Source organism: Nocardioides panzhihuensis (assembly GCF_013408335.1).
Lineage (GTDB): Bacteria > Actinomycetota > Actinomycetes > Propionibacteriales > Nocardioidaceae > Nocardioides > Nocardioides panzhihuensis.
The window spans coordinates 571,619-683,166 of the sequence record NZ_JACBZR010000001.1 but is presented as its reverse complement, the minus strand read 5'-3'; the positions used below and the strand labels follow the sequence as shown (position 1 = coordinate 683,166).

The 111,548-nt window shown below is 67.9% G+C and carries 117 protein-coding genes and 1 riboswitch (2 of these 118 running past the window's edge); of the genes, 51 read left to right on the top strand and 66 right to left on the bottom strand.

Going from position 1 to position 111,548, the window contains the following annotated elements:
* The 3 genes in view from BJ988_RS03105 to BJ988_RS03095 are tightly spaced (at most 19 nt apart) and all read right to left on the bottom strand, a layout consistent with a single transcriptional unit that may run on beyond the window.
* Positions 1-397, bottom strand: the 5' portion of a protein-coding gene (locus tag BJ988_RS03105) for a low affinity iron permease family protein (protein ID WP_179656661.1). 2 nt of this gene lie to the left of the window's left edge; 397 of the gene's 399 nt are visible here — the first part of the coding sequence; the start codon lies at positions 395-397; the stop codon is cut by the window's left edge — 1 of its three bases falls inside, at position 1.
* A gap of 19 nt (positions 398-416) precedes the next feature.
* Positions 417-746, bottom strand: coding sequence for an AzlD domain-containing protein (locus BJ988_RS03100; RefSeq protein WP_179656660.1), 330 nt, complete (start codon positions 744-746; stop codon positions 417-419).
* On the bottom strand, positions 739-1,467 hold the full coding sequence (locus BJ988_RS03095; RefSeq protein WP_179656659.1) for an AzlC family ABC transporter permease: 729 nt from the start codon (positions 1,465-1,467) through the stop codon (positions 739-741). Before BJ988_RS03095 ends, BJ988_RS03100 begins: the two co-directional genes overlap by 8 nt.
* A 64-nt stretch (positions 1,468-1,531) precedes the next feature.
* Here BJ988_RS03095 and BJ988_RS03090 point away from each other — a divergent pair, with 64 nt between their 5' ends.
* Entirely contained in the window at positions 1,532-1,984 is a 453-nt protein-coding gene (locus tag BJ988_RS03090) for an Lrp/AsnC family transcriptional regulator (RefSeq protein WP_179656658.1), read from the top strand.
* Positions 1,985-2,005: 21 nt separating this feature from the next.
* Here the strand turns inward: BJ988_RS03090 and BJ988_RS03085 are convergent, their stop codons facing one another.
* The 3 genes from BJ988_RS03085 to BJ988_RS03075 form a co-directional block, all read right to left on the bottom strand.
* The gene (locus tag BJ988_RS03085; RefSeq protein WP_343051434.1) at positions 2,006-2,980 is read right to left on the bottom strand and encodes a formylglycine-generating enzyme family protein; all 975 of its coding nucleotides are present in this window, start codon (positions 2,978-2,980) and stop codon (positions 2,006-2,008) included.
* Positions 2,981-3,006: 26 nt separating this feature from the next.
* Positions 3,007-5,331, bottom strand: coding sequence for a sulfatase-like hydrolase/transferase (locus BJ988_RS03080; protein WP_179656657.1), 2,325 nt, complete (start codon positions 5,329-5,331; stop codon positions 3,007-3,009).
* 145 nt (positions 5,332-5,476) lie between these two features.
* A complete protein-coding gene (locus BJ988_RS03075; protein ID WP_343051433.1) occupies positions 5,477-6,271 on the bottom strand; it encodes a helix-turn-helix domain-containing protein in 795 nt (264 codons plus the stop codon).
* Positions 6,272-6,386: 115 nt separating this feature from the next.
* Between BJ988_RS03075 and BJ988_RS03070 the strand changes: the two genes are divergently transcribed.
* Positions 6,387-6,740 carry a nuclear transport factor 2 family protein gene (locus tag BJ988_RS03070; protein WP_179656656.1) on the top strand — a complete coding sequence of 118 codons (354 nt, stop codon included), beginning with the start codon at positions 6,387-6,389 and terminating at the stop codon, positions 6,738-6,740.
* A 94-nt stretch (positions 6,741-6,834) separates the two neighbouring features.
* Here BJ988_RS03070 and BJ988_RS03065 read toward each other — a convergent pair whose 3' ends face one another.
* Entirely contained in the window at positions 6,835-7,428 is a 594-nt protein-coding gene (locus tag BJ988_RS03065) for a hypothetical protein (RefSeq protein ID WP_179656655.1), read from the bottom strand.
* The gene (locus BJ988_RS03060; protein WP_179656654.1) at positions 7,425-8,138 is read right to left on the bottom strand and encodes an alpha/beta hydrolase; all 714 of its coding nucleotides are present in this window, start codon (positions 8,136-8,138) and stop codon (positions 7,425-7,427) included. Before BJ988_RS03060 ends, BJ988_RS03065 begins: the two co-directional genes overlap by 4 nt.
* A gap of 56 nt (positions 8,139-8,194) precedes the next feature.
* Between BJ988_RS03060 and BJ988_RS03055 the strand changes: the two genes are divergently transcribed.
* Positions 8,195-8,572, top strand: a complete 378-nt coding sequence (locus BJ988_RS03055; RefSeq protein WP_179656653.1) for an HTH domain-containing protein — start codon at positions 8,195-8,197, stop codon at positions 8,570-8,572.
* 101 nt (positions 8,573-8,673) lie between these two features.
* Entirely contained in the window at positions 8,674-9,897 is a 1,224-nt protein-coding gene (locus tag BJ988_RS03050; protein ID WP_218860560.1) for a N(5)-(carboxyethyl)ornithine synthase, read from the top strand.
* A 137-nt stretch (positions 9,898-10,034) separates the two neighbouring features.
* On the opposite strand, the gene BJ988_RS03045 is transcribed toward BJ988_RS03050, so the two are convergent.
* The gene (locus BJ988_RS03045; RefSeq protein WP_179656651.1) at positions 10,035-11,084 is read right to left on the bottom strand and encodes a protein kinase domain-containing protein; all 1,050 of its coding nucleotides are present in this window, start codon (positions 11,082-11,084) and stop codon (positions 10,035-10,037) included.
* Positions 11,085-11,187: 103 nt separating this feature from the next.
* Between BJ988_RS03045 and BJ988_RS03040 the strand changes: the two genes are divergently transcribed.
* The 5 genes from BJ988_RS03040 to BJ988_RS03020 all read left to right on the top strand — a co-directional run bounded on the left by BJ988_RS03040 (position 11,188) and on the right by BJ988_RS03020 (position 14,094).
* Positions 11,188-11,796 (top strand): DNA alkylation repair protein, encoded by a 609-nt coding sequence (locus BJ988_RS03040; RefSeq protein WP_179656649.1) that lies wholly within the window; start codon positions 11,188-11,190, stop codon positions 11,794-11,796.
* A 14-nt stretch (positions 11,797-11,810) separates the two neighbouring features.
* Entirely contained in the window at positions 11,811-12,302 is a 492-nt protein-coding gene (locus tag BJ988_RS03035) for an SRPBCC family protein (RefSeq protein ID WP_179656647.1), read from the top strand.
* 152 nt (positions 12,303-12,454) lie between these two features.
* Positions 12,455-12,910 (top strand): carboxymuconolactone decarboxylase family protein, encoded by a 456-nt coding sequence (locus BJ988_RS03030; RefSeq protein ID WP_179656645.1) that lies wholly within the window; start codon positions 12,455-12,457, stop codon positions 12,908-12,910.
* 148 nt (positions 12,911-13,058) lie between these two features.
* Positions 13,059-13,682: a hypothetical protein gene (locus BJ988_RS03025; RefSeq protein WP_179656643.1), complete on the top strand. Its 624-nt coding sequence runs from the start codon at positions 13,059-13,061 to the stop codon at positions 13,680-13,682.
* Between the two features lie 67 nt (positions 13,683-13,749).
* Positions 13,750-14,094, top strand: a complete 345-nt coding sequence (locus BJ988_RS03020) for a VOC family protein (protein WP_179656641.1) — start codon at positions 13,750-13,752, stop codon at positions 14,092-14,094.
* Here the strand turns inward: BJ988_RS03020 and BJ988_RS03015 are convergent.
* From BJ988_RS03015 to BJ988_RS02990, 6 genes are all read right to left on the bottom strand, one after another.
* Positions 14,046-14,564, bottom strand: a complete 519-nt coding sequence (locus BJ988_RS03015; RefSeq protein ID WP_179656639.1) for a hypothetical protein — start codon at positions 14,562-14,564, stop codon at positions 14,046-14,048. The two genes, BJ988_RS03020 and BJ988_RS03015, sit on opposite strands and share 49 nt — an antisense overlap.
* A 97-nt stretch (positions 14,565-14,661) precedes the next feature.
* Positions 14,662-15,120 (bottom strand): SRPBCC family protein, encoded by a 459-nt coding sequence (locus tag BJ988_RS03010; RefSeq protein ID WP_179656637.1) that lies wholly within the window; start codon positions 15,118-15,120, stop codon positions 14,662-14,664.
* Between the two features lie 175 nt (positions 15,121-15,295).
* Entirely contained in the window at positions 15,296-15,682 is a 387-nt protein-coding gene (locus BJ988_RS03005) for a GNAT family N-acetyltransferase (protein WP_343051432.1), read from the bottom strand.
* Positions 15,683-15,762: 80 nt separating this feature from the next.
* A complete protein-coding gene (locus tag BJ988_RS03000) occupies positions 15,763-16,068 on the bottom strand; it encodes a HigA family addiction module antitoxin (protein ID WP_179661309.1) in 306 nt (101 codons plus the stop codon).
* 15 nt (positions 16,069-16,083) lie between these two features.
* A complete protein-coding gene (locus BJ988_RS02995; protein ID WP_179656633.1) occupies positions 16,084-16,365 on the bottom strand; it encodes a type II toxin-antitoxin system RelE/ParE family toxin in 282 nt (93 codons plus the stop codon).
* 85 nt (positions 16,366-16,450) lie between these two features.
* Complete coding sequence (locus tag BJ988_RS02990) at positions 16,451-17,098, bottom strand: winged helix-turn-helix transcriptional regulator (protein WP_179656631.1); 648 nt, start codon at positions 17,096-17,098, stop codon at positions 16,451-16,453.
* Between the two features lie 47 nt (positions 17,099-17,145).
* Between BJ988_RS02990 and BJ988_RS02985 the strand changes: the two genes are divergently transcribed.
* A complete protein-coding gene (locus BJ988_RS02985; RefSeq protein WP_179656629.1) occupies positions 17,146-17,565 on the top strand; it encodes a DUF1761 family protein in 420 nt (139 codons plus the stop codon).
* A 107-nt stretch (positions 17,566-17,672) separates the two neighbouring features.
* Here BJ988_RS02985 and BJ988_RS02980 read toward each other — a convergent pair whose 3' ends face one another.
* From BJ988_RS02980 to ychF, 3 genes are all read right to left on the bottom strand, one after another.
* Positions 17,673-17,942, bottom strand: coding sequence for a hypothetical protein (locus tag BJ988_RS02980; protein WP_179656627.1), 270 nt, complete (start codon positions 17,940-17,942; stop codon positions 17,673-17,675).
* An 82-nt stretch (positions 17,943-18,024) separates the two neighbouring features.
* Positions 18,025-18,522, bottom strand: a complete 498-nt coding sequence (locus BJ988_RS02975; protein WP_218860558.1) for a GNAT family N-acetyltransferase — start codon at positions 18,520-18,522, stop codon at positions 18,025-18,027.
* 150 nt (positions 18,523-18,672) lie between these two features.
* On the bottom strand, positions 18,673-19,746 hold the full coding sequence (gene ychF, locus BJ988_RS02970) for a redox-regulated ATPase YchF (RefSeq protein WP_179656625.1): 1,074 nt from the start codon (positions 19,744-19,746) through the stop codon (positions 18,673-18,675).
* Between the two features lie 79 nt (positions 19,747-19,825).
* Between ychF and BJ988_RS02965 the strand changes: the two genes are divergently transcribed.
* The 4 genes from BJ988_RS02965 to BJ988_RS02950 are packed head-to-tail and all read left to right on the top strand — an operon-like array spanning position 19,826 to position 23,774.
* The gene (locus BJ988_RS02965; RefSeq protein WP_179656624.1) at positions 19,826-21,154 is read left to right on the top strand and encodes a GH1 family beta-glucosidase; all 1,329 of its coding nucleotides are present in this window, start codon (positions 19,826-19,828) and stop codon (positions 21,152-21,154) included.
* 29 nt (positions 21,155-21,183) lie between these two features.
* Positions 21,184-21,702 (top strand): PH domain-containing protein, encoded by a 519-nt coding sequence (locus BJ988_RS31230; RefSeq protein WP_179656622.1) that lies wholly within the window; start codon positions 21,184-21,186, stop codon positions 21,700-21,702.
* Positions 21,699-23,327: a PH domain-containing protein gene (locus tag BJ988_RS02955; RefSeq protein WP_179656620.1), complete on the top strand. Its 1,629-nt coding sequence runs from the start codon at positions 21,699-21,701 to the stop codon at positions 23,325-23,327. Before BJ988_RS31230 ends, BJ988_RS02955 begins: the two co-directional genes overlap by 4 nt.
* A 39-nt stretch (positions 23,328-23,366) precedes the next feature.
* The gene (locus BJ988_RS02950) at positions 23,367-23,774 is read left to right on the top strand and encodes a VOC family protein (protein ID WP_179656618.1); all 408 of its coding nucleotides are present in this window, start codon (positions 23,367-23,369) and stop codon (positions 23,772-23,774) included.
* 16 nt (positions 23,775-23,790) lie between these two features.
* Here the strand turns inward: BJ988_RS02950 and BJ988_RS02945 are convergent, their stop codons facing one another.
* A complete protein-coding gene (locus BJ988_RS02945; protein ID WP_179656616.1) occupies positions 23,791-24,861 on the bottom strand; it encodes a WD40/YVTN/BNR-like repeat-containing protein in 1,071 nt (356 codons plus the stop codon).
* Positions 24,862-25,124: 263 nt separating this feature from the next.
* Between BJ988_RS02945 and BJ988_RS02940 the strand changes: the two genes are divergently transcribed.
* Positions 25,125-26,972 (top strand): glycoside hydrolase family 3 protein, encoded by a 1,848-nt coding sequence (locus BJ988_RS02940; protein WP_179656614.1) that lies wholly within the window; start codon positions 25,125-25,127, stop codon positions 26,970-26,972.
* Between the two features lie 75 nt (positions 26,973-27,047).
* On the opposite strand, the gene BJ988_RS02935 is transcribed toward BJ988_RS02940, so the two are convergent.
* From BJ988_RS02935 to BJ988_RS02920, 4 genes are all read right to left on the bottom strand, one after another.
* Positions 27,048-27,851, bottom strand: coding sequence for a M57 family metalloprotease (locus tag BJ988_RS02935; RefSeq protein ID WP_179656613.1), 804 nt, complete (start codon positions 27,849-27,851; stop codon positions 27,048-27,050).
* Between the two features lie 162 nt (positions 27,852-28,013).
* Positions 28,014-29,102: an ABC transporter substrate-binding protein gene (locus BJ988_RS02930; protein ID WP_179656611.1), complete on the bottom strand. Its 1,089-nt coding sequence runs from the start codon at positions 29,100-29,102 to the stop codon at positions 28,014-28,016.
* Positions 29,103-29,121: 19 nt separating this feature from the next.
* The gene (locus BJ988_RS02925) at positions 29,122-29,985 is read right to left on the bottom strand and encodes an ABC transporter permease (protein ID WP_179656610.1); all 864 of its coding nucleotides are present in this window, start codon (positions 29,983-29,985) and stop codon (positions 29,122-29,124) included.
* A complete protein-coding gene (locus BJ988_RS02920; protein WP_343051430.1) occupies positions 29,985-30,773 on the bottom strand; it encodes an ABC transporter ATP-binding protein in 789 nt (262 codons plus the stop codon). Before BJ988_RS02920 ends, BJ988_RS02925 begins: the two co-directional genes overlap by 1 nt.
* A gap of 45 nt (positions 30,774-30,818) precedes the next feature.
* Here BJ988_RS02920 and BJ988_RS02915 point away from each other — a divergent pair, with 45 nt between their 5' ends.
* Positions 30,819-31,601 (top strand): exodeoxyribonuclease III, encoded by a 783-nt coding sequence (locus BJ988_RS02915; RefSeq protein ID WP_179656608.1) that lies wholly within the window; start codon positions 30,819-30,821, stop codon positions 31,599-31,601.
* A 33-nt stretch (positions 31,602-31,634) separates the two neighbouring features.
* Here the strand turns inward: BJ988_RS02915 and BJ988_RS02910 are convergent, their stop codons facing one another.
* Positions 31,635-31,961, bottom strand: coding sequence for a TfoX/Sxy family protein (locus tag BJ988_RS02910; protein WP_179656606.1), 327 nt, complete (start codon positions 31,959-31,961; stop codon positions 31,635-31,637).
* 92 nt (positions 31,962-32,053) lie between these two features.
* On the opposite strand from BJ988_RS02910, the gene BJ988_RS02905 reads away from it, so the two are divergent.
* On the top strand, positions 32,054-33,145 hold the full coding sequence (locus BJ988_RS02905) for a DNA recombination protein RmuC (RefSeq protein WP_179656605.1): 1,092 nt from the start codon (positions 32,054-32,056) through the stop codon (positions 33,143-33,145).
* A 4-nt stretch (positions 33,146-33,149) separates the two neighbouring features.
* Positions 33,150-33,593, top strand: a complete 444-nt coding sequence (locus BJ988_RS02900) for a DUF6542 domain-containing protein (protein WP_179656603.1) — start codon at positions 33,150-33,152, stop codon at positions 33,591-33,593.
* Between the two features lie 18 nt (positions 33,594-33,611).
* Here BJ988_RS02900 and BJ988_RS02895 read toward each other — a convergent pair whose 3' ends face one another.
* Both BJ988_RS02895 and BJ988_RS02890 read right to left on the bottom strand, forming a co-directional pair.
* Positions 33,612-34,241: an L-threonylcarbamoyladenylate synthase gene (locus BJ988_RS02895; RefSeq protein ID WP_179656602.1), complete on the bottom strand. Its 630-nt coding sequence runs from the start codon at positions 34,239-34,241 to the stop codon at positions 33,612-33,614.
* Between the two features lie 57 nt (positions 34,242-34,298).
* A complete protein-coding gene (locus tag BJ988_RS02890; RefSeq protein ID WP_179656600.1) occupies positions 34,299-35,294 on the bottom strand; it encodes a 4-hydroxy-3-methylbut-2-enyl diphosphate reductase in 996 nt (331 codons plus the stop codon).
* 144 nt (positions 35,295-35,438) lie between these two features.
* Here BJ988_RS02890 and xseA point away from each other — a divergent pair, with 144 nt between their 5' ends.
* Together xseA and BJ988_RS02880 are read left to right on the top strand one after the other, a co-directional pair.
* Positions 35,439-36,686, top strand: coding sequence for an exodeoxyribonuclease VII large subunit (gene xseA / locus BJ988_RS02885; protein WP_179656599.1), 1,248 nt, complete (start codon positions 35,439-35,441; stop codon positions 36,684-36,686).
* On the top strand, positions 36,679-36,882 hold the full coding sequence (locus BJ988_RS02880) for an exodeoxyribonuclease VII small subunit (RefSeq protein ID WP_179656597.1): 204 nt from the start codon (positions 36,679-36,681) through the stop codon (positions 36,880-36,882). The genes xseA and BJ988_RS02880 overlap by 8 nt, the downstream gene beginning before the upstream one ends.
* 110 nt (positions 36,883-36,992) lie before the next feature.
* Here the strand turns inward: BJ988_RS02880 and BJ988_RS02875 are convergent, their stop codons facing one another.
* A complete protein-coding gene (locus BJ988_RS02875) occupies positions 36,993-37,616 on the bottom strand; it encodes a DUF4245 family protein (protein ID WP_179656596.1) in 624 nt (207 codons plus the stop codon).
* 213 nt (positions 37,617-37,829) lie between these two features.
* On the opposite strand from BJ988_RS02875, the gene BJ988_RS02870 reads away from it, so the two are divergent.
* The 8 genes from BJ988_RS02870 to BJ988_RS02835 all read left to right on the top strand — a co-directional run bounded on the left by BJ988_RS02870 (position 37,830) and on the right by BJ988_RS02835 (position 44,303).
* Positions 37,830-38,219: a TOBE domain-containing protein gene (locus BJ988_RS02870; RefSeq protein ID WP_179656595.1), complete on the top strand. Its 390-nt coding sequence runs from the start codon at positions 37,830-37,832 to the stop codon at positions 38,217-38,219.
* The gene (gene modA, locus BJ988_RS02865) at positions 38,216-38,968 is read left to right on the top strand and encodes a molybdate ABC transporter substrate-binding protein (RefSeq protein ID WP_179656594.1); all 753 of its coding nucleotides are present in this window, start codon (positions 38,216-38,218) and stop codon (positions 38,966-38,968) included. Before BJ988_RS02870 ends, modA begins: the two co-directional genes overlap by 4 nt.
* Positions 38,969-39,026: 58 nt before the next feature.
* Complete coding sequence (locus BJ988_RS02860; RefSeq protein ID WP_179656592.1) at positions 39,027-39,788, top strand: ABC transporter permease; 762 nt, start codon at positions 39,027-39,029, stop codon at positions 39,786-39,788.
* Positions 39,785-40,483: an ATP-binding cassette domain-containing protein gene (locus BJ988_RS02855; protein WP_179656591.1), complete on the top strand. Its 699-nt coding sequence runs from the start codon at positions 39,785-39,787 to the stop codon at positions 40,481-40,483. The genes BJ988_RS02860 and BJ988_RS02855 overlap by 4 nt, the downstream gene beginning before the upstream one ends.
* A 42-nt stretch (positions 40,484-40,525) precedes the next feature.
* On the top strand, positions 40,526-41,545 hold the full coding sequence (gene glpX, locus BJ988_RS02850) for a class II fructose-bisphosphatase (RefSeq protein WP_179656589.1): 1,020 nt from the start codon (positions 40,526-40,528) through the stop codon (positions 41,543-41,545).
* Positions 41,546-41,682: 137 nt separating this feature from the next.
* Positions 41,683-42,609 (top strand): alpha/beta fold hydrolase, encoded by a 927-nt coding sequence (locus tag BJ988_RS02845; RefSeq protein ID WP_179656588.1) that lies wholly within the window; start codon positions 41,683-41,685, stop codon positions 42,607-42,609.
* A gap of 5 nt (positions 42,610-42,614) precedes the next feature.
* Entirely contained in the window at positions 42,615-43,277 is a 663-nt protein-coding gene (locus BJ988_RS02840; RefSeq protein WP_179656586.1) for a TetR/AcrR family transcriptional regulator, read from the top strand.
* A 33-nt stretch (positions 43,278-43,310) separates the two neighbouring features.
* Complete coding sequence (locus BJ988_RS02835; RefSeq protein ID WP_179656585.1) at positions 43,311-44,303, top strand: cytochrome c oxidase assembly protein; 993 nt, start codon at positions 43,311-43,313, stop codon at positions 44,301-44,303.
* Between the two features lie 32 nt (positions 44,304-44,335).
* Here the strand turns inward: BJ988_RS02835 and BJ988_RS02830 are convergent, their stop codons facing one another.
* From BJ988_RS02830 to BJ988_RS02815, 4 genes are all read right to left on the bottom strand, one after another.
* On the bottom strand, positions 44,336-45,412 hold the full coding sequence (locus BJ988_RS02830) for an ABC transporter ATP-binding protein (RefSeq protein ID WP_179656583.1): 1,077 nt from the start codon (positions 45,410-45,412) through the stop codon (positions 44,336-44,338).
* 104 nt (positions 45,413-45,516) lie between these two features.
* Positions 45,517-47,256, bottom strand: coding sequence for a sulfatase-like hydrolase/transferase (locus tag BJ988_RS02825; RefSeq protein ID WP_179656581.1), 1,740 nt, complete (start codon positions 47,254-47,256; stop codon positions 45,517-45,519).
* A gap of 129 nt (positions 47,257-47,385) precedes the next feature.
* Positions 47,386-48,078, bottom strand: a complete 693-nt coding sequence (locus tag BJ988_RS02820; protein WP_179656580.1) for a DUF1707 SHOCT-like domain-containing protein — start codon at positions 48,076-48,078, stop codon at positions 47,386-47,388.
* Positions 48,079-48,150: 72 nt separating this feature from the next.
* Positions 48,151-48,816, bottom strand: coding sequence for a DUF1707 SHOCT-like domain-containing protein (locus tag BJ988_RS02815; protein ID WP_179656579.1), 666 nt, complete (start codon positions 48,814-48,816; stop codon positions 48,151-48,153).
* Positions 48,817-48,975: 159 nt separating this feature from the next.
* Here BJ988_RS02815 and BJ988_RS02810 point away from each other — a divergent pair, with 159 nt between their 5' ends.
* Entirely contained in the window at positions 48,976-49,881 is a 906-nt protein-coding gene (locus BJ988_RS02810; RefSeq protein WP_179656578.1) for an NAD(P)-dependent oxidoreductase, read from the top strand.
* A gap of 35 nt (positions 49,882-49,916) precedes the next feature.
* Here the strand turns inward: BJ988_RS02810 and thiC are convergent, their stop codons facing one another.
* From thiC to BJ988_RS02770, 7 genes are all read right to left on the bottom strand, one after another.
* On the bottom strand, positions 49,917-51,605 hold the full coding sequence (thiC, locus tag BJ988_RS02805) for a phosphomethylpyrimidine synthase ThiC (protein ID WP_179656577.1): 1,689 nt from the start codon (positions 51,603-51,605) through the stop codon (positions 49,917-49,919).
* Positions 51,602-52,624, bottom strand: a complete 1,023-nt coding sequence (thiD, locus tag BJ988_RS30270) for a bifunctional hydroxymethylpyrimidine kinase/phosphomethylpyrimidine kinase (protein WP_246321394.1) — start codon at positions 52,622-52,624, stop codon at positions 51,602-51,604. The genes thiC and thiD overlap by 4 nt, the downstream gene beginning before the upstream one ends.
* A complete protein-coding gene (locus tag BJ988_RS02790; RefSeq protein ID WP_179656576.1) occupies positions 52,621-53,268 on the bottom strand; it encodes a thiamine phosphate synthase in 648 nt (215 codons plus the stop codon). Before BJ988_RS02790 ends, thiD begins: the two co-directional genes overlap by 4 nt.
* Before the next feature lie 53 nt (positions 53,269-53,321).
* Positions 53,322-54,101 (bottom strand): thiazole synthase, encoded by a 780-nt coding sequence (locus BJ988_RS02785; RefSeq protein ID WP_179656575.1) that lies wholly within the window; start codon positions 54,099-54,101, stop codon positions 53,322-53,324.
* Positions 54,098-54,298 (bottom strand): sulfur carrier protein ThiS, encoded by a 201-nt coding sequence (gene thiS / locus BJ988_RS02780; protein WP_179656574.1) that lies wholly within the window; start codon positions 54,296-54,298, stop codon positions 54,098-54,100. Before thiS ends, BJ988_RS02785 begins: the two co-directional genes overlap by 4 nt.
* Positions 54,295-55,380, bottom strand: coding sequence for a glycine oxidase ThiO (gene thiO, locus BJ988_RS02775; protein WP_179656573.1), 1,086 nt, complete (start codon positions 55,378-55,380; stop codon positions 54,295-54,297). Before thiO ends, thiS begins: the two co-directional genes overlap by 4 nt.
* Positions 55,380-55,985 (bottom strand): thiamine phosphate synthase, encoded by a 606-nt coding sequence (locus tag BJ988_RS02770; RefSeq protein WP_218860554.1) that lies wholly within the window; start codon positions 55,983-55,985, stop codon positions 55,380-55,382. The genes thiO and BJ988_RS02770 overlap by 1 nt, the downstream gene beginning before the upstream one ends.
* A riboswitch (TPP riboswitch) is annotated at positions 55,979-56,088 on the bottom strand. It overlaps the preceding gene by 7 nt.
* 271 nt (positions 56,089-56,359) lie before the next feature.
* Here BJ988_RS02770 and BJ988_RS02765 point away from each other — a divergent pair.
* The 5 genes from BJ988_RS02765 to BJ988_RS02745 all read left to right on the top strand — a co-directional run bounded on the left by BJ988_RS02765 (position 56,360) and on the right by BJ988_RS02745 (position 62,061).
* Positions 56,360-57,793, top strand: coding sequence for a Gfo/Idh/MocA family protein (locus BJ988_RS02765; protein ID WP_179656571.1), 1,434 nt, complete (start codon positions 56,360-56,362; stop codon positions 57,791-57,793).
* 35 nt (positions 57,794-57,828) lie between these two features.
* Positions 57,829-58,830, top strand: a complete 1,002-nt coding sequence (locus tag BJ988_RS02760; RefSeq protein ID WP_179656570.1) for an NEW3 domain-containing protein — start codon at positions 57,829-57,831, stop codon at positions 58,828-58,830.
* Between the two features lie 93 nt (positions 58,831-58,923).
* Entirely contained in the window at positions 58,924-59,823 is a 900-nt protein-coding gene (locus BJ988_RS02755; RefSeq protein ID WP_179656569.1) for a Gfo/Idh/MocA family protein, read from the top strand.
* A gap of 164 nt (positions 59,824-59,987) precedes the next feature.
* Positions 59,988-61,676, top strand: a complete 1,689-nt coding sequence (locus BJ988_RS02750; RefSeq protein WP_179656568.1) for a FumA C-terminus/TtdB family hydratase beta subunit — start codon at positions 59,988-59,990, stop codon at positions 61,674-61,676.
* An 88-nt stretch (positions 61,677-61,764) separates the two neighbouring features.
* Positions 61,765-62,061 carry a TFIIB-type zinc ribbon-containing protein gene (locus BJ988_RS02745; RefSeq protein ID WP_179656567.1) on the top strand — a complete coding sequence of 99 codons (297 nt, stop codon included), beginning with the start codon at positions 61,765-61,767 and terminating at the stop codon, positions 62,059-62,061.
* A 155-nt stretch (positions 62,062-62,216) separates the two neighbouring features.
* Here BJ988_RS02745 and BJ988_RS02740 read toward each other — a convergent pair whose 3' ends face one another.
* From BJ988_RS02740 to BJ988_RS02730, 3 genes are all read right to left on the bottom strand, one after another.
* The gene (locus BJ988_RS02740) at positions 62,217-62,444 is read right to left on the bottom strand and encodes a hypothetical protein (protein WP_179656566.1); all 228 of its coding nucleotides are present in this window, start codon (positions 62,442-62,444) and stop codon (positions 62,217-62,219) included.
* Complete coding sequence (locus BJ988_RS02735; protein WP_179656565.1) at positions 62,441-63,013, bottom strand: GNAT family N-acetyltransferase; 573 nt, start codon at positions 63,011-63,013, stop codon at positions 62,441-62,443. The genes BJ988_RS02740 and BJ988_RS02735 overlap by 4 nt, the downstream gene beginning before the upstream one ends.
* Before the next feature lie 65 nt (positions 63,014-63,078).
* Positions 63,079-63,882: an inositol monophosphatase family protein gene (locus BJ988_RS02730; protein WP_218860552.1), complete on the bottom strand. Its 804-nt coding sequence runs from the start codon at positions 63,880-63,882 to the stop codon at positions 63,079-63,081.
* Positions 63,883-63,989: 107 nt separating this feature from the next.
* Here BJ988_RS02730 and BJ988_RS02725 point away from each other — a divergent pair, with 107 nt between their 5' ends.
* A complete protein-coding gene (locus tag BJ988_RS02725) occupies positions 63,990-64,844 on the top strand; it encodes a DUF559 domain-containing protein (RefSeq protein WP_179656564.1) in 855 nt (284 codons plus the stop codon).
* A gap of 185 nt (positions 64,845-65,029) precedes the next feature.
* On the opposite strand, the gene BJ988_RS02720 is transcribed toward BJ988_RS02725, so the two are convergent.
* From BJ988_RS02720 to BJ988_RS02705, 4 genes are read right to left on the bottom strand one after another with little or no spacing between them, the layout of a single operon-like run.
* The gene (locus tag BJ988_RS02720) at positions 65,030-66,094 is read right to left on the bottom strand and encodes an SPFH domain-containing protein (RefSeq protein ID WP_179656563.1); all 1,065 of its coding nucleotides are present in this window, start codon (positions 66,092-66,094) and stop codon (positions 65,030-65,032) included.
* A gap of 14 nt (positions 66,095-66,108) precedes the next feature.
* Complete coding sequence (locus BJ988_RS02715; protein ID WP_343051429.1) at positions 66,109-66,609, bottom strand: NfeD family protein; 501 nt, start codon at positions 66,607-66,609, stop codon at positions 66,109-66,111.
* Between the two features lie 6 nt (positions 66,610-66,615).
* Positions 66,616-67,128 carry a DUF6328 family protein gene (locus tag BJ988_RS02710; RefSeq protein ID WP_179656562.1) on the bottom strand — a complete coding sequence of 171 codons (513 nt, stop codon included), beginning with the start codon at positions 67,126-67,128 and terminating at the stop codon, positions 66,616-66,618.
* Positions 67,128-67,994: a glucose 1-dehydrogenase gene (locus BJ988_RS02705; protein ID WP_179656561.1), complete on the bottom strand. Its 867-nt coding sequence runs from the start codon at positions 67,992-67,994 to the stop codon at positions 67,128-67,130. The genes BJ988_RS02710 and BJ988_RS02705 overlap by 1 nt, the downstream gene beginning before the upstream one ends.
* 28 nt (positions 67,995-68,022) lie before the next feature.
* Between BJ988_RS02705 and BJ988_RS02700 the strand changes: the two genes are divergently transcribed.
* Both BJ988_RS02700 and BJ988_RS02695 read left to right on the top strand, forming a co-directional pair.
* Positions 68,023-68,718 (top strand): spermine/spermidine synthase domain-containing protein, encoded by a 696-nt coding sequence (locus BJ988_RS02700; RefSeq protein WP_425490789.1) that lies wholly within the window; start codon positions 68,023-68,025, stop codon positions 68,716-68,718.
* An 18-nt stretch (positions 68,719-68,736) separates the two neighbouring features.
* A complete protein-coding gene (locus BJ988_RS02695) occupies positions 68,737-70,125 on the top strand; it encodes a class II fumarate hydratase (RefSeq protein ID WP_179656560.1) in 1,389 nt (462 codons plus the stop codon).
* Positions 70,126-70,230: 105 nt separating this feature from the next.
* On the opposite strand, the gene BJ988_RS02690 is transcribed toward BJ988_RS02695, so the two are convergent.
* From BJ988_RS02690 to BJ988_RS02680, 3 genes are all read right to left on the bottom strand, one after another.
* On the bottom strand, positions 70,231-70,944 hold the full coding sequence (locus BJ988_RS02690; RefSeq protein ID WP_179656559.1) for an aggregation-promoting factor C-terminal-like domain-containing protein: 714 nt from the start codon (positions 70,942-70,944) through the stop codon (positions 70,231-70,233).
* Between the two features lie 196 nt (positions 70,945-71,140).
* Positions 71,141-72,535: an RNA 5'-3' helicase PhoH2 gene (gene phoH2 / locus BJ988_RS02685; RefSeq protein ID WP_425490788.1), complete on the bottom strand. Its 1,395-nt coding sequence runs from the start codon at positions 72,533-72,535 to the stop codon at positions 71,141-71,143.
* A gap of 299 nt (positions 72,536-72,834) precedes the next feature.
* Positions 72,835-73,611 (bottom strand): isoprenyl transferase, encoded by a 777-nt coding sequence (locus BJ988_RS02680; protein WP_179656558.1) that lies wholly within the window; start codon positions 73,609-73,611, stop codon positions 72,835-72,837.
* Between the two features lie 112 nt (positions 73,612-73,723).
* Between BJ988_RS02680 and trhA the strand changes: the two genes are divergently transcribed.
* On the top strand, positions 73,724-74,464 hold the full coding sequence (gene trhA, locus BJ988_RS02675; RefSeq protein WP_246321393.1) for a PAQR family membrane homeostasis protein TrhA: 741 nt from the start codon (positions 73,724-73,726) through the stop codon (positions 74,462-74,464).
* Here trhA and BJ988_RS02670 read toward each other — a convergent pair.
* A complete protein-coding gene (locus BJ988_RS02670) occupies positions 74,425-75,687 on the bottom strand; it encodes an MFS transporter (protein ID WP_179656557.1) in 1,263 nt (420 codons plus the stop codon). The genes trhA and BJ988_RS02670 overlap by 40 nt on opposite strands.
* A gap of 56 nt (positions 75,688-75,743) precedes the next feature.
* On the opposite strand from BJ988_RS02670, the gene BJ988_RS02665 reads away from it, so the two are divergent.
* Positions 75,744-76,709 (top strand): ArsR/SmtB family transcription factor, encoded by a 966-nt coding sequence (locus BJ988_RS02665; protein WP_179656556.1) that lies wholly within the window; start codon positions 75,744-75,746, stop codon positions 76,707-76,709.
* 31 nt (positions 76,710-76,740) lie between these two features.
* Here BJ988_RS02665 and BJ988_RS02660 read toward each other — a convergent pair whose 3' ends face one another.
* Together BJ988_RS02660 and BJ988_RS02655 are read right to left on the bottom strand one after the other, a co-directional pair.
* Entirely contained in the window at positions 76,741-78,240 is a 1,500-nt protein-coding gene (locus BJ988_RS02660; protein ID WP_179656555.1) for an amino acid permease, read from the bottom strand.
* 53 nt (positions 78,241-78,293) lie between these two features.
* A complete protein-coding gene (locus tag BJ988_RS02655) occupies positions 78,294-79,967 on the bottom strand; it encodes a tannase/feruloyl esterase family alpha/beta hydrolase (protein WP_179656554.1) in 1,674 nt (557 codons plus the stop codon).
* Positions 79,968-80,199: 232 nt separating this feature from the next.
* Here BJ988_RS02655 and BJ988_RS02650 point away from each other — a divergent pair, with 232 nt between their 5' ends.
* From BJ988_RS02650 to BJ988_RS02630, 5 genes are read left to right on the top strand one after another with little or no spacing between them, the layout of a single operon-like run.
* On the top strand, positions 80,200-80,973 hold the full coding sequence (locus tag BJ988_RS02650; protein WP_343051426.1) for an ABC transporter ATP-binding protein: 774 nt from the start codon (positions 80,200-80,202) through the stop codon (positions 80,971-80,973).
* Complete coding sequence (locus BJ988_RS02645; protein ID WP_343051424.1) at positions 80,966-81,673, top strand: ABC transporter ATP-binding protein; 708 nt, start codon at positions 80,966-80,968, stop codon at positions 81,671-81,673. The genes BJ988_RS02650 and BJ988_RS02645 overlap by 8 nt, the downstream gene beginning before the upstream one ends.
* Before the next feature lie 60 nt (positions 81,674-81,733).
* Complete coding sequence (locus BJ988_RS02640) at positions 81,734-82,981, top strand: ABC transporter substrate-binding protein (RefSeq protein ID WP_179656553.1); 1,248 nt, start codon at positions 81,734-81,736, stop codon at positions 82,979-82,981.
* A gap of 42 nt (positions 82,982-83,023) precedes the next feature.
* The gene (locus tag BJ988_RS02635; RefSeq protein ID WP_179656552.1) at positions 83,024-83,896 is read left to right on the top strand and encodes a branched-chain amino acid ABC transporter permease; all 873 of its coding nucleotides are present in this window, start codon (positions 83,024-83,026) and stop codon (positions 83,894-83,896) included.
* A complete protein-coding gene (locus tag BJ988_RS02630; protein WP_179656551.1) occupies positions 83,893-84,894 on the top strand; it encodes a branched-chain amino acid ABC transporter permease in 1,002 nt (333 codons plus the stop codon). The genes BJ988_RS02635 and BJ988_RS02630 overlap by 4 nt, the downstream gene beginning before the upstream one ends.
* Positions 84,895-84,905: 11 nt before the next feature.
* On the opposite strand, the gene BJ988_RS02625 is transcribed toward BJ988_RS02630, so the two are convergent.
* On the bottom strand, positions 84,906-86,801 hold the full coding sequence (locus BJ988_RS02625) for a helix-turn-helix domain-containing protein (protein ID WP_179656550.1): 1,896 nt from the start codon (positions 86,799-86,801) through the stop codon (positions 84,906-84,908).
* Positions 86,802-86,864: 63 nt separating this feature from the next.
* Positions 86,865-88,874 (bottom strand): thioredoxin domain-containing protein, encoded by a 2,010-nt coding sequence (locus BJ988_RS02620; RefSeq protein ID WP_179656549.1) that lies wholly within the window; start codon positions 88,872-88,874, stop codon positions 86,865-86,867.
* Between the two features lie 116 nt (positions 88,875-88,990).
* Between BJ988_RS02620 and BJ988_RS02615 the strand changes: the two genes are divergently transcribed.
* A complete protein-coding gene (locus BJ988_RS02615) occupies positions 88,991-90,403 on the top strand; it encodes a hypothetical protein (RefSeq protein ID WP_246321392.1) in 1,413 nt (470 codons plus the stop codon).
* Positions 90,404-90,638: 235 nt separating this feature from the next.
* Here BJ988_RS02615 and BJ988_RS02610 read toward each other — a convergent pair whose 3' ends face one another.
* From BJ988_RS02610 to BJ988_RS02600, 3 genes are all read right to left on the bottom strand, one after another.
* Positions 90,639-91,349, bottom strand: a complete 711-nt coding sequence (locus tag BJ988_RS02610; protein ID WP_246321684.1) for a competence protein CoiA family protein — start codon at positions 91,347-91,349, stop codon at positions 90,639-90,641.
* A gap of 155 nt (positions 91,350-91,504) precedes the next feature.
* Positions 91,505-92,638: a hypothetical protein gene (locus BJ988_RS02605; RefSeq protein ID WP_179656547.1), complete on the bottom strand. Its 1,134-nt coding sequence runs from the start codon at positions 92,636-92,638 to the stop codon at positions 91,505-91,507.
* Positions 92,635-93,144: a DUF4365 domain-containing protein gene (locus tag BJ988_RS02600; protein WP_179656546.1), complete on the bottom strand. Its 510-nt coding sequence runs from the start codon at positions 93,142-93,144 to the stop codon at positions 92,635-92,637. Before BJ988_RS02600 ends, BJ988_RS02605 begins: the two co-directional genes overlap by 4 nt.
* Positions 93,145-93,557: 413 nt before the next feature.
* On the opposite strand from BJ988_RS02600, the gene BJ988_RS30265 reads away from it, so the two are divergent.
* From BJ988_RS30265 to BJ988_RS02585, 4 genes are all read left to right on the top strand, one after another.
* On the top strand, positions 93,558-93,857 hold the full coding sequence (locus BJ988_RS30265; protein WP_246321391.1) for a hypothetical protein: 300 nt from the start codon (positions 93,558-93,560) through the stop codon (positions 93,855-93,857).
* Positions 93,833-96,241 carry a MobF family relaxase gene (gene mobF / locus BJ988_RS02595; RefSeq protein ID WP_246321390.1) on the top strand — a complete coding sequence of 803 codons (2,409 nt, stop codon included), beginning with the start codon at positions 93,833-93,835 and terminating at the stop codon, positions 96,239-96,241. Before BJ988_RS30265 ends, mobF begins: the two co-directional genes overlap by 25 nt.
* A gap of 145 nt (positions 96,242-96,386) precedes the next feature.
* Positions 96,387-96,611, top strand: a complete 225-nt coding sequence (locus BJ988_RS02590) for a hypothetical protein (RefSeq protein ID WP_179656545.1) — start codon at positions 96,387-96,389, stop codon at positions 96,609-96,611.
* A gap of 28 nt (positions 96,612-96,639) precedes the next feature.
* Positions 96,640-96,957 (top strand): hypothetical protein, encoded by a 318-nt coding sequence (locus tag BJ988_RS02585; protein WP_179656544.1) that lies wholly within the window; start codon positions 96,640-96,642, stop codon positions 96,955-96,957.
* A 35-nt stretch (positions 96,958-96,992) separates the two neighbouring features.
* On the opposite strand, the gene BJ988_RS02580 is transcribed toward BJ988_RS02585, so the two are convergent.
* From BJ988_RS02580 to BJ988_RS02545, 8 genes are all read right to left on the bottom strand, one after another.
* On the bottom strand, positions 96,993-97,964 hold the full coding sequence (locus BJ988_RS02580; RefSeq protein ID WP_179656543.1) for an SMP-30/gluconolactonase/LRE family protein: 972 nt from the start codon (positions 97,962-97,964) through the stop codon (positions 96,993-96,995).
* A gap of 36 nt (positions 97,965-98,000) precedes the next feature.
* Positions 98,001-98,744, bottom strand: coding sequence for an SDR family NAD(P)-dependent oxidoreductase (locus BJ988_RS02575; RefSeq protein WP_179656542.1), 744 nt, complete (start codon positions 98,742-98,744; stop codon positions 98,001-98,003).
* A gap of 84 nt (positions 98,745-98,828) precedes the next feature.
* Entirely contained in the window at positions 98,829-100,466 is a 1,638-nt protein-coding gene (locus BJ988_RS02570; RefSeq protein WP_179656541.1) for a flavin-containing monooxygenase, read from the bottom strand.
* A 495-nt stretch (positions 100,467-100,961) separates the two neighbouring features.
* Positions 100,962-101,177 (bottom strand): ferredoxin, encoded by a 216-nt coding sequence (locus BJ988_RS30850; protein WP_343051422.1) that lies wholly within the window; start codon positions 101,175-101,177, stop codon positions 100,962-100,964.
* A 35-nt stretch (positions 101,178-101,212) separates the two neighbouring features.
* Positions 101,213-102,457, bottom strand: coding sequence for a cytochrome P450 (locus BJ988_RS02560; protein ID WP_179656540.1), 1,245 nt, complete (start codon positions 102,455-102,457; stop codon positions 101,213-101,215).
* A 44-nt stretch (positions 102,458-102,501) separates the two neighbouring features.
* Positions 102,502-103,239: an SDR family NAD(P)-dependent oxidoreductase gene (locus tag BJ988_RS02555; protein WP_179656539.1), complete on the bottom strand. Its 738-nt coding sequence runs from the start codon at positions 103,237-103,239 to the stop codon at positions 102,502-102,504.
* 132 nt (positions 103,240-103,371) lie between these two features.
* Entirely contained in the window at positions 103,372-104,118 is a 747-nt protein-coding gene (locus BJ988_RS02550; protein WP_179656538.1) for a glucose 1-dehydrogenase, read from the bottom strand.
* 431 nt (positions 104,119-104,549) lie between these two features.
* Positions 104,550-106,166: a 4Fe-4S dicluster domain-containing protein gene (locus BJ988_RS02545; RefSeq protein WP_179656537.1), complete on the bottom strand. Its 1,617-nt coding sequence runs from the start codon at positions 106,164-106,166 to the stop codon at positions 104,550-104,552.
* A 264-nt stretch (positions 106,167-106,430) separates the two neighbouring features.
* Here BJ988_RS02545 and BJ988_RS02540 point away from each other — a divergent pair, with 264 nt between their 5' ends.
* Positions 106,431-107,615, top strand: a complete 1,185-nt coding sequence (locus BJ988_RS02540) for an NAD(P)/FAD-dependent oxidoreductase (RefSeq protein WP_179656536.1) — start codon at positions 106,431-106,433, stop codon at positions 107,613-107,615.
* A gap of 28 nt (positions 107,616-107,643) precedes the next feature.
* Here the strand turns inward: BJ988_RS02540 and BJ988_RS02535 are convergent, their stop codons facing one another.
* Positions 107,644-108,243 (bottom strand): TetR/AcrR family transcriptional regulator, encoded by a 600-nt coding sequence (locus BJ988_RS02535; protein ID WP_218860550.1) that lies wholly within the window; start codon positions 108,241-108,243, stop codon positions 107,644-107,646.
* 859 nt (positions 108,244-109,102) lie between these two features.
* On the opposite strand from BJ988_RS02535, the gene BJ988_RS02530 reads away from it, so the two are divergent.
* Positions 109,103-110,854, top strand: coding sequence for an AMP-binding protein (locus BJ988_RS02530; protein WP_179656534.1), 1,752 nt, complete (start codon positions 109,103-109,105; stop codon positions 110,852-110,854).
* 334 nt (positions 110,855-111,188) lie between these two features.
* On the opposite strand, the gene BJ988_RS02525 is transcribed toward BJ988_RS02530, so the two are convergent.
* Positions 111,189-111,548 carry the 3' portion of a TetR/AcrR family transcriptional regulator gene (locus BJ988_RS02525; RefSeq protein WP_179656533.1) on the bottom strand. The gene runs 237 nt beyond the window's last position, so only the last 360 of its 597 coding nucleotides appear in the window; its start codon lies off the right edge, out of view; the stop codon is at positions 111,189-111,191.

Genomic DNA, 111,548 nt, shown 5'->3' with positions numbered 1-111,548 from the left:
AGTGTCGCTCCTCGAGCCCCACGGCCTGGCGCAGCGTACGCACCGAGTCGGCGAGGTCCTCGTCGTCGCGAGCCCGGGACTCCATGAGGTCGGAGAGCGCCGTGGCGATGACGTTGAGCTTCTCGTGGGCCGCCTGCTCCGAGCGCCGCCCAGCGTTCTGGAGCAGCACCAGCAGCAGCAACGAGAGGACCGAGGACCCGGTGTGCACCGCCAGCTCCCACTTGGTGCTCGAGGACCAGAAGGGAAAGCTCACCGCCCACAGCAGCAGAGCGCCCACGATCACGTAGAAGAAGGGAGCATGGCTGACCACAGAGGTGACCACCTCCACGAAGCGTTCGAAGGCGTTCCGCCCGTCGCCTCGCTGGCGTGACTTCCTGGCGCTGTTCTCTACCGTCATGCGGTCACCGTAGCCCCGATCAAGCAGCGATGACCGAGGTGGCCAGGACGTACGCGGCCGTGCCGGCGAAGATGCTCAGCGTCATGCTGCCGCGCCACAGGTGCAGGCCGATGGTGATCGCGAGTGCCAGAACAGCCGGACCGGCCGACGCCGCCACGACAGGATCGGTGTCGCGGAGGGTGTAGACGGCGAGGATGACCATCATCCCGACAGGCATCCGTTCGCCGATGTGGGCCATCAGCGCGCTGTGCCGAAGCGGCGCCAGCATCGCGAACGGGGCGGCGCGGAGCGCCCAGGTCACGGCCGCGGAGACGGCGATACCGGACAGGACGTACCAGGGATCAGGCACGGCGGCTCCTCCAGGCGGCGAAGAAGTACGAGCAGACGAGCGCCGCGGCGAACATGCCCATCGCGATCAGCAGCATGTTCTCTCCCGAGACCAGCGCCGCGAGGATCGCGCAGGCGAGCGCGAGAGCCGGGATCGGCAGCGACCGGCGGACCTTGTACGCCTCGAGCCCGAGCACGACGAACAGCGCGGTGACGGCGAACTCGAGGCCCACGACCTCCGGCGGGATCATGGAGCCGACCCCTGCGCCGACGGCCACGCAGACCACCCAGGCGAGATGGAAGAAACCCTGGATGCTGAGGATCCTCGCCCGCGACCACTCCGCCGACTCCGGTGTCACGGTGAGCGCATAGGCCTCGTCGGTGAGCGCGAAGGTGCTGTACGCCTTCCACCCGGCGCCGCGCACGCGGTGCAGCGGGAACGAGATCGCGTAGAAGACGTGGCGGAAGTTCACCAGCAGGGTGCTGACGGCGATCTGCGCCAAGGGCGCCGCGGCAGCCAGCAGGCCGACCAGCAGGAACTCCATGGTGCCCGCGAACACGATCGCGCCGAGCACGGGCGCCCACCACCAGGCGAGGCCGGAGTGGACCACCAGCACGCCGAGCGCGAGGCCCAGCGGGATCACCGCGACACATGCGGGCAGCACGGCCCGCCACCCTGCGGCGATCTCCTCGCGAACCCCTGTCGGCTCGCGGTTCGCCGTGTCCATCTCCATCACTTGCATACGAGCAAGCGTAGGAGGGTCCCGGCACTCTTGGGTTGCCCATCGACGATGCTAAAGTGCCACTATGCGCAATGATCATCCGATCGATGACCTGGATCGCGCAATTATTGCCGAACTGGAAGACGACGCCCGACTGAGCAACACCGAGCTGGCGCGACGGGTCGGACTGACCCCGGCGCCCTGCCTGCGCCGCGTGCAGCGCCTGGAGCGCGACGGGGTGATCAGGGGCTATCACGCCAGCATCGACCCGAAGAGCGGCGGACGCGGGTTCGAGGTCATCGTCGCGATCGACATCGCGGTCAACGACGGCAAGACCATCGAGGACTTCGAGACCGCAGCCGTCGCCGTTCCCGAGGTCACCGAGATGCGGCGCATGCTCGGTCAGCCCGACTACTACCTGCGCGTCCAGGTCGCCGACCCCGAGGCGTACGAGACGCTTCTCCTCGGGACGATCTCGCGGCTGCCAGCGGTGAGCCGCCTGCTCTCACACCAGACGATGCGGCTGGTCAAAGGCTAGAGCCGCGGACGGGAAGCCAGATCAGACCGATCGTACGCAGCGAAACCCGATGTGGGTGGTCGCGGTGTCGTCAGCCTGCGGTGAGCGGGCTGCCGGCCGGTAGCGCAGGCAGTACTCCGGGGCGCACAGGTGCGAGCCACCCTTGAGAACCCGACGCGGGATCGTCGACCCGTTCTCAGCGCTCGCGGCTGCCTGAGCCGCCTCCCGCGACGACGGCCCACACCGGCAGCCGTCGCCACATCCACCCTGCGCCTCGAGCAGGTTCACGGGCTCGCGCTCGAGCTCGGGTTCGTGTCGCTCGGTGTAGAAGTCGGTCGTCCATTCCCAGACGTTGCCGATGCAGTCCACCAGGCCGTAGCCGTTCGCCGGGAAGGTCCCCACCGGCGAGGTGCCCACCCATCGGGCGGCGCCGGTGTTGCGCCATGGGAAGGAGCCCTGCCAGGTGTTCGCCATCAGGCGGCCGTCCGGGTGCACCTCCTCACCCCACGCGTACGTCGCGTCGGCCAGGCCGCCGCGGGCGGCGTACTCGAACTCGGCCTCGGATGGCAGTCGCTTGCCGGCCCACTCGGCGTAGGCCTGGGCATCCTCCAGGGCGACCTGGGTGACCGGATGGTTCTCCCTGCCCTCGATCGATGACCCGGACCCGAACGGGGACTTCCAGCTCGCGCCCGCACCCCACGCCCACCACTGCCGCCAGTCGCGCAGGTCGACCGGCCCCCGGGTGGGCACGAAGACGAGCCCACCCGGGACCAGGTCAGCCGGATCGGCGCCTGGGAAGTCGGCCGGGTCCAGCGGCCGCTCGGCCACGGTGAGGTAGCCGGTGTCGGCGACGAACGCGGCGTACTGGGCATTGGTCACCGGATGCAGATCGATCTCGAACGCCGCGACGGTGCGCTCGTGGACCGGGCCTTCGTCCGGATAGAACGCCTCCGAGCCCATCTTGAACGTGCCGCCGTCGAGACGGATCATCCGGGTCGGTTTCGACTTCTCGGCCACGGGCCCCGACTCTACGCGTCCCCCGCTCAGTCGCGAGCCAAGGCCGCTAGAGCCTCGGTCTCGAGGTCGAGGTAGCTCTCACCACTGACGTCGACGGCGACGCCGAGGATCTTCCCCCCGGTGAACGCGAACGGCGCCCGGTAGCTGCGGCTGACCGCGTCGGCGCTGTCGTAGCCGCCGCAGAGGCCGTCGCCGCACAGGGTGAACTTGCCGACCTGGGCTCGCATCTCCCCGCTGGCCACGATCTGGTCGTCGACGTAGAGGTTGGTGGTGCCGACCGACTCCTTGTACGGCCCGGCGCCTTCGCGGATGAACTCCATCCCCAGCGCGTGCGGTCCCGGGGTCAGCGGCTCGGAGACGAAGGTCTGCTCCGGCGGGATGCCGAGGAAGTTGTAGACGTAGTGCAGCTTGTCGTCCTTGATGAACAGAGCGTGCCCTCCGAACCGGGAGCCGTGCGCGAAGATCACGCCTTCGGCGCCCTCGCTGAGGTCGACGTCCGCGATGATCTTGTACGAGCGACCTCGCACGCTGACCGCGACGCCCTCCGGGACCGCCGAGGTGCCCGGGTAGTAGATGTAGCGGCTGCGCGTCGGCTCGGACGTCGGACGGTCGAGGGTGAGCTGCTCCATCGCGGTGCGGTCGTCCAGCGGCAGCGCGTTGTTGATCTCGGCCTCCTCGAACCAGGCGGCGACCAGCTCCTGGACCTTCTCGGGGTGCTGGTCGGCGAGGTTCTTCGACTCCGCTCGGTCCTCGTCGACGTGGTAGAGCTCCCACTCGTCCTCGTCGAAGTGGCCCTTGCCGGTGATCGGCGGGTGGGTGGCCGCCACCTTCCAGCCGTCCTGCCACAGCCCGCGGGTGCCGCTCATGCTGTAGAACTGGCGCTTCTTCTGGGTCGGCGCGTCCGCGGCATCGAAGCTGTACTTCATCGACACGCCCGCCAACGGCGCCTGCTCGACCCCGCGGTACACCTCCGGCATCTCCAGTCCGGCGAGCTCCAGGATGGTCGGCACGATGTCGGTGACGTGGTGGTACTGGTGCCGGATCTCGCCCTTGGCCTCGATCCCCTTCGGCCAGTGGATGACCAACGGGTCGCAGGTGCCGCCGGAGTACTGGCTGTACCGCTTGAACATCTGGAACGGCGTGCTGAACGCGGCCGTGCAGCCGGTCGGGTAGTGGTTGTACGACTCGGGCCCACCGAGGTCGTCGAGCCGGGCCAGGTTCTCGGCGAGGTCGTCGGGATAGTTGTTGAAGAACTTGTTCTCGCTCACCGACCCGTGCGTCGACCCCTCCCCCGACGCGCCGTTGTCGGCGCAGTAGAAGACGACGGTGTTGTCCAGCTGACCGGTCTCCTCCAGGTAGTCGATGATCCGACCGACCTGGGCGTCGGTGTACTCGCTGAAGCCGGCGAAGACCTCCGCCATCCGGGCGAAGAGCCGCTTCTCGTCGTCGCTGAGCTCGTCCCACGGCTTGACGTAGTCGGCCGGGTTGGCGTCCTCCTCGGGCATCGGGTTGAAGGGGGTAAGCTCGGTGCCTTCGGGCAGGATGCCCTTCTCCACCATCCGGGCGAGCACCCACTCACGGTAGGCGTCGTAGCCGTCGTCGAAGAGGCCCTTGTACTTGTCGATGTACTCCTGCGGAGCGTGGTGCGGAGCGTGGTTGGCACCCGGGCAGAACCACATGTACCAGGGCTTCGACGGGTTCGAGGCCTGCTGATCGCGAAGCATCTTGATCGCGCGGTCGGCGAGGTCCTTGGAGAGGTGGTAGCCCTCCTCCGGGGTGTAGGGCTGCTCGATGAAGTGGTTGTCCTCGGCGAGGTCGGGATACCACTGGTTGGTCTCGCCCCCGAGGAACCCGTAGAACCGGTCGAATCCCAGCTGCAGCGGCCACTGCTTGCGACTGCCACCAGCGGCATTGTCCTGCTCGGGGACGTTGTGGTCCTTGCCCAGCCAGAACGTGCTGTACCCGTTGTCCTGCAGGATGTGGCCGACGGTCGCGCAGTCCTCCGGGATCCGGCCGGAGTTGCCCGGGAACCCGTTGGTGGACTCCATCAGCGAGGCGATCCCGTTCCGGGTGTGGTTGCGGCCGGTCAGCAGGCAGGACCGGGTCGGCGAGCACAGCGCGGTGGTGTGCCACTGGGTGTAGGTCAGTCCGTTGTCGGCCAGGCGATCCAGCGTCGGCATGTTGACCCGACCGCCGTATGGCGACCAGGTGGCCATGCCGGTGTCGTCGTAGAGGACGACGAGTACGTTGGGCGCGCCCTCCTTAGCCGCGGGCGGCACGTACGGAGACCAGTCCGGGACCGAGTCCCGTACGTCCAGGTTGATGACGCCGTTGAATTCCTTGTCGGGCACGACTCGTCCTCTTCTCCACGATCCGGGCAGTACACCGACCGTCAGACGAGATCGACAGGACTCGACTCCGTCCGGCGTGGTCGGCCACGTCCACTCTTTGCACAGATCGCCGTGGTTTCTTCACCCGGTTTGGGTGACTCCGCGATCACCGCGAAGGGCGGAGCACCTGCCGCGTACGGTCGTCGGCGGGAACGAAGGTCTCCAGATGGAGCCCGTTGAGCGTCACGTCGGCGGCGCTCTCGATCTGGCTGGCGACGCTGAAGAAGCGCAGCAGATGGCCACCAATCTCGATCTCCAGCGGGACGACCGGGTCGGCCAACGGTCGGGCGGACGGCTCTCCACCGGAGGAGTAGGCGGTGACCTCGTCTCGGAGAGCGACCAGGGCAGGCTCGCCGCCGGTGTGCGTGATGCGCCGACCGAGCTGGTGGAGCAGGTGTGCTCGCCAGACCGGCAGGTTGCGGATGGCCCCGGCGAGCCCTCGCGGATGCAGACAGAGGCGGATCACGTTGAGCGGCGGCTCGAGCAGCATCGGGTCGCAGCCGGCGAGCAGCGCGTCGACGGGCTCGTTGGCATCGACGATGTCCCAGTGGTCGTCGAGGAGCAGGGCCGGGTACGGCGCGTGGGCGTCCAGCAGGCTGCGGAGACCGGCCATCACCGGTGCGAGCGTGGCGTCGTCGGTGGCGCGCTGCGGATAACGAGGCGCGAAGCCGCCGGCGAGCAGGAGTCGGTTCTGCTCGGCCATGGGCACCCGCATCACCTCGGCCAGCCGGACGATCATCTCCGGTGTCGGCCGGGAGCGGCCGTTCTCCACGTAGCTCAGGTGCCGGGTGCTCACCTCTGCCTGAGTGGCGAGGGCGAGCTGGCTCAGGGAGCGCAGCTCGCGCCAGCGGCGGAGCTCACCGCCGACCGACGATGGCGGTGAGGTCAGAGTCGAGGTCACGGCCCGAGGCTAGCCAACCCGGGATCGCGAGGGCCATGACCTCGGAGGTTATCGACCGATGCCCGGCCCGACAGCGAACCTTCTTCCACAAGCCCATCGAGAGAAGGAAGACACCATGAACGACATCGTGACGCGCTACCTCGACACCTGGAACGCGACCGACGAGTCGGCACTCACCGACCTGCTGGCCACTCACTGGGCCGACGACTGTGTCTATGTCGATCCGCTCGCCGAGGTCCAGGGACGCGAGGCGGTCGCCGCGACCATCCAGGCCGTACGCGCACAGTTCCCCGGCTTTGTGTTCACCGCGGTCGGAGACGTCGACACCCACCACCAGCAGGCCCGCTTCCAGTGGGGTCTCGGACCGGCCGGCGAGGAGCCGATCATCATCGGCTTCGACGTGGTCGTCCTCGACGACGACCAGCGCATCCGGGACGTACGCGGCTTCCTCGACAAGGTGCCCGCCTGACACACGACCGGACCCGGCCGACGGCTGGACCTAGCCGTCGGCCGGGCCTGCTCACCCTCGGACGCGCGACGCCCTCCAAGGACTGATCGACGCCTCACCGAGAGGATGACCGGACGCCGATATCCGTCTCGGGCCAGAGCGATCCCGCAGCGTGCCCCATCAGCAGCTTGGGGTAGTAGGACCAGGCGAACCATGGCGCGACCGTCGAGCTTCCCAGCGCGCGGTCGAGGACGAGACCGCCGGCGGTCAGAGCCAGCCCCAGGCTGCGCCGATGGGTCGGAGAACGTCGGATGACGGCGGTCGACAGCATCATGTAGCCGTACTGGGCCAGGGCCCAGGAGGCGCCGTTGTCGCGGGCACCCACGCGGTGATCAGCCCAGGCGACCACGACAGGATGTCCGTGCAGCGCTGCGAACCTGAGGTGGTCGGCATCGTCCTGGCCGGCACGCTCGTACCACCGGACGGACGCTCGTGTGTTGTTCACGTACGCGCCACCAATCAGGTCCAAGGCCAACCCGGCCATGATCGTCGTCGACCCGGCGCCCGCCCCGCTGCGCCTCGCCCACATCGCTGCCCCGACCATTCCGACGACTGCGGACCCGAGGGCGATCGTGGTGTTCGTACGAGTGGCCTCCGGGCCCACCAGGTTCGCCCAGCCGCTCTTGACGGATTCTGCCCAGACGCTCATCGGTCGCCTCCCAGCTCGGTTGAAACTGCTGGCTGGCTCTCGGCGAGGTCCTGCGCGGCGGCGATCACCTCGGCTGAGTTGGTGATCATGGGCAGGTGCGCGCTGGCGATCTCGGTCACGCCGCGTGCGCCGAGCTGCCCTGCGTAGCCTCGCTGCATGGTGGCGGTCAGCTCGGCATCATCCGTGGTGACGACGTACTCCTTGAGCGGCACGGCATGCATTGCCTCGTGCCCCGTCGTGCGGGTGGTGAAGTACTTCAGCGGTTCGGGTTCGAGGTCGGCGATCAGCCGCTGCACGGTCTCTTCGTCGAGCCCCGCGGCGAGGCCTTTGCGGATAACTGACTCGGGTGGTCGGGTGCCCGCGACGCGGAGGATCAGCGGGAGCAGGATCTTGTTGGGGAACGGCAGCGAAGAGGCGAAAGAGGCGCCGGAAGCGGGGATCACCGCGGCGACTCCGAGCACTGCGGCCACTCGACCCGCGGCGAGGCGTGCCAGCTCGGTGGCGACCACGCCTCCAGCAGAGTGCGCGACGACACCGAAGGGTCCCTCCGGGGCGGCGTCGAGAGCCGCTCGCGCGTACTCAGCGACGGTGCCTGAACCTGGCACAGGGCGAGGAGCAACCGCCGACGGGGCCGCGATCCCGGAGCGAACCTCGTCCCAGACCCAAGCGGGAAGCCCGGCACCGGACAGGAAAAGAAGAGGAAGTGTCATACGTTTCAAACTACGGCTAGAGGCCGACAGGCGGATGTCGGCATTAGGGTCGCGTTGTGGCGTTCTCCAGATCGGCCGATCCGCATCTGACTCTGCGTCGGATCGAGCGGCAGCACGCCCTCATCGAGCAGCTGCGATGGCAGCGCGGCGTACCGAAGTCGGCACTCGCACTGGCTCATGCTCTCGAGGTGACCGCTCGGACCGTCGAGCGCGATATCGCCCAGATGCGTGAGAGCGGGATCCCCATCCGGGTTCAGCGAGGCCCGGGAGGCGGCTATCTCCTGGATGTGCGGGCGAAGCTGGACCCCATCTCGCTCGAACCGGACGAGGTCGCGGCGCTGATCGTTGCGCTGGTTGCGCTCGGCCCCACAGCGACCGACTCGGCGCGGACGAGCATGCACAAGCTCACCAAAGCGCTGCTGCCCCAGGGGTGACGGGGGCTCCTTCGCACGTGCTGACGATCACGTCGGCAGGACTGCCTGCGCGTACGATCGAGGCAGGAGCTGCCCCTGGTTCCCCAATGACGGGAGTCCGGATGTCCGGCACCGATTCACCCCTGTCCATCGTCCCCAGCTCGTCGAGCAGCACGCTGCTCACCCTCGGGATGCTCGCCGCCTCCTCGATGGAGAACGAGCGGCGGCTGCCGATCCACCCTCACCACCTCGATCGGATCGACCCCGACATCCGCGCGCGGATGATCGTCGAGCGTGGCTACGGCGCTGACTTCCAGCTGGAGCCTGGGTACGTCGAGTCGCGGGTCGGCAGGGTCGCGGATCGCTCCGCGGTGATCGAGGCGGCGGACGTGCTGCTGCTGCCGAAGCCGCAGGCTGCCGACGTGGAGGTGATCCCCGAGGGCCGTGTGCTGTGGGGATGGCCGCACTGCGTGCAGGACACCGGGCTGACGCAGACGGCGATCGACCGCCGGCTCACGCTCATCGCGTTCGAGGTGATGAACCACTGGAGCCACCGCGGTGACTTCAGCCTGCACGTGTTCCACAAGAACAACGAGCTGGCCGGCTATTGCTCGGTGCTCCATGCCCTTCGCCTCATCGGATCGACGGGCATGTACGGGCCTCGTCGGAGCGCGGTCGTCATCGGCTTCGGTGCGACGGCACGGGGCGCGGTGACCGCGCTCACGGCGCAGGGCATCCACGACATCCAGGTCCTCACCCAGCGCGGCGTCGCGGCGGTCGGCTCCCCGATCCACGGCGCACACATCGCCCAGCTCAACACCGGCGACGGCGAGATCCACCTCAGCGAGGTGCTCACGAGGGATGGCGACGTGCTGCTCCCCGAGTTCCTGGCATCGCACGACATCGTCGTCAACTGCACGCTCCAGGACGTCGCAGCACCGTTGACCTATCTGCGTACCGAGGATCTGGCGGGGTTCGCCCCGGGCAGCCTGATCGTCGACGTCTCGTGCGACGAGGGCATGGGGTTCGAGTGGGCGAAGCCCACGACGTTCGACGACCCGATGTTCACGGTCGGCGACGGCGTCAACTACTACGCGGTCGACCACACCCCGTCGTACCTGTGGAACTCGGCCACCTGGGAGATCAGCGAGGCTCTGCTGCCGTTCCTGCGTACGGTCATGGAAGGACCGGCCGCCTGGGAGACCGACCTGACCGTCACCCGGGCGATCGAGATCCAGGACGGCGTGATCCGCAACCCGAGCATCCTGAGCTTCCAGGATCGCGACCCGGCTTATCCGCACGTTCGCGCGGGATCGGTGCTCAACGGATCAGTCAGTTCGAACTGACTTCAATGACGGCCAGTCGGTGAGTGGGCGTGGCTCATGGAGCCGCCCCTTGCCGGACCGGTCGCCCGCGGTGTGGACCAGCAGATACTGATCGCCGGAGAAGACCCAGAACCTCCCCCTCTCCCCCGGAACCGGCATCACCCATCCACAGGCGAGCCTGCAGAGACACCGGCGGCCGTCTGCGCGGTCTGGTTCTTCGACCCAGGATCAGGATCGTCCCCGACGACGTACGCGGTCACGACCGCTCCGGCTAGGAACACCACGGCGGCGATCGCCCCCATGAGCGCCGTGCGGCGCCGGTTCGCGCGCGCGGGGTGCCCGGGCTGTGCCGGTAGCCCCGGTTGCCGCAGTGTCGCCTGCAGCGCCCGGGGAGCTCCGTCGACGATCGACCGCAGCGCCTCAGCCAGTCGGGCGCCGGGCGGGCGCTTCGCCGGCTCCTTGTCCAGCAACTGCTCGATGACATCGCCGAGCGGCCCCGGGACGTGGACGGAGGGCGGCTCGTAAGCGACGGCGAACGTTGTCGCCGCGAGGTCCCCGCGGGCGAAGGGGGGTCTGACCGGTCGCCAGGAAACACAGCGTGACACCGAGGGAGAACAGATCGCTGGCCGGACCGACAGGCGATCGCGCAGACGTTCCGGGGCCATGTACTCGGCCGAGCCGATCACGCTCCCCGTGCCCGTGAGACCGGTGTGCCCGGACAGGGCGGCGATACCGAAGTCGGTGAGCACGCTGCTGCCGTCCGCGCGCAGAAGAACGTTGGCCGGTTTCACGTCGCGATGCAGCGCGCCCGCGGCGTGGACCGCCTCCAACGCGGACAGGATCTCCAGGCCGACGCGGGCCGTCTCCGCCGGCGACAGGAGACCTCTCGATCCCACTCGGTCGCTCAGCGAGCCACCGGGGACCAGCTCCATGACGATCCAGAGACCGCCGTCGAACTCCACCAGGTCGTAGATGTCGATGACATGCGGATGAGTCACCCGGGCGATCGCCCGCGCCTCCGACAGCACCCGCCGCGTCGACACCTGCTGCTCGTGCCCACCGCCGACGGCATGGAGCTCCTTGACGGCAACCGTCCGCTGCAGCAACTGGTCCCAGGCACTCCACACCGTGCCCATGCCGCCGCTGCCCAGCCGGTCGGCGAGCACGTACCTGTCAGCGACGACTCGCCCGCCCACGCCTTCGATCACGACGCGACAATGTACAGGCCGACCTTCAGCGCGAACCGAGTGATCCTTCTCCATGTTCGGTGACTACGTGTGCCTCTGCGCCAGGGTCCATATGCTCGTGTCCATGCCAACGCCGCTCTCGACTGCTGCCCAGGTCGCCGAGGCCCTGCACGACGTCGCCGACCCGATCGAGGAGGCGAAGATCCGCAACCGCGTCGCCGACGATGAGCTCGTGGTCGGGGTGCGGATGGGCACGCTGTTCGACATCGCGAAGTCTGCTGTCGATCTACCAGGAACGGAGCTCGACGCTCTCTTCGAGCATCCGGCGTACGAGATGCGTTTGTCAGCGTTCTGCGTCCTCGACTTCCGCGCCCGACGGAACCTCACGAGCGACGAGCGCGCGGCTCTCGCCCGCATCTACCTTGATCGACATGACGCCATCAGCACGTGGGACATGGTGGATCGGGCGGCCCCGCGGGTGCTCGGCTGGCCGATCCTCATCGAAGCCGTCGATGGCGCCGTGCTCGACGAGCTCGCGTGCGCTGAAGATCCGCTCCGACGCAGATCAGCGATCACGGCACCACTCTGGTTCATCAAGAAGGGAACGTCCGCGGACGTCGAACGCGGGCTCGCGATCGCCTCGGCTCTCGACGGCGACGAGCATCCTCGCGTCCGATCCGCAGTCGAGATCTATCGAAAGCACGCACGCCAGCGGAACGCGTCCCGAGACTGAAAGAAAATGGCTCCGTGAAATACACCAACTCGATCGAGATCGCCTTGCCCAGGGAACAGGTGGCCAGCCTGCTCGCTGACCCCGGTCAGCTACCGAAGTGGTTGCGCGGAGTGGTGGTGCACGAACCGGTGAACGGAGTGCACGGCGAGCTCGGCACACAATCGCGGGTCGTGATGCAGTCAGGCCAGCAGACGATGGAGCTGACCGAGACGATCACGCGGCGAGATCCGGAGGATCTGCACAGCATCCCGAAGGAGGTCGTCGTTCACTTCGCCCGGGAGATCGCCGGCCCTGGCATGTGGAGCGTGGCGCGCGATCGGCTGACTGAGACCAGCCCAGAGACAACTCTGTGGGAGCAGGAGAGCGAATACCGGTTCACCAGCCTGCAGATGCGACTGGTGGGGCTCCTCATGCCACGCACCTTCCACAAGCAGTCGCAACAGCACATGCGGGACTTCAAGGAGTTCGCAGAGGACGGGAAAGACGTCCGCGAAGGCGAGAGCTGACCTCCCGAACTAGCAAAGCGCCAGGAATCTACTCGGCGCTCAGCGGCAGCTTCGCGCCTTCCTTATTATCGATATTGCGGACCTTTGATGTCGATGATAGCGTCAAAGAGACCCATTCATGACATCGACCGAGGCTCTACCGAAAGGTCGCCATGCCTGCACGAATGAAGAATGTGTACAAGCTCTCTGCCGATGGTTATCGAGGGCTCAATGCAGTCGAGGAGTACGTGAACAGCAGCGGGATCCCCCGGGGTCTCCTCGAGCTCGTGCGGATCCGAGCCAGTCAGATCAATGGGTGCGCGGTCTGTATCGACATGCACTCACGTAAGGCGCGGTCGGTGGGCGAGAGCGATGAGCGCCTCTGGTCGGTCGCGGCATGGCGGGATACACCGTTCTTCACCGACGCTGAGCGCGCGGCGCTGGCACTGACCGAGGCGATCACCCGCATCGCCGACAACTCCGAGGGAGTTCCCGACGACAGCTGGGACGAGGCCGCCGATCATTTCGAAGATGCGGAACTGGCGGCGCTGGTGACCGCAATCGCATCGGTCAACGCGTGGAACCGAATAAACGTGGCTACGCGACTGAATGCCGGTAGCTTCCGCTGACCGTTTGAGTGCTCCGCCATGAACACATTCGACGTGTTGCAGAGCTTCGACGGCGAGCTCGCGGTAGCAGCTTGTCCGCCCTTGCGGGGGATCCGACTCCCTCGCAAGGGTGATCACCCGCGACGCCGGGATCGCCAGAGTCGGAGACATGACGATCAAGAAGCTTCTCCACACGTTCCACCCCACCGCTCCGGCCGTCGGCGACACCGAGCGGCCGGTGCCGCGATGGATCATGCGGCTGGCCTACGCGATGCCATTGCTGCTGCTGCCCTCATGCCTGTGGCGGCTGCCCTTCGCGTTCCACTTCGAAATGGGGCAGCAGCAGGACGGGTACATGCCGGCCTTGTGGCTGAGCATCCCGTACGTGTTCGGGCTCAGCGTGCTGTCGGAGCTGGTCGCGTTCCTGTGCATCGGGCTGGTCCGCGGTTGGGGCGAGGTCGCCCCCGCACGGCTCCCGTTCATCGGCGGCAAGCACATTCGGCCGATGGCGGCGGTGATCCCTGCCCTGCTCGGTGGTCTGGCCCTCACCGCGTTGTTCGGATCCATCCCGCTCGGCGGCGGTCAATCACTGACCGCGTTCGGCATCGCTGACCACGTCACCTACGACAATGGGTGGTGGGAAGCGCTCGCGATGATCTGCACCGCTCCGCTCCCCTTCTGGGGACCGGTCGTCGTCGTGCTCGCCGTCGCCTACTACGTGCGCCGCCGTCCCGGCGCCGGCGATCAGGCGCCTGCGCCCGGCACCGACCAGCGCATGTCGGCGGACGTGTGACCGGGCTGCATAGCTCGGCTCCGATCAGGCCTGCACACCGGCACCGAAAGTATGATCGGATCGTCGCATGGAGATCGAGCGCATCACCCCCATCCTGACCGTCGACGATCTCGCGACCGCCATCACCGAGCACACCGGCGTGCTCGGCATGCGTGTGGTCATGAACATGGGGTGGATCGCCTTCCTTGCTGACGGCGCCGGCCACCAGCTCGGACTGATGACCGCTGACGCGACTGCCTCGGTCAACCCGGACGTCTCGATCTTCGTCAATGATGTCGAAGCCGCCTACGCCGCGGCCGTGACCGCGGACGTCGAGATCGTCCACCCTCTGTCCACGGAAGAGTGGGGCGTGCGCCGATTCTTCTACCGCGACTCGTCCGGACGAGTGGTCAACGTCGGTTCCCACACCTGACCATCGCGCGATGCCGCCCGCGCACGGAGCGCTTCGCGAAGCTGTTTCGAGCTCGACCTCGGAGTAGCGCCCGCCTGCCAGATGGCCAGCAACAGATCCGCCCGCGGCCGCCCCCGCTCGGTCCACTCCGGCCCGAGTCCTGCTTGGTGGAGCATGTCGATCAGGACATCGTCGCCGGCTGTACGCGCTTCGGCCCAGGCCCGCGCGTACGCCTCATCGACCCGATTCAGGGTCGCCTCGCTCTCCTCGATCACGGGACTCGAACCGACCAAGGCCCGCGCCTCCCGTCGGCTACGGAGGAAGGCGATGAGGAAGTAGACGAGAGCACCGGCCCAGCAGAAGACCGACACCATCGCGACATCGAGGACGTCCAGCCCGGTGATCCGTCCCCGGACAACAGCACCACGGACGATCAGGATCAGCGCGACGATCGTCGGCAGGTACGTCAGCAGCAGGAATGCGCTCCACATCGCCGCACCCTGACCATCCATCACATCTCCACTCCGTCAGCCGAGACTCCGGCAGAGCCTAGCCGGACGCCCGGGGCGACCATCCGGCGCAGCGTCGTCAAGCCTCAGGAGCCGAGAGTGTGTCCGTCAACCATGCGTTCCGCTGCCGCAACAGCCTCGTCATGTATCGATTGAGCAGGACGACGTTCCCCAACCGTCCGATCACCCCCGCCGGCGACTCGAACTCCACGACATCCGTCATCAACGTGCCCCCGGCGGTCGGCTCGAAACGGTGCTCGTGCCGCCACCTCCGAAACGGGCCTGACCTCTGCTCGTCCACGAACCGGTGCGGAGCGTCGTACTGGCTGATCATCGACGTCATCGTGATCGGGATCCCGAAGTGGCGGGCCCTCCACGTCACCGAGTCCCCGTGACCCATCACGCCGGAGGTGACACCCGCGATGGCACGTTCACCGGAGGCGGACATCGAAGATCGGTGTGCGTCCACGGACAGGCTGAGCTCGAAGCACCGCTCCGGCGACGCCGGGATCTCAGTGGTGAGCTCGATTCGTGGCACCCGAGGATTCTAGGTCGATCCGAACGTCACACACTCGACCGATCGACGACACTCGGGTCATACGCCGAAGCGAACCCACCGATTCCGTCACGGAACAACCTCACGTCGGAAATCGCAAAGGCGGCACATCGCTGACAGTCGCCATCGCGCCTACTCTCCGACCAGCGTCGGCACCTCAGGGACGGAGGTCTGCCCGCATTGCTGGGTGTCCAGTCTCCTTGAACCCTGCCCGCTCGTACATTGCGCGTCCATCCACGGTGGCCAGAAGCTCAGCTCGCTCAACCCCACTGGTCTGCGCCCACTCCATCACCGCATCGAACGCGGCCCGTCCATGACCGCGCCCGCGAGCACCGGGAGCGGTGCTGACATTGCTCACCAGTACGTCGCCACCACGAGGTGCCGACGGGGAGGGAGCCGCATCGCGGATCGTGCCCAGCGCACACGAGACCACCACTCGGTCCACTTCCACGACGACGATCCGACAGCGTGGATCATCGAGCCTGTCAGCAAACCACTCACGGGCGTTGCGCCGCCACTCACCTGCCCCGACCGGAACACCCATGGCGGAGAACATCTCAGCCCGTAGCGCGACGACGGCGTCCAGATCGCGCTCTTTCGCCGTTCGAACGACTCGATCCTGGTTCACGAGGCCTCACGGATCGGCTCGATCGCGTCGAGCTGGGCCTGCAGTGCTCGTCGCTCGATCCGGAGTTCGTAGTGGGCCTGCAGGTTCATCCAGAACTCTGCGGAGTTCCCGAAGTACCGGGAAAGTCGTACCGCCGTGTCCGCGGTGATACCGCGCTTGCCGTGAACGATCTCATTGATCCGACGCGGCGACACACCGATCGCAACCGCCAACTTGTTCTGGGTGATCCCAAAGCCCTCGATGAAGTCCTCCATCAGAATCTCTCCCGGGTGGATCGGCTCGATCAACTCGTCATCCGTCATCACAACGCCTCCTCGCTAGTGGTAGTCGACCAGCTCGACATGCTCTGCACCGCCGTTCCCCCACACGAAGCAGATCCGCCACTGGTCATTGACCCGGATGCTGTGCTGCCCTTTGCGGCCACCCTTGAGCTGCTCGAGACGGTTGCCCGGCGGGATCCGGAGATCCTCGACGTCCATCGCAGCGTGCAGCAACTCCAGCTTTCGGAGCGCCTGGCGTTGAAGGACCTTGTCGAAGGCCTTGACGTACTGCTCGCGCCAGATGCACTCGGTGTTCTTGTCTCCGAACGACCTGATCACAAGTCAAAGAGTATAACGGAGAGCGTCAATAACGCTAGACGTTAAACCTGAACGACACCGAGTTCAAGAACAGACCTAGCTTTGATCAATGCGCGCTGGTCGCGAACACCTCTGCTAGCACACCCTCGTCACCGTCAAGGGCGCCCATCGCCAGCGCCTGGTCGATGGTGATGCCGCCGGCAGCGAGGCCGATGACAACATCTGAGGCGGCGGTAAAGACAGTGCGTGGCCGCTGATCGGTTCGGGCGAATGCGGTCGGGCCATCCTCGTCGACGCGCAGCACCATCAGGAACCCATCAACTTCTATCCCGATCTCCACGGGAGACGAGGCGGTCACACCTCGAAGCATTGCGGGCAGCGCGAGGATCAGCCAGCGCGGCTGGAACGCGTCGTCACCAGGTCCGCTCGCGAGCAGCGGTGCTCCCCAGCGGCCGAGCGCTTCCATCGGTTCCCGCAGCTCCATGCCCCAGGGCGTGAGCGCGTAAGCGACACCTGCACCTTCCAGGCGGCGATCGATGATCCCGTTCGCCTCCATGGTCTTGAGCCGCGCAGACAAGAGGTTCGTCGCGACGCCCTCGAGCGATGTCTTCAGTTCGGTGTACCGCATCGGGCCGGCCAGCAGCTCGCGCACGATGAGCAGCGTCCATCGATCGCCGACCACGTCCAGTGAGCGCGCGAGCGCACAGAACTGTCCGTAGGAGCGCGGCCCCTTGGTCTGGTTGACTTTTTCCATCATGATTGATTATATCAACTCCGTCGAAGTCGAGAGGACGGTCTGCCGTGGAGTTGAACGTCAGTTGGCTGGCCGTCGTGGTCGCGATCGCAGTCGGGATGGCGATCGCGTGGGTCTGGTACAGCGATTGGGGCCTGGTTGGCGGCACCTGGCGGAAGCTGACCGGGGTGACCAAGAAGGACTCGGCGAAGGCTGGCAAGCGTCCGTTCGCGATCTTGGTGGCATCGATCATCGTGACGGCGACAGCCCTTGCCGCCGCTTCCTCCATCGCGTCCGGATTCTTTGGCAGCGGTTCGGTCTGGCTCGCCCTGGCAGTCGGCCTGACCGCGTGGCTCGGCTTCTCACTCTCCACGCTGGCGCAACACAACGGCTTCGAGCAGAAACCGGCTCAACTCACCATGATCAACAGCGCGTACCAGCTTGCGCTGTTCCTGGGTATGTCACTTGCGGTGGGGCTGCTCCAATAGGTACCGCCTTCACCCCGAGATCGCCGACGGGGTTCGTGCAGGCCTCAGATCGGCGAGGGGTCAGCGGAGACATTTCATCGGCTGCGCCTGAAGGTCGGCTTGGGTGTTCAGTCCTGCCGCTCGATGAGGCGCAGAGCAGCGTTGGACACCAACAGGATGACGTACATGATCGTCATCGCGATCAGCGCGACGAACGCTGCGACCCGCGGCACCACCGCATAGCCCGGATCCGGGTCGATGTGTTCCCCGACGATCCCGACGACGATCAGACCAGCGACCAGGATCCCAGCCGCGACGCCGAACCAGAACGACGTGTGTAGTGGGCGCTCGAGGTTTGCCCACGCGTACCGGTTTCGCTCCGGGGTCCGGTCAGGCACCGGATCAGGTACCGGATGATGAGTCTCCGGCCCTCTTTTCCGCTTCCGCGGACGAGACCCTGCACGCCCCCATGACCGCAGGTCAGACGCTGAAGCGGGAATCGATGGCGTCCTCAGCAGCAACCAGGGACCCCGTTCGGTCAGGACTGCTAAGCACCATCGAATACACCATCGGGCCATCGTCAACTCTCGTAGTGGCACACACGGAGAACCCGGCGCGTTCGTAGAGCCGAACGTTTCTCTCGTCCGAGGTCTCCAACGCAACGCCATGGTGAGCGGATGTCGACACCGCGCCCAATCCTGCGTGAATGAGCGCCTGGCCGAGGCCCTCTCCTTGACGCTCGGGATGAACTCCCAGCGTCTCCAGACTCCAGTGACCTTCAGGCGCAGCTGGAAGGCTGGTCGAGGCGACCGCAGTGAAGCGCGCACCGTGGAGCTCTACGACTCGTTGTTGAAACTCCTCCGAGGGACGAGCTGCTGTCGGCGGCAAGAGTGCGATGACTCCGCCGAGCTGCTCGTCCACCAGGACCACGCCCTCGTCGAGCGCGTATCGAAGATAGAGATCCTGCAGTTCGGTCAACCGTCGAGAATAGTCCTCTGCCGGGATCGCCCACGTGGTCCAGGGATAATGGGCGAACGCCTCAGCGAGGACCGCCGCCAATTTCGCTGTCTCGTTCCGAGTCGCCGACCTGATCGAAGGCGCAGTCGAGGCGGTCACTTCGTCCCCGAACTAGACGTTGAAGCGGAACTCGACAACGTCGCCGTCGGCCATGACGTAGTCCTTGCCCTCCATGCGCACCTTGCCGAGGTCACGTGCCTTGGCGACGGAGCCGCACGCGATGAGGTCGTCGTAGGAGACGATCTCGGCCTTGATGAAGCCCTTCTGGAAGTCGGTGTGGATGACACCGGCGGCCTCGGGAGCGGTGGCGCCCTGGGGGATCTCCCAGGCGCGGACCTCCTTGGGCCCGGCCGTCAGGTAGGTCTGCAGGCCGAGGGTGTCGAAGCCGACGCGGGCCAGGATGTCCAGGCCAGGCTCCTCGACGCCGGCGTCGGCCAGGAACTCGCGGGCCTCGTCCTCGTCGAGCTCGACGAGCTCGGACTCGAACTTCGCGTCCAGGAAGATCGCCTCGGCGGGAGCGACCAGCTCGCGCATCGAGTCCTTCAGGGCCTCGTCGGCGAGCTCGTCGGAGTCGCAGTTGAAGACGAAGATGTAGGGCTTGGCGGTCAGCAGCATCAGGTCGCGGATCAGAGCCCGGTCGATCTTGGTGGCGATGATCGGGGTGCCGGCCTCGAGGGCCTCCTTGGCCTCGATCACAGCGGCTAGGTTGGCCTTGAGGTCGGGGGCCTTGCGCGACTCCTTCTCCAGCCGCGGGATCGCCTTCTCGACCGTCTCCAGGTCGGCCAGGATCAGCTCGGTCTGGATCGTGGAGATGTCGTTGGCGGGCTCGACCTTGCCGTCGACGTGGGTGACGTCGTCGTCGCGGAACACCCGGGTGACCTGGCAGATCGCGTCGGACTCACGGATGTGGGAGAGGAACTTGTTGCCCAGACCCTCACCCTGCGAGGCGCCGCGCACGATCCCGGCGATGTCGACGAACTGCACCGTGGCCGGCAGCAGCTTCTGGGACCCGTAGATCTTCGCCAGCTCCGGCAGCCGCTCGTCGGGCACCCCGACGACGCCGACGTTGGGCTCGATGGTGGCGAAGGGGTAGTTCGCCGCGAGTACGTCGTTCTTGGTCAGAGCGTTGAAGAGGGTCGACTTGCCCGCGTTGGGAAGTCCCACGATGCCGATGGTGAGTGCCACGATCGACAATCCTAGGGTCGTACGCCGAGCACAGCCGAAACGCGGACAGAGCCGGGGTCGGGCGGGCAAACTCGACGGCGTGAGCGAGCTTCCCGGCAGCACCCTCCCGACCGGCTTCCGCTTCGGCGCCAGCACCGCTTCCTACCAGATCGAAGGAGCGGCCGACGAGGACGGCCGAGGTCCTTCGGTGTGGGACACCTTCTGCGCCGAACCCGGGCGGATCGTCGACGGCTCCAGCGGAGCGGTGGCGTGCGACCACTACCACCGGCTCGACGAGGACCTCGCGCTGATGGCGAGGCTCGGGCTCGATGCGTACCGCTTCTCGATCTCGTGGTCCCGGGTGCTGCCGACCGGCGCGGGCGGAGTCAACCAGGCGGGCCTGGACTTCTACGACCGGCTCGTCGACGGGCTCCTCGAGCACGGCATCGCGCCGATGGCGACCCTGTTCCACTGGGACACCCCGCAGGTCCTGCAGGACGCCCATGGCGGCTGGCTGAGCCGGAAGACGGCGCAGAGATTCGGAGAGTACGCCGCGGTCCTGGGCGAGCGGCTCGCCGACCGGGTCGCCCACTGGTGCCCGGTGAACGAACCGAACGTGGTGACCGTCTTCGGCCACGCGCTCGGCATCCACGCCCCCGGTCAGGCCCTGGCCTTCGACGCACTGCCGGTCGGTCACCACCTGCTGCTCGGCCATGGCCTGGCGGTCCAGGCGCTGCGCGCCGCGGGCGCGGCCAGCATCGGCACCGCGACCAACCACATGCCGGTCTGGCCGGCGACCTCTTCGGAGGCGGATCAGGCCACCGCCAAGCTCCTGGACACGCTGTGGAACCACTCGTTCGCCGACCCGGTGCTGCTCGGCAGCTATCCCGAGGACCTCGCCGCGCTCTTCCCGGTCCAGGAAGGAGACCTGGAGGTGATCAGCGAGCCGCTCGACTTCTACGGCCTCAACTACTACAACCCGACCGCCGCTGCCGCCGCGCCGGAGGGCGCGGCGAACCCGATCGAGCAGCCGCCGATCACCGGCTATCCGACCACCGACTTCGGCTGGCCGGTCGTCCCAGACGGCCTCCACGACCTGCTGACCGCGTTGCACGAGCGCTATCCGGAGCATCCGCCGTTCGTGATCACTGAGAACGGCGCCTCCTACAACACCTCCCCCGGCGAAGGCGACGCCGACCGCATCGCCTACCTGGACCTCCACCTGCGCCAGGTCGAGCGCGCCGCGGCAGAAGGCATCGACGTCACGGGCTACTACTGCTGGTCGCTGATGGACAACTTCGAGTGGGCCGAGGGCTACACACAGCGGTTCGGACTGGTCCACATCGACTACGACACCCTCGTCCGCACCCCGCGCGACTCCTTCGACTGGTACTCATCCGTAATCGCCGCGCACAAATTGCGACGGTAAAGACCGGCCACCCCATAGGCTCGCCTCCTGTGAACGCCCCCGACGCACCACGACGACTTCGCGAACCTGCTCATCAGGTCTCCGAACGAGCACCGGCCTACTGGCGTATGACCTCGGCCATCGGTGCCGTGTTCTGGCTGGCCTTCGCGATCGGCGCGGCGGTCACGGCGGTCCTGACGCCCTCCGGTTGGTGGACGTGGCTGATCTGGCTGGCCGTTGCGCTGATGGTCTTGGCGCCGATCCCGGGAGTGACCTTCGTGCCGTCGGTCCGGTTCCGGATCCACCGGTGGGAGGTGACCGAGATCGCCGTCCACGTACGCCACGGCTGGCTCACCGTCGTCGACGAGATCGTGCCGCTCTCCCGGGTGCAGACGGTCGACTCGACCCAGGGGCCGCTGATGCGGCACTTCGGGCTGCGTACGGTCAAGGTCTCGACCGCCTCGTCCGCAGGCATCGTCGAGATCTCGTGCCTCGATGACGCGCTCGCGCTCGAGGTCGTCGCGAAGTTGGTCGCGATCACCGCGGCGACGCCTGAGGACGCGACGTGAGCACTCCGGAGACGCCCCCGACGCCCCCGACTCCCCCGCAGCCCCCGGTCCCGGAGGACGAGTGGCAGCGTCTGGCCGGATGGACGGCCGTGGTCAGCCCGATCTCGACGCTGCGCCAGGCCGTCATCCCGGTCGCCGTCGGTGCCTTCGGTGCCGGGCAGGCCAACCCGCTCATCGGCCTGCTGGTCGCTGTCGGCATCGCCGTGGTCGCCGCGGTCATCGGTCTGATCCCCTGGCTGACCACGACATATCGGGTGACCCCGACCCATCTGGAGGTCCGCAAGGGGCTGCTCAACCGCACCACCCTGACCGCCCGCCTCGACCGGGTGCGCAGCGTCGATCTCAACTCGACCCTCGTCCACCGTGCGCTCGGCGTCACCAAGGTCAGCGTCGGCACCGGGGTCGACGAGGGCCAGATCAACCTCGACTCCCTGACCAAGGAATCCGCCGCCCGGCTGCGACGCGAACTGTTGCACGCCACACCTTCGCCATCGGCGGCCGAGGCGGTCGAGCCCGGCGGCGAAGCCTCCGGCGACGAGGGCTCGACGGAGTCGACCGCCACCGGTGGCAGCGAGGTCTCGCCAGCGTCCGTCGCAGACGACGGCGAGGTGATCGCCAAGCTCGACTGGTCCTGGATCAAGTACGCCCCGCTCAACCTCAAGAACCTCGCGATCGCGCTTGGTGGCCTGGCCGCGTTCTTCGGCGCCTTCTCCGAGCTCATCCCCTGGGAGCAGACGCTCGGGCTCCGGGTCGACGACGGCGAGATCAACGGCCGGCCGATCGAGTCGTTCCTCGACATGCTGCTGATCGCGATCCCGATCGCGGTCGTCGTCGCCGTGCTGGTCTGGGCGGCCGGCTCGTGCGTCGGCTACGTCGTACGTTGGTGGGACCTCCAGGTGGTGCGCGAGCAGGGCCGCGAGGGCACCACGCTGCGGCGCAGCTTCGGCCTGACCAGCACTCGCGCGACGACGGTGGAAGAGGCGAAGGTACGCGGCGCCACCTCGACCGTCGGCCCGCTGATCGGCCTGGCCGGCGGGGCCGACCTCAACCTGCTCACGACCGGTCTCGACGACAACTTCCCCGCGGTCCTGCCGACGGCGCCGGAGTCCGTGGTGTCGACCGTGGGCAGGGACATCCTCGGCGAGGACGCGTTCTCGGCCGAGCTCACCGGCCACGGACCTCGGCCACGGCGCCGCTACTGGTTCCGGGCGCTGATCGGCACGGCGATAGTGACGTCGCTCGCGCTGGTGCCGACGGTGCTGATCGGGGTCTACGGCGACCTCTGGCTCTGGTGGCTACCGGTCGCGGTGCTGGTGATCGGGTTCGTCCTCGAGCTGCTCGGCGCCGAGCTCGCCCACCGCCACCTCGGCCACGCGCTCACCGAGCGCTATCTGGTCGTCCGATCCGGCTCCTTCACGACCGTCCGCACCGCTCTGCAGACCGAGGGCATCATCGGCTGGCGGGTCAAGCAGACCTACTTCGACCGTCGCCTCGGGCTCGCCCAGGTCACCGCCATGACAGCGGCCGGCCGGGAGTACGTGGAGGTCCCGGACGTGCCGGTCGAGACGGCCGTCGCGCTCGCGACGGCGGCCACGCCGCGTACGGTCTCGGAGTTCGTCGAATAACCCGTTTCTCCTCCGAGCGGCATCGTGGATGATCCGGCCATGACGATCCAGATCCGCCATCTCACCTTCGACTGCACCGACGCCCGCAAGCTCGGAGGGTTCTGGTCGGCGATCACCGGCTGGCACCTCTTCTACGACGAGGACCCCGAGGTGATCGTCGCCAAGAGCTTCCCCTCGACGGAGATGATGCTCCTCTTCGTCCCGGTGCCCGAGGCGAAGTCGGCGAAGAACCGCGTCCACATCGACATCAAGCCGGAGGACAGCACCCGTGACGAGCTGGTCGAGCGGGCGCTCGAGCTCGGAGCCACCGTCTTCGGCGACCACCGCAAGGAGGACGGGACCGGCTTCGTCGCGCTCCGTGACCCCGAGGGCAACGAGTTCTGCGTCGAGCGTGGCGAGCACGAGATGGCGTCGCGCGGCCCGATGACGATCGGGCTCAAGATCTGACCCAGCAGATCTGGCCTCAGCGGGTGAGCACTCCGACCCGCCCACCCGCACCGGCGGCCCAGCAGGTGCCGCCGACGCAGTCGACGGTGTGGAAGCGGGTCTGCTCGGCGCCGAACGGCTTCCAGGAGCGGCCGTTGTCGTGGGTGAGGTCGCTGCCGTTCGGGCCGACCGCGATCGCGGTGCTGCCGCCGATCCAGGCGACCGCCTCGCGGTATCCGCCCAGGTCGGAGGCTGAGTTCGTCCAGGTGCGACCACCGTCGGTGGAGTAGGCAGCACGGTCGACGCCGTCGTCCTCGAGCCCGAAGTCGCCACCCACCGCGATCCCCTGGCGGGGATTGCGGAAGCCGAGACCGAAGACTCCGGCGGCCTCGCCAGTCGCGATCGTGGAGTCGGCCGACGACCAGGTGCGGCCACCGTCGTGGGTGGCGTGGACCCTCGCGGCCGAGCCGCCACCACCGATCCAGGCGTCTCGACCGCCCGCGGTGACCAGGCAGGTCCCGCTGGCGGAGTAGCCGAGCTCACCGGGAGCCTCCAGACCACGCGTGTCCGCGATCGTCCAGGTGTCGCCGCCGTCGGCGGTGGTGATGATCCGCCACTCGCCGTCCACCGGGTCGCTCATCGCGATCCCGCGCTTGCCACCAGGCCAGAAGTCGAGACAGTTGTAGAACGCGGTCGGCTCCGCGGAGCGGAACGTCTCGGTCCAGGTCGCGCCACCGTCGACGGTCTTGTAGATCCGGCTGGCCTCGCCCTCGCCGATCGAGAGCACCACCGCCTCGCTCGCCGAGCGCGCCTCGATGTCACGGAAGAGCAGCTCGTCGGCTCCCGGTGGGGACACCTCGTCCCAGGTCCGGCCGCCATCCGTCGTACGGAAGACTCCCCCGCCGTCGCCGCCGAGCCACGCGGTGTCCGCGTCGACGGCGTCGAGCGCCCGGAACCCCTGCTTCGTATCGACGTTCACAGACGTCCAGTCGTACGCACCTCCTGGCTGCCCAGACGGCACAGACTGCACAGCCTGCGCCGCCGGCGCGAAGGTGAGGGTGGTGAGAGCGAGAGTGGCCGCCGCTGCGGCTCCGACAACGATGCGCACGGAGTTCACCCTGTCCCTGCCGGCCCATTCTGTCCACCGAACTGACAAAATTCGTCCGCCGAGACGGCACCGCGAACAGGCGAATCTGTAGTTGTGGGTGACGAATGTCGAGTTTCGTCCTCTGCAACTACAGATTCAGTCGCCAGAACCCCCGATTGGACGTGCCAATTCCACAGTCTCCGCAATTTTCTTCCATGGCCGGTTGATAGCCCCTAAAGTGAATCGCCGTGCCGCGTATCAGCGGTGCAGATGGAGAGGTTGTCATGAGCAGAACGACACTGACTAGGTGCGGGAGACTCGCGGCCGCGGGTCTTGCTGCCGCGGTGGCGGTTTCGATGCCGTACGCAGCAACCCATGCCGCAGGGCCGGAGCAGGCCACGGCCGCCAGCGGCAAGACGCCGACACAGCACGGCAAGATCGTCTCCCTGATGCAGCACATGTCGCTTCAGCAGAAGATCGGCCAGCTCTTCGTGATCGAGGTCTACGGACGCGACGCCAACACCGTCAGCGACGCGGCGAAGGCCGGGAACCAGAAGCTCTACGGGGTGGACACCCCGGCGCAGGCGATCGCGAAGTATCAGCCCGGCGGCGTCATCTACTTCACCACCCGCGGCCCCGACAACATCGGCGACCCGGCCCAGGTGGCGACCCTCTCCAACGGCCTCCAGCAGGCCGCGCTGCAGCAGCGGCCCAAGATCCCCTTGAACATCGCCGTCGACCAGGAGGGCGGCGCGCTCGTGGCGCGCTTCGGTCCTGCCAGCGGCGCGACCCAGATGCCCGGACAGATGGCGCTGGGCGCCAACGGCTCGACCGACGACGCCGCCCGTTCGGCTGAGGTGATCGGCACCGAGCTGGCCGCCGTCGGCGTCACTCAGGACTACGCCCCGGTCGCCGACGTCAACCTCAACCCCAACAACCCGGTGATCGGGATCCGCTCGCCCGGCGCCGACCCGGCCGCGGTCTCCGACATCGTCGTCGCCGAGGTCGAAGGCTTCGACGACGGCAACCTGTCCTCGATCGCCAAGCACTTCCCCGGCCACGGCGACACCGGAGTCGACAGCCACTACGGCCTGCCCGAGGTGACTCACACCCGCGAGCAGCTCGAGGAGATCGACCTGCCGCCCTTCAAGGCCGCGATCGACGCCGGGATCGACGCGATCATGACGGCGCACGTGACCGTGCCCGCGATCGACCCCACCGGTGAGCCGGCGACCATGTCCGAGCCGATCCTCACCGGCCTGCTCCGCGAGGAGATGGGCTTCGACGGCCTGATCGTCACCGACGCCCTCGACATGCAGGGCGCGGCCGCGACCTACCCGGCCGACGTCGCCCCGGTCGAGGCCTTCCTGGCCGGTGCCGACCAGCTGCTCATCCCGCCGAAGATGGACATCGCCTACGCCGCGGTCACCGACGCCGTCAAGGACGGCACCATCTCGCGCAAGCGGCTCGACCAGTCGGTCTACCGGATCCTGAAGCACAAGCTCGACAACGAGATCTTCCAGGACCCCTACGTCGACGCGGCAGCCGCTCCGGCGGTCTTCAGCAACCCGCTGCACAAGGCCGACGCCCAGTCCATCTCCGACCGCACCACCACCTTGGTGAAGAACGACGACGACCTGCTGCCGCTGGCGGCCGGGCCGAAGAACGTTCTGGTCGCGGGCTGGGGTGTCGACACGACCGCGGGCATCGCGGCCGGCCTCCAGAAGCGCGGCGCGACCACCCAGGTGCTGCAGTCGGGCACCACACCGACCGACGCGAACATCGCCGCTGCGGTCAAGGCCGCCGAGGGCAAGGACCTGGTCGTGGTGCCGACCAACAACGCCTGGCAGATCAACCCGGCGACCGGTCAGCCGACGCCCGCCGCGGTGGCCCAGACCAAGCTGGTCAAGGCCCTGCTCGACACCGACACCCCGGTGGTCGTGACCGCGATGCGCAACCCGTACGACGTCACGTCCTTCCCGGAGGCCGCGACCATCCTCAACACCTACGGCTACACCTCTCACCAGCTCGAGTCGCTGGTGCGGGTGCTCTACGGCGAGGTCGACCCGAGCGGCAAGCTGCCGGTCGAGATCCCCGACCTCTACCCGCTGGGCCACGGGCTCTCCTACTAGCCCCGAACAGGTTCCATAGAACGACGATGGCGGCCCTCCCGGAACCGGGAGGGCCGCCATCTTTCTGCTACCGGCTCAGGAGCCGTACAGCGCCCGGAGCCCGGCCGCGTCGGAGGTCTGGAACTCCAGGTCCTCCGAGCCGCCGTTGCACTGCGGGTAGTGCATGATCGAGGAGGAGTCGTACGGGGTCAGCGCACGCCAGTTGTTGTCCTCGAAGCAGGTCGCCGCCTCCGGTCGGGTGTGCTCGTGCCGGAACCCGAGGGCGTGCCCGAGCTCGTGAGCGAGGATGTCGACCGGCTCCCAGTTGCCCGACGAGAATATCGAGTCGTCGATGAGGACGTTGCGCGAGCGCTTCGAGGTCGACGGGAAGAACGCCCGCGCGATGTACTGCGTGGTGCTCACGGGCTCGACCGAGAAGAGCACGTTCGAGTTGCGAGTGTTGCAGGAGGCGTCCTGGGTCGGGTTGTAGGTGAACTCGACGGCCGTGCTCGCCGCCTCCCAGAGGCCGGCACCCTGCTCCATCGCGGTGACGATGGCGGCCTTGTCGGTGCCGAACTTGTTCGAGACGCAGTAGGTCAGGTTGAGCGCCTGCGAGGCCGACCACTTGTCGTCCTTGCCGCTGACGGTGTTGACGATGAGGCCGTCTTTCGGGACGTGCTTCGGCGTCGAGACCATCGACTCGTAGAACTTGTGCAGGTCGCCCTGGTTGGAGACGACCTCGTCGCCGTTGACGACGTACTGACCGTCGACGTCCACGTACGTGGACTCCTCGAACTCCTGGTAGCTCGGCGCCTCTCCGGCGGATGCGGGAACCATCGACGCAGTCAGCGCCGCGGCACCCGCAGCCGCGGCGATCATCATGGGAATACGAACTCGCATAGCTCTTCCTCCTGGATTCATGAACGACCACCGGCGATCGACGCCGGCGGCCACAGGAGATTCAAACGTTGACCCAGGGGAACGGCTATAGAAACTATGGTCAAATCCGTGTTGAACAGGCAAAAGTTTCAACGCGAACGCGTGGGTTTGTCGTCGGTCACGTCACGGGGCGGGCCAGATCACCTTGTCCGTATCGTCGACGACGGCCTCGGCGAAGGACGTGTCGAACCAGGAGGCGGCGTCCTCGGGCGTGACCTTCTGCCCGGCGTACGTCGTCACGACCCCGGCCAGCGCGGCGACGTTGTCGGGGTCGACCGAGCCGAACCTGCCCGGCAGCGGGTTGTCGGCAGCCACCTCGACCTCGGTGCGCCAGATCGCCGTCTCGTGCTTCTCGTCGGACTCGGCGCCGGCGAGGTCGTGCTGATAGCCGATGCACTCCTCGACGTGCTCGTCGGCAGCGCAGTAGGCGTAGGCCTTGAAGATGGCGCGGAGGAAGTCCTGGACCGCGGTGGGGTGCTTCTTCGCCCAAGCGGGGTTGACGGAGTAGGCGCCCAGGGAGCCGGGCACGTCGAAGTCGGTCGGCTCCCAGACGGTGACCTCCTCGCCGGCTTCCTTCAGCTGGTTGGGCTCGTTGGAGACGAACCCGACCAGCGCGTCGACCTGCCCACGGGTCAGGATGCCGGGGTCGTAGCCGACCTTGACCTGCTTCACCTTCGACATGTCGACCCCCGCCTGGGCGAGCATCGCCTGCACACCGACCGGCACCCAGCCCTTGTGGCCGAGGGTCTTGCCCTCGAGCTGGGCGAGATCGGTGATGTCGGAGCGGGTCATCAGCACATCGAGACCGGCGTTGGAGTAGGACGAGACACCGAGCACCTTCAGGCCGCTCGCGTTGGAGGTCATGATGTCCTGCTCGGAGAGCGGCCCGACCTGGACCTTCCCGGCGGCGATCAGCTTGGCGTTCTGGGAGACGTCGCCCGAGCCCGGCTGGAGCTCGACGTCGAGGCAGAGGTCGTTGAAGTAGCCCAACCGGTCCGCGGCGATCGCTTCCATGATCGAGGCCGACGCCTGCCAGTAGTAGCCCGACATATAGGTGATCTTCCCGGCCTCCTCGTTCTGCTCGCAGCGCTCGGCCGAGACCGCGCTCCCCTGCTCACCCGCAGCCTCCTGCGAGGACCCGCAGGCGGTCAGCGCAGCCAGCAGGACGAGCACCGAGGCGAGGGCAGGGGCTATCGGACGTACGCGGGACATCAAGGGCTCCTTAGGAGGATCAGGGCTGGTGCCAGCGGAGCACTCGCCGCTCGGCGAGCGTCACGAACCAGAACAGCAGCGATCCGAGCGCCGCGAGGACGAAGATCGCTGCCCACACGGTAGCCAGTCTGTTCTGTGAGCTGGCCACCTGTATCACGCTGCCGAGCCCGTCCGCCGAGCCCGCGGCGGCGAGCTCGGCCACCACGGCGCCGATCATCGAGAGCGGGAAGACGATCCTCAGAGACGCGAAGACGTAGGGCAGCGACGCCGGGACCCGCAGGTGCCGCAGCACCTCCAGCCGGCTCGCGGCCACGGTGCGGTAGACCTCCAGCACCGGGCCCGGCACCGTGCGCAGCCCGGTCGCCACGTTGATCAGGATCGGAAAGAAGCAGACCAGGGCGGTCAGGACGACCTTCGGCGCCATCCCGAAGCCGAGCGCGACCACCAGCAGCGGCGCGATCGCCACGAGCGGTGTCACCGAGAGCACCACCGCCAGCGGCATCACCGCTCGCCGCACCACCGCGACCTCGCTCACCACCACGGCGAGCGCGAAGGCCGCGACGAACCCGATCCCGAGCCCCACCATCGCCTCGCCGAGCGTGATCAGGGTGTTCTCCAGGAAGTAGGCCGGATCCTCGCTCAGCACCCCCGCGATCTCGCCGAGCGGCACGAACAGGTAGGGCATCTGCCGTGCCCCGATGCCCCACGCGACCGCGAGCACCACGACGAGGAGGACGAACGGGAGCCAGTACGCCGGTCGGAGCAGCCGAGTCCGGCGACGTAGGCGGCGAGCGGCGAGCTGCTCGGGGGTGGGGACGAGCAGATGCGGCCGTCTCGGTGGGCTCGGCTGCGTGCCTGTCTGTGCGCCTGGCTGGAGGCTCATCAGACCACCTCGCCGTGGCTGAAGGCATCCCTCAGGCTGTCGCGGAGGGCCAGCTCGTAGGCGTGGAACTGCGGCGAGGTGATGATCTCCTGGTGGCGCGGGCGGGGCAGGTCGATGTCGATGACGTCGGTGATCCGGCCAGGCCTCGGCGCCATCACCACCACTCGGTCCGACAGTCTGACGGCCTCGGAGATCGAATGGGTGACGAAGACGACCGTCGCGCGGGTCTGCTCCCACAGCTCCAGCAGCTGCTCCTGGAGAGCCTCCCGGGTGAACTCGTCGAGAGCGCCGAACGGCTCGTCGAGAAGGAGTACGTCGGGACGCAGCCCGAAGGCACGTACGATCGCGGTCCGCTGCTTCATGCCGCCCGACAGCTCGGCCGGCAGCTTGTGGAGCGACTCCCCCAGACCGACATCGCGCAGCATCGCCTCCAGGTCGGGGCGGCCGCGATCACTCCGACGGTTGACCTTGTGGGGCAACGTCACGTTGCCGAGCACGCTCAGCCAGGGCAGCAGCGCAGGAGACTGCGGCACGAACCCGAAGGCCTTCGCCTCGGCCGCCTCCTTCGGCGTCAGGTCGCAGACGGTGATCTTCCCCGCGTCGGCCGACTCCTGCCCGCTGATCAGGCGCAACAAGGTCGACTTCCCACAACCTGAGGGGCCGATGATGCTCACGAACGTGCCCGGCTCGATGGTCAGGTCGACGTCGTCCAGGGCGATCAGATCGACGAGGTCGGCCTGCTCGTAGAGACGACGAACCCCGTGCATCTCGATCGTCGCGCTGCCCACGCCTCAAACGGTAGTCCACCGGGCCTCCCCGATAGTCTGACGGGCGTGCGTATCGCCACCTGGAACATCAACTCCATCCGCTCCCGCATCGACCGCGTCGAGGCCTTCCTCGAACGACACTCGATCGACGTGCTCGCCCTGCAGGAGACCAAGGCCAAGCCCGACCAGATCCCGACGATGGGGCTGGAGGCGCGCGGCTACGAGGTGGCCTCGGTGGGCTATGACCAGTGGAACGGCGTCGCGCTGGTCTCCCGAGTGGGACTGGACGACGTCCAGGTCGGGTTCGAGGGGATGCCCTCGTTCAAGGACGTGGCCGAGGCCCGCGCCCTCACAGCGACGTGCGGCGGCGTACGTGTGACCTCGGTCTATGTCCCCAACGGCCGCAAGCCCGACGACCCGCACTACGCCTACAAGCTGGAGTGGCTCACCGCCCTGCAGAAGGCGGCGACCGCCTGGCACGACGGGCCGTCGGCCATGGTCGGCGACTGGAACGTCTGCCCCTACGACGAGGACTGCTTCGACCCCAAGCAGTTCGTCGGCAAGACCCACCTCACCCCCGCCGAGCGCGACGCCTTCTTCGCCATCGAGAAGGACTTCAAGGACGTCGTACGCCCCTTCGTGCCCGGCCCGGAGGCCTACACCTACTTCGACTACTACCGGCAGCGCTTCGAGCGCAACCGCGGCCTGCGCATCGACTTCGTCCTCGGCTCGCCGACGTTCGCCTCGCGGGTCACCGGCGCCTTCGTCGACCTCGACGAGCGCAACCCTGCCATCGGCACCGGCTCCCCCTCCGACCATGCTCCGGTGATCGTCGACATCGCCGACTGAGGCCGGCTCCCTCGGCTACTTCGGCTCTCTCGGCTACTTCGGTGGCTTCGGCGGCAGCGACTCTGCCGTCGTCACGCCGCGGCCGACCCAGTCGGCGAGCGCGTCGCCGCGGACCAGGTCGGCGGCGACGTTGACGTAGCCGGACATCGTCCGGGCGCCCATGATCGTCGGTTCCGCACCTGCCGCGATGGCGGCCTCGTAGGCCGACTTGCCGGTGCGCACGAGCAGGTCGTCGAGGCCGACTGCGCACGCCATGTTGCCGTTCACCATGAACGCCAGCCCACCGAACATCTTCATCTCGGTGGCACCGGCAGGCATCAGGTCGCGCACTCGTTCGGCCAGTTCAGTGTCGTAGGCCATGTGTCTATGGAATCACGACTCGGCGCAACTGTCGCCGATCGAACACCTGTGCCTGACCCAAACTGTCGGTGGTCCCTGCGAGGATCAGTGGCATGGAGATCTGGATCCTTGTGCTCGGCCTGGTGATCGGTCTTGTCCTGGGTGCGCTCCTCGGGGTGCTGTGGGTGCGCGCGCGGAGCGTGGGCACGGTCGCGGCGGGGATGGTGGACCAGGCAGAGGTGATGCAGGGCCTCGACCGGCTCAGCGACCAGATGCAGCATCTCGACCGGGAGCGGGCTCGCTGGCAGGGACAGTTCGAGACCGAGGTCGGCCGGCTGCAGACCGAGACCCGGACGCTGTCGACCGCGCTGCGCAAGCCCCAGGTCAGGGGCCGTTGGGGCGAGATGCACCTACGGCGTGCGGTGGAGCTCGCCGGTCTGGTGGACAAGTGCGACTTCTCCGAGCAGGTCCATCTCGAGGATGGCCGGCTGCGTCCCGACCTGGTGGTGCACCTGTCCGGCAACAAGGAGCTGGTCGTCGACTCCAAGGTCCCGCTGGATGCCTACCTCGATGCAGCCGCCGCGGACAACGAGGACGACTACCGGACTCATCTGCGCAGACACACCGCCCAGCTGCGTACGCATGTGGACCAGCTGGCCTCGAAGGCCTACTGGCGCTTCCTGGAGGAGTCGCCCGAGTTCGTCGTGCTGTTCGTGCCCGCGGAGTCGTTCCTCTCGGCTGCGCTTGAGACCGAGCCCGGCCTGATCGAGTACGCCGCGGAGCGCCGCGTCGTGCTCGCCTCACCGACGACGCTGATCGCCCTGCTGCGCACGGTCGCGCACGGATGGTCCCACGAAGCCCTCGCCGAGCAGGCCCGCGAGATCCACCGCCTCGGCCGCGACCTGCACCAGCGCCTCGGCACGATGTCCACCCATCTGGACGGCATCGGGCGTTCGCTCAACACCGCGGTGACTCGCTACAACCAGGCGATCGGATCGTTCGACAACCGGGTCCTGGTGGCCGCCCGTCGTTTCAATGAACTATCGGTAACCGACGACGATCTCGGGACGCCGCGACCCGTCGAGATTCGAGCCGTGGAGCGGCTGAGCAGCGTAAGGGAGGATGATCGGCGCGCCGCCGAGAATGACGGTGTGCCGGGCCCTACCGTGGGTTCTGATACACAGGCTGCATACGAGAGATCGTGACCCCATGAGCGAGCGCACCATCTGGGAGGAAGGACGCGAGTCCGGCCGCCATGTTGTCGCGCTCGGATCCGCCACGTCGCTGACGGTGACCTTCGTCGATCTGCTCATGGACGATCAGATCGGTCTCTTCTTCGACCTCACCTTCGTGGCGATCGCGCTGACTCTCGCGCTCATCGTCAGACCCAGTGACTTCTTCGTGGTCGGCGTGCTTCCGCCGCTGATCATGCTCGGCATCTTCACCCTGCTGGCCGCGACCCAGCCCGGGTCGATCGCCGATCCCGAGGACGGGTTCGTCCAAGCCGTGGTCAGCGGCCTCGGGCATCACGCGATCAGCCTCTTCATCGGCTACGGGCTGTGCCTGGGCTGCCTGGTGATGCGCCGCCGGGTGCTGCGTCAGCGCAGCGACACCCGCGAAGACGTCGAGCGCGAGCGCGCGCTGGCCTCCTGACTCGACCCGTTCGAGCCGTCAGTCCATGGCCAGGAATCCGGAGACGTCCCCGGCGCCCTCACGGATGATCTCGGGCTGACCTTCGGACCAGTCGATGACCGTGGTCGGCTCGGCCGGGGTCTCACCGGCCTCGATGACGATGTCGACCTGGTGGTCGAGCGCCTCCTTGACGTTCCAGCCGAAGACCTCCGGCTCGGTCTGCCCCGGCAGGATCAGCGTCGAGGACAGCAACGGCTCGCCGAGCTCCTCGAGGAGCGCCTGCACCACGGCGTGCTCAGGGATGCGTACGCCGACGGTCTTCTTCTTCGGGTGCATCAGCCGACGCGGGACCTCCGGGGTCGCCGGGAGGATGAAGGTGTAGGGCCCCGGGGTCGCGTGCTTGATCGCCCGGAAGGCGCTGTTGTCGACGTGGACCATCGTGCCGAGCTGGGCGAAGTCCTTGCAGATCAGCGTGAAGTGGTGGCGGTCGTCGAGGCCACGGATCCGCAGGATCCGGTCGCGACCGTCCTTGTTGCCGATCCGCGAGCCGAGCGCGTAGCCGGAGTCGGTCGGGTACGCGATCAGCTGGTCGTCGCGCAGGGCGTCGACGACCTGGCTGATCAGACGGGACTGCGGGTTGTCTGGGTGTACGTCGAGAAATCGGGACACCCCTCGACCCTAACGCCCAGGGGCAGGGGTGGATCAAGAGGCGACCGGATACCAGCCCTAGCGGGCGGCGGCAGCCTTGAGGTCCTTGCGGAGCTCGGTGGGCAGCGCGAAGATCAGCGACTCCTCGGCGCTCTTGTGGGCCGTGGCGTCCGGGAAGCCCCGGGCTTTGAGGAACTCGATGACGCCCTCGACCAGGTTCTCGGGCACGCTGGCTCCGGACGTGACCGAGACGTTGCGCACGCCGTCGAGCCAGGACTCGTCGATCTCACTGGCGTCGTCGACGCGGTAGGCGGACTTCGCGCCGGCCTCGAGGGCGACCTCGACCAGGCGGACCGAGTTGGAGGAGTTGCCGGAGCCGACGACGATGACCAGGTCGCTGGCCGCGCCGATCTCCTTGACCGCCTGCTGACGGTTCTGGGTGGCGTAGCAGATGTCGTCGCTGGGCGGGTCGAGCAGCTCGGGGAACTTCACCCGGAGCTCGGCGACGGTCTCCATGGTCTCGTCGACCGAGAGGGTCGTCTGGGAGAGCCAGACGACCTTGGAGGGGTCGGGAACCTCGATGTTCGGCACGTCGCCGGGGCCCTCGACGAGCGTGGTCGCCTCCGGCGCCTCGCCCATGGTGCCCTCGACCTCCTCGTGGCCGGCGTGACCGATCAGCAGGATGCTGTAGCCCTCGCGCGCGAACCGCTTGGCCTCGAGGTGGACCTTCGTGACCAGGGGGCAGGTCGCGTCGATCGTCTTCAGCTCACGCACGGCGGCGTCGGAGTGGACCGCCGGCGAGACGCCGTGGGCGGAGAAGACGACGGTCGCGCCCGAGGGGACCTCGTCGAGCTCGTTGACGAAGACCGCGCCGCGGTTGCGGAGGTCGTCGACGACATGCTTGTTGTGCACGATCTCCTTGCGCACATAGACCGGCGCACCGTAGAGGTCCAGGGCCTGCTCTACGGTGATCACGGCCCGATCCACTCCGGCGCAGTAGCCGCGCGGCTCCGCGAGGAGGACAGCCTTCTCGTCGTCGGAGATCAGGCGTGGGGTGCCGAGGTCGATGCTCATGTCTCCAGTCTAGAGACCCGGCCCGAGAACGCCGACTCGGCTCGTCCTGACCGCCGCCCGCGCCGAGTCGGCTCGTCATGACGCGCCGACTCGGCCGGGATCTGGGTCAGGACGAGCCGACTCGGCGGCACTAGGGTTGACGCCATGGCGTTGGACACCTCCCCCGAGTCGCCCGCTCCGGTGCGGCAGATCGCGAACGCGATCGGTGGCTGGATCGACAGGCTCGGTGCGGTCTGGGTGGAGGGGCAGGTGGCCCAGATGAGCCGGCGGCCGGGGATGCAGACGGTGTTCTTGACCCTTCGCGACTCGGTGGCCGACATCTCGGTGCCGGTGACGTGCACCCGGTTCCTGCTCGACAGCCTCAACCCGCCGCTCGTCGAGGGCGCGTCGGTGATCATCCACGCGAAGCCGTCCTACTACGCCAACCGCGGCACCCTGTCGCTGCAGGCCCGCGACATCCGTCCGGTCGGGCTCGGCGAGCTGCTCGCCCGGCTCGAGCAGCGCCGGCAGCTGCTGGCCGCCGAGGGGCTCTTCGCGGCCGAGCTCAAGCGGCCGCTCCCCTTCCTCCCGACCACGGTCGGCCTGGTCACCGCTGCCAACTCGGCAGCCGAACGCGATGTGCTCGAGAACGCGCGGCGACGCTGGCCGCAGGTGCGGTTCGAGGTGGCGTACGCCGCGATGCAGGGGACCCGCAGCGCAGCCGACGTCGTCGAGAAGCTGCAGCGGCTCGACCGCGACGTGGAGGTCGACGTCATCGTCATCGCCCGCGGCGGCGGCTCCGTGGAGGACCTGCTGCCGTTCTCCGACGAGCACCTGATCCGCGCGGTCCACGCCGCCCGCACCCCGATCGTCTCCGCGATCGGCCACGAGCCCGACTCGCCGCTGCTGGACCTCGCCGCCGACGTACGCGCTTCGACGCCGACCGATGCCGCCAAGCTCGTCGTGCCCGACGTGGTGGAGGAGCAGCGGATCGTCGCGACCGGACGCGACCGGCTCCGCGGCGGGATAGCCGCGCTGATCCATCGCGAGCAGACCCTGCTGGACGCGCTGCGCTCGCGCCCGGTGCTGGCCGACCCCCGCTCGCTGATCGACGCCCGGTTCGACGAGGTCGTCTCGCTGCGAGACCGTGCCCGCCGCACCGTCGGCCACGCTCTCGACCGGGCCGCCGACGACATCGGCCACCACCGAGCTCGTGCCCGGGCGCTTTCTCCGTTGGAGACACTGAGGCGGGGCTACGCCGTCGCCCAGGACGCCGACGGCCACGTGCTCACCAGCGTCGCCGACGCCGCCGAAGGCGCCACCGTCAGCATCCGCGTCGCGGACGGACGCCTGGCCGCAACCATCACCTCGACCGAGAAGACCGAGCCCACCAAGGATGGCGCCGATGACTGACGACAGCACCGACAAGAACCTCTCCTACGAGCAGGCCCGCGAAGAGCTGATCGACGTCGTGCGCAAGCTCGAGGCCGGCGGCATCACCCTCGAGGAGTCCTTGGCCCTGTGGGAGCGCGGCGAGAAGCTGGCCACCCTGTGCCAGGAGTGGCTCGACGGCGCCCGGAAGAAGATCGACGCCGCCGTCCAGGACTGACGAGACGTCGCTCCCGTCGCCCGAGACGTCACTCAGGTCGGCCGAGAGGTCACAGCGCTGCCACTTCGGCCGACGTAGGTGACGCCTCGGCCGACGTGGGTGACGCCTCGCTACTTCAGGGGCTCGGTGGTGAGGAGCGCGAGGTAGTCGCGGACGTCGCCGTCCTTGGGGCCCCACAGCATCAGCGTCTGGCCGTCGACCTCGGTGGAGTAGCCGTTGTCGCCGTCGGAGTCGGACCATTCGGTCCAGGTGGTGGCGACGTCGGTCTCGATGGTGACCTCGTCACCCTTCGTGGCCTGGGTGTCGACGTTCTTCTGGGCCAGCGCCTGCGCCGAGCGGGCGGAGAGCTCCAGGCCGACGTAGGAGGTCTCGCCCTTGACGAACGACATGGTCCACGACGACTCCTCGCCGCCCTGGTAGGACGGCTCGGTGTTGGCGTACCAGCCCGCGGGCAGCTCACGGGGGTAGACGACGTCGATGTCGGCGGCCTGGGCGCTCTGCACGGCGTCGGCCCAGTCTGCCTGGTAGGTCTCGTTGGCGCCGCTGATGTCGCGCTCGACGTTGCCGCGCCACTGCACGATCAGCACGATCGGGACGACCAGGGCGAGCAGGAAGATCATCGACCCGATGAGCGCGCCGAACGTACGCGGGTAGCTGCGTGCCGGGGTCTCCGGCTGCTCGCTCGTCGGCTGGTTCGACGGCTGGGCCGGCTGCTGCTGATCGGTGTCGCTCACGCCGCCACCTCCGTGGCGCAAGCGCCATTATACGGACGCGGCGGCGTGTTGATTGTCTGGTTCCCTCGCTGGCGCTCGCTCACGCCCTCCATGGTCCCACTCGGCCGATGTTCCCTCGAATCGTGGTCACGACCGGCATGGGCGGCGCGTCGAGAATCTCCGCAGATGCGGGATTTTTGCCCATACTTCCCCCGCAGATGCGATACTCGTACGGTGCCCACTTACCGCATCGCCGAAGCCGCCGAGCTCCTCGGTGTCAGCGACGACACCGTGCGGCGCTGGATCGACGCGGGACGGATCGAGGCGGCCACGGAGAACGGTCGCGCGGTCATCGAGGGCACAGTCCTGGCCGGGCTCGCCTCGGAGCTGGCCGATGCCCCCGCCCCTGATCGGGCGAAGGCGGTCAGCGCCCGCAACCGGATGCTCGGGATCGTCACCAGGACCACCATGGACACGGTGATGGCCCAGGTGGAGATGGTCTGCGGGCCCTACCGGATCGTCTCGCTGATGAGTGCTGAGGCCGCGACCGAGCTCGGCCTGGAGCCCGGCGTCAGCGCGGTCGCGTCCATCAAGTCGACCAACGTCATCGTGGAGCGCCCATGACCAGCAAGCCCGGGATCGGAGCCGTCGTCACAGCGGCCGTCCTCGTCCTCGCCGGCTGCGGGAGCGCGACCGGGCAGGCCGACGAGCGGGACCTGACCGTCTTCGCTGCGGCCTCGCTGACCGACACGTTCACCGAGCTGGCCGAGAAGTTCGAGAAGGAGCATCCCGGCGTGAAGGTGACCACGAGCTTCGGCGGCTCCTCGGACTTGGTGGCCCAGATCGAGGACGGCGCCCCGGCGGACGTCTTCGCCTCTGCCGACACCAAGAACATGGGCAAGCTCGGCGACCTCGCCACCGACCCACGGGACTTCGCCGCCAACACGCTGGCGATCGCCACGCCCCCGGGCAACCCGGCGAAGATCTCCGGCTTCCAGGATCTGGCCGAACCGGGAGCCAAGGTCGTGGTCTGCACGATCGAGGTCCCGTGCGGCAACGCGGCCGCCGAGATGGAGAAGCGGACTGGCGTCGACATCGATCCGGTCAGCGAGGAGCAGTCGGTCAGCGACGTACTCGCCAAGGTCACCTCCGGTGACGCCGACGCCGGCCTGGTCTACGTCACCGACGTGACCGCCGCCGGCGACTCCGTGACGGGCGTCGAGTTCGAGGAGTCCGGCCGGGTCGTGAACACCTATCCGATCAGCGTCCTCGACGGCGCTGATGACGCCGAGCTCGCCCAGGCGTTCGTCGACCTGGTGCTGAGCGAGACCGGGCAGAAGGTATTGACCGATGCCGGCTTCAGCCAGCCCTGATCTTCTCGGGGCCGCAAGGCGGACGGACCGGCAGAGGGGGGCCGGTCCGTCCGTCGGGATGCCACGCTGGCTGTGGTTCCCGGCGGCTATCGCCGCGGCGTTCATCATCCTCCCGCTCGCCGCGATCGTCCTCCGTGTCGACCCGACGAGCCTCCCCTCGCTCGTCACCTCGCCGTCCGCGCTGGAGGCGCTCTGGCTGAGCCTGCGCACCGCCACCGCCGGCACCGTGCTGTGCATCCTCCTCGGCGTACCTCTCGCCACGGTGCTCGCCCGCACCAGCTTCCGGGGCCAGGGCCTGATCCGCTCGCTGGCGCTCCTGCCGCTCGTGCTGCCGCCGGTGGTCAGCGGGCTGGCGCTGCTCTACACCTTCGGCCGCCGCGGGCTGCTCGGCCAGTCCCTGGACCTGGTCGGCATCCAGATCCCGTTCACCACCCTCGCCGTCGTGATCGCGCAGACCTTCGTCGCTCTGCCGTTCCTAGTGATCAGCCTCGAGGGGGCCCTGCGCACCAGCGGCACCCGGTACGAAGCGGTCGCGGCCACGCTCGGAGCCCGCCCGACCACCGTCTTCCGGCGCGTCACCCTTCCGCTGGTCGCGCCCGGACTGCTCTCCGGGTCGGTCCTCGCCTTCGCCCGCTGCCTGGGCGAGTTCGGCGCCACGATCACCTTCGCCGGCAACCTTCCCGGGGTCACCAGCACGATGCCTCTCCAGGTCTACCTGCTCCGTGTCGACGACCCCGACGCTGCGGTCGCGCTCTCGCTGGTGCTGGTCGTCGTCGCCATCGCCGTGATCGGCTTCGCCCGCCACGGAAGAGCGCTATGAGTGCCCTTTACCTCCGGGCAGTGATCGCCCGGCGCGGCATCGACGTCACCCTCGACGTGGCCGCCGGGGAGACGGTCGCGATCACCGGGCCCAACGGTGCCGGCAAGTCGAGCCTCCTCGGCGTGATCGCCGGACTTCTGCGCCCCGACGACGGAGAGGTACGCCTCGGTGACCGCGTCCTCGACGCCACTCCCCCGCACGCTCGCGGGGTGGCGCTGCTGGCCCAGGACCCGCTGCTCTTCCCGCACATGTCGGTGCTGGCCAACGTCGCCTTCGCTCCGCGAGCCCGGGGCGTACGCCGCCGCCGGGCCGACGAGCTCGCCATCCGCCACCTCACCGAGGTCGGCGCGGAGACGCTCTCCGGGCGCAGACCCACAGAGATCTCCGGCGGGCAGGCCCAGCGGGTGGCGGTGGCCCGGGCCCTCGCGGCCGACCCCGAGCTCCTCCTGCTCGACGAGCCGATGGCGTCTCTGGACGTCGACGTACGTCCCGCACTGCGACAGACGCTGCGCACCGCCCTAGCGGACCGGACCGCCATCATCGTCACCCACGACGCCGCCGACGCCCGCGCGCTCGCCGACCGGGTGGTGGTGATCGAGGATGGCCACGTCGTCGAGGACGGCCCCACCGAGCAGGTTCTGAACGACCCGCAGTCGGGATTCGCTGTGAGGCTTGTCTCTGGATCGATCAAGTGACACCAGGGCCAGCCTGACGCGCCCGGCCGATAGATTGGCCTCATGAACGACACCCAGCCGCTCGGCGTCGCCCCCACCGCCCCTGACCGCAACCTGGCCTTGGAGCTGGTGCGCGTCACCGAGGCGGCGGCGATGGCCGCATCCCGCTGGGTCGGCCGCGGCGACAAGAACGGTGCCGACGGGGTCGCGGTCAACGCGATGCGCACGATGATCTCCACGGTCGCCATGGACGGCACGGTCGTGATCGGCGAGGGCGAGAAGGACAACGCCCCGATGCTCTACAACGGCGAGCGCGTCGGCGACGGCACCGGCCCCGAGTGCGACGTCGCGGTCGACCCGATCGACGGCACCACGCTGACTGCCAAGGGCATGAGCAACGCGGTCGCGGTGATGGCGGTCGCCCCGCGCGGCAGCATGTACGACCCGAGCGCCGTCTTCTACATGGAGAAGCTGGTCACCGGCCCCGAGGCGGCCGACGTCGTCGACATCCGTCTGCCGGTCGCGGAGAACATCGCCGCGGTGGCGAAGGCGAAGGACACCACGACCTCCGACATCACCGTGATCGTGCTCGACCGGCCGCGCCACGAGAAGATGGTCGAAGAGATCCGCGAGACCGGCGCCCGGATCAAGTTCATCGTCGACGGCGACGTCGCAGGTGCGATCTCCGCTGCCCGCGCGGGCAGCGGCGCCGACCTGCTGATGGGCATCGGCGGCACTCCCGAGGGCATCGTCGCCGCCTGCGCGATGAAGGCTCTCGGCGGCACCATCCAGGGCCGGCTGTGGCCGAAGGACGACGAGGAGCGCCAGCGCGCCCTCGACGCCGGCCACAACCTCGACCCCGACTTCGTGCTCCACACCGACGACCTGGTCACGGGTGACGACTGCTTCTTCGTTGCCACCGGCATCACCGACGGCGACCTGATGCGCGGCGTGCAGTACCTCCCCCACGGCGCCGTCGTCACCGATTCCCTGGTGATGCGCAGCCGCTCCGGCACCATCCGCAAGGTCACCTCCGAGCACCAGCTCGCCAAGCTCAAGGCCTACAGCGCGATCGACTTTTGAGCTCGCACGGCGCTTGCGCCGGGCGAACGCGAAAAGATCGAGCGAGCCCCGCTCGGGCGAGCTTGCGAGCCCGGGCGACGGGCGGGTCGAGATCTACGCTTCCCGGGACGCTGGGCCGAGCCCGGTAAAGTCGGCACATGACCACCCCCGCCGAGCCGACCGAGTCCAGAGCCTTCCTCCCCGGAGGGATCGAGCTGGCGTACGACACGTTCGGCAGCCCCAGCGCTGACCCGCTGCTGCTGATCATGGGGCTCGGTGGCCCGATGACCTGGTGGGACGTCCAGCTGTGCGAGCAGCTGGCCGAGGCCGGGTTCTACGTGGTCCGCTACGACAACCGCGACGTCGGCCACTCCGCGCCGCACCCGTCAGACGAGCGGATCACGCTCGCCCGGCTGGCACGGGCGTTCGCGGGGCTGCCGACCCCGGTGCCGTACACCCTGGACGACCTCGCCGACGACGCGGCCGCGCTGCTGACCCATCTCGACATCGACTCCGCGCACGTCTGGGGCGTGTCCATGGGCGGGATGATCGCCCAGACCCTCGCCATCCGCCACCCTGACAGGGTGCGCTCGGTCTGTTCGACGATGTCCACGACCGGCCACCGTGCGGTCGGCTTCCAGCACCCGACCCTGCTGCCGGCGCTGGTCATCAAGAAGCCCGGGCTGGAGGGCTACATCGAGCGTCAGATCAAGGGCGGCGTCCAGATCGGCTCGCCGGCCTTCCCCGAGCCCGAGGACGACGTACGCCGCCGGGCGATCGAGACCTGGAACCGCGGCGTGAGCTCGGCAGCCGTCGCGCGGCAGATGCTCACCGTCCTCGCCCAGCCCGACCGCACCAAGGATCTCGGGCGCCTCCAAGTCCCGTTCAGCGTCATCCACGGCCTGAACGACAAGATGGTCCACGTCTCCGGTGGCCGGGCGACCGCTGCTGCCGTCCCTGGCGCCGAGCTCACCCTGTTCAAGGGCATGGGCCACGACCTGCCCCGCCCGCTGTGGCCGGCCTTCATCAGGGTCGTCCGTCGCACCGCCGACCGGGCCGCCGGCGACCGCACCATCACGGCCTAGCCCTGATGGACACCCTCCCGGAGGACGAGCCCGGGTCGCTGCTCGCCAGGGCCCTCGCCGACGTCGCCGAGCCCATCGAGGACGAGGCGGTGACCGCCAGGCTCCTCGACGCGGCCGCGGAGCAGTTCCGTCAGATCGGGATCAAGCGCACCACCATGGAGGAGGTCGCCAAGCGGGCCGGGGTCGCCCGGATCACCGTCTACCGGCGCTTCACCAACAAGGACGCCCTGGTCGAGCAGGTCGTACGCCGCGAGTTCCAGCGCTACTTCGACCAGTTCGTGCTCGACATCGCCGATGCCGCCGACGCCGCCGAGCGCGTCGAGATCGGCTTCGCCAGCGCGATGCGGGCGATCCGCGGCAACCCGCTGATCGGCGGCCTGCTCACCGTCGAGACCGACTCACTGGTGCACTCGATCGCCGGCGACGGCGGCCGCACGGTGGCCACCATCGCACGCTTCGTGGCAGGCCAGCTGCGGCGCGAGCAGCGCGCCGGAAACGTACCGGCCGAGGTAGAGGTCGAGCTCGTCGCCGAGCTGATGGTCCGCACCTCGACGTCGTTCCTGGTCACCCCGAGCGAGGTCGTCGACATCGACGACGACGCGCAGCTCCGCGCCCTGGCCCGGCTGTTCCTGGTACCACTGATCGACCCCGGCAGCCGCCCGAAATAACTTCCGGTCGGGACCCGGAGATACCGTGAGACCATGCACGACCACGGCTCCCTGCCCGCGCTCGGCTGGTCCGAGTTCTTCACCACCTGGAGTCTCCAGCCCGGCTGGTTGCTCGCCGCGGTGATCCTCGCGGCGAGCTACCTCACCCTTCGCAACGCCGCCGGAGCGGCTTCGACGGTCAAGGGCTGGCGGGTGGCGTCGTTCCTGACCGGCCTCGCTCTGATGTACGTCGTCATCGCCTCGGCGATCAACGGCTATGCGATGTCGCTGGCCTGGATGCACATGGTGCTCCACCTGACCCTGATCATGGTCGTGCCCACGCTGCTCGTGCTGGGCCATCCGCTCACGGTCATCGCCGAGACCGGACCGCGCGCCGAGCGGGTGATGCGATCGCTCCCGGTCACCATCCTGGTCCACCCGGTCACCGGCACCCTGCTCTACTCGGTGGTGATCATCGGCACCCACCTGTCCGGGTTCATGGACGCGATGGCGCAGAGCACCACGCTGATGGTCGGCGAGCAGATCCTCTACGTCGTCTCCGGATTCCTCTTCCTCACCGGCACGATCGGTGAGGAGAAGGTGCGCTCCGACCTGCCCTACCTGGGCCGGATCGCCCTTCTCGTGGTCGGCATGGTGCCCGACACGATCGTCGGGATCGTGATGCTGCAGACGGAGCGCGACCTCTATCCGGTCTACTCCGAGGCCCGGCCCGAGTGGGCGCTCGACGCGGTCAAGGACATCCAGACCGCCGGCGGCCTGATGTGGGCCGGCGGCGACGGCGGCATGATGTTCCTCGCCATCGGTCTGGTCATCGCCGTGGTCACCTCACCGGAGCGACGGGTCAAGATGACCGGCCGCTTCCTCGATGGCGTACGCACCACCCATCTCGCCCAGGAGAGCGCACGTGGCTCTGCTGTTCATGGGGCCGACGAAGGCCCCGCCGAGCCGGGATCCGTGGATCCCGACAGCGACGAGGCCCTCGATGCCTACAACGCGATGCTGGCTCGGATGAACCAGCAGCACTGAGTCTCGACAAGCTCGACCACCGGGGGCGGTGGTCAGTCGCTGACGCGCAGACCGGACTCCGTGTCGAAGACGTGGACGTCCTCGGGGTCTGTGGTGACGTAGAGCGTGTCGCCCTTGGAGACGTGGTCCTTGGAGGAGACACGCACGATCAGCGTCGACGGGACGCCCTCGACGTCGCTGGTGCCGTAGATGAAGGAGTCCGAGCCGAGCTCCTCGACCACGGTCACCTTCACGGGCAGACCACCGTCGTTCTCGCCGATGATGCGGAACCCCTCGGGACGCACACCGACGGTGATCTCCTTGGGCAGGTTGGCGGTGGCACCGACCGGCACGACGTACTCGCCGATCTTGGCGCCGCCGTCGGCGGCGGTCGCCTTGATGAGGTTCATCTGCGGCGAGCCGATGAAGCCGGCCACGAAGAGGTTGACCGGCCTGCGGTAGAGGTTGAGCGGGGTGTCGACCTGCTGCAGCTCACCGGCGTTCATCACCGCGACGCGGTCGCCCATCGTCATCGCCTCGACCTGGTCGTGGGTGACGTAGACGGTGGTGATGCCGAGGTCGGCCTGCAGCTTGGCGATGTCGGTGCGGGTCTGCACGCGCATCTTGGCGTCGAGGTTCGACAGCGGCTCGTCCATGCAGAAGACCTGCGGCTGGCGGACGATCGCGCGACCCATCGCGACGCGCTGACGCTGACCACCGGAGAGCGCCTTGGGCTTGCGGTCGAGGTAGTCGGTCAGGCCCAGGGTCTTGGCGGCCTCGGCGACGAGCTTGTCACGCTCGGCCTTCGGGACCTTGGCCATCTTCAGCGAGAACGCCATGTTCTCGGCGACGCTCATGTGCGGGTAGAGCGCGTAGTTCTGGAAGACCATCGCGATGTCGCGGTCCTTGGGCGCCACGTTGGTGACGTCGCGGTCACCGATCTTGATGGCACCGGAGTTGACCTCCTCCAGCCCGGCGAGCATGCGCAGGGTGGTGGTCTTACCGCATCCGGAGGGCCCGACGAGCACCATGAACTCGCCGTCCTGGATCTCGAGGTCGATGCCCTTGACCGCGGGCTCGTTCGCGCCCGCGTACCAACGCTGGGCCTTCTCGAAGCTGACTGTTGCCATGATTCCGTTGTCTCCTTCACCGGCAGGTACGTGCCGGACGATCCGTTGTGAAGTGACCGAGGCCACATCGGCCCCGGCGGAGACACCATAGCCCAGATCCGGAATCAGCGGGTCAGAGCCCGGCAGACTGCCGGCGCACAGCCCTCGTAGGCATTCAGCCGGCGCATCAGATCCCGGGCGTACGGCTTCGCATGGTCCTCGGCGAAGACGTTGCGGTCCTCCCACGGCCGGTCGTAGCGGTAGAGCTCGTAGGCGTAGTCGGTGCCTCTCCAGGACTTGTCCAGGTCGAACCGGACCAGCAGGCCCTGCGAGCCGCGCACCGCGATGTAGGACGGGATGATGTCGATGGTCCCACCCGACCCCTTGTCGAGATCGACCTCACCGGGATGGGACTTGGCGTAGGTGTGCTCGAAGAAGGCGTACCTCCCACCAGGCAGCCTCGGCCGGCTCAGTGTGTCGGCGAACGAGCTCCCCGAGACGTACGCCGGTGTCCGGGCGTCCGCGATGTCGAGGAAGGTCGGCGCGAGGTCGATGTTGTTGACGAACTGGCTGCGCGTGCCGGGCACCACGTCGGGGCCGACGACGACCAGAGGGACGCGGGTGTCGGAGTCGTAGGGGGCGCCCTTGCCGCCGTTGAGCTGGTGCTGACCGAGGTGGAAGCCGTTGTCGGAGGTCAGCACGATGTAGGCGTCCTCCCCGGCGGCTTCGCGCACCTCGGTGATCATCCGATCGATCGACTGCACCATCCGGGCGCGGTCGCGGTACTGGCTCAGCGCGGTCTCGTCGCTCAGCGAGACCTTGTTGGTGCGCCAGGCGGGGGCCTGCGACGTACGCCCCCCGCGGCCGAGGTAGGTGGGCGCGTTGTCCCAGCGGTCGTCGCCGTAGCCGACGAGGTCCTTCAACGTCAGGTCGGCGCACTCGAACCGGCCGCAGTTGCCGCCCGCGGGGTTGCCGGCGGGCGCTTGGTCGGCGAACGCGGGCGGGAACCAGGTGTCCAGGCCCGGGTAGTGGTGGCCGAGACGCGAGTGAGGCCCGTAGGCGGCGATCTCGAGGAAGTAGGGCTTTCTGTCCTCGCGCTGCTCGGTGACTCTGTGCTTCTTGATGAAGGCGAGGGCGTAGTCGCGGGTGACGTTGGTGGCGTACCCGGCGTCCTTCACGGCTGGGCCGGCAGAGGTCGGCGGTCGCGGGTGGTTGCGCAGCTGCACCGCGCCGTTGCCGTCGAGGAAGGTGCTCTGGTAGCCCCAGCCGCCGTAGGCGCCACCGAGGAGCGCGTTCCACGAGTCCCAGCCGGGCACCTTGGGCGGAGGGACACGCTTGCCGTCGGAGCCGAGGGTGGCCTCGTAGGCGTTGATGTACTTCCCCACGAACCCGGTCGTGTAGCCGGCCTCCTGGAGGCCGATGCTGAACTGCTTCTCGACGTTGCCGTAGCGCTGGAACGCCGACCACCCGCCGACCGGGTGCTCCGGGTCGTTCTGGGTGTTGGTGAGGACCTTGGTGTGGTGCGGGGTCTGCCCGGTCAGCAGCGCCGCGCGGGACGGGCAGCACAGCGAGTCGATGACGAAGGAGTTCTGGTACGTCGCACCCTCGGCCGCCATCTTGGTCGCCTCCGGCATCGTCCGGAGCAGCTCCAGGGAGAAGTCGTCCATCAGGATCAGGATCATGTCGGGGCGCTCGTCGGTCGTGGCGGCCAGCTCGGCCGCGGGCTCCGCGACCGGCGCGGCCGACGGGCCCGCCGCCGCGGGGCCGGCCACGACGGTCCTCGGACCGGCGACCAGGAGCCCGACGACCAGCGCCGCGACCGCCAGGAGTGCGACGCCCAGCAGTGCGCTCCACCTCGGCTTCATCCTGAGGCTCCTTTGTTGATTAAGTAACTAGACAATAACTTGTTGAGGTGAGGTTAGCGCCCCGCCTCCAGGCGCGGCAAGACCGGTCCGCGGAGCGGACCCGAGCGGCGGCCTCAGCCGCGGGTGTCGCTAGTGCAGCCCGTGCGGCGGGAGCTCGTGCGGCGGCGGCATCCGCAGCTGCTTGCCCTTGGCCGCCTTCAACGGCTTACGGATGACGGTGACGCCACCCATCAGCGCCAGCCCCTTCACCCGCAGCACCGGGCCACCGCTCGGCTCGATCCCGCTCGGACCGACGTAGCCGCCCATGATCCCGACGCCCTGCATCACGACCTGGACCTCGGGGCCGACGGTGATGTTGACGCCACCCATGATCGCGTTGGCGTAGATCACGGTCTCCTGGGCGGAGAACTGCGCCTGGCGCATGTCGAGCTCGGCACCACCCATCAGCGCGATCACGTTTCCGGTCGCCGGGACCGTCCAGACCCCGCGCCGGTCGACACCGCTCATGATCGCGACGTAGAGCTGGCTCTCGATCGGGCTGTCGGCGAAGACCGCCACCCTCTTGCCGGTGACGGGCGAGCTCTGCGGGACCGGCAGCGATGGGGTCCCCGCGGCCGGCAGGTCGACGGTGATCGGGATCAGGTCGGCGTACGTCTTGGCCTTGAAGGTCGCGTCGAGGCGGTCGTCGAGCTCGTCGATCTCCAGACGTCCCTCGCCGGCGGCCTCGCGCAGGATGTCGGCCACCTTGTGGCGGTCGGCATCGCTGATCCGAAGATTCGGATCAGGATTCTGGCCACGGAATGGCTCGGGGGTCGTTCCCATGAGGCGAATGCTAGTGGGGGCTTCGGAGGTGCGCCTCAACAATCCCCCGGATGCCCATCGGTATGGGCCCATTCACTCCAGACCGAGATGCTGCTTCAGCGTGCGCTTCGGAGGGCGCGGACCCCGGCGTTTGACGGTCACGTCGCCCAGCACCGCGATACCGCGTACACGCACCACCGGCGAGTCGGCGGTGAGCTCTTCGGGCACCTTGCCGGACGGCTCCTTGAAGTCACCCAGGACGCCGTTGCCCTCGACGATCACGTGCACGTTCGGCGGCACGGTGACCTTCACGCTGCCCAGGACCGAGGTCGCGCTGATGACCACCTCGCGCGCGGAGTAGTGCGCCTCGCGCAGGTCGATGTTGGCATCACCCAGCACCGCGTTGACCGACAGCTGCTGCGGAACCATCCATACGCCCTTGCGCTCGACATTGCTCAGGAACGCGCTGGCACTGTCGTTCTCCTCGCCCGCACCGTAGACGACCGGCAGAGCGCCGGACCCCGCGGGAGGTGCCACCGGCGGCCGCCCCGCGACCGGGAGGTCCTGCGTGATCGGCTCCAGGTCGGCGTACGTCTTGGCCTTGTAGGCCTCCTCGATCCGCTCCTCGAGCTCGTCGATGTCCAGCCGGCCCTCGCCGGCGGCCTCGCGCAGGATGTCGGCCACCTCATGGCGGTCGGCGTCGCTGATTCGCAGGTCGGCTCGTCGAGGCTGGCCGGGATGCGGTTCGGGGAGTCCCATGATCATGAATGCTATCGGCGATCGTGGCTGCCGTCTGTCAGGATCATCCCTGATCCTTTTACCTCGGCGCCGGTTTCTCGCTCGGGGTCCTGCGCTTACCTGATGGTAAGTACCCCAGTAAATAGTGGGTACTCCCGCCGATCGACGATCTCCGCCAGCATGGATGTCGTGTCAGAAACCGATCGAAACCCGACCCACCCGACCCACCCGACCGACGTCAGCGTGCTCGGCCTCGGCGCGATGGGCAGCGCGCTGGCGTCTGCCCTGCTCGACGCCGGCCGCTCCGTGACCGTCTGGAACCGCACCCCTGGCCGCGCCACCGACCTGGTGGGCCGAGGCGCCGATGCCGCGCACTCGGCCCAGGAGGCAGTGCTGGCCAGCCCCGTGATCATCGCCTGCCTGCTCAAGCGCTCCTCGGTCGAGGAGACCCTCGACCCGGTCGCCGGCGAGCTGCGCGGACGCACCCTGGTCAACGTGACCACCACGACTCCGAACGAGTCCCGCGAGCTCGCCGCCTGGGCGGCCGAGCACGGCATCGACTACCTCGACGGCGCCATCATGGCCGTGCCGTCGATGATCGGATCCCGTTCGGGGCAGATCTTCTACAGCGGCTCACGAGCGGCGTACGAAGCCCTCCTGCCGATGCTCGAGGTCTGGGCCACCAGCGAGTTCCACGGCGAGGACGCCGGCCGGGCGTCGCTGGTGGACCTGGCCATGCTGTCGGGGATGTACCAGATGTTCACGGGCTTCTTCCACGGCGCCGCGATGGTCGCCGCCATGGGGATGAGCGCGTCCGAGTTCGCCACCCGGCAGGCGCCGTTCCTGGCGGCGATGACCGAGGAGCTCGGCTCCTACGCGAAGGTCATCGACGGCGGCGACTACACCGTCGCGAGCCAGCAGAGCCTGGACTTCTCCGACCTCACGCACATCGTGCGAGCCAGCGAGGAGGAGGGCGTCGACCCCGCCCCGATCGCCGGGGTCCAGGCGCTGATCAGCGGCCAGATCGCCGCGGGGCATGGTGCGGAGGGGTTCGCCAGGCTCTACGAGAGCCTGGCGAACCGGTAGCACCGTCGGTTCGTCGGGGCGGCGGGTCAGTCGGGTCAGTCGGCGAGCGGGAGATACACCCGGCTTCCCGCCGCCGCGAACTCCTTCGACTTCTCCAGCATCCCCGCCTGGACCTCCTCGGGGGATGCGCCCTCTGTGCTGCCGAAGCGGTCACGTACGTCCTGGCTGATCTTCATCGAGCAGAACTTCGGGCCGCACATGGAGCAGAAGTGAGCGGTCTTGGCGTTCTCCGCCGGGAGGGTCTCGTCGTGGAAGCTCTCCGCGGTGACCGGATCCAGGGACAGGGCGAACTGGTCGCGCCAACGGAACTCGAAGCGTGCCCGGGAGAGGGCGTCATCGTGGTCTCGGGCGCCGGGGTGTCCCTTGGCGATGTCGGCGGCGTGGGCGGCGAGCTTGTAGGTGATCACGCCGGTCTTCACGTCGTCCCGGTCCGGCAGGCCGAGGTGCTCCTTGGGGGTGACGTAGCAGAGCATCGCGGTGCCGTGCATCGCGATCGTGGCCGCGCCGATGGCGCTGGTGATGTGGTCGTAGCCCGGCGCGATGTCGGTCGCGAGCGGGCCGAGCGTGTAGAACGGCGCGCCGTGGCACCACTCCTGCTGGAGGTCGACGTTCTCCTTCACGAGATTGAGCGGGACGTGGCCGGGGCCCTCGACCATGACCTGTACGTCGTGCCGCCAGGCTCGCTCCGTCAGCTCGGCGAGGGTCCGCAGCTCGGAGAGCTGGGCCTCGTCGTTGGCGTCGGCAGTGCAGCCCGGACGGAGGCCGTCACCGAGGGAGAAGGCGACGTCGTACTGCTTGAAGATCTCGCAGAGCTCGTCGAAGTGGGTGTAGAGGAAGCTCTCCTGGTGGTGCGCCAGGCACCAGCCGGCCATGATCGAGCCGCCTCGGCTGACGATGCCGGTGACGCGGTTGGCGGTGAGCGGGACGTATCTCAGCAGGACGCCGGCGTGGATCGTCATGTAGTCGACGCCCTGCTCGGCCTGCTCGATGACGGTGTCGCGGAAGACCTCCCAGGTCAGCTTGTCGGCCTCGCCGTTGACCTTCTCCAGGGCCTGGTAGATGGGGACGGTGCCGATCGGGACCGGGCTGTTGCGCAGGATCCACTCGCGGGTGGCGTGGATGTCGTCGCCGGTGCTGAGGTCCATCACCGTGTCCGCGCCCCAGGTGATCGCGTGGGTGAGCTTGTCGACCTCCTCCGCGATGCTGCTGGTGACCGCGGAGTTGCCGATGTTGGCGTTGATCTTCACCAGGAAGCGCTTGCCGATGATCATCGGCTCGGACTCGGGGTGGTTGACGTTGTTCGGGATGATCGCCCGCCCCGCCGCGACCTCCTCGCGAACCAGCTCGGGGTCGCAGCTCTCCCGCACGGCCACGTAGGCCATCTCCTTGGTGATGATGCCCTGGCGCGCGTAGTGCATCTGCGAGATGTTCTCGCCCTTCCGGGGCTGTCGGCGCTCGCCCTGCCACTCCTGGCTGGCTTCGCCCCGGCGTACGGCGGTCTTGCCGTTGTCCCGGAGGTCTGTCGGACGGCCTTCGTACTGCTCGGTGTCGCCGCGCTTCTCGATCCATTCGAGGCGGCGCGGTGGGAGGCCCTGCTCCGGTCGGGATCCGGGGCCCTCGGTGCAGTAGCGGTCGAAGGTCTCGCCGTTGGTGAGCTCGACCCGGGTCACCGGAACCTTGAGGTCGCCGAGCTCGAGGCGGGTGTGGGCGGGGTGGACGGTCATCGTGTCTCCTTGGTGTGGGCGATCGGTCCCCGGCCTCTTCCGAGGCTCCAGGTCTTGCTGGTTCGAAGCTGTCGGGTGACGTACGCAGCCGCCTGCTCCGCTGCTTCGCGCAGCGACGCGCCGTGGGCGAGGTGAGCGGCCAGGGCCGAGCTGTAGGTGCAGCCGGTGCCGTGGTCGTTCTTCGTGGGGACCGCGGGGTGCGTGAGCGGGATCGGTGGCTTCCCGGGCTCGGCGAGCCAGTCGGTGCAGCTCCCGGTCGCCGCCGGGTCGCCGCCGGTGACGATCACGGTCGCCCCGCTGGTCGAGCCGCCGGTCGCCCCGCTGGTCGAGCCGCCCGTCGAGCCGCCCGTCGAGCCGCCCGTCGCCCCGCTGGTCGAGCCGCCGGTCGCCCCGCTGGTCGAGCCGCCGGTCGCCCCGCTGGTCGAGCCGCGAGCACCAGCGAGCGTGTCGAGACCAACACGGTCCGCTATGCCGCTAGATGGGACTGTGTTGGTCTCGACACGCCTCCGCCTAGCGGCTCCGGCGGCTCGACCAGCGAGGGCGGTGGCGAGCTCCTCGGCCACCTGCCGGGGCGAACCGTCGTGGCCGAGCAACGCCCGCGCCTCGTCGAGGTTGGGGGTGACGACGGTGGCGACGGGGAGCAGGTGGTCGAGGTAGGCGCGGCGTACGTCCTCCCCGCCGAGGACCGCGCCGGAGGTGGCGACGAGGACGGGATCGACGACGAGCAGGCGATCGGCGCACAGGCGGGCGACGAGCTCGACCACCTCGGCGCTGCCGAGCATGCCGGTCTTGACCGCCGCGACCGGGAGGTCGTCGAAGACGGCGCGGAGCTGGGCCTCGACGGTGGCGAGCGGAACGGCGTGGATGTCGCTCACCCCGGTCGTGTCCTGGGCGGTGACCGCGGTGATCACGCAGGCTCCGTGGACCCCGAGCGCGGCGAACGTCGCCAGATCGGCGGCGGTGCCCGCCGCTCCCCCGGAGTCGGTGCCCGCGATGGTGAGCGCGACCGGCGGGTTCATGCGGTCACCTCCGGCTTCGTGGCGGCGAGGACGGCCAGCAGGTCGCGTACGACCTCGGCCGGATCTTCGGCACGCATCACGGCCCCCATCACGGCGACACCGTGGGCGCCGGCCGCCACGGCCTCGGCGGCGTTGTCCGGGGTGATTCCCCCGAGGGCGTACGTCGGGAGCGGCAGGTCACCGAACGCGGCCGGCCCGAGCGGCGGCCCGTAACCGGGCTTGGAGTCGGTCAGCGCGTAAGGACTGAGCATCGCGTAGTCGAACCCGTCCCCGGCGGCGGTGGCGACCTCGGCGGGGCTGTGGCAGCTCCGGCCGAGGGGTAACACGCTGTTCGTAGGTCTATCCGGTCGTTCCGAACGGGCGAGTAGTCCTACGAACGACGTGTTACTGCTCGCGGCGGCGGAGGCAGGCAGGTGCAGGCCGGACGCGGCGGGCAGAGGGGTATGGGCGGCGATCACGTTCAGGCCGAGGTCGGCGACCAGCTCGGCCAGCTTTGCGCGATGCTCTGCGGGCTCGTCGAGTTCGCGGAGTACGACGTGGGTCAGGCCGGCCTCGGCGCATGCGGCCATCGTCGCGAGCAGGCTGCGGCCGAGCGGCAGCTGGGAGCGGTCGGTGAGGACGAGCAGTCGAGGAAGCGCGGTCATGGGGTTCGGGGTCCCCGCGGTGCCCGGAGCGAAGCGAGGACGTCGTGGGGTGATCATGCGATCCGGCCCGCCATCGGCGACGAGGCTCGGGCGACCGCCTGGCGCGGGATCCGGCCGGCGCCACGGGCGGCGCTCCCGGCCTCGACCGCCAGTCGCAGCGCACGGGCCATCCCGACCGGGTCGTCGGCGCGGGTGACCGCGGTGGCGGCCAGGACGGCGGAGCAGCCGAGCTCCATCGCCAACGCCGCGTCCGAGGCGGTCCCGACCCCGGCGTCGAGCACGACCGGCACGTCGACAGCGGCCACTACGGCCTCGATGGCGTAGGGGTTGAGGATGCCCAGCCCCGACCCGATCGGCGAGCCGAGCGGCATCACCGCCGCGCAGCCGGCGTCTGCGAGCCGGCGGGCGAGGACAGGGTCGTCGGTGGCGTACGGAAGGACCGTGAATCCCTTGCGCACCAGCTGTTCGGCGGCCTCGACGAGCTCGACTGCGTCGGGCATCAGCGAGGTCTCGTCGCCGATCACCTCCAGCTTCACCCAGTCGGTCTCCAGCGCCTCGCGGGCGAGCTCGGCGGTCAGCACCGCCTCGCGTGCCGAGAGGCAGCCTGCGGTGTTTGGCAGGATCGGCACCTTCGCGGCGCGCAGCGTCTCGAGCAGCCCGCCGGTCGCCGTCGAGGACGTACGCCGCATCGACACCGTCACCAGACCCGGCTCGGCCGCCTCGATGACGGCCGGGAGCAGGGCCAGGTTGGGCAGGCCGCCGGTGCCGAGGAAGAGGCGCGAGGAGAGCTCGCGCCCGGCGATCTTCAGACTCTGCGTGGGTGAGATGGTCATCCGCCCTGCACCGCCGTCACGATCTCGACGACGTGACCGTCCTGGAGCTGCCATCGCGCCCAATCGTCGCGCGGCACGATCTCCTCGTCCACTGCGACGGCGATGCCACTCGGCCGCCGATCGCCGGTCCGGGCCTCGAGCAGGTCGGCAACGGTGCCGCTGACCTCCGTCGGCTCGCTGTTCACGGTGATCTTCATCCGTCCTCCTTCATCCGGAACCGGCGCGGATCGACCGCGGGTTCCACTGACCCTGTCTCGACGTGATCGGCCACCAGTTGGGCGATGAGGGGCGCCAGCAGGACCCCATTGCGGTAGGCGCCGGCGGCGAGCACGACCCCCGGCTCTTGAGTCGGGCCGACCAGGGGGAGGTTGTCGGCGGTCCCGGGCCTGTCGCGCGACGTCACCTCCACCACGCTGGCTCGGTCGAGCGCCGGGACCACCCGGCGCGCGGAGTCGAGGAGACGCCACACGCCCTCGACCGTCGGCAGGAGCGGGCCGTCCCGCTCCTCGGAGGTCGCTCCGATGACCACCTCGTCGCTGCCGGTCCTCGGCACCACGTAGACCTGCTCGCCGTGGACCCAGGCCCTCACGGTCCGCTCCACCCGCTCCTGCGTCCGTAGGCGCACCACGTCGCCGCGCACGGGCCGGATGAGGGATGAGTACGGATCAGGGAGCTGCGCGCCGGTCGCGATGACGGTCACGTCCGACGCTGATGTGTTGGTCTCGACACGCCTCCGCCTTGCGGCTCCGAGGTCTGAACGAAGTGGCCTTCGACCGGCGGTTGCGTCGGTCGTGTCGAGACCAACACGGTCGCCAACCCGATCGAGCAGGGCCGCGACGACCGCACGCGGGTCGACGGAATGGTCCTCGGCGAGGAAGGCCCCACCGGCGACGCGGCCGAGTCCGGGCTCGCGGGCGAGCAGCTCGCGGCGTACGAGTCTCTCGTAGGGGACTCCGGCGAGGTCGAGCACCGCGAGCTGCCGCTCGACCTGCTGGACGTCCCCGGCATCGACGCCGGCCAGCACCGTCCCGCGGGTGTGGACCGGAACTCCGAGCCGGGCGGCGAAATCGGGCCAGAGCGCCAGCGACGACAGGCACAGCCGGGTCAGGTCCTCCTCACCGTGCCACGCCTCACCGGCGGGGCTGAGCATCCCGGCCGCGGCGTAGGACGCCCCCGATCCCGGAGCGGGATCGACGACCGTGACGTCATGGCCGCGGCGGATCAGCTCGTCGGCCACGGACAGCCCGACGATCCCGGCACCGAGGACCTGCACCCGCATCAGCCGACCGCTTCCACGAGCTCCTTCGCGGCTTGGAGTGGATCGGGTTGTCGCCAGAGCCCACCGATCACGGCGACCCCGTGGGCACCGGCGGCGCGCACCGCGCCGGCCGACGTCGTCGAGATCCCGCCGATCGCGATCAGCGGGAGCACCCCGGCTGCGTCAGCGACGGCAGAGACGCCGAGCGGGTCGGGAAGCCCGGCCTTGGACGAGGTCGCGAAGACCGGCCCGAAGCCGGCGTAGTCAGCACCTGCGGCGGCCGCCGCCTCGACCGCGGCACGGTCGCGGCAGGTCGCGCCGACCAGAAGACCCGGAGCGACCGCGTCGGCCATCCGCCGAGCCTCGGCCAGCGGCAGGTCGGAGGCACCGAGGTGGACGCCGTGCGCACCGGCCGCGAGCGCCACGTCGAGCCGGTCGTCGACGACCACACAGGCGTCGTACGTCCCGACCCGCTCGATGACGGCCGCGGTCAGAGCGAGCAGCTCGCGGGTCGTCGCTGCCTTGTCGCGCACCTGGAAGCCGGCGACGCCGAGCTCCGCGAAGGCGGGCAGCAGCGCGAGATCCTCGCTCGAGGAGACCAGGCAGAAAATACGTGGAAGAGGCACAACCAATCACTTCCTTCGCCGGCATGATCCGGATCAGGTGTAACGGTCGGAGCGGCCTTAGCTCCCTCTCAGCCCGCTGCCGCGGACTCCCGTGTGGACGTCTCCGACCATAGCGCGCACCACCGAGAACCCCCAGCCCTAGGCCCATCCAGCGGGATACCTCTGGTAGGTCGAGATCCGCGGCGCCGTCGCCCCTGACCCCCGCGACGAGCCGATCGTGTCGATCGACGATCGTGGCGCGCGAGGGTCTGGCGCCGCGATGTGACGTGCCCTACAGTCTTCCTGAGCGATTGATTCTGCCGATACAAGCATTGATTCGATCATAAACGATCATTCAGGCCGCGTCGGCCCGACCTCGACCTCGGAGCGAAAACATGCAGACGACGTCCATCACCACGCCCGACACCAAGCTCGCTACCGGATTCTCCCGGCGCAGCGTCCTGGGCTCCGCCGCCGCAGTGGGCGGGGCCGCCCTGGGCATCGGCGCCCTCACCGCCGGCGCCACCCCGGCGCGGGCCGCCGGCCAGCGCACCATGGTCAACCAGCCCTTCGAGGCGCACGAGATCGTCCGGATCGGGCTGATCGGCCTCGGCAACCGCGGCTTCGGCATGGCCCGTGGCTGGGCCGACATCCCCGGCGCGCAGGTGGTCGCGGTATGCGACATCCGCGCCGACCGCGCCACGCGAGTGGCCGACGACCTCGTCGCGCGCGGCAAGACCCGCCCCAAGGAGTACGGCGGCAAGCGTGACTCCTTCAAGCAGATGCTCAACCGCGAGGAGCTCGACCTCGTCTACATCGCCACCCCCTGGGAGTTCCACTACGACCAGGCGCGGACCTCGATGCTGGCCGGCGCGCACGTCGCCGTCGAGCTGCCGATCGCCACGGAGCTCAACGAGCTGTGGGACCTCGTCAACACCTCCGAGATGACCCGGAAGCACCTGCTGCTCGCCGAGAACTGCAGCTACGGCCGCAACGAGCTGGCGATGCTCAAGATGGCGCACGAGGGGGTCTTCGGCGACATCACCCACGGCGCCGGCGGCTACCTGCACGATCTGCGAGCCCTGCTGTTCAACGACGGCTACTACACCGACGACTGGCGGCGCCTGTGGCACACCCGCAGCACCGCCAGCTTCTACCCGATGCACGGCCTGGCGCCGATCGCTGCCGCGATGGACGTCAACCGCGGCGACCGAGCCGTCACGCTGGCCGCCACCGCGACCGCGCCGCGGGGCCTGGCCGACTACCGCGAGCGCTTCGTGCCCCGCGACCACCGGTCGTGGAAGGAGGAGTACATCAACGGCGACCGCATCAGCTGCGAGATCACCACTTCCGGGGGTCGCACCATCAGCGCCGAGCACAACGTGAGCCAGCCCCGGCCCTACAGCCGCATCAACAGCATCGAGGGCAGCCGCGGCCTGTTCGAGGACTACGTCGGCGGCGACTCGACCGGCGCCCGCGTCTACGCCGAGCCGCTGCACAGCGGCGACACCTGGCGCGGCTTCAAGGCGCTGCGCCAAGAGTTCGACCACTGGCTCTGGAAGGAGCTCGAGGACGATGCCTCCGGTAGCGGTCACGGCGGCATGGACTACATCCTGCAGTGGCGTCTCATCCAGACGATGCGCGCCGGGCTGGTCCCCGACATCGACGTCTACGACTCGGCCATGTGGTGCTCACCGGTCCCGCTGAGCGTCGAGTCGCTGGCCAAGAACGGCAAGCCGGTGGAGATCCCCGACTTCACCCGGGGCAATTGGCGCAAGCCGAGGGTCGGCCTCGACTCGCGCCAGACCGAGATGCCCCCCGTCCCCTGATCCCTACCGACCTCACCTTCCGAAAGGCACCTACCATGGTCGCTCCGTCGTTCCTCGCCCGCGCGGCTCTCGCGCTCACGATCGCCCTCGGCGGTCTTCTGGTGGCCTCCGCCGCCACCACAGCGGCACCGGCAGCGGCTTCGGCGACCACGGACACGGTCGGCGTCACCATCGGAGCGGTCGACCTCGACGGACCGGCCATCGTCGAGGTGCCGGTCACCGTGCGCAACCAGTCGACGGCGGCGCTGCGCAAGCTCACGGTCTCGTTCCGGGGACCGGTGGGCTGGCAGGTCGCCCCGGCTTCGCGGTCGGTCTCGGGAGCCGTGAAGCCGGGCGCCAGCGCCACCGTCACCTTCTCGGTGCGGGTGCCCGAGCGGCGTCCGGGCTTCCATCTGCGCACCTTCACCGCCACGGCCGCCTACAGCGGCGGTGACGGCGCGGGTGCCGCGGTCGGCACGCGGGTGGAGCGCTCCGGCGAGCCGATGGCCAATCTGGCGGCGGCCTACAACAACACCGGGGTCACCGACGAGAGCGCCACCACCGCCGGGAACTTCGACGGTGCCGGCAACAGCTTCTCGGCCCAGAAGCTGGCCGACGTGGGCCTGGGCCGGGGGACCGAGGTCGAGGCGCTGGGCGCCACCCTGACGATGCCCGACGTCGCACCCGGCACGGCCGACAACGTCGCCAGCGGCGGCCAAGCCGTGAAGGTGAGCGGCAGCGGCGACGCGCTGGTCCTGCTCGGCTCGGGCAGCAGCTTCGGTGCCACTGGCACGATCACCGTCTTCTACACCGACGGCACGTCCTCGACGGACGAGACCGGTCTGCCCAACTGGTCGTTCCAGGAGGCCGACGCGCACGGCGCGACGTTGGTAGCCTCGAGCGTCGGCCGCAACCGACCCGACGGGTACGGCGACGCGGCCTACCAGTACCGGGTCTTCGCCAACTCGGTGCCGCTGACCGCCGGCAAGACCGTCGACTTCGTGGTCCTGCCCGCTAACAGTGCCCTGCATGTGTTCGCGATGGGCCTCGCCGGCTGACCCGCTCGGGTAGGTTGCCGAAGTCAGGAGAGCACCCGAGCGAGTTCGAGGATCACATGTCCAGACACAGCCGGCTCGTGGCAGTGCTCACCGATGCCTGAGCGCGTCCTGCGGGTGGGGCTGGTGGGCTCCGGGCCCTGGGCCCGGCTGGCTGTGGCGCCGGCGCTCGCCGCCGCACCCGAGGTGCGGCTGACCCACGGCTGGTCGCGCAACGACGCCGACCTCGCCGACCTGGCCCGCCGACACGGCTTCGAGCCGACGAGCACCTACGTCGACCTGCTGGACCGGGTCGACGTCGTCGCGTTCTGCGTGCCGCCCGACGTCCAGGCCGGGCTGACGCCGGCGGCGTTGGACGCCGGCAAGGCGCTGCTGCTCGAGAAGCCGGTGGCCCGTCGGGTCGAGCAGGCCGAGCGGCTGCACGGACATCCCGAGCCGGTGCTCGTCCACTACTCCCGGCTGCTCGACAGCACCGTCGCCCCGTGGTTGGACGCCGCGGCCGAACGCACGTGGTCATCGGCGAGAGCAGTGCTCACGAACACGGCCACGGTCGGCGACGACCCCTTCGGCCGATCTGCGTGGCGGCGCGAGACCGACGGCGCCCTGTGGGATCTCGGACCCCACGTGCTCGCCGCCCTGCAGGTCGCGCTCGGTCACGTGACGACCGTCTCGGCCCGCCGTACCGACGAGGGCATCGTGCTCGAGACCACCCATGCGCGAGGGGCGAGCGCGCGGTCGCTGGTGTCGGTCTCGGCGTCCACGAAGCAGGACGTCCTCGAGCTGGTCGGCGCCGACGACTGCGTGCACCGCCTGCCCCCGGACCCACGGCAGAGCGGGGTCCAGACCTACCGCGCGCTCGTCTCCGGCCTGGTGCCGCCGTCCGGCCCGTCCCGCGGCCCATGCGCCGCGGCGGTGATGGATCCCGCCTTCAGTACCTCCGTGGTGGCGACGCTGGTCGCGGCATCGGCGGCCCTGCGAGCCGGGCCCGCCGCCTGACTGCCGGCTCCCAGCCCCCGCCCCGCCCCGCGCCTAACAGCCACGACTCCACGCCGCTCTCGAGCAGGCTGGCGCCAACATCCTCTGCCCTCGGTGTCGGCCCCGGAGCCAACGCCGGGACCGAGGCCGGGACCGAGGCCGGGGGCGGCGTACGATTCCCTTTCGTGGCTGACGTTGAGTTCCGGTACTCCGACCTCCTCCCGACCGGCAAGGACGACACTCCTTACCGGCTGATCAGCAGCGAGGGGGTGGAAGAGATCGAGGTCGACGGGCGCAAGTTCTTGCGTGTCGACCCCGAGGCGATCCGGCAGCTGACCGCCGAGGCGATGAAGGACATCAACCAGTACCTCCGCCCGGCCCACCTGAAGCAGCTCCGCAAGATCATCGACGACCCCGAGGCCTCCGGCAACGACCGCTTCGTCGCGCTCGACCTGCTCAAGAACGTCAACATCTCCGCCGGCGGGATCCTGCCGATGTGCCAGGACACCGGCACCGCGATCGTGATGGGCAAGAAGTCCGAGGGCGTGCTCACCGGCGCCGACGACGCCGAGACCGTCAGCCGCGGTGTCTTCGACGCCTACACCAAGCTCAACCTGCGCTACTCCCAGCTGGCGCCGCTGACCACGTACGAGGAGAAGAACACCGGCTCCAACCTGCCCGCGCAGGTCGAGATCTACTCGACCGCCGAGGGCGAGAACGGCCCGGAGTACAAGTTCCTCTTCATGGCCAAGGGCGGCGGCTCGGCCAACAAGTCGTTCCTGTTCCAGGAGACCAAGGCGATCCTGCACCCCGACCGGATCCTGAGCTTCCTCGACGAGAAGATCCGGTCGCTGGGCACGGCCGCGTGCCCGCCGTACCACCTCGCCGTCGTCATCGGCGGGACGTCCGCGGAGTTCGCCCTGAAGACGGCCAAGTACGCCTCGGCCCACTACCTCGACAACCTGCCGACCGAGGGGTCGATGTCGGCCCACGGCTTCCGCGACACGGAGCTGGAGGAGAAGGTCTTCGAGCTGACCCAGTCCTTCGGGATCGGGGCCCAGTTCGGCGGCAAGTACTTCTGCCACGACGTACGCGTCGTCCGACTCCCCCGCCACGGCGCCTCCTGCCCGGTGGCGATCGCGGTCTCCTGCTCCGCCGACCGCCAGGCGCTGGGCAAGATCACCCGCGACGGGGTGTTCCTCGAGCAGCTCGAGACCGACCCGGCCCAGTACATGCCGGACGCCGGGCTGGCCGAGGAGATCGCGGCCGGTGAGGTCGTGGACATCGACCTCAACCAGCCGATGTCGGAGATCCTCGCGACGCTCTCCCAGCACCCGGTCAAGACCCGACTCTCCCTGTCCGGCCCGATGGTCGTGGCCCGCGACATCGCCCACGCCAAGATCAAGGAGCGGCTGGACGCCGGCGAGGAGATGCCGGAGTACATGAAGAACCACCCGGTCTACTACGCCGGCCCCGCCAAGACACCGGAAGGCATGGCGAGCGGCTCCTTCGGGCCGACCACCGCCGGACGGATGGACTCCTACGTCGAGCAGTTCCAGGCCGCCGGCGGCTCCATGGTCATGCTCGCCAAGGGCAACCGCTCCAAGGTCGTCGCCGAGGCCTGCGGGACGTACGGCGGCTTCTACCTCGGCTCCATCGGCGGCCCGGCCGCCCGGCTCGCGCAGGACTGCATCAAGTCCGTCGAGGTGCTCGAGTACCCCGAGCTCGGCATGGAGGCGGTCTGGAAGATCGAGGTGGAGAACTTCCCCGCCTTCATCGTGGTCGACGGCGAGGGCAACGACTTCTTCACCGACCCGAGCGGGACGACCACGATCCCGCTCACCGGCATCCGGGTGCGTTCCAAGGAACGCTGAGCGGACCTCCGCCGGCATTGAGCCTCGGCGTTGCGGGACGACCGGATAAGTTGATGGGCGCCGATCCCCCAACGACGAGGAGACCCTCATGCAGTGCCCCATCGACGGTGCCACCCTGGTGATGAGCGAGCGCCAAGGCATCGAGATCGACTACTGCCCGCAATGCCGTGGCGTGTGGCTGGACCGCGGCGAGATCGACAAGATCATCGAGCGGTCCGTCGGCGCCCCGCAGCCCGGAAGCCGCCAGCAGCCCCGCCAGGAGCAGCGCGACGAGCGACGCCCTGAGAAGCGGGAGTACGAGCGGCGCGACTATGACGACGACCGCCACAAGGACAACCGACGCGGCCACCACCGCGAGTCCTGGTTGGGTGACCTCTTCGGCTGATCCTGCTGGAGGCCACGAACGCGCTTGACGGTCCCTGCGACACGCCGACATGCGGTGTGTCGCAGGGGCTTTCGCGGGCCCTATGGCCGCCGCTCACGTCCTAGCAGTCCGAAGACCCCGAAGCCGCGACGGGTCCCCGCCCGGCCGCAGGGTCCCTAGACGTCGTTGTCGCGCCGGTTCTCGGGCGGCGCCTCGCTCGGTCCGGACCCCTGCGTGTCCGGGCTGCCGGACTCGGAGTCGGGATAGCCCGCCGTCGCGTCCGCGGGCGCGATCGGAGTACCGCCCTCGTCCTCGTCGAGGCGTTGGGTCTCGGAGACCTGCCCGGACTCCTCGGTGTATTCGGGGTCGTCGGGCCCCTCTGCTGGAAGCTGCTCGTGGCTCATGTCCCTGCGGTACCCCGTTGCCGGGCGAACCACTCCCTCCGGAGCAGCCCGAACACCCACGAGTCGGAGACGTCGCCGTTCACGACGCAGTCCTCGCGAAGCGTCCCCTCCAGCTTGAACCCGAGCTTCTCCAGCACCCGAGCGGAGGGGGCATTGCGGGTGTCGGCCTCCGCCTGGACCCGGTTCAGATCCAGCGCGTCGAACGCCCATCCCAGCATCGCGTCCGCGGCCTCGGTCGCGTAACCCTGCCCCCAGGCAGGTCTGCCGAGGCAGTAGCCCAGCGATGCGCTGCGATAGTCGGCGTTCCACGAGTTCAACGTGCACCAGCCGAGAAACGCCCCGTCGCCGGCCCGCTCGATCACCACCCGAGCCCCGCTGCCCTCCTCCCCCATCTCGTGACTTCTCACAATGAAGCGGTCCGCCTGTGATCGCTCCGTCCACGGCGGAGCGTCCCAGTAGCGGAGCACCTCGCCATCGCTCTGCAACGCGAAGAGCTCGTCCGCATCGGAGCCGGTGAACGGGCGCAGCCGCAACCGCGCCGTGATCAAGGCGGGCGTGGGCAGCGACATGGACCCATGCTGTCAGCCCGTGGCCGTTCGCCACACCAGTTTTTCGGCGCCCCGACAGTTGCCCGTCATTCGAGTCCGAGCGCCGACATCGCTTCTCGCCATGCCTCGGGACTGCCGGCCGCCAAGAGGCCCTCACGACGATCCGCCGGGTCGTACGTCGAGCCGTCTAGGCGGGCAACGACTCCACCAGCCTCCCTCAGCAACAGGGCGCCTGGAGCGTGGTCCCAGGGCAGAGTACGCCAGTACAGCATGAAGTCGCCGTCACCCTTCGCGATTGCGGGGTACTCGATGCTGGCAGCAGTCGCTTGCGGCTCCAGGGTCGCGAACCGATGCTCGTTGTGCTCGATCACAGCTCGAACATCGACCGGCAGGAACCGCTTCTTGACCGCGCCGTGGAGGCTGGTCGAGGAGCGCCGGACCGCCAGGCGCTCACCTGACTCGGTCTCGTACGCGCCAGCACCATGCTCCGCAACGAAGGTCCGGTAGTGCTCGGGCTGGTGAATGATTGCGAGCACGGTCTCGCTGTTGACCACCAGTGCCGCCATTACTCCGTAGTCCGGCGAACCAGATGCGAAGGCGCCGGTGCCGTCGAGCGGGTCCAACAGCCACACGGGCTGCTCGCCAGAGAGATGGCGAAGCAACGACGGGTCCTCGGCGGCAGCCTCCTCCCCGATCACGACGCTTCCTGGGACCACAGCGCACAGGCGATCGGAGAGGGCCTTCTCGCATTCCTGGTCGGCAACGGTGACGACCTCACCAGGCGACTTCTCCCAGATGTCCTCGGTCGCCAGCCCACGGAACCTCGGTCGCAGGTAACAGGTCGCGGCCTCGCGCATCTCGTCGACGACTCGGTCAACGCCGTAGTCCACGGGGCAAAGCTACTGCAGACGACTCATCCGACGACACGCCAGCTGCGTTGACTCCGGGCCCATCGAGCCCATCAAGCCTGTCGGTGGTCACGCTCATACTGGCCGACATGGAAGCAGTCGAGGCGCTGGAGCAGCTGGGTGGGATCGCCCGCGCTGCCGACATCGTCGCGCTCTCCAGCCGCCGACGTCTCCGCACCGCGGTGTCGAACAAGGCAATCATCCACGTCGATCGCGACCGCTATGCGCTGCATCGTGATGACCTGGGAATGCGGCTCGCTCTGGAGCACAACGCGCATCTGTCCCATCTCAGCGCAGCCGTTCATCACGGCTGGAAGGTGCGTAGCACCCCGGGAATACCTCACCTGCTTCTGCCGACGGGTCGTCCAGCGCCCACGAGCAAGGCGAGGTTCTGGTTCCATGACGCCCGCCGCGACGAGTTCGATGGGTGGGCGACCGGTCCGCTCCTGACCGTCCTGCTCTGCGCGCGCGACCTGCCGTTCGACGCGGCGCTGACCGTCGCCGACTCGGCCCTGCGCGAGAAGGCCGTAGCCCATGACGAGCTCGTCGCCGAGGCGTCTTCGTGGCGCGGAGGCAACGAGGAATGCGTCCGGCTCGTGGCGTCCCACGCCAACGGACTGGCCAAGAACCCTTTCGAATCAGGCCTGCGAGCGATCACGATCAAGGCGAAGCTCGAGTTCATCCCGCAGTACGAGGTGCGAGTCGGCGCGCTGACCGTGCACCCTGATCTCGTAGACCCGATCAACGGCATCATCCTCGAGGCCGACTCGTGGGGCTTCCATGCCGACAAAGAGGCGCATGACCGCGACTGCCAGCGTTACACGATGCTCACCGCCGACGGCTGGATCGTGCTGCGCTTCACCTATGACCAGGTGATGTTCCAGCCGGACTATGTGCTGAGGTGCATCGAGATGGCGCTGGCTCAACGTGTAGCGGCTGCGTGATCACCTTTGCACCACGCGCATCGCTCCTGATCCCGGCCACAATGACCCGCACAAACCCCTGCGACACGCCGTGTCTCGGCGTGTCGGGCAGCCGATGCGTACGTCTTGTGGCCGTTGCTCCCGACGGTTGCCGCAGCGCGCGTCCACCAGAATGGTCGGCATGCCCGTCAGGCCAACGACGTACGTCAGCCGATGATGCGGTCCGCGCGGGCGGACTCCTCCTTGGCCTGCTCGACCGCCTTGGCTGCCGCCTCGTGAGCCTCGCGCTGGGCCTGCTCGATGGCCTCGCGCGGGGCGGGGACCGGCGGCGTACGTCGTTCGTTCTCGTTCCTGTCGCCGTTGCTGATGCCGTTGTTGATGCCGTTGCTGTTGCCCGCAGACCTGGAGGCGCTGTCGGCGAAGGCGCCGGTGACCGTACGCATCGCTTCGGTGAGCTCGCCCGGGATGACCCAGAACGAGTTGCCGTGGGCGGCGAGCGAGGGCAGCATCTCGAGGTACTTGTAGGCCAGGACCTTGGCGTCGGCGTCGTTGGCGTGGACGGCCTGGAAGACCCGCTCGAGCGCGTTGGCCTCACCGTCGGCCTCGAGCACCCGGGCCTGCTGGTTGCCTTCCGCCTCCAGGATGGACTTCTGCCGGGTGCCCTCTGCCTCGAGGATCAGCGAGGCGCGCTTGCCTTCGGCGTGCAGGATCGCGGCGCGCTTGTCCCGCTCGGCGCGCATCTGCTTCTCCATCGCCTCCTTGATCGAGGCCGGCGGGTCGATCGCCTTGATCTCGACCCGGTTGACCCGGATCCCCCACTTCCCGGTGGCGTCGTCGAGCACCTCACGCAGGCGGACGTTGATGGTCTCCCGAGACGTCAGGGTGGACTCGAGGTCCATCGATCCGATCAGGTTTCGCAACGTGGTCACGGTGAGCTGGTCGATCGCCTGCAGGTAGTCGGCCACCTCGTAGGCGGCCGCCCGCGGGTCGGTGATCTGGTAGTAGAGAACCGTGTCGATGGCAACGACGAGGTTGTCCTCGGTGATGACGGGGCGCGGGTTGGAGGAGTAGACCTGCTCACGCACGTCCAGCTTGGTGTTGACCCGGTCCACCAGCGGGATCACGAAGTTGAGCCCCGGCTGCAAGGTGCCCCGGTAGCGCCCGAAGCGCTCGATGTTGTAACGCCGCGCCTGTGGCACGATCCGCACCGTCGAGGCGACCGCACCCACCACCAGCGCGACCAGGACCAGGACTATCAGCAGAAGCTCCATGTCGTACGACCTTCCTAGGGCGACAGCGACGACGGGTCGCGCGGATGCACGAGCGCCGTCGCGCCTTCGATCTCGAGCACGTCGACCCGGCATCCGACCGGGATGACGAGGTCTTCGTCGTAGGGCCGGGCCGACCATTCCTCCCCGCCGAGGCGCACCAGGCCATGGTCGAAGCTCACCTCCGCGAGGACGACCGCCTGACGACCGACCAAGGCATCGGTGCCGTCGCGCACCGGCGGCGGCAGAGCCAGGTGTCGTCGCGCCACCGGCCGCACCAGCAGTACGCTGCCGCCGCCTGCGAGCACGAAGACGAGCGCCTGCACCAGCACCGGCGCGCCGAGCGCAGCGCTGCCGGCGGCAAGGAGCGCCCCGCCGGCGACGAAAGCGAACGCCAGCGTCATCGTGAACGCCTCGGCTACTCCGAGCAGCACGGCGACGATGATCCAGAAGATCGACCACATAAGCCCACCAGCCTCGGTTTCCCCCCAGCCTACTCCCGGTGTGGTGATGGTCACACCCGATCAGTGAGAGTTGTTCCGTCCGTTCAGCAGCGGCAGGCCCACCCACAGAGACACGAACAGGATCAGCACGCAGACGGCGGCGACGACGGCGATCTCGAACGAGACGACGACGTCGAAGACCAGCAGCACCACGAGCGCGGAGACGATCGCAAAGCCCACCAGCCCGGCCCGGGCGCAGGCGTGCGAGGCCCGCACCAACCATGGCCGCTGCCGGCGCCGGAACAGGATCCGGTGGAAGGAGACCGGAGCGATGATGAGGCAGGTGGTGATGACCGAGCCGACGAGCACGATGAGGTAGATCGTCTTCTGGTGATCGTCCAGGTCGGGGAAGCGTGGCGAGAAGGGCACCGTCAGCAGGAAGCCGGTCAGGATCTGCACGCCCGTCTGCAGCACTCGCAGCTCTTGGAGGAGCTCGTTCCAGTTGCGGGTGATGCGCTCCTCCGGGCGCTCGTTCGGACCCCCTCCCTCGACCTCGCGCTCGTCGTCGCCATCGTCGTCGCCCCTGGCTGCCATCAGAAGACCGGCCGTCCCCCAGTCACCCCGAGGACGGTCCCGGAGACGTAGGACGCCTCCGCGGGCGAGGCCAGGAACACGAACGCCGGTGCGACCTCGGCCGGCTGGCCGGCGCGCCCCAGCGGAGTGTTCGCCCCGAACTTCTGCACCTTCTCCGGCGCCTGCGTCGCGGGCTGCAGCGGCGTCCAGATCGGTCCAGGAGCCACCGCGTTCACCCGGACCCCGTCAGGGCCGAGCTCTGCCGCGAGGTTGACGGTGAAGTTGTTGATCGCCGCCTTGGTCGCGGCGTAGTCGAGCAGGCTGGTCGTGGGCTCGTACGCCTGGATCGAGGCGTTGTTGATGACGCAGCCCTTGCTCTTCTTCAGGTGCGGGACGGCGGCCCGGCTCAGCCAGAGGAGGGCGTACAGGTTGGTCTTGAACGTCCGGTCGATCCGCTCGTCGTCCATGTCGGTCAGGCCCTTGTCGCGGGCGAACTGGTAGCCGGCGTTGTTGACCAGGATGTCGAGGCCGCCGAGCTCCTGCACGGTACGTTCGACGACCTCGTCGCACGCCTCGCGCTCACGCAGGTCGATCGGGATGGCCAGCGACGTACGCTTGGCGTCCTCGATCAGCTTCGAGGTCGCCTGCGCGTCCGCTTCCTCCTCGGGGAGGTAGGTGAACGCCACGTCGGCGCCCTCGCGCGCGTACGCGAGGGCGACCGCGCGACCGATGCCGGAGTCGCCGCCGGTGATCAGCGCGACCTTTCCGTCGAGGCGGCCGTGGCCTTCGTAGCTGGACTCGCCGTGGTCGGGCAGCGGCTCCATCTCGCCGGTGAGGCCAGGAGGCTCCTGCTGCTGGGCTGGAAACTGGGTGTTGTCATCGCTCATGACCGCTCCGGTACCCACATCCGACAGAATGGAGACCGTGAGTGGGATGGAATCGGTGATCGTCGACGGTGGCCTGGCCCTGCGGCATCGGGCGGACGGCCACCTGGAGCTGCGGGCCAACGGGATCTTCGTGATGGACACCCGCGAGACCTCGACCGAGAAGGCGCTCGCGACGCGCGCTCTCGAGCTGCACGCTCAGCCGGGACAGGTGCTCATCGGTGGCCTGGGGCTCGGCTTCACCCTCGAGGCGGTGCTGACCGACCCGCGCGTCGAGTCGGTAACGGTCGTCGAGATCGAGCCGCGCCTGGTCGAGTGGATGCGGAGCGGCCGGGTCCCCCACGGTCCCGAGCTCCTGAACGACGAGCGAGTCCATATCGAGGTCGCCGACGTGGCCGTGGTCCTGCGAGAGAGCCCGGCCGAGGCGTACGACGTCGTGCTGCTGGACGTCGACAACGGCCCCGGCTACCTGGTCCATGACGCCAACGGAGCACTCTACGAGGCGCCTGCGCTGGCCCATGCGCGGCGGTCCACCGCCCCGGGTGGCACGGTGGTGGTGTGGTCGGCGGCGGAGGCTCCGGCGCTGCTGGAGGTGATGACGCAGGTCTTCGACGTCGCCGAGACGCACTCCTACCCCGTCGACCTGCAGGGGCACGAAGAGACGTACTGGCTCTACGCGGGCTGGCTGTCTACCGGCGGGGTCTCACCAAGGAATGGCACCAACTAGTCAAAGGTTGAACCAGACATGGACGACATGAGCTTTCGCATCGAGCACGACTCCATGGGTGAGGTACGGGTCCCGAAGGACGCGCTGTGGCGCGCCCAGACCCAGCGGGCCGTGGAGAACTTCCCCATCTCGGGCACTCCCATCGAGCCGGCGCTGATCCATGCGATCGGCCACGTGAAGGCCGCGGCCGCCAAGGCCAACTTCGACCTCGGCGTGCTCCCCGGCGACAAGGCCGAGGCGATCATCGCGGCCGCGGGCGAGGTCTCCGAGGGTCGCCACGACGACGCGTTCCCGATCGACGTCTTCCAGACCGGGTCCGGCACCTCGTCCAACATGAACGCCAACGAGGTGATCGCCTCCCTGGTGGCGCGGGCCGGCAGGGACGTACACCCCAACGACCACGTCAACGCCTCGCAGTCCTCCAACGACACCTTCCCGACCGCGATCCACGTCGCCGCGGCGGTCGGCGTCACCGAGCAGCTGCTGCCCGCGATCGACGTGCTGGCCGGCTCGCTCGAGGCGAAGGCCGAGGAGTTCGCCGGCCTGGTGAAGTCGGGGCGTACGCATCTGATGGACGCCACACCGGTCACCCTCGGCCAGGAGTTCGGAGGGTACGCCGCCACCGTCCGCTACGCGGCCGAGCGACTCGAGTCGGTGCTGCCCAGGGTGCGTGAGCTCGCGCTCGGCGGCACGGCGGTCGGCACCGGCATCAACACGCCCGCCGGGTTCCCGCAGTCCGTGATCGCCGATCTCGCCAACCGCACGGGCCAGCCGTTCACCGAGGCCCGCAACCACTTCGAGGCCCAGGGCACGCGCGACTCGCTGGTCGAGCTGTCCGGGGTCCTGAAGACGATCGCGGTCGGCCTGATCAAGATCAACAACGACCTGCGCTGGATGTCGTCAGGCCCCACCACCGGCCTGGCCGAGATCCACCTGCCAGATCTCCAGCCCGGCTCCTCGATCATGCCGGGCAAGGTCAACCCGGTCGTGCCCGAGGCCGTCTTGATGGTCGCGTTCCAGGTCATCGGCAACGACGCCGCGGTGACCGCCGCAGGGGCGTCCGGCGCCTTCGAGCTCAACGTCGCCATGCCGGTGATGGCCCGCAACGTCCTGGAGTCCATCCGCCTGCTGTCGACCGCCATGACCGTCCTGGCCGAGCGCACCGTCGACGGGATCGTCCCCGACACCGAGCGTCTGCGCGGCTACGCCGAGTCCTCCCCCTCGATCGTCACGCCGCTGAACAAGTACATCGGCTACGAGGCCGCCGCCAAGGTCGCCAAGCAGGCCCTCGCCGAGGGCGCCACGATCAGGGAGACCGTCATCGAGCTCGGCTACGTCGCCAACGGCACCCTCACCGAAGCCCAGCTGGACGAAGCCTTGGACGTCGAGTCGATGACCCACCCCTGATACGCCGAGTCGGCTCGAACTGACCAAAACCCACGCCGAGTCGGCGCGTTCTAACGCGCCGACTCGGCGTGATCTGGAGTCAGCTCGAGCCGACTCGGCGATCGCTCAGTACCAGCCGATGGACTGGGAGTGGCTCCAGGCGCCGCAGGGCGAACCGTAGCGGTCGTTGATGTAGCCGAGGCCCCACTCGATCTGGGTGGCGGGGTTGGTCTCCCAGTCCTCGCCGGCGCTGGCCATCTTGGAGCCCGGAAGGGCCTGCGGGATGCCGTAGGCGCTGGAGGAGGGGTTGTCGGCGGTGTGGTTCCAGCCGGACTCCTTCTCCCACAGCGGCTCGAGGCAGGAGAACTGGTCCAACCCCCAGCCGAAGTCGCCGAGCATCGACTTGGCGATGTCCTTGGGGTTGCGAAGGTCGATCTCGATCTCTTCGACACCGGCGATCGCCCGGACGTCGTTGCCGGCCGACAGCGCGGCCTGCTTGCCGGGATCGGCGACCTCACGGCGGTCACCGGCCGAACGCGACAGGGACGAGGTCTCGCTGCCGCGGGCGGCAGACTCGGCCTCGATCGCGGCGCGCTGGGCGTCGCTGAGCTCGGGGATGTCGGCGGCTGCCGCATCTCCCGCGCTGAGCGTCGCGTCATCGGTGGCTGGCCCGCTGTAGGCCACCCCACCGGCGACTGCCGCGCCGGTCCCGCCGAGGGCGAGGACGGAGAGGAGGAGGGTTGTCTTGGCGGTCGTACGCGCAGCCTTGTGCGGAACGTCGACAAGCGGATTCGCTGGCGCACCGCGATGTCGCGGGGCACGATGAACTGGCTTGGTCACGGGCTCTCATTCGGGGGCTGAGGCATTGCAGACCCGCAAACAATGCATGAGCGCCCACCCCGTATCAAACTGGACGCACCGTTTGTAGGTCAGAAATGGCCGTCCTGAGCATCACATCCGTCACCTGAGTCACACAAGCCACAACGGCCCCAGACCTCACGGGTCTGGGGCCGTCGGGGTGAGAAGGATTACGGCGTCACGGGACCACGTTCTCCAGCATCTCGGTGACGAGCGCCGCGATCGGCGAGCGCTCGGAGCGGGTCAGGGTGACGTGCGAGAAGAGCGGGTGGCCCTTCAACTTCTCGATCACCGCGACCACGCCGTCATGGCGTCCGACCCTGAGGTTGTCGCGCTGGGCGACGTCGTGGGTCAGCACGACCTTCGAGTTGGCCCCGATCCGGGAGAGCACCGTGAGGAGCACGTTGCGCTCCAGCGACTGCGCCTCGTCGACGATGACGAAGGAGTCGTGCAGCGACCGGCCGCGGATGTGGGTCAGCGGCAGCACCTCGAGCATGCCCCTGTCGATGATCTCGTCGATCACCTCCTGCGTGGTCACCGCGGAGAGGGTGTCGAAGACCGCCTGGCCCCACGGCGACATCTTCTCGCCCTCGGTGCCGGGCAGGTAGCCGAGCTCCTGACCACCGACCGCGTAGAGGGGCCGGAAGATGACCACCTTCTTGTGCTGGTTGCGCTCCATGACCGCCTCGAGGCCGGCGCAGAGAGCCAGCGCGGACTTTCCGGTGCCGGCGCGTCCGCCGAGGGAGACGATGCCCACCTCCGGGTCGAGCAGCATCTCCAGCGCGATCCGCTGCTCCGCGGAGCGGCCGTGGATCCCGAAGACCTCCCGGTCACCGCGGACGAGATGGACCTGCTTGTCCGGGCCGACCCGGCCGAGCGCGGTGCCACGGTCCGACATCAGCACCAGACCGGTGTGGCAGGGCAGGTCACGGGCCGCGTCGAGGTCGAGGACGCCGTCGTCGTAGAGCTCGTCGAGCTCCGCGGAGGGGACGTCCAGCTCGGCCATCCCGGAGTAGCCCGGGTCGGAGTCGTTGATCCGCTCACCGCGGTAGTCCTCGGCGTCGAGCCCGACCGCGGAGGCCTTGATCCGCATCGGCAGATCCTTGGACACCAGGGTCACGTCGAGCCCGTCGCCCTTCAGGTTGCGCGCGACCGCGAGGATGCGGGTGTCGTTGTCACCGAGCCGGAAGCCGCTCGGCAGCGAGGACGGGTCGGTGTGGTTGAGCTCGACACGGATGGTGCCACCCTCCTCCCCGACCGGGACCGCCATGTCGAGGCGACCGTGGGTGATCCGCAGCCCGTCGAGCTGCCGGAGTGCGGAGCGGGCGAAGTAGCCCAGCTCCGGATGGTGCCGCTTCCCCTCGAGCTCGGTGATCACCACCACCGGAAGCACGACGTGGTGCTCCGCGAAGCGCGTCATGGCCTTCGGATCCGAGAGCAGGACGCTCGTGTCGAGAACGTACGTTCGCACGGTAGGCGACTCGCTCTCAGCGGTGGAGGACTCCGACGCCGGTGTCGGAGCGGCCGACGCATCGGCCTCGGTGACGAGCTCGTTCGTGGTTCGGTTGGCCACGCGGATCACCTCTCGCGACCGGCTCACACACCCTTGAGTCCGGTCATTTCATCGTTAATCAGATGGACCGGACGGTGGACCGTCAGTCGGGGTGCCGACCGCCTCACACCCGTCGGGATCGATGCGATCCTGACGCAGGTTCAGTTCGTGACTACTCACGTAACGGGCCTCCAGGTGCGGCGAGATTTTGTTCCCCGCCGTTGCTACAACGCTACTTCGCCGGACCAACGGTCCGTGGCAACACGCAGCATTTTTCTTTGTGAACACCTGGTGACGCCCCGCAACGTGCCGACCAGCGGTCACCTGCCGAGGCGACGCTCGCGGTGGGCGTAGGCCCGTAGGGCACGCAGGAAGTCCGTACGCCGGAAGTCGGGCCAGTAGGCCTCGCAGAAGTAGAACTCCGACTTGGCGCTCTGCCAGAGCAGGAATCCGCCCAGGCGCTGCTCCCCCGAGGTGCGGATCACCAGGTCGGGGTCGGGCTGGCCCTTGGTGTAGAGATGGTCGGCGATGTGCTCGACGTCGATGATCTGGGCGAGCTCCTCCAGCGAGGTGCCGCGGGTCGCGTGCTCGTTGAGCAGGGCGCGTACGGCATCGGCGATCTCGCGCCGGCCGCCGTAGCCGACAGCGACGTTGACCAGCATCCCGTCGACGTCACGGGTGGCCTCCTCGGCGGCCTTGAGACGGTGGGACAGCCAGTCGGGCAACAGGTCGAGCGCACCGACCGGATGCAGCCGCCAGCGGCGAACGTCTGCCAGCGAGTCGACGGCGTCGGCGATGATCTCCAGGAGGGGGGCCAGCTCCTCGGCGGGACGGTTGAGGTTGTCGGTGGAGAGCAGCCACAGGGTGACGACCTCGATGCCGATCTCGTCGCACCAGCTCAGCAGCGGCTCGATGTTGGCCGCGCCGGCACGGTGGCCGTGGGCGGTCGACTGGCCGACCTCCTTGGCCCAGCGGCGGTTGCCGTCGAGCATCACGCCGACGTGCTTGGGCAGCTTGGAGCTGTCGATCTTGCGCAGCATCCGCGCCTCGTAGGCGGGGTAGAGAACCCGACGTACGCCTTCCTTCCAGTCTGCCACGAGCAGAAGGGTATCGGCGGCGCGACCACATCACCCAGCGGGACGGGATACATCCCCAACCGGCGGACGGGATTCACCGGATCTTCAGGTCGAGCCGATAGCCTTGACCAATATGAGTGAGATGACAGACGCCATGCGCCTCAAGGTCGGAAACATCTCCGACTCGGTCTCCTCGACCGTTCACGAGGCCCTCCCGAAGATGCGCGGCTGGATCCACCTGGCCACCGCGCCGCTCACGCTGGCGGCGGGGATCGTCCTGATCGTGCTGGCGCCCGCAGGAGCGCCCCGGGTCGGTGCCGCGGTGTTCACCATGGCCGCCCTGCTGCTCTTCACCGTCTCCGCGGTCTACCACCGGGTCAACGCCCTCGGGCGGTGGAACGAGCGGTGGTTCACGATCATGAAGCGCTGGGACCACGCCAACATCATGCTGATGATCGCCGGCTCCTACACGCCGTTCTCTCTGCTGCTCCTCGATGGTCTCACGCAGGTCGTGCTGCTCTCGGTGGTCTGGACCGGCGCGATCCTCGGTGTGCTGTTCAGGGTCTTCTGGAACGACGCCCCGCGCTGGCTCTACGTCCCCAACTACATCGCCCTCGGCTGGGCGGCGGTCTTCTTCATCCCGGCGTTCTTCACCGGCGCCGTGGCGCTCGGGGTCGGCATCGGGATCGCCACCTTCACGCTGATCTGCGTCGGCGGCGCGCTCTACACCGCCGGTGGCGTCATCTACGGCTTCAAGCGGCCCGACCCCTGGCCGCGCTGGTTCGGCTTCCACGAGGTCTTCCACACCTTCACGATCCTGGCGTTCGTCGCTCACTACACGGGCGTCTCGCTCGCCACGTACGCGCTGCGCTGAGTCTCCGGCGCTCGCGCTGCCGCCGCGTGCCTCGCGAGCACCGCGGTGAGCATGCCGGTGACCGCGAAGATCGCGCCCAGCACCATCCAGCCGCCGGTGCCGTGGTCGATCGCGGTGGCGGTCACCACCAGCGGAGCGAGCATGTGGGCGAGCGCGTAGCCCATCTGGCTCACCCCCTGGTAGGCGCCGGGTCGCTCCTGGTCGGCGAGCTCGAAGGCCAGTCCCCAGCTGCCCGCCTCTCCGCGGGTCTCGGCCGCCGAGACGGCCAGGGCCGCGAGCAGCAGTACGCCGGTGGCGACCACGGGTCCGACGTACTCGGCCGCGGCGAAGAGCACGCAGGCGGCCAACAGCAGGAATCCCGCACCGCGCACAGCCCGTCCCGCAGTCGCGATGTCGTGAGTTCCTCGTGATGCCCGCACCTGGAAGAGCGCGACGTAGACCGTGTTCACCACCAGCAGCAGCGAGACCAGGACCGTCGGAGCGTCGGTGTGGTCGGCCACCCACAGCGGCACCGCGATCGAGGTCACCCCGAAGTGGATCGCCATCACCCCGCTGAGCACGGTCACGGTCACATAGGTGCGGTCCCGTAGCGGCGAGGGCCCCTTGACGGCCGTGGGCCCGGCCCCGGCATCCATGGTTTCGGCCAGCCCGGCGACCCGGCGCCTGAGCCCGATGAGCGGCACCGCCGCCAGCGTGGTGAGCACGCCGACGATCACCATCGTGGTGCGGTAGGCGGTCGCGGTGTCCACCGCCAGCGCCAGGGCGGCGAGCAGCGTGCCCACTCCTATCATCACGTTCATCACCACCCGCAGCCGTGCCCGGACCGCCACCCGCTCAGGGCCGACGAACCAGCGCGCGACCAGCGTCGACTGGGCGCTCGAGTGGAAGCCACGTGAGGCCGAGACCCAGGTCGCGACAAGCACGAACGCGGCTACGTCCCGCGCCAGCGCGTAGGCCAGCAGGGCGATGCCGTAGCTCGCCATCGCCCACAACTGAACCCGGTCGGCGCCCCAGCGGTCGCTGGCCCGCCCACCGGCGTACGTGGCGAGCACACCGACTCCGCCGGCGACGGTGAGCCCGACGCCGACGGTCACCGCCGAGAGCCCTACGACGCGGGTGAAGTAGAGCGCGCTGACCGCGAAGAACATGCCGCGTGCGAGCGAGAGGGCCGCGACGGCGCCGACGAGCGGACGCTCGACCGGGTCGCTGGGAGGTCGGATCATGGCCCAGTTGTCGCATTCGGCACCCGTGAACCGTTAACGATATAGCGTATTGCTTCATGGTGAGGTACGAGCTGACAGGCGCCGACCTGAGCGAGGTCAGGTTCGCCATCTCCCCCCTCAACGAGCTCACCCTCTCGCTGCGGGCCCTGCGCGATCCCGGCCGCTTCCCCCTCCATCTGCCCTGGCTCCGCGCCGTGGAAGCCGCGGACCTCGACCGGGAGGCCCTGCTGGCGCTGACCAACCAGCGACTCTGGACGCCGGACTTCCTCAACCCGCGGCCGCGCGATCCCCTCGCCCGGCTCGAGGAGGAGCTCGAGGTCGTCGCGGCGACACCGCCGCCCCGGGTGCGCGCCGACCTCGACGCCGTCCACTTCGACGCCGTGGGTCGGCCGGCTGCGCTGGACGGACTTCCGCAGGCGGTGCTGCGCCGGGTGCTCGCAGCTCTGCGGGACTACTGGGAGGCCTGCTTCGAGCCGCACTGGCAGCGGATGCGAGCGGTGCTGGAGGCCGACATCGTCCATCGTGGGCGCACGATCGTCCACTCCGGCATGGCCACGATGTTCGCCGACATCTCACCGCGGGTGGTGCTTGCCGACGACCTGCTCACCATCCGGCTCGTCACGTCGAAGGTCGACTACCGGCGTACGACCGCGGGCATCGGACTCACCTTGGTCCCCACCCTGTTCAGCCTCAACCCGTCGACGCCGATCTCGGCGGACGAGCCACCGGTCATGTTCTACCCGGCCCGCGGCCTCGGCACACTCTGGACCACCGACCGGCCGCGGGCGCCGCACGCGCTCCGCGATCTCATCGGCGAGACCCGCTCGGGGCTCCTGACGATGCTGGAGGCTCCGGCCTCGTCGACCGAGCTGGCCGTACGCCTCGGGGTCACCGCCGCGGCCGTCAACCAGCATCTGCGGGCGATGCGCGCCGCCGGCCTGCTGACCTCGGCCCGCCACGGCCGCTCGGTCCTCTACCTGCGCTCCGACCTCGGCGACCGCTTCATCGACGCCGCGAGATGACCTCTCGGCCTCGTCCCGTCTGCGAGAGCCCTCACATGTGCAGCGGCTCGGCGGCCTTGTCGTCGCCGCCCTTGCCGAGCCGCGAGTTGCGGTAGCCGTAGAGGAAGTAGATGGCGAAGCCGAGCGCCATCCAGGCCAGGAACCGCAGCCAGGTCTCGACGCTCAGGTTGAGCATCAGGTAGAAGCAGATCACCGCGGCCAGGATCGGCAGCACCGGGCTGAACGGCACCTTGAAGGAGCGGGGCAGGTCGGGGCGGCGCTTGCGCAGGATCGGCACGGCGATCGAGACGAGCGCGAACGCCGTCAGGGTGCCGATGTTGACCATCTCCTCGAGCTTGCCGATCGGGGTGAACGTGGCCACGATCGCGACGAAGGCACCGATGACGAGGGTGATCCGGATCGGGGTGCCGGTCTTGGGGTTGACGTGAGCGAACTTGACCGGGAACAGACCGTCGCGGCTCATCGCGAAGACGACCCGGATCGCGCCGATCATCAGCGTCATCACCACGGTGGTGAGGCCGGCGACGGCACCGGCCGAGATCAACGTCGCGAAGCCGCTGCGGCCGACGTCGCGGAAAGCGGTCGCGAGCGCGGCCTCGGGGTCGATCTGGTCGTACTTCACCATGCCGGTGATGACCAGGGCGACGGCGACGTAGAGGAACGTGCAGATCACCAGCGAGCCGATGATGCCGCGGGGCAGGTCGCGCTGAGGGTTGTTGGCCTCCTCCGCGGTCGTGGCGACGACGTCGAAGCCGAGGTAGGCGAAGAAGACGACCGAGGCGGCCGAGATGATGCCGAGGACACCGAACGTCTGCGGCTCGAGGCCGAAGGCCCACTGGATCAGCGGTTGATGGATGCCCTCGCTGCCGACGGAGCCTGCGCGCTCGGGGACGAACGGGTCGTAGTTGTCGCCGGAGATGTAGAACATGCCGGCGACGATGACGAACAGGACGATGAACAGCTTGACCGCGACGAGCGCCAGGTTGACCCGCAGCGACTCCTTGATGCCGATGGCGACCAGGCCGACCAGGACGACCACGAGCAGCAGTGCGGCCAGGTTGGGCTGACCGAACTCGGCGTTGGCGTCCGGACCGAAGCCCTCGGGCCACCCGAGACCGATCTCCTCGAGGAACGTCACCAGGTAGGCACTCCAACCCTGCGCGACCACCGACGCACCGAGGATCATCTCCAGGATCAGGTCCCAGCCGATGATCCAGGCCAGCATCTCGCCGAGGGTGACGTAGGAGAAGGTGTACGCCGACCCGGAGACCGGGACGGCCGAGGCGAACTCCGCGTAGCAGAGCGCCGCCAGGCCACAGCAGAACGCGGCGATGGCGAAGGAGAAGACCACACCTGGTCCGGCGTACTCGGCAGCGGCCCGACCGGTCAGGGTGAAGATCCCCGCGCCGATGATGACGCCGATCCCGAAGACGGTCAGGTCGACGGAGGTGAGCCGTCGCTTGAGCTTGAAGTCAGGGTGGTCGGCATCGGCGAGAGACTGCTCGATGGACTTTGTTCGCCAAACGGACATGAGGGATAGCAAACCATCCGGATCTGCCATGTCGACATTTCGGGGTCACCCCGTCATCGCTCGCACCGGAAGCTGCCCGCCTCCGCCGCGGGCCCACCGACGTACGCAGGCCAGGCGGGCCACTCGCACAGCGGCCGGGTGCGGTCGGCCCCGGCGTTGCCGTCGGCGACCACCTGGTTCTCGTCCGGCGCGACCCCTTCCTCCGCCCACTTCTCCATCGCCGTGAGCGAGTCGTAGGAGGCGGAGTAGGCGACCGGAGCGAAGTTGGCGTGATTGGCACCCGGCACCAGATAGAAGCGCGAGAACCGCTCGGTCGCCCACTTCCCCATCACCCGCTCGACCCGCTGGTAGTAGTCGATCGTGGAGCGGTGACTGACCAGCTCGTCGGCGGCGCCGTGGACCAGGATCAGCCTGCCGCCCGAGCGGGCGAAGGGTCGCAGGTCGGCATCGTTGACGTCCTGGAGCGCGGTCAGCTCGCTGATCCGGCGCTGCCACTCCCCCGGGTCGGCCGGGTCGATGGCGAACGGGCTGATCTGCGGGTCTCGGGCGACGAAGTGCTTGACCCACTGGTTCCAGAACTGCATGCCGTAGCCGGCGGTCACCGGCATCGGGTCGGCTGGTGCGGTGGTGCCGAAGCCGAGGATCGGGGTCGTCATCCGGGCCCCTGACAGCAGCGGGAACCCCGGGTAGCCCCACTCCCCGCTGGCGACCCGATAGGGCAGCCGCCAACTGCTGTCGGCGGCGACCACCGCGTCCACCTGCTCACGGGAGAGGCAGGTGGCACCCGGGGCCTCCCCTTCGCCACACAGCAGCGTCTCCGGCTCGAAGTCGCAGCCGGCCTCGTCGGAGATCACGCCGTCCTCGAGCCCGTCGCCGCCGTCACAGGCGGCCAGGACCCGTCGCGCGACCAGGGCCTGCTGGGCCGGAGACGGGAAGGCGCCGGGCTTGGCGAACTCATGGGTGATCCGGCCGAAGAAGAGATCGAGGGTGGCGGCGTTCCAGGCGGGGTAGGCCGAGATCACCCCGTCGAAGTCCCGCGGCCAGCGCTGCGCGACCGCCAGCGCCTCGCGGCCACCGGTCGAGCCGCCGGCGAAGTAGGCCGTGGCGGGGGCGCGGCCGAAGGCCTTCCGGATCACGTACGCCGCGGTGTCATGCACCTTCTTGAGCGCGTCACCCGAGAAGTTGCGCAGCGCCTCGTCGGAGCGGCCGAACCAGCCGTCCAGGCTGGGGATCGGGTGGCGGCCGGGGTCGGCCTGGTGGCCCGAGTCGCTGGCGTAGGTCGCGTAGCCGCGTCCGAGCGGGGTGCGCTGGTCGACCGGGCCGAAGGGCACGTTCTGGGTGAGGCTGGGGACGGTGCCGTTGTAGCCACCACCGCCGAACATCATCGTCCGGCCGTTCCACCCGTCAGGCAGCGCCAGGCCCATCCGGATGTCCGGCGCGGCGGAGTCGACCGGGTGGATCGCGATGTCGGCGCGGCAGTAGGCCGGGAGCGCTGCCGGACCGGTTCCCGACGCCGGCACCGACGATGTCGCGGTGACCTCGGCACCGGTGGTGGGCAGACCGATGCGCTGCGCGGGGATCTTCAGCCCGACCAGCGACGAGCAGTCGGCGCCGCCCTTCGACGGCGCGGCGTTCGCGGGCACGTGGCCGACGACCAGAGCCGCGGCGGCGAGGGCCAGCGACGAGCCGGCGGTCAGAAATCTGCGTACGAGACGGGCGTGGGGCATGGTTGGCCTCCTGAACGGGGCCCACCTGGGCCGGCCTTCGGATCCGTCAAGCATCGCGACGCGGTGTGACGTACGCCATGTGGTCGGCACACACATCTCCCGGCCTCGGGATGTGGTCGGCCACGAGCCGCCCGCCAGGGCGACGGCATGGGGATCAGCCACACAGCGGACCGGTTCAGTGTGTCCCTAACCCCTATGGCGTACGCCTCACCACTTCCCTAGCGTCGCCCCTGTGACGAGCACCACATCAGCCTCGAGATGGGCACTGCGGACCGAGAGTCTCACCAAGGACTTCCGTGGCTTCCGCGCGGTGAGCTCCGTCGACCTGGAGGTCGTCGAGGGCTCCGTGCACGCGCTCGTCGGCCCGAACGGAGCCGGCAAGACGACCCTGTTCAACCTGCTGACCGGCTTCCTGAAGCCCACCAGCGGACGGATCACGGTCTTCGGTGACGACGTCACCGGGATGGCACCGGAGCGGATCACCCGTCACGGGGTGGCCCGCTCCTTCCAGATCACCAGCCTCTTCGAGAACCTCACCCCTCGCGAGCACGTCGAGATCGCGCTCCAGGGGCTGACCAACCAGGGCCTGAAGTTCTGGCGCTCGGAGAAGCTCCTCGGGCAGCGGCGCGACGAGGTCGACAGGCTGCTGGCCGAGGTCGGCCTGACCGAGCTGGCCGACAAGCCGACCGGGCTGATGGCGTACGGCCAGAAGCGTGCGCTCGAGCTCGCTCTCGTGCTCGCCGTCGAGCCGAAGCTCCTGCTGCTCGACGAGCCGACAGCGGGGATGGGCATCGAGGACGTCGACCGCACCATCGAGCTCGTCCAGCGCATCGCCGAGGACCGCACCGTCATCTTCGTCGACCACAACATGCACGTCGTCGGCCAGCTCGCCGACCAGGTGACGGTGCTGCAGCAGGGCTCGGTGCTGGCCGAGGGCCCCTACGACGAGGTGCGCGCGGATCCCCGCGTCATCACCGCCTACCTCGGGGAGGCCCACAGTGCTTGATACTCGGATGCTCGACGTCGTCGAGCTGAGCGCCTGGTACGGCGAGGCCCAGGCCCTGAGCGAGGCCACCCTGAGCGTCGCCGCGGGCGAGGTCGTCACCCTCGTCGGCCGCAACGGCGCCGGCAAGACCACCCTCGTACGCTGCCTGATGGGTCTCCACAAGCAGCTGACCGGGACGATCCGGCTCGACGGTCGCGACATCACCTCGCTGCCCGCCCACAAGCGTGCCCGCGCAGGGCTCGGCTGGGTGCAGGACGACCGGGGCATCTTCGCGAACCTGAGCGTCGAGGAGAACCTGCTCCTTCCGCCGAAGGTCTCGGAGTCGGCCTGGACGTTGGAGCAGGTCTACGACGCCTTCCCCGCCCTCGGCAGCCGCCGGCGTGCGGGCGGGACGACGCTCTCGGGCGGTGAGCAGCAGATGCTCGCCGTCGCCCGGGTGCTCCGCACCGGCGCCCGCGTGCTCCTCCTCGACGAGCCCTCCGAGGGTCTCGCCCCCGTCATCGTCGCCCAGATCGGCGACATCGTGCGGACCGCGAAGCAGTCCGGTATCGGCGTGCTCCTGATCGAGCAGAACGTACGTTTCGCCGCCACCGTCGCCGACCGCCACTACCTGCTCGCCCAGGGCCGACTCGTCGAGAGCCTGGACAACGACGAGTTCGTCGCACGTCAGGACGAACTGCTCGAACACCTCGGGATCTGACCCCAAGCAATCAGCGCAGTCCCAACCAGCGCAGTCCCAACCCCCGCGAGGAGAGACACGATGAACAAGCGACGCACAGTTGCCGGCGCCTCCATCTTGATGACAGGTGTCCTGGTCACCGCAGGCTGCGGCGCCGGCGGTCCGAGCGCCGGCGGAGGCGACTTCACCGACGACAAGGTGGTCCTCGCCCTGCTCAACGACGCCTCCGGCGTCTACAAGGACGTCTCCGGCCCCAACTCGAAGGTCGCCATCCAGATGGCGATCGACGACTACCAGGAGAAGTACGGCGACGACGCCGTCGTCGAGGACATCGAGGTGACCTCGGCCGACCACCAGAACGAGCCGGACATCGCCAACACCAAGGCACAGGAGCTCTACGACCGCGAGGGTGCCGACATCATCCTCGACGTCCCGACCTCGTCGGCGGCCCTCGCCGTCGCGACGCAGGCGAAGAACAAGAAGAAGCTCTACATGAACATCGGCGCCGGGACGACCGAGCTGACCGGTGCCCAGTGCAACAAGTACACCTTCCACTACGCGTACGACACCTGGATGCTGGCCAACGGCACCGGCACCGTCGTGACCGAGGAGGGCGACAAGAACTGGCAGCTGATCTACCCCGACTACGCCTTCGGCCAGGACATGGTGAAGTCGTTCACCGGCGCCATCGAGGCCGGCGGCGGCAAGGTCGGCGGCACGATCGCTACGCCGTTCCCGAACGACAACTTCGCGACGTACATCACCAAGGCAGGAGCCGCGAACCCGCAGGTCATCGGCACCATGCACGCCGGTGGCGACCTGATCAACCTGGTCAAGCAGTACAACGACTCCGGCCTGAAGGAGAAGGGCATCGACCTGGCCGTCGGGCTGATGTTCATCTCCGACATCCACTCGCTGGGCGTCGAGGCCTTCGAGGGCACGATCTTCACCGACGCCTGGTACTGGAACCTCGACGAGAAGTCCCGCGAGTGGGCCGACCGCTTCCTGGAGGAGACCGGCGACCGGCCGACGTACGCCCACGCCGGCAACTACTCCGCGGCCCTGCAGTATCTGGAGGCGGTCCAGTCGGCCGGCACCGACGACGCCGACGCGGTCGTCAAGGAGCTCGAGGGCAAGAAGGTCGACGACATGTTCCTGCGCAACGGCGAGATCCGTGCTGAGGACCACCGGGTCATCCACGACGTCTATCTGGCTCGGGTCAAGGGCCCGGACGCCGTCAAGGAGGACTGGGACTACGAGGAGATCATCAAGACCATCCCGGCCGAGGAGGCGTTCCGCCCGGCGGCGGAGTCCGGCTGCTCGATGTAGCCGATCGGTTCGACGTCCAGAGGAACGGCCAGAAGGATTGGTATGAACGCGGTTCTGCAATACACCGTCCAAGGGCTCGCGGCCGGCAGCTTCTACGCGCTGGCCGCGCTCGGCCTGGCGGTCATCTTCGGGGTGCTGGGTGTGGTCAACTTCGCCCACGGCGCCTTCTACATGCTGGGAGCGGTCGCCGCCGCGGTGCTCCTGGACACCGTCGGGATGAGTCTGTGGCTGGCGCTGATCGTGGTGCCGTTGCTGATGCTGGTCTTCGGGATGCTGGTCGAGCGGCTGCTGGTGCAGTGGCTGCTGCCCCTCGACCCGCTCTACAACCTGCTGCTCACCTTCGGGCTGACCCTGCTGCTGGTCGACCTGGTCAAGCGCCGCTACGGCGTCAGCGGCCTGCCCTACGAGCGCCCTGACGCGCTCAGCGGCCGGATCCAGGTGGCCGGGGTCGGGCTGCCGGTCTACCAGCTCTTCGTGATCGGCGTGGCCCTGCTGGTCTGCCTCGGCGTCTGGCTGCTGATGACGCGTACGCGGGTGGGCATGATCGTCCGGGCCGCGACCGAGCGGCCCGAGCTCGCCGGTGCGCTCGGGATCAACGTCGGCCGCTGGGTGACCCCGGTCTTCGGCTTCGGGGTCGCGCTGGCCGGGTTGGCCGGAGTGCTGGCGGCGCCGTTCCGGGCGATCACCGCCGAGATGGGCAGCGACTTCATCATCATCCTGTTCGCGGTCGTGGTGATCGGCGGGCTGGGCTCGATCGTCGGCGCCGTCGTCGGCGGATTCCTGGTCGGGCTCGTGGAGGCGTTCGGGCAGGCGTACGCACCGACGTTCGCGCAGGTGCTGATCTTCGTGCTGATGGCCGTGGTGGTCCTCGCCCGCCCGGCCGGGCTCTTCGGTCGAGAGGAGGCGGCGGCATGACGTCCATCGCAACAGCCGGCGCGAGCGTCACCGAGCAGCATGCGGCGATCGCGGGGGCGCGGCCCTGGCAGCGGCTGGTCCTGCTGGCCGTCGGCCTGCTGGTGGCGCTGGGACTGCCGTGGTTCGTCTACCCGCCGGTGGCCATGGACATCGCCGCGTGGGCGCTCTTCGCCGTGGCCCTCGACCTGCTGCTGGGCTACTGCGGCCTGCTCTCGTTCGGTCACGCCGCGTTCTGGGGCGGATCGGCGTACGCGACCGGGTTGATCGCCATCCACTTCGGTGTTCCCTTCCCGGTGGCGGTCTTCGGTGGGGCGCTCTTCGCGATGCTCCTGGCCCTGCCGATCGGCTATCTGTCGGTGAAGCGGTCGGGGATCTACTTCGCGATGGTCACCCTCGCCTTCGCGCAGATGCTCTTCTTCATCGCCAACCAGGCCTCCGCGCTCACCGGCGGCGAGAACGGGCTCCAGGGCGTGCCGCGGTCGTTCTTCGGGATCGAGGCGGTCGAGACCGACTCGTTCTTCTTCTACTACGCCGCGCTGCCGATCATCCTGCTCGGGATGTGGGCCGCGTGGCGGATCGTCCACTCCCCCTTCGGGCGGGTGCTGGTCGCGATCCGCGACAACGCGCCGCGAGCCCGGGCGCTGGGCTACGACGTGGAGCGCTACAAGCTGATCGTCTTCGTCCTCTCGGCCGGGCTCTCCGGGCTGGCCGGCGGTGTCTTCGCCGTCTCGCACGGGTTCGTGGCGCTGCCCGAGCTGCACTGGGCCACCTCCGGCGAGGTCGTGCTGATGACGGTGCTCGGCGGGATCGGGACGCTGTGGGGCGGCGTGATCGGCGCGGGCCTGATCGTGCTGCTCGCCGACTATCTGGCCTCGTCCGGGTTCGACGGGATCGGGATCGTCACCGGGGGCGTGTTCGTGACCGTGGTGCTGCTCTTCCGCCGTGGCATCTGGGGCACCGCCCGCCACCTCTGGCTCAGCCGGCGGAAGCCGACCTAGACGTAGGCGGCTCAGGCGACCAGCAGATGGAGCCGGAGCGCCAGCTGCACCTCGAGCTGGCGCTCCGGCTCCTGCCATCCCTTGCCGAGCAGGCGGGTGACGCGCTCCAGACGCTGGGTGACGGTGTTGACGTGGACGTGCAGCGCGCCGGCGGTGCGGGTGAGGTTGCGGTCGGCGGCGAAATAGGTCCGCAGGGTCTCCACCAGCTTCGACCCCTTCGCGGCGTCGTAGTCGATCACCGGGCCCAGCCGTGAGGTGACGTACGCCGCCGGGTGCCCGTCGGAGCCGAGCAGCAGTCCCACGAAGCCCAGGTCGTCGGCGGTGACCACCTGGCCCTCGCGCCCCAGGGTCATCGCGGCCGCCAGGCAGCGCCGAGCCTCGTCGTAGCCCCTCACCACGGCGCCGGGGCTGCTCAGCGGTCCCGGGACCGGACCGGCGGCGCCGACGGTGACCGGCGCGCCCGCCGACAGCCGCAGCCCCTCGACGACCAGCTCGCCGGCAGCGCGGGCGTCGCAGTCGGGGAAGATCAGCACGACCTGTCCCTGCCGCACCGCCGCGAACCCGTCGTGGGTCGCCGCGACGAACGTCGCCGCCTGACCGACCCGCGCCCGGTCGCCGGGGACGTCGGCCACCACCACCGCGTAGGACCTGGACAGGTCTGCCTGCAGAAGGCGGCCGCGCTCGCGCAGCGTCTCCGGATCCGGGGTGGTGCCGGAGAGGAGCTCGTCGAGGAGCTCGCCCCGCACCCTCCCCTCGGCCTCGGCGACGCTTCGGCGGAAGAGCAGCAGCAGCGCCGTGACCAGCGCCGCCCGCTCCAGGATCCGCTGGTCGCCATCGTCCAGGTCCCCGTCCTCGCGGTCGACCTCGCGCGGGCCCAGCAGCATCGAGCCGAGCTGCTCGGCTCCGGCGAGGACCGGGGTGGCGTAGATGTCACCGCTGCCGGCGGTGCGGCTCAGGTCGAGACTGCGTCTGGTCACGGCGGCCTCGTAGTCGGAGACGGGCTGGCCGGGGGCGCTGCTCGCGATGGTCTCTCCGCTGAGGTCCAGGACGACGACGCGGGCGCCGAGGACCTCGGCGACGCTGCGTACGACATCGTCGACGCCACCGCCCTCGACGACGATCCTGGTGAGCCGGTCGTGGGCGTCGGCGGCACGCTCGACCGCCTCGTTGCGCGCCTGCAGCTTGCGGGTGGTGACCTCGAGCTCAGCCACCGCGGCCCGGGTCTCCTCGAGCAGCCGGGCCTTGTCCACGGCGATCGCGGCGTGGGCGGCGAGGGAGACGAGCAGTGCGCTCGCCTCCGTGCCGAAGGGACGTACGGCGCGGTTGGCGGCGAAGAGGACGCCGATGACCTGGGTGCCGAGCAGGAGGGGTACGCCGATGATCGCGCGGATGCCCTCTCCACTGACGGCGCCGTCGATGTCGGGGGCGTGCCGGAAGCGCTCGTCGGGGATGTAGTCGGCGGTCGAGTAGGGCTTCATGGTCTGGGCGACGAGGCCGCCGAGCCCGATGCCGTAGGGGATCCGGGTCGAGCGGAAGGCTGCGGTCAGGATCCCCTCGGTCACCCGCATGTATTCACCGCGGCGCTCGTCGTTGAGGGTCAGGTAGGCGACGTCGCTGTTCAGCAGCTGCTTCGCCCGGGTCACGATCGCCTGCAGCACCGCTTCCAGGTTGGTCAGCATCGCCAGGTCGTTGGCCGACTCGAACAGCGCGCCCAGCTCGCCCTCGCGCCGGCGGCGTGCCTCGAGGATGTCCCTGACCTGGAGGGCGAGCCCCTTGGCATAGTCGACCCGCGCCTGCTCCTCGGCCGTCGCCCCCGCCGCTCGCGCGGACCGCGACGGCCCCTCGAAGTCGGCCTCGGCGGCATCCCCGGCGAGCAGCTCCAGGAACGCGACCACATCGACCGTCATGTGACCGAAGTTACACTTCTACGGGCTCGCCGACATATGGGATCACCCCATAGTTGTCACCGCTCAGGTGTGGGCCCTCTCCAGGTCCGCCGCTTCCGTGACGGGGCGCTCGCAGACGAACCCCCGACAGACGTACGCCGCCGCCCTCCCGTCCACCGACGTCCGGCTGCTCAGCAGCGGGATGTCCTCGCGCGCCTCGTCGGCGACGACCACCACCGCGCCCGGCTTGCGCCGGGCAGCGGCCGCGAGCGCGTCGCGGTCCGGCCCCGGCGGGCCGACGACCGCGATCTCGAGCGGGCCCTCGGCCATCGTGGCCGCAGCCGCCAGAGACCAGCCGGCGAACCGTGGCGCCTTGGTGATCAGGTTGCTGGTGGCGGCGAGCGCCTCCTCGGCCGCGGTGCGGAAGCGGCCCTCACCGGTGAGCGCGTGCGCGGTGACGAGCGCATGGACCATCGCACTGGTGCCACCGGGGCTCGCGTTGTCGGAGGGATCCCTGGGCCGGGTGACCAGCGCCTCCGCGTCGTCGGCGGTGTCGTAGAAGCCACCGTCCTCGGCACGGAAATGGGTCAGCGCGGTGTCGAGCAGCGCCGTGGCTCGGTCGAGCCAGGTGCTGTCGCCGGTCGCCTGGACCAGACTCAGGAAGCCGCCGGCAACACAGCCGTAGTCCTCGAGCACGCCCGCGTGCGCACCTGCTGCGCCGTCGCGGCTGACGCGGAGCAGGCGCGCGCCTTGAACGTGCACCCGCCACAGCAGCTCCGCTGCCGCGACCGCCGCATCGACGTACCGCGGCTCCCCCAGCAGCACCCCGGCATCGACCAACCCACCGATCGCCAGCCCGTTCCACGCCGCGACGACCTTGTCGTCGCGCGCCGGGCGGACCCGCTCCTCACGCGCGGCGAGGAGCCGAGTCTTGACCGACTCGAGCCGCTCGGTGTCGTCGGGCCGATGGCGCAGCTGGAGCGTCGATGCCCCCTCCTCGAACGTCCCCGCCTCGGTGACCTCGAAGACCTCCGCGGCCCAGGCACCGTCCTCGGCGCCGAGGACCGCGACGAGCTCGGCCGGGGTCCAGACGTAGAACTTCCCCTCGACCCCCTCGCTGTCGGCGTCGAGGGCCGAGGCGAAGCCGCCCTCGGCGGTGCCGAGCTCGCGGATCATCCAGTCGGCGCTCTCCCGCGCGACCCGGTCGCCGAGCTCGGTGCCGAGCCGGGCGTAGAGCCCGATCAGCTGGGCGTTGTCGTAGAGCATCTTCTCGAAGTGCGGAACCACCCAGCCGCGGTCGACGGCATAGCGCGCGAACCCGCCCCCGATCTGGTCATACAGCCCACCGCCGGCCATCGCCGCCACGGTCCGCGCCAGCATGTGCGAAGCCCTCCCCGAGACGTCAGAATCTGGCGCCGAAGAGTCAGTTTCTGACGCCGAGAGGGCAGTACGCCGCAGGAACTCCAGCACCATCGACGGCGGGAACTTCGGAGCACCCCCGAACCCGCCCGCCATCGGGTCGAACTGACCCGCCAGCGTCTCGACCGCGGCACCGACGTCCACCTGCCAGTCGCCCGCTGTCCCGTCAGCCCCGGAGATGGCGGTCAGATGCTGACGTACGTTCTCCGCCACCGCCCCGATCTCCGACCGCCGCTGCGTCCACGCCTCCGAGAGCGCCTGCAGCACCTGCGTGAACGCCGGCTGCCCGTGGCGAGGCATGTCCGGGAAGTAGGTTCCCGCGAAGAACGGGTTGCCGTCGTGGTCGAGCACCACCGTCATCGGCCACCCACCCGACCCGGTCATCGCCGTCGTGGCCGCCATGTAGACCGCGTCCACATCCGGCCGCTCCTCCCGGTCGACCTTGATGTTGACGAAGTGCTCGTTCATGTACGCCGCGGTCGCCTCGTCCTCGAACGACTCGTGCGCCATCACGTGGCACCAGTGACATGCGGCGTAGCCGACCGACAGCAGAATTGGTGTATCACGACGCTTTGCCTCCGCGAAGGCATCGGCTCCCCACTCCCACCAATCCACGGGATTACCTGCATGTTGAAGGAGATACGGGCTCGTCGCACCAGCCAGATGGTTGGCCATTTCCATCACTCCTAACGAGTGGCACGTGTATCATAATCGGGTCCGTGATACACGAGAGTGATACACGAAGCAGATCTTGGTAGGTCCGCACCGGACCCACCCCCACCCTAGGAGGCATGCGGATGCCACCTCGCAAGAAGCCGACGCTGCTCGCCCAGGGCAAGCCCCGCACGCTCGGCGGGACCAAACGAGCCTGGCGGGTACGCCTCTACGCCCCCGGCGAAGGCAGCACGAGCTACCAGGTGATGTTCCGGTCACCGACCGGCGACGGCCAGCCCTGGGAGCGCGTGCTTCGCCGAGCCAGCACCGAGACCGAAGCCCGCGACATCTTCGCCCGAGCCGAGGCCGCTCTCGACACGGCGACGGAGGCACCGGCCCGAGCCGACGTACGCGCCGCGCGCACGATCCGAATGCTCGGTCAGGAGTACATCAGGGACAGCCACGAGCGCGACAAGCACCCGCGCACGATCCAGGGCCGCGAGTCGAGGCTGAACGCGCACATTCTCCCCACCATCGGCGACGTCGCTGTCGCGAAGTGGCGGGTGGAGCACAGCCGGAAGGTGATGGAGAAAGGCTCCCAGACCATCTTCTCTACCCGTGGCCGAGAAGACCTGCGCGGACAGCTCGCCGCCATGCGCAAACTCGCCTGGCGCCTGGGCTGGCTCGACCGCTCGGTCGACCCCCTCGACGGGCTCGAGATCGGACGGGCAACCGTCCTCCAGGGAGCCACCAGCCACTATGTCGACCCACGCTTGCGCCCCGAGACCCGCCAGGTGCGCGCCATGGCCGACGCCGCCGACAAGCTCTGCGGCACCGACGGGACTGACCCGCTGATGACCAGACTCCCTCTCCTCGGCACGAAGATCCGCGTCGCCGGCTATGGCGGGTTGCGCCTCGGCGAGCAGAACGCCCTGCGCGCGATCGACGTCTTCTTCGACGGCGGCTACCTCCACGTCAACGGCTCCTGGACCACCCCGCGCCACCAGCCCGGGTTCCGCGGCCCGGTCAAGAACCACGTCCTGCACGAAGTTCCTCTCCCGGGCACGCTACTTCGCGAGGAGCTCCTCCCCCGCGTCAAGGAGCTCCTCGGACTGCCCGCAACCGCGACGCTCCGTCAGGTCATCAATGCTCAAGAAGTCGAGCGCCAGCGCCGAGCCGACCTCGCAGCCCGCGCACCCGACCGAAGTCTCGCTTGGTGGAACTATCCGATTCCTCCGGAAGAGGAGCAGTGGCTCTTCGTCGACACCGCCACAGGCCTGCCGGTGAAGCCCGAGCTCCATAACAACCGCTGGCACCGCGTCCGCGCCTGGGTCGACCAGAACGACCCCGACAACGCCTGGCCCCGCACGATCGTCTACCGCAACCTCCGCCACCACGCGGCGACCAAGTGGTTCCACGAAGAGCTGGGCGAATCGTGGGAGGTCGTCGCCCAGTACTTGGGTGACAAGCTCACCACCGTCCTGAACCACTATGTCCGCGCGGGCGAGGACGCGCTGCGTGACTCCGTCAGCAAACTCGCTGATTTGTGAACTGATCAAGAGCCTCTGACACGCGCGCCCCGCCTACACACCCCGATCTAGGTCAACCCACGCGCCGACGAGCGCTTCAGGAGCCACCCGCTGTATTGCGAAGAGTCTGATTGAGTCCCGGCGGTACAGCCGCCATTCGACAAGCTTGCTCCTGGACGCGCTTGGCGGCCGGATACGTGTGACAACACCCGAGGCAGGATGCTTAGCCGCGATGGGGCTCGTCTCGCGACGCCAATCACCGAGCGCGACCGCTTGCGATCTGGTCCACTTTACGTTCGAACCCTCTGCTCAACCTCGGCCGCCTCGGGCGCATCGCGGTCGTCTTCGAGGCAATGCGGGCGTCGATGAAGCCGGGCGGGAACAGGCCAGTCGCCCGAAGTTCAAGGTCGTCAAGAGACCCGAACCAAAACCCATGTCTCCGAACGTTCGCTGGTAGCAACCTTGGGTAGTCGTCCTCGAGGCCGGCCCACGCGATCCGTTCGTGGGCTGGGTTTATCCAAATGATCGGCATCCGTCGCCGCAGAATCTCGCGGTGGACGTCGAGAACTCGAGTCCGTCGCGGCGCGAAGGCACCGATGTTTCCCCATATCCACACCACTGTGATCCCGAGCGCCTTGTACGCGGCGGTCCGCTCCTTCCATTCCGCGGTTGTCAGCCCTGAGTACTGCACCTCGATCGCCATCTTGTTCCCGGCGTCGGAAGTCAGAAGGACGTCAGCGATCCGCCGGCGACCATCGAGCGGAGCCTCGATCTCCACGGTTGCAACGTTCGGCTGTGCGCGAGCCCAGCGCGCGACCAAGGCCTTGCCCTGTCGATGGAGCACACTCTCAGGTCCGTGACTTGCGGAATCGGGTCGGTTCAGGTGGCGATAGCCGTCGCGTCGGCCACCGGGAGCACGATGAACGGTAGTGATCTCTGGAGCGGAGCAGCCTGGTTCCGCGCACATTAGATTCACTCTCGCGAAGGCGCGCTGCTCCCGTGCAGCACCTTGCTCGAGGTAGACCAGCTCCCGCGGGTCATCGCGCTGAGCTGCGAAGAGGAACTGACCGCCCCACTCGCGGAAGTCCGCAAGTGGAGTCGCTGGTGTTCCATCGGGGGTCGTCACCCCTCAATCAGCCCACCGAGATCACGCGGCACAGCGAGGTCACGGAGCCGCGCAGCGCGATTCGGACGCTTCTCAACGATGCCCTCGACCACCACAGTCGTGCCAGAATCCATCCATAGGTGGATCTCGCCAAGCTGATCTGCACGCACTCGCATCTCAATGCGGCCAACCTTGAAGTTGCGCGGATTCGGGCTCTGAACTGCAATTTCACCGAATGGTTCACCCGGTAGATGACGGATCTGGACGATCGGGCCCGTGATCACCCGAATAGGCTCGGCTGACGGCCCCGCAAGCACCTTTACCGCACGTTCTACGAGCTCTTGTGACTCGATCGGAAACGTCAGTTTCTCCGGCAAGTCCGTTGGCGCGCGCTCTTCTGCCGCCCAGGCAAAGCTTGTCTCGACCCAGTCGACCGCTGGCTGCTTCATCGCGTTAAGAAGCTGGCTGAAGATTTCTTTGGCGCCACCGGCGTAGATCACTGGGAGAAGAGACTCCATACTCGGATCAGTTGCCGGCTGAACGACGTGGCGATCGAACGCTTGGAGAGCTTGCGCCAACGTCCGGACGATGCGTCGCTCACTCGACTCTGGGGTGACCTCGTCAAGACCCTCCAGGCTCGGATGGTCCTCGGTGCTGGGCTCGCCGACCCTCATGAGGACCGGGAAGACGAAGGAGCCAGGCTCGGTGTGGGCTAGGCGTGCCTGGCGGGCGAGTTCGTCGCCGATCTTGGAGTAATTCTGTCCGATCGCCTGGCGAGGCTGTCTCGCGGTCGTCGCCGCGGCCCGAAGCATGCCAAATGCCGAGTTGACGACAGTCGCAGCGGCGTCGAGAGGAACCGTTTGAGTCCCAAGCCCGTCACTGTCCACGCGAAACCGCGTGACGTCGTACCAGCCAAGCTCGATGTCTCGAAGAACTTCCGAGGCCGGCTTGCGTAGCACCGCCCCTATCCGTTCCAAGACGTCAGACCAAACGAACGATCCAAGATTGAGGCGGTGCGGCAGATAGAGAGATGCCCCGGAATCCAGATGCTCCCAGAGGTCTGCCCGCTCGTCGTTACCGCCGACGGTGAGCGTCCACGAGGTCCGCTGAAGCAGAGCCGCAACATCACGAGCAGGGACGGACCGGGTCACGCCGCGCCGCCCGCGAGATGCCCGTAGAAGGCGTCGAGATCGTCGCTCCATCTATAGAGCGTTTCGGTGGACATTCGATCGGCTCTAGTGAAGGTAATTGATGTCCGGTGGTGCGCTGGATCGAACCGGGTGGCTAGGGCAAGCGCGCGATGCAACGTTCTGTCGCCAGCTCCGTGATCGAGCCAATCCGGGACCGCCGACGGGACTTTGACGAGGATCACGTACGGCGCAATGTGCTCCGCGCTCCACTTAGCAACCCAGCCGGGATCGAGGTCGAGGGTCGCGTTGCCCTCGCCAACCTTGAACTGGCCGGTGCACTTCACCTGCACGGGAACGCTGCCGCGGGTGAACTTGATCATCGCGTCGATCGCGTCGGTGTCCTCGTCAGCAGGCGTTTCGAAGAAGCCGACTCCAGCCTGCGCGCAGAGCGAGCGTACGAACGCTACTCCGTATCGTCCTCGCCGCCGGTTGTCATTCCAGTTTGTATTCGCCGGGTTGGTGATCATGACGTTCCGTCATCTGCCACGGTGCCCACTCCTGCTCGTCGCGCCACGTTCACGCCGGAACGCCGTGTCACCGCGCCGGCAAAGGTTCGTTCGTCATGGTAGGGCGCGAGCTTTGCACCTGTGTGCCGTTTGACAATGTGCAGGGCTCGGGAATGTCGACCCTTCAACGACCAGCTTGATCTTCAACCCCAGGCCGATCCCGCGGACGGTACTGTCGCTAGCAACAGAGCCTGTCGACGTCTCCCTCTGCCGGGGGTTGCCGACAATTGCCGAGTTGCGAAACCGCAGTTCACGGCCGTCCTTCCATCGCTATCTGATCCTCGGCACGCATGCTACGAAGGTCCGTAGAACGGTCCGCCCACTTGGGCGGTCCGAGCGTCATTTCAGGGCTGTGTGACGAGGTGTGACGGGCGGTGACGAAGGGCGTGCACGGCGGGATCAAGTTCTATCGCGGCGCAGCAGCCGCGGCCCGTTCCTATGTCGAGGCTGACCGCTCGCGAGCCGATGACTACTACCTTGCCGAGGGGTCTGGGGTGGCGTCCAGGTACGTCGCCGACATCGACGGATATGGCGAACCGGTGGTCCGGGCGGCAGCGAGCATGGATGGGGAAACCTATGAGTCCTGGGTGGCCGGGTACGACGTCGAGACCGGCCGCCCGAAGGGCGGTTGCGGAAGGATGAGCAGGCGTTGCGGTTCGTCGAAGTTGTCGTGAACGGGCCGAAGTCGTGGTCGCTCGCTGCTGCTGAGCATCCAGAGATCGCTCGGGTCTACGAGGCCGCGCAGGAGCGGGCCGCGCGGGAGGTGATCGACTGGCTGGCGCGGCACTCGACCACGCGGGTGGGGCCGCGGGGTCGGCAGGTGCAGGTCCCGGTCGAGCAGATCGAGGTCGCGCTGATCAGGCACTACACCTCCCGTGCTGGCGATCCCCACCGGCACCTGCATCTTCAGTTCAACGCGCGCGTGTCCGCTGCTGGCAAGTGGCGCGGCCTGCACTCGGTCGGAACCGTCGACAGCATCGAGGCGATCAACGGGATCGGGCACGCTGCGGTTGCCTGCGATCCGGAGATGAGGCGCACGCTGGCGGCATTCGGCTACACGCTGGACGCCGACGGGGATATCCGGGAACTGAAGGCATACGCGAGCGGATTCAGTCATCGATCGGCTCAGATCGTACGCAACCTCGACCGCTACGAAGCCGAGTGGCGCCACCAGCACCCCGGGCAGAGCCCAGGTCCGGCGCTGCGGCGGGGCTGGGGCCGCCGGGCTTGGGCCGAGGGCCGGCCGGACAAGGACGTACCAGTCGACGGCGCAGCCATGGTCTCCAGGTGGCACGAGGAGCTCCACGACCTCGGCTTCACTCCGCCCAACGCCGCAACCGCCATGGGTGGGACGCCGATCGCACGGCTAGATCGTCAGGTGGTCGTCGACCTTGTCCTGTGCCGTCTCGGCGCACGGAGATCTGCGTGGAACGCGGCCGATGTCCGCGGCGAAGTGGAGAAGATCATCGCCTCGGCCGGAATCGTCGCCGAAGGCACTGTGCGCCGAGAACTGGCCGAAGACCTCACCGGCCGAGCCGTCGCCGCCAGCAAGCCTGTGCTGAACCGCGGCGACGTACCTGTGCACGTACGCTCACTCACCTCACAGCGGGTCGTCGCGGTCGAGGACGCCTTGGTCTCACGGCTCTCTGCACGGGCCTCGCACCGCGGCGATCCGCTGCCGATCCGCCCCGTCCGCGGCGGGAGCGGGCTCGACCCGGCCCAACGCCAAGTGGTGGCGACTATCGCCGGGACAGCACGGCTCGTCGTGGTCGAGGGAGCCGCCGGCGCGGGCAAAACGACCACGCTGGCTGCGGCCGAGCACCTGCTGGGGCGACGTGGCCGACGGATGCTCGTGGTGACGCCAACATTGAAGGGGGCACAGGTAGCGTCCCGGGAGATCGGGACATCAGCCAGCACCGCCCATTGGCTGGCACGCCAGCACGGGTTCCGCTGGGACGACGATGGCCACTGGGACCGCCGCCTTCCTCACCGACTCGCGCCCGCCGCGCCTTTGCGCCCTGGGGACGTCCTGCTCGTGGACGAGGCCGGGATGCTCGACCAAGACACCGCCCTGGCGTTGCTGACGATCGCCGATGAACACCGCTTACGCCTGGTTCTCATGGGCGATCGCCACCAGCTCCCCGCGGTCGGCCGCGGCGGCGTCCTCGACCACGCCACCCGCTGGGCACACCCGAACAACACCCTCGAACTCTCCACAGTGCACCGGTTCACCGACAAGACCTACGCCGCGCTGACCCTGCACATGCGCACCGGCCAGAACCCAGGTGACGTGTTCGACGAGCTGGCGGCACGCGGCGTCATCGTCCTGCATCCCTCTCCCGTCGAGCGAACCGCTGCCATGGCCGAGATCGCCGCATCCGGGACCGCGATGGTCATGGCCGACACCCGGGAACAGGTCACAGACCTCAACGCGGCCGCACGCGAGCGGGCCACGGCGAGGGCCGCTGCGAACGGTGTCCTAACTAGCCGGGGCGAGGCGATCACAGCCGGGGACCGGGTGACCACCCGCCGCAACCGCCGCGACCTCGGCGTCGCCAACCGGGACACCTGGACCGTCACCGGGATCGACCCCGACGGCGGACTGCGGCTCAACGGACGAGCCCGCCGAACGCGAGTACCGGCGACCTACGTGCACGACCATATCGAGCTCGCCTACGCGACCACGGTCCACGGCGCCCAGGGCGAGACCGTCGACCAGGCACACGTCGCAATCGACGAGACCACTGGCGCAGCCGCGGCGTACGTCGCCATGACCCGCGGTCGCCATAGCAACCTCGCTCATCTGGTCGCTGACAACCTCGAGGACGCGCGACGACAATGGATCGACGTGTTCAGCCGCGACCGCGCCGACCTCGGACCCGCCCATGCCGCACAACGCGCGTCCGCCGACATCAACACCTACGGACCACAGCCCACACGCCGCCCGGCGAGACTGCTCTCCCACGGGGAGCAACCCCGGATACGACGCCCACAGAAGACGTACGCCCAACGTCCCAGCCCATCCCCCAGCTCACCGAGCCATGAAATCGGCCTCTGATCAACGCCACGAAAGTAAAACTGGGAGTACATGAGGGAGCATCCCCCTGACCTGCGGAAACACTGAGATCCCCCAAACGTACCCCCTCGGATCCCCCGCCCAGGGGGTACGAAAGCGGATACCTCCCCCACTCATCCTGGAAGGCATGAGCCCGAACTCGAAAAGCCTGACGCCGATCTCGGTCCCGCGAGAGTGGGAGGACGACGCCCTCCTCACCTTCGAACAGTTCTGCACCCTGATCCAGACACCACCACGCACCGTCCGCGACTGGAAGCGACGCAAGGTCGGCGTGCGATGGAGACGCCTGGGAAAGACCGGCCGCATCTACACAACAGTCGCCGAGGTGCGCCGGTTCGTGTACGGCGGGTGACCGCCCGACGCGCAGGAAAGGTTCGGCGATGACCAAGCGATCTGACCGACTCGTCGCATCCTCCTGGGATGACGACCCGCGCCATGTGTTCCTAGACGCACACGACGTGATGGAGCGATATGGCTGGGGCAAGACCAGGGGCTACCAGAACCTCAAGGATCGAACAATGGTGCCGCCACCTGTGCTCGTCCACCCCCGCCGCTGGCGCCTCGACCAGCTCCTGGCTTGGGAGGAGCGCCGCATGGCCGCCGCCGAAGCCGCGCTGGACACGACGCCCGAGGGCGAGCCCGCATTTGACGCCATCGCCGCTCTGCTCCCCCGCCCCAAGCGCCGACGGTCTGCCTAGCCGATCCTCGCGCGGAGCATCTCCAAATGACACGATCATGCTTCACCCCAATGTGCCAATGGCACTCCCGCGACCGGGGACCGCAGCACCTGCACCTGTTCGACGCCAAGACCGCCCAGGTAGAGCGTCTTGAGATCCGGACCTCCGAAGGCGACGCTGGCGAGGTTGGACACCCGAGACCCGCGACTGCGCGAGATGTCATCCCACGTCAGACGCCCCTCGACGTGGGCCGACGCGAGACGGTCGAGCTCCGCGCGATCGACGTCCTCGAACAGAGTCGTCCATGTCAGGTCAGGTGCGACACGGAGGAGGCGGTTAGAGAGGACGCAGATGACCCAGAGCGCACCCTCAGCATCGAACGCCATGCCGTCGGGAAAGGTGCCTCTTGGGTAGTTGAGATGGACGCGGTTGCTCAGCGAGCCGTCTCGTCCCAGATCGAATCGCGTGGTGCGGCAGGCGAATGTCTCGTTGACGAACAAGAACGAACCGTCGGGCGAGATCCGCATCTCGTTCGTCCAGTTCAACCCGTCAGCCGCAAGGGTGACATTACCGTCTCTCACCAGGAGGATCTGCCCGGAGTCCTCCTCTGCCGTGAAGTGCTCATGGTGGCGTGCCAGCGAGCTGATGGTGATCCACACCTTGTCGCCGTCCACCAGCACGAAGTTGGTGCGCGGAATTGGGCGGCCCGCGATCTCTATTGCGAAGGGGTGGACGGCTCCCTGGCGGTCGACCCGCCAGACGCCACCCGCTCTGCCCATGTTGGCGAAGAGAAAGTCACCGTCCGCGGTCAGGGCGATCCCATTCGGCCGGAAGCCCTGCGCAATCAGATCCGACTCGACGGCAGGGCCGGTCGTCCCGTCGGGCGAGATCCGCGCGATGCCGAGAGTCCAGTCACCGGTGTAGAGCGATCCGTCCGGTGCAGCCAGAACGCACTCCGGGCGATTCAGGCCGGTGCCGACCTGCGTCAGATCCGCCGCCTCGAACGGCTTGATCGGGGTCAGCCCCATGTGTCTCCTCCTGATTCCGCCGAGCGTTGCGCTCGATCAAAGTGCTAGGTAACCGCCATCGACGGGGATCGTGACTCCCGTGACGTAGGACGACATGTCGGACGCGAGGAAAACGGCCGGACCGGCGATTTCATCGGTCTCGCCTACCCGCCCCAGCGGCACCCGCTGGAGGAACTTGGCGTTGCCATCGCCTGTGACTGTCATCAGGCCGCTCTTCATGCGGCCCGGCGCCAGACCGTTGACGCGACCACCGGTCGGGCCGAGAGTCCGAGCAAAGTACTGGACGAGCGACCGTACGCCCGCCTTGGTGGCACCGTAGGCGGCGCTGGACCTCGGTGCGGTGAACCCCGCGATCGACGAGAGGAAGATGACGCTCGCACCCGGGTGCTTCAGCGCTGGCAGCATCGACACCGTGACGTCCCAATGCCCGGTGAGATTGATGTTGACGATCTCATCCCACCTCTCCGCCTGGTCGGGGTCTTCGGGCCGGCTCCGCGGCGAGATGCCGGCGTTGTTCACCAGCACATCGATCGCGCCGTACTGCTCCACCAAGTGCGCACCGAAGGCCATCACGGCCTCGCGGTCGCCGATGTCCAACGTCTCGGCGGCGGCCGAGCCACCGGCTGCCGTGATCTTCCCGACGACGTCTTCGGCGGGTTCGGCGTGGCGGTCGACCACTAGGACATGCGCCCCTTCTGCTGCCAGGGCGGTGGCAATGGCCGACCCCAAGCCACTTCCGCCTCCGGTCACCACTGCCGTCTTGCCGGGCAGACGAGTCATTGCCTTGCTCCTTCGCTAGATTTCATCGTGGTCGCTTCGCGCGCGCTGGCCTCGCCTCGTTGGGCGATCCGCGGCCGCTCAGCATCACGACATGACGTAGCCCTTGTAGTTGTTCTCGCGTACGTCATTGCAGTACGCCTGGAACCTGGGGTTGCCACCGACGAACAGCAGCACCTCGCGCTTGTCGCGACCCGGGATGTTCTGGTTGACCCCCGTGAACCACGAGTTGGTCTGGCCCAACAGCAGCTTCCCCTGCAGCTTGGTGGCGTAGAGCGTAAAACTCTCGGCCGCGGCGAGCTCGGGCTCGATGCGCTGGACTCCAGCTTCCTTGGCCTGGATCATCATGTCGCTCAGCCAGTCGATGGCCATGGCCGAACAGCGCGGGATGTTGCAGAAGGTGGCGCCGCTCTGCGGCCCGACCAGCATGAAGAAGTTGGGGAAACCGGGAGTCTGCATGCCCATGTAGGTCGTGAGGCCCTTGTCCCACTCTTCCTTCAGCGCGACACCGTCGACGCCGCGGATGTCGATGCGGTTCCATGATCCCTTGACCGCGTCGAAGCCAGTGGCGTAGATGATGACATCGAGCTCGTGCAGGCCGTCGGAGGTCTCGATGCCCTCGGGCGTGATGCAGGTGATCGACGTCGCGTGAAGATCGACGAGCGAGACGTTCTCCTGGTTGTAGACCTCGTAGTAGCCGGTCTCGAGCGGGACCCGCTTCATCCCGAAGCCGTGGTCCTTGGGGATCAGCGACTCGGCGGTCTGGGGATCCTTGACCCGCTCACGGATCTTCTGCGCGACGAATTCCGACACGTACTTGTTCGCGTCGGGGTCCGACAGCACGTCCTGGTATGCCCCTAGCCACAGGGAGAATCCCGGCCCCTCGTAGAGTTCTTCGAGCGTGGCGTCGCGCTCCTCCTTCGGCACGTCGAAGAGATTCTTCTGAATGAACTCGTGCGGGAAGCCGGCGAGCGACGCGTCGCACTTCGCGGTGAACTCTTGGTAGTTGGACTTGATGTAGTCCATGCGCTCTTGCGTCATGCGACCGTTGCCCAGAGGCGTGCACCAGTTCGGGTCGCGCAAGAACACTGTCAGGTGTCCAGCGACCTTCGCCATCTCCTGGATAGTCTGCACGCCGGTCGACCCCACCCCGATGACGCCGACGCGCTTACCCGAGAAGTCCAGCTTTGCAGGGCCGAACCCGTTGGGGTCGCGAGGCCAGTTCGCCGTGTGGTAGCTCTCGCCCTTGAAGGTGTTGATGCCAGGAAGATTGGGCATCTGCGGCGTCGACAGGGGGCCGAGTGCCGAGAAGACGAAGCGCGCGGTGAGAGGCGCCCGGTACGGCTGCTGGAACCCGATCGTGTAGAAGTTGTTCTTCTCGTCGAAGACGGCCTTGTTGACCTTGGCGTCGAAGATGTAGTCCTTGCGGATGTCCATGATCTCGGCCGCGCGGTGGATGTACCGCAGAACCTCGGGCTGGGCTGCGAAGCGCTCTGACCAGTTCCACTCCTGCATGAGCTGGTCATTCCAGAAGTAGCCGTACACCTCGCTCTCGGAGTCGATGCGGCACCCCGGGTAGCGGTTGTGGTGCCAGACCCCACCGATGTCGTCTGACCCTTCGACCCCTAGCACTCGGTAGCCCATCTCCCGCAGGCGATAGGCCTGGTAAAGGCCACTGATACCGGCGCCGATCACCACAGCGTCAAAATCGGGTTCTTTCGTCATCTCAGTGTTCCTCTCATCGGCCCGTCGCGAACTGAGGCCCGTCCTGCGTCGATCTCGCCCTGTGGCGCAGGCAGTCCGGATACATCGCGGACGAATTCGGCTGGCAGCAGTTCCAACTACCTTACAAACGATTGTTTGTTTCTACTTTCGCATGCCCCCGCCTGCTCGTCAACCGTCCAATCAGGCGCATCCTTGGACCCTTCAGCTACGCCCCACTGCCCCGCAGTCGGACTGGGTTCCCGACAGGCCCGGCTGGACCACCAGACCATTCCTTCAGGTTCACACGGGCAACTGCTGCAATGGACGACCACCGTTCGAGGCGACAGCGCTGCCGCCGGACCGGACGGTACGCAAGTGCTCCGCGCGCTCGAGATCTCTTCAGTCTGCGAGGGACATCGCGGTTGGGCGAGGCACAGCAACCGCCCGTCCCCACTTTCTGACGACTGCGCGCCAACCGGACAAAGCCGGTTGGCGCACAGAATTCGGTTGAGTCGACTACTCCTCGATGAGGATGGCTCTCTCAGGGCACACCTTCGCGCCGTACCGAGCCGCCTCTTCCAGGCCCGGCGGCACCTCGATGCTGCCGCCGCGGTGCAGGTTGTAGCCGTTGTCATCCACCTCAAAGGGCTCACCGGCCATCACGACGCATCGGCCGTGCCCCGTACAACCCTGTTGGCCGCCATCGAAGCCGAGTTTGATGTGGGCTTTCACGCCGCTCTCCTTCCAGTATGAAGATCGCCTGATGACTACCAGGCGAGGTTGAGCGACCGGATGGAGCGAAGCTGGCCAGTCATGTACACCGGCTCCTCGACCACTCGCCACTCCGGCACTCGCTTGAGCCACTCCTCGAAGGTCGCTCGAAGCTCGAGTCTCGCGAGGTTCGACCCGATGCACCGGTGGATGCCAACCCCGAAGGCGGAGTGCAGCACGCTCTCCCTGCTGATGTCGATCGTCTTCGGGTCCTCGACAACAGCGGGGTCACGCGAGGCTCCGGCGTACATCATCAGGATGAAGTCGCCTTCGGACAGCATGCGTCCGCCGATCTCGACATCCTTGGTGCACGTCCGGCCCAGCGCGACCACCGGAGCGAAGACCCGCGCGAACTCCTCGATCGCCCGGGGCACGTAGGTCTCCGGGTCATCGATCAGCAACTGGCGAGCCTTGGGGTTCTCGGCCAGCCAGTTGATCGCGGAGGCCATCACGTACGTCGTAGTCGCGATGCCTCCGAAGGTCATGTCGACCAGCACGGAAACGCGGTCCTCCCAGGGCGACATCGTGCCGTCTTCGTACTCCACGCCGGCCGCGATCATGTCGACCATGTCGCCCCGCGGGGGCTCTTCCGACCGCTTCTTGAGGTACTCGCCGAGGTACTCGAAAACGAAACCGAACTTCGCGCCGCGCTCCTCGAGGTCAGGCGAGAACGTGCCCTGCTCGACGCCGTCGACCAGCTTGTCGAGGTCCTCGACGGGCACACCGAGGACGTTTTTGAAGAATGCCCAGCCCGGGAGAACCGCGGCGAACTCGCTGACGAACTCGCACTTGCCGTTGTCGATGAAGCGGTCGATGAGAGTGTTCGCATCGGCGCGGATCTGATCCTCGTAGTCGTTCACGACGCCCGGCCCCATGAACGGGTTCAGCGACTGCCGCCACGCCGTGTGCAGGGGCGGGTCGGACTCCTCGGGGTAGAGGAACGGAACGCCCTCGGGGCGGTTCGGCATGTACCCACTGGCAGCCGAGAAGGTTCGCCAGTTCTGCCCCACCTCCTTCACCAGCGAGTTCTGCGCGACGATGTAGTAGCCATCGCCCACCTTGCTGTGCGCGACCGGACACTTCTCTACGAGGTCGTCGATGATCTCGAAGTGCTTCTCGTTGAAGGCGGGGTCGTCCAGGTCGAAGTCGTTGTAGATGTCGCGACCGTACTTCTTGATCGCCTCATCGATGTCGGCCTGGGTGGGCGCCGTGTACGTCGCCTTGTCGGATGTGGATTCCATGGCGGATTCTTCCTCTCGGATGTGATGGGATGGCGGTTGGTGATCTAGAGGAGCGTGTAGCCGCCGTCAATGAGGTGGTCAGCCCCCGTGATGAACGCGGACTCGTCGCTGGCCAGGAAGGTGGCCAGGCTCGCAACCTCACTCGGGTCCGCGATTCGGCCGACCGGGTTGCGCTCGATGATGGCGTTGATCATGTCGGCCGGAAGGTGCGAAGTGATGGCGGTCTGGATGGTGCCCGGGCTGATCGCGTTGACCCTGATGCCCTGGGCCGCGTACTCCGCGGCGGCAGTCTTCGTCAGCATGATGACGCCGCCCTTGGCCGCGCAGTAGCTCGACATGTTCGGGAAGGCGACCGTTGCCGCCATGGAGGCCGTGTTGATGATCGAGCCGCCACCGGTCTTGAGCATCTCTGGGATGGCGTAGCGAATTCCGAGGAAGACGCCGCGCAGATTGATCGCCTGCACCTGGTCCCACGCCTCCTCGGACATCTCGCCTACCGGGTGCAGCTCCCCGTCAATTCCGGCATTGTTGTAGAGAACGTCGAGGCGGCCATACGTTTCCACCGCGCCGGCGATCATCGACTTGACGCTGTCGCCCTTGGTGACGTCCACCTCGATCGAGAGCGCACCGTCACCAAGTTCCTTGGCGATCACGTCCTGCGCTCCTGATATGTCAGCCAGGACGACCTTCGCGCCCTCCTCGTGGAATCGTCGTGCAGTTGCAGCTCCGATGCCCGAACCCGCTCCGGTGACGATCGCCACCTTGTCCTTAAGTCGTCCCATGAACGTGTCTCCCATCTGGTTGTGTCACGGGCCGGTCGCACGTGACGAACGATCACTTGTTTTTTCGGATGCCGATGAATGCCAGGCCCATCAGGCTGCGGGCTCAGCCATCCTCGGATGACCTAGTGAGTACTACTGGGCAGTCAGACCCGCGTCGATGACCTGCTCGGTTCCCGACACATAGGAGGAAGCCTCCGAAGCTAGCCACACCACAAGCTGCGCGACCTCGTCAGGATCAGCCATCCTTCCGAGCGGAATCTGCGAGACGATGCCGCCACCTTCCTCATCCGTGGCAGCAGCCATCATCGGCGTCTTGATGTAGCCAGGATGGACGGAATTGGCGCGGATGTTGTCCTTGCCGTACTGCGCCGCCACATGCTTGGTCATGCCACGCGAAGCGAACTTGCTTCCGACGTAGGCGAGGTTGGGCGCGCCGACGATCGACACGAGTCCAGCAACGGAGGACACGTTGACGATCGAGCCACCCCCAGCCTTCTGCATGAACGGAATGACGGCCTTCATTCCGTAGAACTGCGAGTACTGGTTGACCAGGCAGACTGTATGGAAATCCTCCTCGCTGATCTCCACCGTTTCGGCGATGGGGCCGAGAATCCCCGCATTATTGACCAGCACGGTTACGTTACCGAACTCGCTCGACGCAGTCTGAACGAGCGTCCGCCAGTCCTCAACGGACGTGACATCGGCCTTCACGAAGACAACCCGCTCGCCAAGCTCCTTCGCGATGCGCCGACCTTCATCCTCGTTGATGTCGGCCATGACCACCCGTGCGCCCTCAGCGACGAAGCGACGCACGTGAGCCTCACCCATCCCCTGCGCGGCGCCTGTGATGATGGCGACTTTGCCGTCCAACTGGCCCATGACTCTCCCTCTCTGGAGGCGGGTATCCGATCCATGACTAGAAAACAATCACTTGTTTGACCGTACTTGACCGTCTTCGGCCTCGTCAACGATCTCGACCAAGTGAATAACAAACAGTTGTTCGCTGCGCGTCCATGTCAACCAGCATTGGGCCGCGCGAGGCTCAGCGCGCCAGGGACACCAACTGCTTTGACGATGCGAATGGCGACAGGAGACACAGAGCCCCGCCCGGAAGTTCAGCGGGTCTTTTGCGTCGCCTGAGCGGACCGAGCAGGTGATCCCGCCCCGGGGAACTCAGCTGTAGGCTGCTCGACCCGAGCCGAGCACTCCCAGTCAGAGAGCGTTACCGATCCGAGCCGGAACGTCCCACCACAACGTAGAGCGCGGTTCACTATCGATCGAAGGTGCGCTCGATACGGCCTACGCCCTGATCACGCGTTGAGGCGTGAAGCGGCCAGCATCTCCTCGACACTGACGAACTTGACCCGCGACCGACCTGCCTCCCGCCCACGAGCCTTTTCGGCTTCATCGATCCTTCGCCATGTCGCGTAGTCGACAACCTCCGGCTGGCGGGCAAGGACGAGCTGGCGAATGTCCCCGGCAGCGTGTGGTGGCTCGGAGAGTGCGCCTGCCCGATGATCATCAAGCAAGGCGCCGACAGTCTCGCGCGCGTCGATCTTGTTCGTGCCGATCACTCCGGTGGCACCTCGCTTGATCCACCCCGAGCAGTAGAGCCCCGTTATCGGATGGCCCGGATCCCCCTCGTACACACGACCACCCTCGTTGGGGATGATCCCGGTCCTTTCATCAAACGGCAGTTGGCGTGACACACGGGTGCCCCTGTAGCCGATCGCGCGAAGGAAGAGCCCGGTGTCGACAGTTTCGAGTTCCTCGCGCTCGCCGTCGAGTCGCGCGAACGTGACGGATCGTACGTTCGCATCGCCGTTGATCGACAGTGGCGTCAATCCGAACCTCAGCACGATGCGGCGACGGCCAGCGATCGGGGCACGCTGCAGGGCCGCAACCAGGATGGCATCACGCGGGTCGGCAGGGTCCAGCTCATGGTGGATGTCACGTCCGCAGGCAATCAGGTCGACGCCATCGAGCCGCGCGAGAGCAGCAAGCTCGCCGGTGCTGTATGCCGCGTGCTCTGGCCCTCGTCGAGCGACGATAACGACTTCTTCGACAGCACTGCGCGCGAGCGCTTCGAGGGCATGGTCCGCCATGTCCGTCTTCGAGAAGGCGTCGATCGGCTGAGTCAGCGCACGAGCAACATCGAGAGCGACGTTCCCGTTTCCCATGATGAGCGCCGTTCGCCCGGTCAGGTCGAAGGCGTCGCGGGCATGATCGGGGTGGCCGTTGTACCAAGCCACGAACTGACGCGCCGAGAAGGATCCCGGCAGGCCTTCACCAGGGATCACGAGCTCCCGATCCCCTCCAGCGCCGGCAGCCCACAGAACTGCATGATGATGCTGAAGCAGCTCGTCGATCGACACGTGCCGCCCGACCTCGACATTGAAATAGCAGGTCACGTTCGGTCTGGAGAGAGCGCGCCCGAACAGCTTGGTGATCCCCTTGGTCCGCGCGTGGTCTGGCGCTACCCCCGCACGCACCAGGCCGAACGGGGTAGGCAGCTTCTCGAATACCGAGACCTGAACGCCTTTGATCTCACTGAGGGCGTCCACGGCGTAGCAAGCAGCTGGGCCCGCGCCCACCACAGCCACACTCAGCGTCGGGCGGTCCTCCGGAAGCTTCGGGCGCCGTGCGACAGGCGCCGCGGACTCGACGATCGCGTTCTTCTCAAAGTACTGGGCATTGATCGCCACGAGGTCGCCATACTCGCTCGGCAGGTCGTAGTCGGGGTGTACCGCGTCGATCGGACACTCGTCCATGCATGCCTGGCAGTCGATACACGTAGCCGGATCGATGTAAAGCTGCTCGGCGGTGGTGAAGTCCGGGTCGCCAGGCCGAGGCCGGATGCACTGAACGGGGCACACGGCCACACACGATGCATCGAGACAGCATCCTGGTGTGATGACGAAGGTCATGGAGTGCCTCCGAGTTCGTTGTTGTGTGATGCCAGACACAGGGAATCAATCAACCAGGGCCCTTGTCAAGCAAACGTTCGTTTCGTTACCTGAGTACTTCCGAGCACCCCGCCGATGCCCCGCCCATGCATGAGTGTCATCACACCTGCCCGAGCCGCGAGAAGAAGTGCCCAATGAGCACCACCTCCAAGCTCTTCCACTTGACCAGGCCGCGCACTGAAGGTAGAAACAAACAACTGATTGTTTCTACGAGGCGAGGTTCCCATGGCCATCCATCCAGAACGCATCGTCATCGTTGGCGGAGGCGTCACTGCCGCACGCACTGCTCAGGCCGTCCGGGATCTGGACGCGAACAGTGCGATCATGGTCCTGTCTGAGGAGCGAATTGCCCCATACGACAGGCCGCCGTTGTCGAAGGAGGCACTTCTCACCGATCCGGCTCCCGCCCCCACCACGCTGCTCTCCGTCGATGACGCCGCCGCAAGCGACATCGAACTGCGCATGGGCCATCGTGTCGTCGGCCTAGACACAAAGGCGCGCCTTCTCGATGTCGACGGCCAAGCGGAGCCGGTGCCCTTCGACAAGCTGGTCGTTGCGACAGGCACCCGAGCAAGATCCCTTCCCGTCCTTCGTGGCCTTCCTCGAGTGTGCCACCTGCGCACCGCGGACGACGCAGCCCGCGTCCGAAGCGCGCTCAAGTCCGGAGAGCCGCTCGTCCTTGTCGGAGGTGGCTTCATCGGACTCGAAGTCGCTGCTGCCGCCCGCAAGCGCGGAGTCGACGTTACGGTCGTCGAGGTGACACCTCTCCCGCTTGGCGGCGTCTTGGGCGATGAGATGGCCGGCAGTTTGCAGCAATGGCACCGCGACCGTGGGGTCCGATTCCGCTGCGGCGTCTCCATCGAGTACGCAGTCGACCGCGGCACCTACACCGAGATGGGCCTAAGTGACGGCACCTCGCTCAACGCGGGGTGTGTCTTGGTCGGGGTTGGAGTCGATCGTGAGCTCGACTGGATCGCTCGCGCAGGTATCAAGACGCATGTCGGCGTGGTGTGCGATCACGATGGGCGAACGAACGTTCCCGAGGTCTTCGCCACCGGTGACATCGCTTGCCTTCACGATCGTGACGGCTGTCGACCGGCCTCGCACTGGACCGCCGCCGTTGACTCGGCCCAGCGGGTCGCTCGCCGAATCGTCGGACTCGACCAGGATCCCGAATCCGACGAAGAGTACTTCTGGTCGTATCAAGGCGACCTGCGACTGATGTCGGTGGGCCATCGTTCATCTTCAGCGAAACTACACCTGGTTTCCGGTGACCTCGGTGCTGGGAAGTTCGCCGTGGAGTGGCGCGAGGGTGACGAGGTCATTGGCGCCGTAGCCGCGAACAGCGCGGGCGACTTCCTGCGCAGCCGGATGGCGCTCCGTCGGAACCAAGAGCCTATTCCGCGCTAGCGGGAGGTCTGGGCGTCGCCAATTGGTGTCAGCGCCCGCGCACACCCTTCAACATGGCGTCCGCGAGGTCGCTCGCGACCTCATCGACAGTTCGGGGGCCGTCCGCAGACAGCCAACCGGGGGTCCAGTTGAGTGACCCGAGAACGCTGAGGACCGCAATGCGCACGTCGATGCCGGGCGCAAAGGTGCCGTCCTCAACTCCTGCACGGACGACGTCGGTGAAGAGTTGCTCGTACTCCTTGCGCCGGCGACGCACAGTGGTTTGGGCTGCCTCGCTCAAGTACCGCCATTGATGGAAGACGATCAGAGTCTGTTCTGGGTGACGCGCGACGACTTCGCTGTGGGCGTTGACCATAGCCCGGAGTCGGCCTTCGGGAGTCCCGTTGGCGGCCGCCACCTCGCTGACAGCGTCGATGAACTCGCCGATTCCAGTCTCGACGATTTCGAGCAGAAGCGCTTCCTTGCTGCGGATGTGCGTGTACAAACTACCGGACAAGACCCCCACGGCATTCGCGATGTCCCGCATCGACGTAGCGGGGTAGCTCTTCTCACCGAAGAGTTGCGTTGCAGCGCTAACAATCGCTGCATGCGGAGTGGTGTTCGCAGATTTGGTCGTGATCTTGACCAAGACCAGCCCGCCTCTCATGATCCCTCGTGCCAGGCCCGGTCGCACCTGGGCCCCAACCCATCCTAGGCCCTAGCGCCAGGACTCCTTGACAGGATCACCTCGCTCGACGCGACAAGCAGTCTCTTCAGGTCTGTCACTTTCCTCAATGAGCCAGCATCGTCCGACCGGATTAGGAGCGACGAGCGAGGTCGAGGAAATCTTCGCGGGTCCTGCAACTCGCGAGGTCCGTTCGTCATCCGCGTCCCGCAAAGGTGATTTGTTTCTAGCTAGAAACTGCACGACCCAAGACCAGCATGATCCAGGAATCACGCGACAAGGATGGGATCACATGACAGAGCGTCGTATCCGCAAGGTCGACTACGTCGGCATCGCAGTGCACGATATGACTGAGGCTGTCCAGCTGTTTCAGGACGCACTCGGCAGCCCTTCCTCAACGGCGGGGACAACGACGCAACTGGCATCCGCCCGGCACACTTCGCGTTTCCGAGCTTCAAGATCGAACTCATGTAGCCGTTTCGCCCAAGCTCACTGCTGGCCGAGACCTTGCGCCGAGCGGGGACCAGGCTCCCGTCATCTGACGTTCACGGTCGATGACGTGCTCTAGACCGTTCATCACTTGGTAATGCCGAGGGCTCCCGACGACTGCATGGCGTCACGACGTGAGCCCGCGCGCAGATTCTAGGGTCGCAAGGCCAAGCTACGGTTGCATGTTCGGCAGTCGCACTTCCCTGGCACCACGCCAAGAGGTGAAGAAGCCATACCGAGTACCCCTTGACCGGAACACGCCAGGGGATGTAGAAACAAACAACCGATTGTTTCTGCGCCGCGACACGGCGCTACGACGAAGGGAAGGTCGGACGTGGACGGCGTCAATCTGCCAGCGGAACCCGATGAGGCACGGGCGGAACTCGAGCGCCAGTGGGGCCCGTGGCAGCCGCGGACTACCGCCCAGGCTCTCGACCACGTCGCGCGTCTACACCCCGATCGCCCCTTCGTGGTCAACGACGACCAGGTCCTGACATACGCTCAGACCGCAGCGCGCTCGGTCAGACTGGCCGCCGGCCTTCACGCCGCTGGCGTGCGCTCCGGCGACCACGTGGCGGTCATCTTGGCAAACTTCGCGGAGACGATCCTGCTCAAGTTTGCCGTCGCCCGCCTGGGAGCCGTTTCAGTCTCGATCAACTTCCTGTTGCGTGGCGACGACCTGCGTTACGTTCTGCGACAATCGCATAGCAAGATCCTGATCACCATGGACCAGTTCCGAGATCTGGATTACCTCGCTGAGCTGGACGACCTCACCCCCGGCTGGGAGGGTCCGCCCTGCGATGAACTCCCCGACCTCGAGCGCGTCTTCGTGTTCCCCACCGGCGACGGCACGCGCAGCGGCCCGTCGTCCCTGGAGGATCTCATCGCCCTCGGCTCGGAGATCAGCGGCGAGGAGGTGCTCGAGTTAACGTCGAATGTCGACCCGGAATCGACGTCGGACCTGCTCTACACATCTGGGACGACCGGCCGCTCCAAGGGAGTGATGCTTCATCACGACGCCGTTGTGCGAACTGCGTACGCCAGCGCTTATACGCGGGCTCTCTGGGATCGCTACCGCATCCTTCACGCACTGCCGATCTACCATGTCTTCGGGTACGTCGAGGCGACTATCGGAGTGCTCTTCGTCGGCGGCTCAGTCGTTCCGCATACCGTGTTCGACTCGGACAAGATGCTGACCGCTGTCGAGCGCCACCAGCCTGACGAGATCATGTGCGTGCCTGCGATGACCCTCGGGCTGCTCGAACAGGCCGCCCAGAAGCACTACGACCTTTCGTCCCTCTCCACCCTGTTCTCGTCGGGTGCGGCGCACGCCCCGGAAATGTGGACCTCGATGACCGAGCGGTTCGGCGTCAGTCGCCTGTTTACGGCGTATGGCCAGACAGAGACGACAGCATCGACTATGTGCACCCATCCCGGGGACCCGTTGGATCGGCTTCACCGCTCGAACGGCACCATCAAACCTGCGGGGGCCGCCGGAGATCCCACCCTCGGTGGCGTCTTGGCTGTCTACAAAGCCGTCGACCCCATCACTCGGGAGGAGGTCCCACGCGGCGAGGTGGGCGAACTACTCGCCCGCGGTCCAGGCATGACGCGCGGCTACTTCGACAAGCCCGAAGAGACCGCAGCACTGTTCACGGAGGACGGCTGGCTTCGAACCGGCGACCTCGGACGCATCGACAAGAACGGCTACCTGGCCCTAACCGGCCGGCAGAAGGAGTCCTATCGCTTCGGTGGCGAGCTGGTGCAGCCCGGAGACGTGGAACGTGTCCTGTTGGAGCACCCGGGCGTCGCGGAAGCGTACGTGATGGGCGTCCCACACCCACGGTTCGGCGAGGTCGGTTGCGCGTGCGTCGTTCCGGCCGCCGCGTACGCCGTCGAGGAGGCAGACCTCATCGAGTTCTGCCGCGATCGGCTTGCCCGGTTCAAGGTGCCTGCACGTGTCCTGTTCATGCGATCTGAGGATCTCCCTCGAACAGTCACCGGGAAGGTACAGAAGTTCAGGATGACAGACCAAGTCACAGCTCTCGTTGAGTGCACGACTCCAGGAGCGCCGGAGACGCCTTGACGGAAAGACGCAATGTTCGGTCACCACAAGGGGGCAGCGAGAGTTGCGGCCCCACCGGCGCCCCAACTCTCGGTCCTTCTCAACCCAGGTTCGGATACGCCAGAGCCAATCTCGTGCGCCGGCACAGCACGTGATGCTGACCTCATCGACGACACCATTACCCCTGCGAGGCGCCGTCACTGCGGGTCTAAGCGGGTGCGAACCTGGCGGCTCCACCGGGCGACCAGGAAACCTCGGCAGATAGATAGCGGTTGCCTGTCAGATGGCCGAGGCAATGACCAACCCGGGCCATCCCGGCGGGTGTACCCGGTCGCACATCAGAACCCGAGCAGTCTCAACGCCGACTGAGCCCTAGGACCAGGGTATCGGCGAGTTGACGCGCCACGACGTCGATCGGGTCAGCGCCATCGAACCTGAGCCACTCTGGCGTCCAGTTCAGTGCGCCAAGGATGCTGCGTACGGTGATGCGTACATCAAGATCCGCGGCGAAACTACCGTCGTTGACACCGGCCTCCACAACCTCGACGAAAATCTCCTCGTACTCGTCGCGCCGCTTTCGGACGACCGCTTGATTCTCCTCGCCCAGGTAGCGCCACTGGTGGAAGACGATCTTCGTCGTCCGCGGGCCTCGGGCGACGACGTCGAGGTGCGCGCGAATCAGCGCACGCAGACGCTCTTCATTATCTTCCATTCC

Bases quoted from the DNA above. Each gene is read 5' to 3' on its own strand.
- BJ988_RS03095 (WP_179656659.1), bottom strand. From the start codon at position 1,467: ATGCAAGTGATGGAGATGGACACGGCGAACCGCGAGCCGACAGGGGTT.
- BJ988_RS03090 (WP_179656658.1), top strand. From the start codon at position 1,532: ATGCGCAATGATCATCCGATCGATGACCTGGATCGCGCAATTATTGCC.
- BJ988_RS03070 (WP_179656656.1), top strand. From the start codon at position 6,387: ATGAACGACATCGTGACGCGCTACCTCGACACCTGGAACGCGACCGAC.
- BJ988_RS03065 (WP_179656655.1), bottom strand. From the start codon at position 7,428: ATGAGCGTCTGGGCAGAATCCGTCAAGAGCGGCTGGGCGAACCTGGTG.
- BJ988_RS03060 (WP_179656654.1), bottom strand. From the start codon at position 8,138: ATGACACTTCCTCTTCTTTTCCTGTCCGGTGCCGGGCTTCCCGCTTGG.
- BJ988_RS03050 (WP_218860560.1), top strand. From the start codon at position 8,674: ATGTCCGGCACCGATTCACCCCTGTCCATCGTCCCCAGCTCGTCGAGC.
- BJ988_RS03040 (WP_179656649.1), top strand. From the start codon at position 11,188: ATGCCAACGCCGCTCTCGACTGCTGCCCAGGTCGCCGAGGCCCTGCAC.
- BJ988_RS03030 (WP_179656645.1), top strand. From the start codon at position 12,455: ATGCCTGCACGAATGAAGAATGTGTACAAGCTCTCTGCCGATGGTTAT.
- BJ988_RS03025 (WP_179656643.1), top strand. From the start codon at position 13,059: ATGACGATCAAGAAGCTTCTCCACACGTTCCACCCCACCGCTCCGGCC.
- BJ988_RS03020 (WP_179656641.1), top strand. From the start codon at position 13,750: ATGGAGATCGAGCGCATCACCCCCATCCTGACCGTCGACGATCTCGCG.
- BJ988_RS03015 (WP_179656639.1), bottom strand. From the start codon at position 14,564: ATGTGGAGCGCATTCCTGCTGCTGACGTACCTGCCGACGATCGTCGCG.
- BJ988_RS03005 (WP_343051432.1), bottom strand. From the start codon at position 15,682: ATGGGTGTTCCGGTCGGGGCAGGTGAGTGGCGGCGCAACGCCCGTGAG.
- BJ988_RS03000 (WP_179661309.1), bottom strand. From the start codon at position 16,068: ATGACGGATGACGAGTTGATCGAGCCGATCCACCCGGGAGAGATTCTG.
- BJ988_RS02990 (WP_179656631.1), bottom strand. From the start codon at position 17,098: ATGGAAAAAGTCAACCAGACCAAGGGGCCGCGCTCCTACGGACAGTTC.
- BJ988_RS02950 (WP_179656618.1), top strand. From the start codon at position 23,367: ATGACGATCCAGATCCGCCATCTCACCTTCGACTGCACCGACGCCCGC.
- BJ988_RS02940 (WP_179656614.1), top strand. From the start codon at position 25,125: ATGAGCAGAACGACACTGACTAGGTGCGGGAGACTCGCGGCCGCGGGT.
- BJ988_RS02935 (WP_179656613.1), bottom strand. From the start codon at position 27,851: ATGCGAGTTCGTATTCCCATGATGATCGCCGCGGCTGCGGGTGCCGCG.
- BJ988_RS02930 (WP_179656611.1), bottom strand. From the start codon at position 29,102: ATGTCCCGCGTACGTCCGATAGCCCCTGCCCTCGCCTCGGTGCTCGTC.
- BJ988_RS02925 (WP_179656610.1), bottom strand. From the start codon at position 29,985: ATGAGCCTCCAGCCAGGCGCACAGACAGGCACGCAGCCGAGCCCACCG.
- BJ988_RS02910 (WP_179656606.1), bottom strand. From the start codon at position 31,961: ATGGCCTACGACACTGAACTGGCCGAACGAGTGCGCGACCTGATGCCT.
- BJ988_RS02905 (WP_179656605.1), top strand. From the start codon at position 32,054: ATGGAGATCTGGATCCTTGTGCTCGGCCTGGTGATCGGTCTTGTCCTG.
- BJ988_RS02900 (WP_179656603.1), top strand. From the start codon at position 33,150: ATGAGCGAGCGCACCATCTGGGAGGAAGGACGCGAGTCCGGCCGCCAT.
- BJ988_RS02890 (WP_179656600.1), bottom strand. From the start codon at position 35,294: ATGAGCATCGACCTCGGCACCCCACGCCTGATCTCCGACGACGAGAAG.
- xseA (WP_179656599.1), top strand. From the start codon at position 35,439: ATGGCGTTGGACACCTCCCCCGAGTCGCCCGCTCCGGTGCGGCAGATC.
- BJ988_RS02880 (WP_179656597.1), top strand. From the start codon at position 36,679: ATGACTGACGACAGCACCGACAAGAACCTCTCCTACGAGCAGGCCCGC.
- modA (WP_179656594.1), top strand. From the start codon at position 38,216: ATGACCAGCAAGCCCGGGATCGGAGCCGTCGTCACAGCGGCCGTCCTC.
- BJ988_RS02860 (WP_179656592.1), top strand. From the start codon at position 39,027: ATGCCACGCTGGCTGTGGTTCCCGGCGGCTATCGCCGCGGCGTTCATC.
- BJ988_RS02855 (WP_179656591.1), top strand. From the start codon at position 39,785: ATGAGTGCCCTTTACCTCCGGGCAGTGATCGCCCGGCGCGGCATCGAC.
- glpX (WP_179656589.1), top strand. From the start codon at position 40,526: ATGAACGACACCCAGCCGCTCGGCGTCGCCCCCACCGCCCCTGACCGC.
- BJ988_RS02845 (WP_179656588.1), top strand. From the start codon at position 41,683: ATGACCACCCCCGCCGAGCCGACCGAGTCCAGAGCCTTCCTCCCCGGA.
- BJ988_RS02840 (WP_179656586.1), top strand. From the start codon at position 42,615: ATGGACACCCTCCCGGAGGACGAGCCCGGGTCGCTGCTCGCCAGGGCC.
- BJ988_RS02835 (WP_179656585.1), top strand. From the start codon at position 43,311: ATGCACGACCACGGCTCCCTGCCCGCGCTCGGCTGGTCCGAGTTCTTC.
- BJ988_RS02830 (WP_179656583.1), bottom strand. From the start codon at position 45,412: ATGGCAACAGTCAGCTTCGAGAAGGCCCAGCGTTGGTACGCGGGCGCG.
- BJ988_RS02825 (WP_179656581.1), bottom strand. From the start codon at position 47,256: ATGAAGCCGAGGTGGAGCGCACTGCTGGGCGTCGCACTCCTGGCGGTC.
- BJ988_RS02820 (WP_179656580.1), bottom strand. From the start codon at position 48,078: ATGGGAACGACCCCCGAGCCATTCCGTGGCCAGAATCCTGATCCGAAT.
- BJ988_RS02815 (WP_179656579.1), bottom strand. From the start codon at position 48,816: ATGGGACTCCCCGAACCGCATCCCGGCCAGCCTCGACGAGCCGACCTG.
- BJ988_RS02810 (WP_179656578.1), top strand. From the start codon at position 48,976: ATGGATGTCGTGTCAGAAACCGATCGAAACCCGACCCACCCGACCCAC.
- thiC (WP_179656577.1), bottom strand. From the start codon at position 51,605: ATGACCGTCCACCCCGCCCACACCCGCCTCGAGCTCGGCGACCTCAAG.
- thiD (WP_246321394.1), bottom strand. From the start codon at position 52,624: ATGAACCCGCCGGTCGCGCTCACCATCGCGGGCACCGACTCCGGGGGA.
- BJ988_RS02790 (WP_179656576.1), bottom strand. From the start codon at position 53,268: ATGACCGCGCTTCCTCGACTGCTCGTCCTCACCGACCGCTCCCAGCTG.
- BJ988_RS02785 (WP_179656575.1), bottom strand. From the start codon at position 54,101: ATGACCATCTCACCCACGCAGAGTCTGAAGATCGCCGGGCGCGAGCTC.
- thiS (WP_179656574.1), bottom strand. From the start codon at position 54,298: ATGAAGATCACCGTGAACAGCGAGCCGACGGAGGTCAGCGGCACCGTT.
- thiO (WP_179656573.1), bottom strand. From the start codon at position 55,380: ATGCGGGTGCAGGTCCTCGGTGCCGGGATCGTCGGGCTGTCCGTGGCC.
- BJ988_RS02765 (WP_179656571.1), top strand. From the start codon at position 56,360: ATGCAGACGACGTCCATCACCACGCCCGACACCAAGCTCGCTACCGGA.
- BJ988_RS02760 (WP_179656570.1), top strand. From the start codon at position 57,829: ATGGTCGCTCCGTCGTTCCTCGCCCGCGCGGCTCTCGCGCTCACGATC.
- BJ988_RS02755 (WP_179656569.1), top strand. From the start codon at position 58,924: ATGCCTGAGCGCGTCCTGCGGGTGGGGCTGGTGGGCTCCGGGCCCTGG.
- BJ988_RS02745 (WP_179656567.1), top strand. From the start codon at position 61,765: ATGCAGTGCCCCATCGACGGTGCCACCCTGGTGATGAGCGAGCGCCAA.
- BJ988_RS02740 (WP_179656566.1), bottom strand. From the start codon at position 62,444: ATGAGCCACGAGCAGCTTCCAGCAGAGGGGCCCGACGACCCCGAATAC.
- BJ988_RS02735 (WP_179656565.1), bottom strand. From the start codon at position 63,013: ATGTCGCTGCCCACGCCCGCCTTGATCACGGCGCGGTTGCGGCTGCGC.
- BJ988_RS02725 (WP_179656564.1), top strand. From the start codon at position 63,990: ATGGAAGCAGTCGAGGCGCTGGAGCAGCTGGGTGGGATCGCCCGCGCT.
- BJ988_RS02720 (WP_179656563.1), bottom strand. From the start codon at position 66,094: ATGGAGCTTCTGCTGATAGTCCTGGTCCTGGTCGCGCTGGTGGTGGGT.
- BJ988_RS02710 (WP_179656562.1), bottom strand. From the start codon at position 67,128: ATGGCAGCCAGGGGCGACGACGATGGCGACGACGAGCGCGAGGTCGAG.
- BJ988_RS02705 (WP_179656561.1), bottom strand. From the start codon at position 67,994: ATGAGCGATGACAACACCCAGTTTCCAGCCCAGCAGCAGGAGCCTCCT.
- BJ988_RS02700 (WP_425490789.1), top strand. From the start codon at position 68,023: ATGGAGACCGTGAGTGGGATGGAATCGGTGATCGTCGACGGTGGCCTG.
- BJ988_RS02695 (WP_179656560.1), top strand. From the start codon at position 68,737: ATGGACGACATGAGCTTTCGCATCGAGCACGACTCCATGGGTGAGGTA.
- trhA (WP_246321393.1), top strand. From the start codon at position 73,724: ATGAGTGAGATGACAGACGCCATGCGCCTCAAGGTCGGAAACATCTCC.
- BJ988_RS02670 (WP_179656557.1), bottom strand. From the start codon at position 75,687: ATGATCCGACCTCCCAGCGACCCGGTCGAGCGTCCGCTCGTCGGCGCC.
- BJ988_RS02665 (WP_179656556.1), top strand. From the start codon at position 75,744: ATGGTGAGGTACGAGCTGACAGGCGCCGACCTGAGCGAGGTCAGGTTC.
- BJ988_RS02660 (WP_179656555.1), bottom strand. From the start codon at position 78,240: ATGTCCGTTTGGCGAACAAAGTCCATCGAGCAGTCTCTCGCCGATGCC.
- BJ988_RS02655 (WP_179656554.1), bottom strand. From the start codon at position 79,967: ATGCCCCACGCCCGTCTCGTACGCAGATTTCTGACCGCCGGCTCGTCG.
- BJ988_RS02640 (WP_179656553.1), top strand. From the start codon at position 81,734: ATGAACAAGCGACGCACAGTTGCCGGCGCCTCCATCTTGATGACAGGT.
- BJ988_RS02635 (WP_179656552.1), top strand. From the start codon at position 83,024: ATGAACGCGGTTCTGCAATACACCGTCCAAGGGCTCGCGGCCGGCAGC.
- BJ988_RS02630 (WP_179656551.1), top strand. From the start codon at position 83,893: ATGACGTCCATCGCAACAGCCGGCGCGAGCGTCACCGAGCAGCATGCG.
- BJ988_RS02625 (WP_179656550.1), bottom strand. From the start codon at position 86,801: ATGACGGTCGATGTGGTCGCGTTCCTGGAGCTGCTCGCCGGGGATGCC.
- BJ988_RS02620 (WP_179656549.1), bottom strand. From the start codon at position 88,874: ATGGCCAACCATCTGGCTGGTGCGACGAGCCCGTATCTCCTTCAACAT.
- BJ988_RS02615 (WP_246321392.1), top strand. From the start codon at position 88,991: ATGCGGATGCCACCTCGCAAGAAGCCGACGCTGCTCGCCCAGGGCAAG.
- BJ988_RS02610 (WP_246321684.1), bottom strand. From the start codon at position 91,349: ATGTGCGCGGAACCAGGCTGCTCCGCTCCAGAGATCACTACCGTTCAT.
- BJ988_RS02600 (WP_179656546.1), bottom strand. From the start codon at position 93,144: ATGATCACCAACCCGGCGAATACAAACTGGAATGACAACCGGCGGCGA.
- BJ988_RS02590 (WP_179656545.1), top strand. From the start codon at position 96,387: ATGAGCCCGAACTCGAAAAGCCTGACGCCGATCTCGGTCCCGCGAGAG.
- BJ988_RS02585 (WP_179656544.1), top strand. From the start codon at position 96,640: ATGACCAAGCGATCTGACCGACTCGTCGCATCCTCCTGGGATGACGAC.
- BJ988_RS02580 (WP_179656543.1), bottom strand. From the start codon at position 97,964: ATGGGGCTGACCCCGATCAAGCCGTTCGAGGCGGCGGATCTGACGCAG.
- BJ988_RS02575 (WP_179656542.1), bottom strand. From the start codon at position 98,744: ATGACTCGTCTGCCCGGCAAGACGGCAGTGGTGACCGGAGGCGGAAGT.
- BJ988_RS02570 (WP_179656541.1), bottom strand. From the start codon at position 100,466: ATGACGAAAGAACCCGATTTTGACGCTGTGGTGATCGGCGCCGGTATC.
- BJ988_RS02560 (WP_179656540.1), bottom strand. From the start codon at position 102,457: ATGGAATCCACATCCGACAAGGCGACGTACACGGCGCCCACCCAGGCC.
- BJ988_RS02555 (WP_179656539.1), bottom strand. From the start codon at position 103,239: ATGGGACGACTTAAGGACAAGGTGGCGATCGTCACCGGAGCGGGTTCG.
- BJ988_RS02550 (WP_179656538.1), bottom strand. From the start codon at position 104,118: ATGGGCCAGTTGGACGGCAAAGTCGCCATCATCACAGGCGCCGCGCAG.
- BJ988_RS02545 (WP_179656537.1), bottom strand. From the start codon at position 106,166: ATGACCTTCGTCATCACACCAGGATGCTGTCTCGATGCATCGTGTGTG.
- BJ988_RS02540 (WP_179656536.1), top strand. From the start codon at position 106,431: ATGGCCATCCATCCAGAACGCATCGTCATCGTTGGCGGAGGCGTCACT.